At 58.3% G+C, this 115343-nt stretch carries 89 protein-coding genes, 2 pseudogenes and 1 riboswitch (2 of these 92 running past the window's edge); of the genes and pseudogenes, 40 read left to right on the plus strand and 51 right to left on the minus strand.

The annotated features are described in order from the left end of the window. Positions 1-494 carry the 3' portion of a preQ(1) synthase gene (gene queF / locus FTE24_RS06755; protein WP_141448816.1) on the plus strand. Its footprint begins 4 nt before the window's first position, so only the last 494 of its 498 coding nucleotides appear in the window; its start codon lies beyond the left edge, outside the window; the stop codon is at positions 492-494. Between the two features lie 161 nt (positions 495-655). Continuing rightward, positions 656-1051 (plus strand): rhodanese-like domain-containing protein, encoded by a 396-nt coding sequence (locus FTE24_RS06760; protein ID WP_150231790.1) that lies wholly within the window; start codon positions 656-658, stop codon positions 1049-1051. A gap of 699 nt (positions 1052-1750) precedes the next feature. On the opposite strand, the gene FTE24_RS06765 is transcribed toward FTE24_RS06760, so the two are convergent. From FTE24_RS06765 to licT, 3 genes are all read right to left on the minus strand, one after another. Further along, positions 1751-3214 carry a glycoside hydrolase family 1 protein gene (locus FTE24_RS06765; RefSeq protein WP_150231792.1) on the minus strand — a complete coding sequence of 488 codons (1464 nt, stop codon included), beginning with the start codon at positions 3212-3214 and terminating at the stop codon, positions 1751-1753. 37 nt (positions 3215-3251) lie between these two features. After that, positions 3252-5231 (minus strand): beta-glucoside-specific PTS transporter subunit IIABC, encoded by a 1980-nt coding sequence (locus FTE24_RS06770; protein WP_150231794.1) that lies wholly within the window; start codon positions 5229-5231, stop codon positions 3252-3254. Between the two features lie 169 nt (positions 5232-5400). Beyond that, a complete protein-coding gene (licT, locus tag FTE24_RS06775; RefSeq protein ID WP_150231797.1) occupies positions 5401-6240 on the minus strand; it encodes a BglG family transcription antiterminator LicT in 840 nt (279 codons plus the stop codon). Between the two features lie 320 nt (positions 6241-6560). Here licT and FTE24_RS06780 point away from each other — a divergent pair. Continuing rightward, a pseudogene (locus FTE24_RS06780) lies at positions 6561-7726 on the plus strand (MFS transporter). Positions 7727-7797: 71 nt separating this feature from the next. Here the strand turns inward: FTE24_RS06780 and FTE24_RS06785 are convergent. The 11 genes from FTE24_RS06785 to pgaC form a co-directional block, all read right to left on the minus strand. After that, positions 7798-9534: a hypothetical protein gene (locus FTE24_RS06785; RefSeq protein ID WP_150231799.1), complete on the minus strand. Its 1737-nt coding sequence runs from the start codon at positions 9532-9534 to the stop codon at positions 7798-7800. Then, the gene (locus tag FTE24_RS06790) at positions 9518-10054 is read right to left on the minus strand and encodes an RNA polymerase sigma factor (RefSeq protein ID WP_202111779.1); all 537 of its coding nucleotides are present in this window, start codon (positions 10052-10054) and stop codon (positions 9518-9520) included. Before FTE24_RS06790 ends, FTE24_RS06785 begins: the two co-directional genes overlap by 17 nt. Before the next feature lie 207 nt (positions 10055-10261). Beyond that, on the minus strand, positions 10262-11992 hold the full coding sequence (locus FTE24_RS06795) for a hypothetical protein (protein ID WP_150231801.1): 1731 nt from the start codon (positions 11990-11992) through the stop codon (positions 10262-10264). After that, positions 11976-12509 (minus strand): RNA polymerase sigma factor, encoded by a 534-nt coding sequence (locus tag FTE24_RS06800; protein ID WP_150231803.1) that lies wholly within the window; start codon positions 12507-12509, stop codon positions 11976-11978. The genes FTE24_RS06795 and FTE24_RS06800 overlap by 17 nt, the downstream gene beginning before the upstream one ends. Positions 12510-12715: 206 nt before the next feature. After that, a complete protein-coding gene (locus tag FTE24_RS06805) occupies positions 12716-14539 on the minus strand; it encodes a hypothetical protein (protein WP_150231805.1) in 1824 nt (607 codons plus the stop codon). Further along, on the minus strand, positions 14523-15056 hold the full coding sequence (locus tag FTE24_RS06810) for an RNA polymerase sigma factor (RefSeq protein ID WP_150231807.1): 534 nt from the start codon (positions 15054-15056) through the stop codon (positions 14523-14525). Before FTE24_RS06810 ends, FTE24_RS06805 begins: the two co-directional genes overlap by 17 nt. A gap of 282 nt (positions 15057-15338) precedes the next feature. Next, positions 15339-15659 (minus strand): thioredoxin family protein, encoded by a 321-nt coding sequence (locus FTE24_RS06815; protein ID WP_141448805.1) that lies wholly within the window; start codon positions 15657-15659, stop codon positions 15339-15341. 111 nt (positions 15660-15770) lie between these two features. After that, entirely contained in the window at positions 15771-16184 is a 414-nt protein-coding gene (locus FTE24_RS06820) for a DivIVA domain-containing protein (protein ID WP_150231810.1), read from the minus strand. Positions 16185-16267: 83 nt separating this feature from the next. Next, positions 16268-17500, minus strand: a complete 1233-nt coding sequence (locus tag FTE24_RS06825; RefSeq protein WP_150231811.1) for an aminopeptidase — start codon at positions 17498-17500, stop codon at positions 16268-16270. 365 nt (positions 17501-17865) lie between these two features. Next, entirely contained in the window at positions 17866-18324 is a 459-nt protein-coding gene (locus tag FTE24_RS06830; RefSeq protein ID WP_150231813.1) for a hypothetical protein, read from the minus strand. Continuing rightward, positions 18282-19541: a poly-beta-1,6-N-acetyl-D-glucosamine synthase gene (pgaC, locus tag FTE24_RS06835; RefSeq protein ID WP_337190027.1), complete on the minus strand. Its 1260-nt coding sequence runs from the start codon at positions 19539-19541 to the stop codon at positions 18282-18284. The genes FTE24_RS06830 and pgaC overlap by 43 nt, the downstream gene beginning before the upstream one ends. Positions 19542-19742: 201 nt before the next feature. Here pgaC and FTE24_RS06840 point away from each other — a divergent pair, with 201 nt between their 5' ends. The 3 genes from FTE24_RS06840 to FTE24_RS06850 all read left to right on the plus strand — a co-directional run bounded on the left by FTE24_RS06840 (position 19743) and on the right by FTE24_RS06850 (position 24896). Further along, complete coding sequence (locus tag FTE24_RS06840) at positions 19743-20882, plus strand: GNAT family N-acetyltransferase (protein WP_160441683.1); 1140 nt, start codon at positions 19743-19745, stop codon at positions 20880-20882. Between the two features lie 446 nt (positions 20883-21328). Next, positions 21329-23080, plus strand: coding sequence for an ABC transporter ATP-binding protein (locus tag FTE24_RS06845; protein WP_150231817.1), 1752 nt, complete (start codon positions 21329-21331; stop codon positions 23078-23080). Then, positions 23064-24896 carry an ABC transporter ATP-binding protein gene (locus tag FTE24_RS06850; protein ID WP_150231819.1) on the plus strand — a complete coding sequence of 611 codons (1833 nt, stop codon included), beginning with the start codon at positions 23064-23066 and terminating at the stop codon, positions 24894-24896. The genes FTE24_RS06845 and FTE24_RS06850 overlap by 17 nt, the downstream gene beginning before the upstream one ends. 139 nt (positions 24897-25035) lie before the next feature. On the opposite strand, the gene FTE24_RS06855 is transcribed toward FTE24_RS06850, so the two are convergent. The 3 genes from FTE24_RS06855 to FTE24_RS06865 are packed head-to-tail and all read right to left on the minus strand — an operon-like array spanning position 25036 to position 28717. After that, a complete protein-coding gene (locus FTE24_RS06855) occupies positions 25036-27912 on the minus strand; it encodes a CHASE3 domain-containing protein (protein ID WP_160441684.1) in 2877 nt (958 codons plus the stop codon). Positions 27913-27927: 15 nt separating this feature from the next. Further along, entirely contained in the window at positions 27928-28248 is a 321-nt protein-coding gene (locus tag FTE24_RS06860) for a hypothetical protein (RefSeq protein ID WP_150231823.1), read from the minus strand. A 1-nt stretch (position 28249) separates the two neighbouring features. Continuing rightward, positions 28250-28717, minus strand: a complete 468-nt coding sequence (locus FTE24_RS06865) for a cupin domain-containing protein (RefSeq protein WP_141448796.1) — start codon at positions 28715-28717, stop codon at positions 28250-28252. A 148-nt stretch (positions 28718-28865) separates the two neighbouring features. On the opposite strand from FTE24_RS06865, the gene FTE24_RS06870 reads away from it, so the two are divergent. Together FTE24_RS06870 and FTE24_RS06875 are read left to right on the plus strand one after the other, a co-directional pair. Then, the gene (locus FTE24_RS06870; protein WP_150231825.1) at positions 28866-29798 is read left to right on the plus strand and encodes a hypothetical protein; all 933 of its coding nucleotides are present in this window, start codon (positions 28866-28868) and stop codon (positions 29796-29798) included. Between the two features lie 199 nt (positions 29799-29997). After that, on the plus strand, positions 29998-30270 hold the full coding sequence (locus FTE24_RS06875) for an NHLP leader peptide family RiPP precursor (RefSeq protein ID WP_150231826.1): 273 nt from the start codon (positions 29998-30000) through the stop codon (positions 30268-30270). Positions 30271-30363: 93 nt separating this feature from the next. Here FTE24_RS06875 and FTE24_RS06880 read toward each other — a convergent pair whose 3' ends face one another. Next, on the minus strand, positions 30364-32271 hold the full coding sequence (locus tag FTE24_RS06880) for a sensor histidine kinase (protein ID WP_150231828.1): 1908 nt from the start codon (positions 32269-32271) through the stop codon (positions 30364-30366). Positions 32272-32538: 267 nt separating this feature from the next. On the opposite strand from FTE24_RS06880, the gene FTE24_RS22985 reads away from it, so the two are divergent. Further along, positions 32539-32703: a hypothetical protein gene (locus FTE24_RS22985; RefSeq protein ID WP_166273239.1), complete on the plus strand. Its 165-nt coding sequence runs from the start codon at positions 32539-32541 to the stop codon at positions 32701-32703. 131 nt (positions 32704-32834) lie between these two features. On the opposite strand, the gene pdxK is transcribed toward FTE24_RS22985, so the two are convergent. After that, positions 32835-33647, minus strand: coding sequence for a pyridoxine/pyridoxal/pyridoxamine kinase (pdxK, locus tag FTE24_RS06885; RefSeq protein WP_150231831.1), 813 nt, complete (start codon positions 33645-33647; stop codon positions 32835-32837). Positions 33648-33794: 147 nt separating this feature from the next. Beyond that, entirely contained in the window at positions 33795-35021 is a 1227-nt protein-coding gene (locus FTE24_RS06890; protein WP_150231833.1) for an MFS transporter, read from the minus strand. Positions 35022-35499: 478 nt separating this feature from the next. Between FTE24_RS06890 and FTE24_RS22990 the strand changes: the two genes are divergently transcribed. After that, the gene (locus tag FTE24_RS22990; protein WP_150231834.1) at positions 35500-36075 is read left to right on the plus strand and encodes a hypothetical protein; all 576 of its coding nucleotides are present in this window, start codon (positions 35500-35502) and stop codon (positions 36073-36075) included. Positions 36076-36637: 562 nt separating this feature from the next. Continuing rightward, positions 36638-38773, plus strand: coding sequence for an endonuclease MutS2 (locus tag FTE24_RS06895; RefSeq protein ID WP_150231836.1), 2136 nt, complete (start codon positions 36638-36640; stop codon positions 38771-38773). 532 nt (positions 38774-39305) lie between these two features. Here the strand turns inward: FTE24_RS06895 and FTE24_RS06900 are convergent. Beyond that, positions 39306-42461: a beta-mannosidase gene (locus FTE24_RS06900; protein WP_150232611.1), complete on the minus strand. Its 3156-nt coding sequence runs from the start codon at positions 42459-42461 to the stop codon at positions 39306-39308. Between the two features lie 219 nt (positions 42462-42680). Here FTE24_RS06900 and FTE24_RS06905 point away from each other — a divergent pair, with 219 nt between their 5' ends. Then, positions 42681-43553, plus strand: coding sequence for an ROK family protein (locus tag FTE24_RS06905; protein ID WP_150231838.1), 873 nt, complete (start codon positions 42681-42683; stop codon positions 43551-43553). Positions 43554-43894: 341 nt separating this feature from the next. Here the strand turns inward: FTE24_RS06905 and FTE24_RS23220 are convergent. The 3 genes and pseudogenes from FTE24_RS23220 to FTE24_RS06920 form a co-directional block, all read right to left on the minus strand. Continuing rightward, positions 43895-44269 (minus strand): annotated as a pseudogene (locus FTE24_RS23220) (YkvA family protein); the annotation flags it as partial. Between the two features lie 211 nt (positions 44270-44480). Beyond that, a complete protein-coding gene (locus tag FTE24_RS06915) occupies positions 44481-45218 on the minus strand; it encodes a M50 family metallopeptidase (protein ID WP_150231842.1) in 738 nt (245 codons plus the stop codon). Between the two features lie 112 nt (positions 45219-45330). Beyond that, positions 45331-47475, minus strand: a complete 2145-nt coding sequence (locus tag FTE24_RS06920) for a class I SAM-dependent methyltransferase (protein ID WP_150231844.1) — start codon at positions 47473-47475, stop codon at positions 45331-45333. Positions 47476-47635: 160 nt separating this feature from the next. Between FTE24_RS06920 and FTE24_RS06925 the strand changes: the two genes are divergently transcribed. Both FTE24_RS06925 and FTE24_RS06930 read left to right on the plus strand, forming a co-directional pair. Further along, positions 47636-48226, plus strand: a complete 591-nt coding sequence (locus tag FTE24_RS06925; RefSeq protein WP_150231846.1) for an RNA polymerase sigma factor — start codon at positions 47636-47638, stop codon at positions 48224-48226. Beyond that, positions 48183-49853 (plus strand): DUF4179 domain-containing protein, encoded by a 1671-nt coding sequence (locus FTE24_RS06930; RefSeq protein WP_150231848.1) that lies wholly within the window; start codon positions 48183-48185, stop codon positions 49851-49853. The genes FTE24_RS06925 and FTE24_RS06930 overlap by 44 nt, the downstream gene beginning before the upstream one ends. Positions 49854-49963: 110 nt before the next feature. On the opposite strand, the gene FTE24_RS06935 is transcribed toward FTE24_RS06930, so the two are convergent. Then, positions 49964-50461, minus strand: coding sequence for a hypothetical protein (locus FTE24_RS06935; RefSeq protein WP_150231850.1), 498 nt, complete (start codon positions 50459-50461; stop codon positions 49964-49966). 669 nt (positions 50462-51130) lie between these two features. Between FTE24_RS06935 and FTE24_RS06940 the strand changes: the two genes are divergently transcribed. The 8 genes from FTE24_RS06940 to FTE24_RS06975 all read left to right on the plus strand — a co-directional run bounded on the left by FTE24_RS06940 (position 51131) and on the right by FTE24_RS06975 (position 58815). Beyond that, on the plus strand, positions 51131-51811 hold the full coding sequence (locus tag FTE24_RS06940; RefSeq protein WP_150231852.1) for a hypothetical protein: 681 nt from the start codon (positions 51131-51133) through the stop codon (positions 51809-51811). A gap of 92 nt (positions 51812-51903) precedes the next feature. Further along, entirely contained in the window at positions 51904-52653 is a 750-nt protein-coding gene (gpmA, locus tag FTE24_RS06945) for a 2,3-diphosphoglycerate-dependent phosphoglycerate mutase (RefSeq protein WP_150231854.1), read from the plus strand. Between the two features lie 108 nt (positions 52654-52761). Continuing rightward, complete coding sequence (locus tag FTE24_RS06950; RefSeq protein WP_141448779.1) at positions 52762-53352, plus strand: GNAT family N-acetyltransferase; 591 nt, start codon at positions 52762-52764, stop codon at positions 53350-53352. A gap of 44 nt (positions 53353-53396) precedes the next feature. Then, positions 53397-53879, plus strand: a complete 483-nt coding sequence (locus FTE24_RS06955) for a hypothetical protein (RefSeq protein ID WP_150231856.1) — start codon at positions 53397-53399, stop codon at positions 53877-53879. Positions 53880-54000: 121 nt separating this feature from the next. Then, positions 54001-54360, plus strand: a complete 360-nt coding sequence (nrdI, locus tag FTE24_RS06960; protein WP_141448778.1) for a class Ib ribonucleoside-diphosphate reductase assembly flavoprotein NrdI — start codon at positions 54001-54003, stop codon at positions 54358-54360. Then, positions 54347-56431 (plus strand): class 1b ribonucleoside-diphosphate reductase subunit alpha, encoded by a 2085-nt coding sequence (gene nrdE, locus FTE24_RS06965; RefSeq protein ID WP_150231859.1) that lies wholly within the window; start codon positions 54347-54349, stop codon positions 56429-56431. The genes nrdI and nrdE overlap by 14 nt, the downstream gene beginning before the upstream one ends. A 285-nt stretch (positions 56432-56716) precedes the next feature. Next, positions 56717-57709: a class 1b ribonucleoside-diphosphate reductase subunit beta gene (nrdF, locus tag FTE24_RS06970; RefSeq protein WP_202111780.1), complete on the plus strand. Its 993-nt coding sequence runs from the start codon at positions 56717-56719 to the stop codon at positions 57707-57709. Positions 57710-57867: 158 nt separating this feature from the next. Beyond that, positions 57868-58815 (plus strand): NAD(P)-dependent alcohol dehydrogenase, encoded by a 948-nt coding sequence (locus tag FTE24_RS06975; protein WP_150231861.1) that lies wholly within the window; start codon positions 57868-57870, stop codon positions 58813-58815. A gap of 787 nt (positions 58816-59602) precedes the next feature. Here the strand turns inward: FTE24_RS06975 and FTE24_RS06980 are convergent. Together FTE24_RS06980 and FTE24_RS06985 are read right to left on the minus strand one after the other, a co-directional pair. After that, a complete protein-coding gene (locus tag FTE24_RS06980) occupies positions 59603-63034 on the minus strand; it encodes a S8 family serine peptidase (protein WP_150231863.1) in 3432 nt (1143 codons plus the stop codon). Between the two features lie 495 nt (positions 63035-63529). Beyond that, positions 63530-64213 carry a TIGR00266 family protein gene (locus tag FTE24_RS06985; protein WP_141448773.1) on the minus strand — a complete coding sequence of 228 codons (684 nt, stop codon included), beginning with the start codon at positions 64211-64213 and terminating at the stop codon, positions 63530-63532. Between the two features lie 147 nt (positions 64214-64360). Between FTE24_RS06985 and FTE24_RS06990 the strand changes: the two genes are divergently transcribed. From FTE24_RS06990 to FTE24_RS07005, 4 genes are all read left to right on the plus strand, one after another. After that, positions 64361-65059, plus strand: a complete 699-nt coding sequence (locus tag FTE24_RS06990) for a peptidylprolyl isomerase (protein WP_150231865.1) — start codon at positions 64361-64363, stop codon at positions 65057-65059. A 1-nt stretch (position 65060) separates the two neighbouring features. Next, positions 65061-65327 (plus strand): YkgJ family cysteine cluster protein, encoded by a 267-nt coding sequence (locus FTE24_RS06995; protein ID WP_141448771.1) that lies wholly within the window; start codon positions 65061-65063, stop codon positions 65325-65327. Between the two features lie 251 nt (positions 65328-65578). Beyond that, entirely contained in the window at positions 65579-67102 is a 1524-nt protein-coding gene (locus FTE24_RS07000) for a methyl-accepting chemotaxis protein (RefSeq protein WP_160441686.1), read from the plus strand. Positions 67103-67317: 215 nt separating this feature from the next. Further along, the gene (locus FTE24_RS07005; protein WP_150231869.1) at positions 67318-68055 is read left to right on the plus strand and encodes a hypothetical protein; all 738 of its coding nucleotides are present in this window, start codon (positions 67318-67320) and stop codon (positions 68053-68055) included. Positions 68056-68725: 670 nt separating this feature from the next. Here the strand turns inward: FTE24_RS07005 and FTE24_RS07010 are convergent. Continuing rightward, a complete protein-coding gene (locus FTE24_RS07010) occupies positions 68726-69436 on the minus strand; it encodes a metallophosphoesterase (RefSeq protein ID WP_150231871.1) in 711 nt (236 codons plus the stop codon). Between the two features lie 242 nt (positions 69437-69678). Between FTE24_RS07010 and FTE24_RS07015 the strand changes: the two genes are divergently transcribed. The 3 genes from FTE24_RS07015 (at position 69679) to FTE24_RS07025 (ending at position 73743) form a co-directional block, all read left to right on the plus strand. Beyond that, positions 69679-70713, plus strand: coding sequence for a LacI family DNA-binding transcriptional regulator (locus tag FTE24_RS07015; RefSeq protein WP_150231873.1), 1035 nt, complete (start codon positions 69679-69681; stop codon positions 70711-70713). A gap of 218 nt (positions 70714-70931) precedes the next feature. After that, on the plus strand, positions 70932-73448 hold the full coding sequence (gene yicI, locus FTE24_RS07020; protein ID WP_150231875.1) for an alpha-xylosidase: 2517 nt from the start codon (positions 70932-70934) through the stop codon (positions 73446-73448). Between the two features lie 148 nt (positions 73449-73596). After that, positions 73597-73743, plus strand: coding sequence for a hypothetical protein (locus FTE24_RS07025; protein WP_160441687.1), 147 nt, complete (start codon positions 73597-73599; stop codon positions 73741-73743). A gap of 835 nt (positions 73744-74578) precedes the next feature. Here FTE24_RS07025 and thiD read toward each other — a convergent pair. The 4 genes from thiD to FTE24_RS07045 all read right to left on the minus strand — a co-directional run bounded on the left by thiD (position 74579) and on the right by FTE24_RS07045 (position 77601). Next, positions 74579-75442, minus strand: coding sequence for a bifunctional hydroxymethylpyrimidine kinase/phosphomethylpyrimidine kinase (gene thiD, locus FTE24_RS07030; RefSeq protein WP_150231877.1), 864 nt, complete (start codon positions 75440-75442; stop codon positions 74579-74581). After that, on the minus strand, positions 75439-76284 hold the full coding sequence (gene thiM / locus FTE24_RS07035) for a hydroxyethylthiazole kinase (RefSeq protein ID WP_150231879.1): 846 nt from the start codon (positions 76282-76284) through the stop codon (positions 75439-75441). The genes thiD and thiM overlap by 4 nt, the downstream gene beginning before the upstream one ends. Positions 76285-76345: 61 nt before the next feature. Continuing rightward, positions 76346-77011 (minus strand): thiaminase II, encoded by a 666-nt coding sequence (gene tenA, locus FTE24_RS07040; protein WP_150231881.1) that lies wholly within the window; start codon positions 77009-77011, stop codon positions 76346-76348. Between the two features lie 148 nt (positions 77012-77159). Next, positions 77160-77264: riboswitch (TPP riboswitch) on the minus strand. A gap of 70 nt (positions 77265-77334) precedes the next feature. Continuing rightward, positions 77335-77601 carry a YesK family protein gene (locus FTE24_RS07045; protein ID WP_150231883.1) on the minus strand — a complete coding sequence of 89 codons (267 nt, stop codon included), beginning with the start codon at positions 77599-77601 and terminating at the stop codon, positions 77335-77337. Between the two features lie 334 nt (positions 77602-77935). Here FTE24_RS07045 and FTE24_RS07050 point away from each other — a divergent pair, with 334 nt between their 5' ends. Both FTE24_RS07050 and FTE24_RS07055 read left to right on the plus strand, forming a co-directional pair. Then, complete coding sequence (locus tag FTE24_RS07050) at positions 77936-78241, plus strand: hypothetical protein (protein ID WP_141448761.1); 306 nt, start codon at positions 77936-77938, stop codon at positions 78239-78241. Positions 78242-78601: 360 nt separating this feature from the next. Further along, on the plus strand, positions 78602-81013 hold the full coding sequence (locus FTE24_RS07055; RefSeq protein ID WP_150231885.1) for a family 43 glycosylhydrolase: 2412 nt from the start codon (positions 78602-78604) through the stop codon (positions 81011-81013). Positions 81014-81132: 119 nt separating this feature from the next. Here the strand turns inward: FTE24_RS07055 and FTE24_RS07060 are convergent, their stop codons facing one another. From FTE24_RS07060 to FTE24_RS07075, 4 genes are all read right to left on the minus strand, one after another. Further along, entirely contained in the window at positions 81133-83007 is a 1875-nt protein-coding gene (locus FTE24_RS07060; RefSeq protein WP_150231887.1) for a DUF2357 domain-containing protein, read from the minus strand. Between the two features lie 6 nt (positions 83008-83013). Continuing rightward, positions 83014-84012 (minus strand): dipeptidase, encoded by a 999-nt coding sequence (locus FTE24_RS07065; protein ID WP_150231889.1) that lies wholly within the window; start codon positions 84010-84012, stop codon positions 83014-83016. 5 nt (positions 84013-84017) lie between these two features. Beyond that, on the minus strand, positions 84018-85361 hold the full coding sequence (locus FTE24_RS07070) for a cryptochrome/photolyase family protein (protein WP_150231890.1): 1344 nt from the start codon (positions 85359-85361) through the stop codon (positions 84018-84020). Positions 85362-85469: 108 nt separating this feature from the next. After that, positions 85470-85994 carry a GNAT family N-acetyltransferase gene (locus tag FTE24_RS07075; protein WP_237401674.1) on the minus strand — a complete coding sequence of 175 codons (525 nt, stop codon included), beginning with the start codon at positions 85992-85994 and terminating at the stop codon, positions 85470-85472. Positions 85995-86122: 128 nt separating this feature from the next. Between FTE24_RS07075 and FTE24_RS07080 the strand changes: the two genes are divergently transcribed. Together FTE24_RS07080 and FTE24_RS07085 are read left to right on the plus strand one after the other, a co-directional pair. Then, positions 86123-86527, plus strand: a complete 405-nt coding sequence (locus tag FTE24_RS07080) for a cupin domain-containing protein (protein ID WP_141448756.1) — start codon at positions 86123-86125, stop codon at positions 86525-86527. 443 nt (positions 86528-86970) lie between these two features. Beyond that, positions 86971-87483, plus strand: a complete 513-nt coding sequence (locus tag FTE24_RS07085; protein WP_150231894.1) for a hypothetical protein — start codon at positions 86971-86973, stop codon at positions 87481-87483. A gap of 102 nt (positions 87484-87585) precedes the next feature. On the opposite strand, the gene FTE24_RS07090 is transcribed toward FTE24_RS07085, so the two are convergent. The 3 genes from FTE24_RS07090 to FTE24_RS07100 all read right to left on the minus strand — a co-directional run bounded on the left by FTE24_RS07090 (position 87586) and on the right by FTE24_RS07100 (position 89963). Continuing rightward, entirely contained in the window at positions 87586-88608 is a 1023-nt protein-coding gene (locus FTE24_RS07090) for an NADH:flavin oxidoreductase/NADH oxidase (protein WP_141448754.1), read from the minus strand. Positions 88609-88834: 226 nt separating this feature from the next. Beyond that, entirely contained in the window at positions 88835-89302 is a 468-nt protein-coding gene (locus tag FTE24_RS07095) for a MarR family winged helix-turn-helix transcriptional regulator (protein WP_337190028.1), read from the minus strand. Between the two features lie 52 nt (positions 89303-89354). Next, positions 89355-89963 carry a TetR/AcrR family transcriptional regulator gene (locus FTE24_RS07100; RefSeq protein ID WP_150231896.1) on the minus strand — a complete coding sequence of 203 codons (609 nt, stop codon included), beginning with the start codon at positions 89961-89963 and terminating at the stop codon, positions 89355-89357. 291 nt (positions 89964-90254) lie between these two features. Between FTE24_RS07100 and FTE24_RS07105 the strand changes: the two genes are divergently transcribed. Further along, the gene (locus FTE24_RS07105) at positions 90255-91400 is read left to right on the plus strand and encodes an NADH:flavin oxidoreductase (RefSeq protein ID WP_150231898.1); all 1146 of its coding nucleotides are present in this window, start codon (positions 90255-90257) and stop codon (positions 91398-91400) included. Positions 91401-91587: 187 nt separating this feature from the next. Here FTE24_RS07105 and FTE24_RS07110 read toward each other — a convergent pair whose 3' ends face one another. The 4 genes from FTE24_RS07110 to FTE24_RS07125 form a co-directional block, all read right to left on the minus strand. Further along, positions 91588-93597, minus strand: coding sequence for an McrB family protein (locus FTE24_RS07110; protein ID WP_202111781.1), 2010 nt, complete (start codon positions 93595-93597; stop codon positions 91588-91590). Between the two features lie 325 nt (positions 93598-93922). Continuing rightward, positions 93923-94831, minus strand: a complete 909-nt coding sequence (gene nikC, locus FTE24_RS07115; RefSeq protein ID WP_150231900.1) for a nickel transporter permease — start codon at positions 94829-94831, stop codon at positions 93923-93925. A gap of 10 nt (positions 94832-94841) precedes the next feature. Further along, positions 94842-95846 (minus strand): ABC transporter permease, encoded by a 1005-nt coding sequence (locus tag FTE24_RS07120; RefSeq protein WP_141448749.1) that lies wholly within the window; start codon positions 95844-95846, stop codon positions 94842-94844. A 163-nt stretch (positions 95847-96009) separates the two neighbouring features. Next, positions 96010-97683: an ABC transporter substrate-binding protein gene (locus FTE24_RS07125; protein WP_150231902.1), complete on the minus strand. Its 1674-nt coding sequence runs from the start codon at positions 97681-97683 to the stop codon at positions 96010-96012. A 626-nt stretch (positions 97684-98309) separates the two neighbouring features. On the opposite strand from FTE24_RS07125, the gene FTE24_RS07130 reads away from it, so the two are divergent. Together FTE24_RS07130 and FTE24_RS07135 are read left to right on the plus strand one after the other, a co-directional pair. Further along, positions 98310-99245, plus strand: a complete 936-nt coding sequence (locus FTE24_RS07130) for an NADP-dependent oxidoreductase (RefSeq protein ID WP_150231904.1) — start codon at positions 98310-98312, stop codon at positions 99243-99245. Positions 99246-99468: 223 nt separating this feature from the next. After that, the gene (locus FTE24_RS07135; RefSeq protein WP_150231906.1) at positions 99469-100035 is read left to right on the plus strand and encodes a MarR family winged helix-turn-helix transcriptional regulator; all 567 of its coding nucleotides are present in this window, start codon (positions 99469-99471) and stop codon (positions 100033-100035) included. A gap of 765 nt (positions 100036-100800) precedes the next feature. Here FTE24_RS07135 and FTE24_RS07140 read toward each other — a convergent pair. Beyond that, positions 100801-101040, minus strand: coding sequence for a hypothetical protein (locus FTE24_RS07140; protein ID WP_150231908.1), 240 nt, complete (start codon positions 101038-101040; stop codon positions 100801-100803). 289 nt (positions 101041-101329) lie between these two features. Beyond that, a complete protein-coding gene (locus FTE24_RS07145) occupies positions 101330-102697 on the minus strand; it encodes an NAD(P)/FAD-dependent oxidoreductase (protein ID WP_150231910.1) in 1368 nt (455 codons plus the stop codon). Positions 102698-103006: 309 nt separating this feature from the next. On the opposite strand from FTE24_RS07145, the gene FTE24_RS07150 reads away from it, so the two are divergent. The 4 genes from FTE24_RS07150 (at position 103007) to FTE24_RS07165 (ending at position 107320) form a co-directional block, all read left to right on the plus strand. After that, the gene (locus FTE24_RS07150; RefSeq protein WP_150231912.1) at positions 103007-103207 is read left to right on the plus strand and encodes a hypothetical protein; all 201 of its coding nucleotides are present in this window, start codon (positions 103007-103009) and stop codon (positions 103205-103207) included. Positions 103208-103578: 371 nt separating this feature from the next. Further along, the gene (locus FTE24_RS07155; protein WP_150231914.1) at positions 103579-104805 is read left to right on the plus strand and encodes an FAD-dependent monooxygenase; all 1227 of its coding nucleotides are present in this window, start codon (positions 103579-103581) and stop codon (positions 104803-104805) included. Positions 104806-105959: 1154 nt separating this feature from the next. After that, on the plus strand, positions 105960-106358 hold the full coding sequence (locus tag FTE24_RS07160; RefSeq protein ID WP_150231916.1) for a (deoxy)nucleoside triphosphate pyrophosphohydrolase: 399 nt from the start codon (positions 105960-105962) through the stop codon (positions 106356-106358). A 68-nt stretch (positions 106359-106426) separates the two neighbouring features. Beyond that, positions 106427-107320, plus strand: coding sequence for an HNH endonuclease (locus tag FTE24_RS07165; RefSeq protein ID WP_150231918.1), 894 nt, complete (start codon positions 106427-106429; stop codon positions 107318-107320). A gap of 47 nt (positions 107321-107367) precedes the next feature. On the opposite strand, the gene FTE24_RS07170 is transcribed toward FTE24_RS07165, so the two are convergent. The 6 genes from FTE24_RS07170 to drmA form a co-directional block, all read right to left on the minus strand. Continuing rightward, a complete protein-coding gene (locus FTE24_RS07170) occupies positions 107368-109812 on the minus strand; it encodes a DEAD/DEAH box helicase family protein (protein WP_150231920.1) in 2445 nt (814 codons plus the stop codon). Next, entirely contained in the window at positions 109796-110122 is a 327-nt protein-coding gene (locus tag FTE24_RS07175; protein WP_150231922.1) for a nucleoside triphosphate pyrophosphohydrolase, read from the minus strand. The genes FTE24_RS07170 and FTE24_RS07175 overlap by 17 nt, the downstream gene beginning before the upstream one ends. 193 nt (positions 110123-110315) lie before the next feature. Next, positions 110316-111632, minus strand: coding sequence for a DNA cytosine methyltransferase (locus FTE24_RS07180; protein WP_150231924.1), 1317 nt, complete (start codon positions 111630-111632; stop codon positions 110316-110318). Beyond that, on the minus strand, positions 111629-112372 hold the full coding sequence (locus tag FTE24_RS07185; protein ID WP_150231926.1) for a phospholipase D-like domain-containing protein: 744 nt from the start codon (positions 112370-112372) through the stop codon (positions 111629-111631). The genes FTE24_RS07180 and FTE24_RS07185 overlap by 4 nt, the downstream gene beginning before the upstream one ends. Next, positions 112372-114210: a DUF1998 domain-containing protein gene (drmB, locus tag FTE24_RS07190; protein ID WP_150231928.1), complete on the minus strand. Its 1839-nt coding sequence runs from the start codon at positions 114208-114210 to the stop codon at positions 112372-112374. Before drmB ends, FTE24_RS07185 begins: the two co-directional genes overlap by 1 nt. Beyond that, positions 114197-115343 carry the end of a DISARM system helicase DrmA gene (drmA, locus tag FTE24_RS07195; RefSeq protein WP_150231931.1) on the minus strand. Its footprint extends 2195 nt past the window's final position, so the window shows 1147 of its 3342 coding nt (coding positions 2196-3342); its start codon lies off the right edge, out of view; the stop codon is at positions 114197-114199. The genes drmB and drmA overlap by 14 nt, the downstream gene beginning before the upstream one ends.

The following is a 115343-nucleotide window of genomic DNA, read 5'->3' on the forward strand; positions in this document are numbered from 1 at the left end:
GCCATTCCCGCCAAGACGGTCTTGAAGATTTGACGCTGCTGGGCAACCAGGGCACAACCTATACGTTCGAATACGATCCCGGCATTCTGGAGTCGTTCGACAACAAGCACGAGTACCGCGATTATTTCGTCAAATTCAACTGCCCGGAGTTCACGAGTCTGTGCCCGATCACCGGCCAGCCGGATTTTGCCACGATCTATATCAGCTACATTCCGGACGTCAAAATGGTCGAAAGCAAGTCGCTCAAATTGTACCTGTTCAGCTTCCGCAACCACGGCGACTTCCACGAAGACTGCATGAACATCATCATGAACGACCTGATCAAGCTGATGGACCCGCGCTATATCGAAGTCTGGGGCAAGTTCACGCCGCGCGGCGGCATCTCGATCGATCCGTACACGAACTACGGCAAGCCGGGCACCAAATACGAAGAAATGGCGTGGAACCGCCTGACGAACCACGACCTGTATCCGGAAAAAGTGGACAACCGCTAAGCACCTCCGCGGACTTCCCGGCCGGAAGATTCGCTGCGGATTAGTGACGGCGCGGCTTCTATGGGTATAATAGGTAAGGAAAGCGCCGTTCGCTTCCGCTCCCCGCGGTGCGGAGAACGCGCGGCACTTATACTTCGAACCCACTAGGAGGCTGAATCAAGATGGCTTTGACATTCACGGACATGGTTACCCAGGCCCGAAACAACGTACCCGCCGTTACTTCCCAGGAAGCTCGCGAGAAAATCAACGCAAACCCGAACACGTTCATCATCGACGTGCAGGACGCGACGGATGCGGGCGCATGCGGACTGATCCCGAGCAGCGCGAACATTTCGCTCGGCATGCTGCCGATCCGCGCCGATCTCGGCGTTCCGGCCGAACTGCGCGACGAGCGCCTGAGCGACCGCAACCGCCCGATCCTCGTGACGTGCGGCGCCGGCGGCCAAGCGGCTCTGGGCGCTTACGCGCTCAAAATGATGGGCTTCACCGACGTCGCGTTTATCGACGGCGGAACGGCGGCTTGGAAACAGGCCGGGTTTGAGGTAGAGGAAGCGTAAAAGAGCGCTTCGAATGATGGGTAAGGTAGAAAGATCAAGGCTCCGGCGCAAATGCCGGAGCCTTTTTTGGGGATTTATTCGGGATTGGGCGTGGCTGGAACCTAACTGGGCGAGTTGAACTGTCATTCCGGGCCAGTCTGCGTGAAAATTTCGTCTGTTTGCCCTTTGCTTAATAAAATAACGGCGTGAGGGCAGTTATTTCCTCTGTTTGTCTACGCTGTGAAGAATAACTGCGTAGAAGCAGTTATTTCCTCCTCTACATAGCCAATGTTCCTTTTTTTCGCAAAATAAATGCTTCTGCGCAGCTATTTGTGATTTTGGCGTTTTTTTCTCAAAAATAAGTGCTCTCAGGACATTAATCCGGCTTTGGTTCGATGGGAGGCTGCGGAAGATCGTAGGATGGGATTCGAGAAGTTCGCGTCCGCGTTTTGCGTTGCTTTTAGTTAGATTGGCTGGCTTTGTTGGATTGAATGACCTTGGTTGGAGTGGCTGGCTTGATCGAGTTGAGTTGAGTGACTTGGGTCGAACTGGGTAGGCGGAGGCAGACGGGAGCCTGTTTTTATCATTTTTCGCCTGCAATAAAAAAACCTGTTTTCGGATCAAGTCCGAAAACAGGTTTTCCCTCTTCCCTCTTCCCTTTCTGCTGGCCTATGTCTCGCCACTCTCAAACTCAGGCTCAACATCAAGCTCAGGCTCCGCTCAGTCCAACTCCGCGCCGTTCGTCGCGATCACGTTTTTGTACCAGTCGAAGCTTTTTTTTCTGGAGCGGTTCAAGGTGCCGCCTCCTTCGTCGTCCTGGTCCACGTAGATGAGGCCGTAGCGTTTGGACATTTCGGACGTGGAGGCGCTGACGATGTCGATCACGCCCCAGACGGTGTAGCCCATCACGTCGACGCCGTCGATTACGGCTTCGCCGATCTGCCGAATATGCTGGCGCATATAGTCGATCCGGTAATCGTCGTGGATCGAGCCGTCGGCTTCCGGATGGTCTTTGGCGCCGAGCCCGTTCTCCACGATGAACAGCGGGACCTGGTAGCGGTCGTACATATCCTTGAGCGCCGTGCGCAGGCCGACGGGATCGAGATGCCAGCCCCATTGGGTCACGGGCAGGTTCGGGTTCTTGATCGTGCTGTACAGATTGCCGCCGGTGACGCCGTATCGGCTCGGATCGGCCGCCGCCACAAGGGACGTGTAATAGCTGAACGAGATAAAGTCGACGGTGTGCTGGCGCAGAATCTCTTCGTCGCCGCGCTCCATGACCAGGTTGATGTTATTTTCCGCAAAATAACGCTTGGCGATCGGCGGGTAGGCGCCGCGCACCTGAACGTCCGTGTGCAGCAGATTGAGCTGGTTCTCGAACTGCGCCGCCAGCACGTCTTCGGGACTGCTCGTCGCCGGGTAATGGATCATCCGCGCCAGCATGCAGCCTACCTGCACGTTCGGATCGATCGCGCGCGCTGCTTTGGTAGCAAGGGCGCTCGCGATGAATTGATGGTGCACCGCCTGATACGAAGCTTCCTGCGGACGGCTCTCCCGATCCATGATCAGTCCGCCTCCGGTGTACGGCTCGATGATCGTCGTATTGATCTCGTTGAACGTCAGCCAATATTTCACTTTGCCCGCGTAGCGCGTGAGCAGCGTCTCGGCGTAACGGACGAACAGGTCGATCACTTTGCGGTTTTTCCAGCCTCCGTATTCCAGCGCCAGATGGATCGGCATGTCGTAATGCGACATCGTGACGAGCGGTTCGATACCGTATTTGTTCAGTTCGTCGAAGACCGAATCGTAGTAGCGCAGTCCCGCTTCGTTCGGCTGCATCTCGTCGCCATTCGGGAAAATGCGGCTCCACGAGATCGACATGCGGAACGTTTTGAAGCCCAGTTCGGCGAACAGCGCGATGTCTTCTTTGTAGCGGCTGTAAAAATCGATACCGTAGCGCTTCGGGTACCCTTTGGCGCTTGCGTGAGCCATCGCCCGGGCGATCTTCTCGCTGGAAGGGCTCATCTGGGAACTGAGGTCGGTATAGTCTTTTTTGTTGACGTAAGGCACCATGTCCGACGTGGACAATCCTCTGCCGTCCGCGTCATAGCCGCCTTCCGCCTGGCTTGCGGCGATGGCGCCGCCCCACAGGAAGCCTGCCGGGAAAATCGTTTCGTTCGTCATGGAATCGCGCTCCTTTGCGAAATGGAATGGTGATGCGTTAGATCTTCACCTGCAGCGACGGCTGCAGAATCGAGACTTCGCCGTGCTCCAGCGCTTCCACCGAAGCGTAATCGGCGGTATTCGTCACGACCATGGCGGTCGTCGTATCGTATTGTTCCGCGATGCGCGCCAGATCGAATGTCAGCAGCGGATCGCCGGCCCGGACTCTCGTGCCCGCCTGCACCCGCGCTTCGAAATATTGGCCGCGCAGCTTGACCGTATTGATGCCGACATGGATCAGCAGCTCGGCACCGGAATCGCTATGGATCACGATGGCGTGCTTCGTCTTGAAGACGTTCATGACCGTTCCGTCGACCGGCGAAGCCAGCAGTCCTTCGGACGGCACGAAGGCGATGCCTTTGCCCATCAGTTCGTCCCCGAACGTCGGGTCGTCCACTTCGGTCAGCGCGATGGCGCGTCCGTTCATCGGGGAGCAGATCGTCTCGTCGGAAGCCGGAATCTTGACCGGCTCCTCGGCGACGGCCGCCGCGGAGTGAGGCGCCGCAGCGGTTGCAGGCGTCGCAGGCGTCGTCGAAGCGGGAACGGCTGCCCGGGCCGCCGCCGCAGGCTGCGCCTGTTGACCGCCGCCGAATTGGGTCGCGTCCGGTACGGGCACGTCTTCCTTGATGCCGAGCACCAGCGAGACGGCCGTCGCCACGACGAAAGCGATCGCCATGCTCGCCACGGCATAGCCGAACGTCGGCCCGATCATGGCCGGAAGCCCCGGCAGTCCGCCGTTACCCGCCAGTACGTAGGCGTTGACGCCGAATCCCATGCCGAACGCGCCGCCTGCGGCGCTGCCGATCATGCCGGCGACGAACGGCTTCTTGTACGTCATGTTGACGCCGTACATCGCCGGTTCCGTCACGCCCATCAGGGCGGTGAAGCTGGTCGACAAGGCGACGGATTTGAGCTTCTTGTCTCTCGCCCGGAAAAACACGCCGAAAGTCGCGCCCGCCTGCCCCATATTCGAGATATAAGTCAGCGGCAGGAATTTATCGAAGCCGACCGTGGCCAGATTGCTCAGAATGACCGGCACGATCGCGTAGTGCATACCCGTCATGACGATCAGCGGCATCGCGCCGCCGAGAATGATGCCGGCGAACAAGCCGCCTTCCGTCAGCAGCCAGTTGATGCCGCCGGACAAGCCGCTGCCGATGATCGTGCCCAGCGGTCCGATCGCGATCAGCGTAACCGGCACGACGACGATCAGCGTGATAAGCGGCACGAACAGCAGTTTGACCGCGGACGGCATAATCTTGTCGACCCACTTCTCCACGTAGGACATCAACCAGATGGCCAGCAGGATCGGAATGACGGTCGACGAATACGTGACGGCCGTAACCGGCAGCCCGAGGAACGAGACCGGATTGCCGGACGAGAGCAGCGCGCCCATGTCCGGGTACAGCAGCGCGGCGACGACGGCTATGCCGACGTACGGATTGGCGCCGAACTTGCGCGAAGCGCTGACGGCGATCAGGACGGGCAGGAAATAGAATACGCCGTCGCCGATTGCGGAGAGGATACCGTACACGTCGGTCTCGACCGACATCCAGTTCCAGGCGACGAACAGCGCGAGGAACCCTTTGAGCAGGCCCGCACCGGCGATCGCCGGCAGGATCGGGGCGAATACGCCCGCGATGAAGTCGAACAGGCGCGAGATCGGATTTTTCGTTTTTTTCGCACCGGAACCGCTGTCCGCTTCGGCGGCAGGCGCCGCGTCCGCTTTGAACGCCGGGTATTGCCGGGCCATCGCGTCGTAGACTTTGGACACGTCGTTGCCGATGATGACCTGGTACTGGTCTCCCGCGATGTTGGTACCCATCACTTTATCGAGTTTTTTCAGTTCGGCCGCGTCGGTTTTGGTATTATCCTTGAGACTGAAGCGAAGACGCGTAACGCAGTGGTACACGGAATTGACGTTATCCGGTCCGCCAACTAATTCGACGATTTTGCGGGCCGTTTCCTGATGATTCATGCCGTTTTCCTCCATTTTGACTGGGATGTCGTTGATTTTGGCGCAAAAAAAGACCCGAACGAATAGACGGTTCCCTTCGCGGGAACGTCTGAATCATCCGGGTATTGCCTGATTGAACAGTAACAAGCCCTGCGGAAGCGCCCGCCGATCAAGGGGAGCGCCTCCGGATTTATGCCGTTTGGTTTTTCATGAGCCGCTCCAGATGCAGGGACAGATACAGCTGCTCGGAGTGGGTCATTTCGTATTGGTAATTTTTGCGGATAAAACGTTCGATCTTCCCGATGCAGGCAAACGCCTCCGGGTAGTTTTTCCTGACGATCTCGTACAGATACTCTTCGACGTCTTCGTGGCTCGAATGCGTGACGACGCGCTGGCAGAAATACTTGAGATGCGTAATGAAGCGAAAATAGTTCACGCTGTCCTCGTCGAGTTCCACGTTGTAATGGTACTTGACGATGTTCATGATCTCCTGCAGCAGCTGCATCAGATGCGTCACGTCGTTCATCGAATCGTTCACTTCCGCGTTGACGAAATGCAGCGCGATATTGCAAATCTCTTCTTTGGGAAACTCGACGCCCAGACGTTCCTTGAGAATGTCGAGCGATTCCCGAGCCACGTCGTATTCGGCTTTGTAAAAATGCTGGATTTCCCACGACAGCGGATTGCGTACGATCATGCCGTCCCGAAGCCGCTGAATCGCGAAATGGATATGGTCGGACAGCGAGACATAGATGCCGTCGCTGATCGTTTTGCCAAGCTGCATGCGCGCAAGCGTGACGATATCGTCGGTCGCCTGCAAAATATCGATCGGCACTTCCATCACAGTCGCCTTGAATTTTTCGTACAGCACTTCGTCCTGCAGCCGAAAAATTTTCTCGATCCGCTCCGGTTCCACCGAATCGCCGACTTTTGAATTGAACCCGATACCCCGGCCGAGGATCAGCAGTTCCTGATTCTTGTCGTCCACCGTGCTGACGATGTTGTTGTTGAAAATCTGTTTAATTATCACATGGACCACCCGTTTTTGAGGATTAAGTGCTTTTGTCGGGAGAAGCACCAAAAAAGGCAACACCTACAATGAAACAAGCGTACGTCTGGCTAAAAAGGACCTTCGTCCTTCCTGTACGTCTGTCGATTCATCGTGGTATTGCCCGCATTACCGGTAACAAGCCTCGCGGTTATCATAACATCGGCTGTAAGCGGAGTCAACCGCCTGAACGGACGTTCCGGCCGGCAGATCGGACGAACTTCTTCCCTGCCGCTATTGCCCGATTCCGGCGCTTCGCCTACAATGATACACATTCACCAAGTCCCAGGAGGTCTGCCATCATGCCCGTCAAGCCCGGAGCGCTCGCGGAAGGTTCCGATCCGAACCCCGCAGGCTCCGCTACCCAGATTCCCGCGCCCGAAAGCCGCCCCCGCGGCACCGTCTACGGCGTGCTGTTCGCAATCGGCCTCGTGCATCTGTTCAACGATTCGATGCAGGCGGTCATTCCCGCCATCATGCCGATCCTTCAGGATTCCATGTCGCTCAGCTACGGCCAGCTCGGCTGGATCCTGTTCGCGATCAACTTCACGGCGTCGATCATGCAGCCTGTCATCGGGCTGTTCGCCGACAAGCGGCCGACGCCGTCGCTGCTGCCGATCGCGATGGCTTCCACGCTGACCGGCATGCTGCTGCTCGCCTATGCGCCGAGCTACGCGGCCGTCATCGTCGCGGTTATCTTCGTCGGCCTCGGCTCCGCGGCGTTCCATCCGGAAGGCTCGCGCGTCTCGCATATGGCCGCCGGTTCTCGCCGCGGCCTTGCGCAGTCGATCTTCCAGGTCGGCGGCAACGCCGGGCAGTCGCTCGCTCCGCTGTTGACGCGGCTGATCTTTATCCCGCTCGGCCAGTTCGGCGCGATCTGGTTCACGGGCCTGGCCGCGCTCGGCATCGTCATTCAGCTCTTTATCGCGCGCTGGTACGGACGCACGCTCAANTCGGCAGCTACTACGCGTTCTACCTGCGCGACGTATTCGGCGTCAGTATCGCCGACGCGCAAATCTACGTCTTCCTGTTCCTCGCCGCAGGTGCCGTCGGCACGCTGCTCGGCGGTCCGCTGGCCGACCGGTTCGGCAAACGCAACGTGCTGTTCGCGTCGATGCTGCTGGCCGCCCCGCTTACGCTCGCGCTTCCGTATGCCAACCTGACGTGGACCGGCATCCTGCTGACGCTGATCGGCTTTATTCTGCTGTCGAGCTTCTCCGTGTCCGTCGTCTACGCGCAGATGCTTATTCCGGGCCGGATCGGCGCGGTATCGGGACTCGTCACCGGCCTTGCGTTCGGCATGGGTGGAATCGGCGGCCTCGTGCTCGGCAGCTGGATGGATGCGGCCGGCGTGGCCGCGGTCATGCGCTTTTGCAGCTTCCTGCCGCTGCTCGGCGTGCTCACGTTCCTGCTGCCGAGCGACCGGAAGCTGAATGCGTGGGCCAGAGAGAACGGAGCGGAAGTATAAGACTGAACGAAAAGGGAGAGCCTCCGAAGGCTCTCCCTTTTCGTTTTGCTTTTTCGTTTCTCTTTTCTCTTTTACCGAATCTGAACGTCGATGTCCCGCGAAGAATCGTACACGCCGTACGTGCCCGCGTTGATCGCAAACTCGCTGCCTTCCGGCACGTTTTTGAACACATCCATGCGGAAGCCGGTTTTGCCGGTGTCTCTATAGTAAGACTGCTTCGGATCGGGTTCGTACGTCTGACCGTCGACTTTCAACCGCGTGCCGGTCACCAGATAGAACTTGCCGCCCGTAGGCGTAGTGATCTGCAAGTCTTTGCCTTTGCGCACAATCTTATAAGCCATAACGCTCCCGTCGGGCATATTCTCCCCTGCGGCTTGGACTTTATCGCTCGGAGGCTGGATTTCGGTCCAGATGTCCGGGTAGACCCGGGCGACTAACGCATCGCGCAGCTTCAACGTGAGCGGTTCCTTGGCGAGATCCTGAAGCTGGTAGCCCCTGAAGTTGAAGTACATCGTCTCGGCGTCTGTCGTAACCCCTTCTATCGGATTATAAGGCAATCCCGGAATCGGAGCCTGCATGCCCTTCGTTTCAAACTCTCCAGCCTGCAAGATCATACGGTTATAGTACATGAACTTGCCGTCTTGAAGCACGGAAGAATCGTCCTCACGCGTGACCGGAATCCGTACTTCGAACAGAGTGACCTGCGCTTCGGCAAGGGTCATGCCCGTGCGTTCTTCCAATGCCGCCGTATCCGGGATCGGAACCGACTCGGCAGCCGCAGTGGCTGTCGAACCTTCGACCGTAAAGTCGATCGACCATTCGCCTTCCACTTTTTTGACCGTTTGAGCATAGGAATAGACGAATTGCAGGTTGTTCCGCTCTTGGGACGTAAGGCTTTTCAAATCGAACGATTGGCTTTTGGTTTCCTTTTTCCATTCGATCGAAGAAGGCTTGAGGATTTTGTCTCCGCTCTTCGCGATCAGGTAACTGCTGCTTTCATAATTTAGTCGCTTCGGATCGTAATCTTCGGGCATCGGTTCCGCTTGATTCGCTTCGTACTCCACATTGAGCTTGGCCCCGTTCAACACCCGATTGTAAGCCGTCAGCTTGACGCGCAGATCCTGATCGGGTACGACGATGTACTCTTGGCCCGCGGCGGGCGTACCGGCCAACGGCGTCTCGAAGCGTCCCGTCAAATAAAGGTCCCGCATCACGATCCGGTAGCGTTTCTTCTCTCCGGCCGCCGGCAGATTTTCGGTGATATATTCGGCGAGCTTCAGAGGATCGACTCCCGCCCGTGCATCGAAATTGCCGAAGTCGGCCGCGATCTGTTTGCCGCTGTCCAAATCCGTAATCTGCGATTCTTTGAACGAAGCGTAATCGAACTTTTGGTCTTCCAGTCCGGACAGGCTCATTTTCAGCACCATCCGTTTCTGCGCTTCCACTATCGAACTTCCGATCACTGCATTGTCCAGACTCAGCTTCACGCCGTCAACTTCGGCCGAGGCATCGACGCGCTGGCCGGCGGGATCGGCGGTAATCGCTTCCGGCTCGGCCTGCCGCTGTTCCAAATAAACGGCGGTGCCGGCGGCCGTGGCGATCACGGCGGCGGCGGAAGCGGCCAGCGTCCATTGGCGCGCGCGCGAAAAAACGGTTCGCTCCGGTACGGTCTCTGTCTGCTCGCTCCATCCCGAGCGGCGGCGCTCCACTTCCAGGCGAATCCGGCTCCACATTTCTTCGTAATTCGGGCTGCCGTCCGGCAAACTCCGCATTTTTTGCTGGATGTGCTGTTCAGTAATTTGAGACATGCCGTTCACTTCCTTTCCCCGGCGATTCCGGACTTTTTTCATACAATTTCTTGAGCATTTTCAACCCCCGATTGACTCTCGACTTCGCGGTCCCGACCGGCACGCCCAGCGCTTCGGCCGTCTCGGCCGTCGACAGGTCCGCCATGTAATACAGCAGCAGCGCTTCGCGCACTTTGGGCTTCAATTTGTTCAACAGATTCCCGAACTCGTCTGCCGTCTCGCTTTTCTCAAAAGCCTGCTCGACCGATTGCGGCGCACGCAGCGGCACGTTGATCGTGAACGCCTTTTTCTCTTTGACGTTTCCGTTCGTCCGGCGCCGCATCAGCGAATGGCATTCGTTGGCGGCGATCCGCATCAGCCACGCTTTGATATGCTCCACCTGACTTCGATCCGCCAGCATCGCTTTGACGAACACCTCCTGGCAGATATCTTCCGCGTCCGTTTGGTTCCGCAGCATGTGCAGACAGTATCGGTACACGTCTTCCCTGTAGGTTATGAATAACGTATTGTCGTCCACCATTTCTCACGTCCTTTACCCCTCTTATGTGATGGTTCCCTGTTATAGAGACTCGCGGGAATGACGAACAGTTCGCTTTTTGAAAAAAAACCAAAAAAGCCCGACCCCGCCTGCGAACAGGGCGGGGCCGGACTTGAAACACCGAAAGATTCGTACACTTGCGTCTATGCCGTTCGCGGAGCTTGCGGCGGCGTCAGGCCGGGTAAGTGCCTACTTCCGCAGCACAATTTCCATATCCCGGGATGGATCAAGCTGTCCGTACAGGCCCAAGCCCAGCTTCAGCTCGGCATCCTGTGGAACGCTGCGGTAAACGTCGACCCGGTAAGCTCCCTGTGCCCGATACGGGCTGTAGGAAGACTTCGCGTCCGGCTGCCGCACTTCGCCGTCCACGCTCAACACCGTTCCCTGCACCAGCTTCAGCGGATCGCGCGTCTCGGTCACGATCTTGAGATCGCGGCCCTGGCGCGTGTAGCGATAAGTCAGCCGGCTGCCGTCCGGCAGTTCGGCGCTCGCCTGCCGTTCTTCCGATCCGGGAGCAGCAAGCGTCGTCCAGAAATCGTCCGGCGCCTGGCGAAGCACGAAAGCCTGTTCCAGCTTGACGGACAAAGGACCCGTCGTCAGATTCTGCATGTCCACGCTAAGCGGACGGAAAAACAAAGATTCCGCGGTGCCGGCAGTCCCTGCGGCCGAAGCTTCCTCCTGCTCGACCTCTTCGAATTCGGAATCGCCGGCAAGTACGGTGCGTTTGTCGTAGAACAGCAGGCTGCCCACCTGCATCGCCCGATCCTGCGGACTTCTCTCGATCGGCAGACGGATGCCGTAGGCGCTTACGCTGGCTTCTCCGACGGTCCAGCCGGTCTGGCGGCGGATCTCCGCAGCGTTGACGGGCGTAAGCTTGACCGACCGTTCCTGCGCTTTCGATGCGTCGAGCGTAAAATCTATTTTCCAGCTGCCGGCAATTTTCCGCACCGTTTCGGCGTAACTGTAGGTCAGCGTCAGCGCCTGCCGCTCCTGCTCGCTCAGGCCGGGCAGCTCGTAATTGACGGTGAACTCGCTGCCTGCCCAGGTTCCCGACGTCGACTCGACGGTATTCGAACCGGAATTCAAGCGCAGCAGCGTACGGGTCTCGATCGACAGTGACTCGGGATACGCGGCGGAAGCATCCGCATCGGTTCCTTTCAGCTTGTATTTCAAGGTCAGCAGCCCCTGGTCTTCGTCCCATACGGAATCAACAATCTGCACGGAGACGCCATCCACGCCGGGCACCGGGTAGGTCGCGCCGGTCCGGAGCGTTCCCGGCAGCGGAACGTCATGCCGCCGAATCAGGTACAAATCGTCCATTTCGAACCGGAGACGCCGGGTGCTCGATTCGGCTGCCCATTCGTTATCGAGCATTTTGCCGGCCTGCAGATCGTGCATGCCCTGCCGCAGATCGAAGCTGGCTCCGTCCATGTCCCGGGTCTCTCCGCTGTCGAGATCGATCAACCGTCCCGAACCGAAGCCGGCGTATTCCGCCTCCGACTCGTTCAGGCCGCTCAGGCTCATCTGCAGCGCCAGCCGATCGGACGGAGCGTCAGACTCCTCTTCGGAATGTCCCACAATCGCGTTGCTGAGCGTCAGCTTCACCCCGTCCACCGCAGCCGACGCTTCCAGCGATTGGCCGGCCGGAGATCCGTACGCCTGCTCGGGCTTGTCCGGGCCCGGAGCCGGCTGCCAGAGAATTACGCCGGTCGCGACGGCTCCGGCCAGCACCGCGGAAGCGGCGGGCACGGTCCATTTGCGGCGCAAATACGGCTTTGCCGCCGGCTTCACTTCGGTCCAGCCCGATCTGCGCTTGTCGGCTTCCAGTACGATACGTCTTCGCATGCCCGCGTAATCCGGGCTGCCGTCGTCCACCTGGCGAAGTTGGCCTTCCAGATCGGACTCAATAATTCGAGGCATGATATCCACTCCTTTTTTCCGCTTGCGTATTTGACTCTTCCAGCAGCTTTCTCAAGGCTTTCAATCCGCGATTCATTCTCGATTTGACAGTGCCGAGCGGCACGTTCAGCAGTTCGGCCACGTCCGCAAGCGGCATGTCCGCCATATAGTACAGCAGCAGCGCTTCCCGGAATTTGGGCTTGACCGATTGCAGCAGCAGGCCGAATTCCGCAGACGCTTCCCGGCGTTCGTACCCGCCTTCGACCGACTGCGCAAACTGCAGCGGATCGCTTTGCAGAAAAGCCAACTGCTCCTTGTCCCGGCCCCGGCTTCTGCGCCGCACCAGCCCGTGGCACTCGTTCGCCGCGATGCGCATCAGCCACGCTTTCTCGCTGCGCACTTCGCTCCGGTCGGCCAACATCGCTTTTACGAATACTTCCTGACACGCGTCTTCCGCGTCCCCTCTGTGTTTGAGCATGTAGAGACAGTAGCGGTACACCGTCGTTTTATGCGTTTCGAACAACTCCAGGTCGTTCATGTCCCTTTTCACATCCTTATCGACTTCCGTAGGCCTCCCTGCCCATTTGATCATGAATGAGCGCGCGCTTCTTAGTAGAGGACTGACGAAGCCGCGCAGAGGTTCCCGTTTGCCGCACCGTTCTTCCCAAGCAGACGCTCCGCCGCGCAGAAGCGAAAAAGGCTGCCGGAAACGTGCCCGGCAGCCTTGCCTCTCTTTCCAATCGATTATTCGCGGATGATCACTTTCGCGTACTTGCTGTCTTCGACCGTTCCGTAAGCCTGCAAATTAAGTTCGAATCGCTTCCCTTCCGGCACGTTGCGGTAGACGTCGACCCGGTTGTACCGGCCTTCAGCGTCTTGGATCGAACTTTGCGCCGACGGCTGGGTGTCGTAGGCGTAGTCCCGGCCGTCGACCCGCAGCCGCGTGCCTTCGTACAGATTGACGTAATCCGGGACGGCGATCTCGACGAGCACGTCCTTGCCTTTCCGGTGCACCGTGTATTCGACCTGTTTGCCGTCTTCCAGCGTATCGGTCGTCGTCCGTTCTTCTGCCGTAGGCACGTCCAGCGGCACCCAGCGATCGGGATCGATATGGGCGATCCACGCCGAGCCGAAGATCGCGGTCAACGGCCTGCCGCGGAAGTCGTAGCTTTCCCGATAATCATGCGTCGTTTGGTTCAGCGTTTCGTTGCGGGCCAGGCTCTGGATGCCGAATTTAACGAATTCCGGTTCTTGTTCGCGGCCTTGCCCGACATCGGTGCCGGGGACGGGGTCCTGCGAGCCGGACAGCGTCACTTCCCCGTCCGTCAGCTGGATGCTGCCGTACTGCACGATCTGTCCGTCCCGCAGCGAACGATCGTCGGTTCCCCGATCGAGCGGGATCGCAATGCCGTACGCGTCGAGCAGCGCGTCTCCGAGCTTCCAGCCGGTCTGCTCCGTCAGGGCGGAATCGTCCTGGACCGGGACCGTTTCGGTCGGGATTTCGGCTTTGGACGGATCGAGCGTGAAATCGAGCGTCCACGGGCCTTCGACGACCCGGACCGGTTCGGCGTAAGTGAACGTCATCGTCATGTCGGACAGCTGGTCTTCGGTGAGCCCTTTGATGCTGTACGAACCTTCGACTTCCGCGACGCCTTCTCCTTCCGACCAGCTGGACCAGCCCAGTTCGCGGTCGCCGAGCTTCAGACTGACCGAGTTGCCCCGATCCATCGCCAACAGCAGATCGCTCTGCGCGTCAAGCTTCGGCACGTTTGCGTTCGGCAAATATTTGATATTCAGCAGTCCCTGCTTGTTGTCCCATTGAATATCCGTAATTTTCATCTTAAAATTCCGATCCGGCAGGACCGCATATTGTTCGCCCAGCTTGACTTTGCCTTCGATCGGCACCGTCGTGCGGCGAATCATGTAGAGGTCGGACATCTCCAGCCGGTAGCGGTGCGGTCCCGGGGCCGGATTGAACGCTCCCGTCACCCGAGCCGACGTGTTGAGCTTCCGTTCGGCTTTCCAGTCTTCGATACTGCGCACGTCGTCCGTATTGAAATCGCCCATGCTCAGTTCAAGCTTCTTGCCCGTATCGAGGTCGGTAATGGACGAACGGTCGAAGCCCGCGACCTGCACGTCTTCGTCGCCGAAGCCGAGCAGCGAGAAGTCCAGCATCATTTTGGAATCGGGCGCGGTCGTCCCGAAATCCCTCACCGTCCCCTGCACGACGTTGTTCAGCTTCAAGGTAACGCCGTCCGCTTCCGCCTGCACGCCGACGGCTTGCCCGATCGGCGTCGCCTGCGCTTCCGGATACCGGCTCTCGAAGTAGCCTTGCGAAGCCGCGGCTCCGAGCGCAATCGTCGCCGCCAGCGCGGCGCACGCCGTAGGCATCAGCCATTTTCTCCTCGGAGGGGATGGAAGCACCGGCGCGGCAACGTGCTCCTGCCAACCGGATTCCCGCTTGTCCGCTTCCAGACGAACCCGGTTCCACATCGCGTCGTAGTTCGGTTTCTCCTTGCGCAGCCCGCGCAGTTTGCGTTCCGTTTCCCGATCAGTAACTCGAAGCATGAACGTCACCTTCTTTCTCCGGCTGCGCCGGTTCCTTGTCCGCCCACTTTTTTAACGCCTTTAGCCCCCGGCTGATTCTCGATTTCGCCGTGCCGATCGGCACGTCCAGCGCTTCCGCCGTCTCGGCCACCGACAGGTCCGCCATATAGTACAGCAGCAGCGCCTGGCGCAGCTTCGGCTTCAGCAGGCGCAGCCGCTCCTCGAATTCGTCCGACGTCTCCAACTGTTCGTACGCCTGCTCCACCGACTGCGGCGAACGCAGCGGCAGATTCATCCAAAACGCGCGCTTTTCCTTGATCTGTCCGTTCGTTCTGCGCCGCACCAGCGAATGGCATTCGTTGGCGGCGATCCGCATCAGCCACGCTTTGAGGTACTCGATACCGCTTCGGTCGGCCAGCAGCGCCTTGACGAACACTTCCTGGCACACGTCTTCCGCATCCGCGCGGCTGTGCAGCATGTACAGACAATAATGGTACACGGCTTCTTTGTAGGTCTCGAATAATTCCCGGTCTTCCAATGTCGCTCACTTCCTTTGCCCCTCTGTAGTGATCACTCGCCTATATGAACTGCCAAGCGCGGCGATCGGTTCCTTTTTATGATAAAAAAGAACGCGGGACTCGCAGCGAAACCGCCGAAGCCGGGCCAACCGCGCACAAAAAAAGGACGGCCGGAGGCCGCCCTTTCTTCCATTCCTTCGAAAAATTGTACCAAATCGATTCGAGTCGATCCGCTCGCAACGTGCTGCCGCCAATGTCCGCCGGTTCGGAATTCTGCCGAACGACGGCGCTTCGGACAGACTTTACTTGCCGATCGACTCCAGGTATTCGGATACCTGGGTCGGCGTCTTCGCGAACTTGCTGTGCAGATGGGCGATTTTCTCGCCGTTCTTGAACACGAGCAGGCTCGGAATGCCGCGCACTTCGTTCGACTCCGCGATATCCTGGAATTTCTCCGCGTCCATCGCGAAAAAGTCCTTGTCCGCGTTCTTGTCCATGATGCCGCCGATGAACCGGTCCAGGTTTTTGCAATCCGGGCACCAGTTCGTGTCGAACTTGATGACGGTCAGCTTCTCGCCGCCGATCTGTTCGTTATATTGTTCCAAGCTTTCGATTCGTTCCATATCGCATTCTCCTCCCGGGTTCGGGGACGGGCCCGTCGATGCCAAGCGGTATACGTGCCGATGACGTCAGGCGAAGTTTGCGCGCCGCGGCCGCCGTTCAAGCGTTCCCGCTCAATAAGGGTCCGAGTACGAATCGCCCGAGCCCGGACGGATTCGCCGTTTGGCGGCCTGCAGCGTACGTTCCATCTCCTGCACGGCTTCTTCCACGATGCGGCGGTCGACCAGATAATCCTGCACTTTCGCTTTTTCCGTCAGGCGCGCGATCTCGGCATCTTTCTTCTCCAGATCGTAGCCCTGGCGGCGCTGAAGCGCATTGTACTTGTCCAACAGGTCCGAGATGACCTGATAGAACCGCTCGTAATCGAGAATGATGTCGTCCAGAAAAGCGTCGACGTCTTCTTTGGTATACCCGCGCATTTTGACGGGAAAATCTTTCTCATGAATTTGCAAGGCGTCAAGCTTGATGCCGAGCTGTTTGAACAGACGTTTCTGCTCTTCGAGCTGGCGTCGATACTGCTCCTCCATGCCCATCCCTCCTCCGTTTAATGTATCATAATTCAAGCCGAAAATGATCGATTTTTAAATAAAAGGTTTTGCAAAACCGAAATTTAAATGTTCCACTGTCCGGCCCGGAAGACCGGTTCGATGCTGCCGTCCTGCCGCTCGCCGTCGATATCCAGTTGATCCGAACCGACCATGAAATCGACGTGGGTCAGGCTCGTATTGCCGCCGCGCGCCAGCAGTTCGTTCTGCGACAAAGCCGTGCCGCCCTGCATATTGACCGGGTAGCAGCTGCCGAGCGCGAAATGGCACGATGCGTTCTCGTCGATCCCCGTATTGTAAAAGACCCGGTTCAGCCGGGAAATCGGCGAATCATACGGCACGAGCGCCACTTCGCCGAGATATTTCGCGCCTTCGTCCGTATCCAGCAGCGATTCCAGATGCTCGCGTCCGCTCTCCGCGTCGTATTCGACGACCCGTCCGTTCTCGAACGTCAGCGACAGTCGTTCGACCAGGCGTCCGTTCAGGTTAAGCGGCATCGTCGACGTGACTTTGCCGTTCACGCCGGTGCGGTTCGGCATCGTGTACACTTCTTCCGTCGGCATGTTCGCCACGAAGTAGACACCTGCACGGTTCGTATCCCCGCCGCCCAACCAGACGTGGTTCGGTGCCAGTTCGACCGTGAGATCGGTGCCCGGCGCCCGGTAATGCAAACTTTTGTAATTTTTATCGTTGAGCTTCTCCTGCATGACTTTGAGCGTCTCGATATGGCGGCGCCAATTGTCGACCGCGTCGCCTTCGCCGACCCGGTTCATCTGGAAAATCGTCTCCCACATCGCGTCCACGCGCTGCTCTTCGGGCAGATCGCCGAACACTTTGTTCGCCCATGCGCGGGTAGGCGCCTTGATCAGGCACCAGGCGAGCTGGTTCGAGCGCACGTAGTGCTGATAGCCCCTGCGCGCCGCCGCAGCCGCTTTGGTCGCCCGCGCCACCCGCGAAGAGTCGATGCCGCGGTACAGCTCGGGGTCCGGCACCTTGATATGCATGACCGCGCCGCCGTCTTCGGCCAGCTTCTCCAGCGCTTCCGCCTTGAACGCCGGGTAGTAATCGAACGTGTCTTCCGACGCGTGTTCGTACCGCAGCCGCGTCGTCGCTTCGTCTTCCCATTCGACCTCGACGTATTTGGCGCCCGCTTCATACGCTTTGCGGACGACCAGCCGCGCGAACTCCGCCGCCTCGATCGGCGATTGGAGATGCAGCACCTGGCCTTTCTGGATGTTGACCCCTACCTTTACGACCAATTCTGCATATTGTTCCAGCTTTTCTCCAAACAAATCCATTTCTCTTTTGCCCCCTGATGAGCGTTTTTATGTATAAGCCAAAACCGATAATTTGATATCTCTACTTATCATAGTCAAAGATTTCGCAAAAATCCACAAAGCCGCTTTCGATCGCAAGTTTAATCGCAGCCGAAAGTTTCTTATAAAATCCGATCCCGGAACGTTCCTGCCGAGATCGAGAGGTTTGCCGCGCGCGATTCCAATCGAATTTGGTTGGTGGAACATAAGAAAAAGACCGAAGGCCTGTAAATAGCCGTCGATCTTCTTCCGACTCTACCGAGTTCGAAAAATCCGTAATTTTTGGCATGCGCCTAGGAATGGCGAAACGGATGCAAGGCCGATCGGTCAAATGGCCTTCCTTTGGATCACGGCTTTTTACTTTCAAGAGCAATAATCGGATTCGTCTCGAAAACCGTGTAATCTTGGGTTTGCAATTTCTCGATCGTTTCCAGATCCATTAACCCTAACATTTTGAGTTCCAGGTTATCGACGGAAGACGGATAGGTTCGTCTTTGCAGCGTACCGAATCTTTTTTTATTGTATATACGGTTAATATAAAGCGCGATGTAAAACAGCGAGAAAATACCCATAGCCAAAATCACCAGGTTGCGCACATCTTGATCCATCGTGTGAAAAGAAGCATGCAGCACTTTTGTAAGGCCGTTGTCCCATCCCAAAGTAGCGGATAAGAAAAACAAGAACACAGCCAGCCCATATATCCAAAAAGCCAACGAAAAAACGAAATCGACGCAAGCGCGAAACCAGGAACGGTTGCCTACGATCAGGAAGCTTTCTTCTTCATGCCGCGGTCCGGACTGTTCCATACAGCGTAACCTCCTCTCAGGCGAGACGAAATAGCCCGAGGGACTGCGGCCATAACGACGAACGTATTAACCATCCAATAAATGGCCGGGTACCAGGCTGCCCAGAAATAATATTTCAATACGCGGTTATAATTAGAGTCGATCACAAGCGCGATAAATAACTGAACTAGGCTGATGAGTACGAGCGTAAACGAAGTGAGCGTAAACCAGAGGAGCCGGTCTTGGATCGTATCGGCCGTAAACAGCAGCAGCAATGTGACAAAAAGCCAGCTGAATGCCCACAAAATACTGATCCATTGTTCGAGGTAAATCAGCCACATTCTGCGCTGCTTCCAGCTGAACAGAATTTTCCAGTGACGGAGAATGACTTCTTGGCCGCCCTGCGCCCACCGAACGCGCTGTTTCCAAATACCCGACAAGGTTTCGGGTACCAGCATCCAACAAATGGCCTGCGGTTCATAACGAACGTCCCAGAAGCGCTTTTGGAGCTTCCAACTGACCGCTATGTCTTCGGTAATCATATCGCGATCCCATAAGCCGACGTCCACAAGCGCTTTTTTGCGAAAAGCGACCACGACTCCGGATACGGTCATGACTTTTCCCAACAGTCTTTGCGTCCGCTTGATGGCTCCGATAATCGAAGCGTACTCGACCAACTGCATCCTGCTGAGCAGATTGTTGCGGTTGCGGATCGCAGGATTGCCGGTCACGGCTCCAAGTCTTTCTCCACCTTTAAAGAAATGACGAATTAAATAATAAGGGGCTGTATCAGCAAGGAGGGCGTCGGAATCGACGCAAATGAGGTACTCGGATCTGGAGGCGAACAAGCCGACTTGCAAAGCATTCGCTTTGCCGCGATTTTCGTTCAGTTGAATGGCTCTGACCATGTCGTATTCTTCCGACAATCTTTTGATGATTTTGTCCGTCCCGTCTTTCGAGCCGTCATTGATCAAAATAATTTCTTTTTTCGGATAAGAAAGCGCTGCGAGGTTGCGGACCGTTTCTTCGACGGTATCTTCTTCGTTGTAACAGGGAACCAGTATGCTGATCATCGGCCAATCCATTTCCTCGATGTCCAACGCGTCTTTTTTGGATTCTTTGGTCTTAAGAAAAAGAAGAGAGCCTGCCATCCAAAACAGGGCCATTATAAAAGGATACCAGAAAACAAAACCCGTAATTAGGCTGTAAGGCCCAGAAAAAAGCTCGGGGAAATCCACCCATATTCCTCCTGCCATATTTGTAAAATACTCATTAAAGACTTTGCCATCATACATAGGAAGCAAGCAAAACGTCAACTTAATTTTACGGAAATAAAACCTGGTTCTTTTCACCTAACTACTCCGCTGCTTCGTTTTGCAAATCAAAGCGCTTTCTGTTATATTCGCGGCACATATCGAATGACTAAAGGAGCTGCGTCCATGACCGATTATCGCTTAATGCAACCGCACGAACTCGCCGAAGCCGCGCAATTGTCGGATTCCGTTTTCCGTCCCTATACGCTGCCTTCGATGAGCGACCTGTTCCCGCCCCTGTTCTCGCCGGGCGTGGCGCATTCCTACGGCGCTTTTGCCGACAGCGGAGCGCTCGCCGCCTTCATGGGGCTCGCCCCTTCGACGCTGCGCGTCGGCGGCGCGGCGGTGCTGCGCGCCTTCTCGATCGGCTCGGTCTGCACGGCGCCCGAGCAGCGGGGCGCCGGCCTTGCCGGCCGGCTGCTGGAGCTGAGCATCGCTCACGCCAGACAAGCCGGAGCCCCGCTGCTCTTCGTCTCCGGCGCCCGTCCGCTGTATACTAGGGCGGGCAGCGCCGCGTTCGGCCGCGCCGCGCAGATCGTGCTGCGCCCGGCCGAAGCCGTGGCGCCGGGCGGGCTTTCCTACCGGCTGCGCGAAGCCCGGCCGCAGGACCTGCCCGGTCTTCATGCCCTGCATCGCGCGGGCGATACCCACGTTGAAGAAAGCGCCGCGGGACTCGGCGAACGGATCGGCGCCGCTGCGTTCTGCGGCGTTCTGGGGCTTGCGCAGCGCGTGATCCTCGCCGAAGCCGGGGAAGAACCGGCCGCCTACGCCGTGCTTGGCGTGCCGCCCGGTCCCGGCGCCGAAGCCGCCGCTGGGACGGCAGATACGCCGTCCGGCAATCCGCCGACGGTCATCGCCTACGGCGGCAATCCGCAGGCGGCAGCCTGGCTGCTGGCATCGCTGCCGGACGCCTGCGGCCTGAACGAGCTGCATGTCCACGTGCCTTGGCAGGAGCGCGAACTTGAAGCGCTGCTTCTCCAAACGCCCGGAGCGGCCGGCTTCTCCGTTCCCAATGCCGGAACGCTGCTGGTGACGGATGTCCGGTTGCTGCTGGATCAAGCTTACGACTTGTGGCTGCTGCCGTGGACCGAAGCCCTTCGGGTCGATGAAGAAGGGCGGGTATTTACGGCATCGGGCGGCCGGGAACTGAGCCGAAGCGAATGGTACAGCGTGCTGTTCGATCCGAACAGCCCCCGGCTCGGCGATATTCCCGGCTGGTTCGAGCCGATCCCCCTGCCTTACGTATACGGGCTGCATTACATTTAACCCGCAAGCGGACAGCCGATGATCCTGTTCCGCTCGTTCTCCTTGGGCTTCGTCGCTTGGCCGGGAATCCGAATTTCGCGACACGTTGAGAACCGGAGAAGCTCCGGTTCTTTTTTGCGTTCCCCGAATTCCCGCTCTCGCCCTCTATCTCCCTGCACTCGAAACGTTTTTTCGTTTGCCGCTTCATCCGCCGGGTAATAGATAAGTAATGAAAAGCAAAACCGTTCCCCGAACAGGCAGGACGAGAAGCGCGCTGCGCGGATCGCTTCTGCCTGTTCACTGTCCGGAGCGCTGCTCCGGGCCGCTTCGCCGGACGAATCCGTCTGTCCACCGGATTCGTCCGTCCCATTTTCGTCCGCAGTGCAGGCACGCAAACGGGATGTATACACCGATCCCGTCCGCATTTCCGCAGCCGGCGGACACTTCGAAAGAGAGTTGAAGTCCAATTGAAAGGCAAAGAACTGCTCAAAGACTACGTCACCGCGCATATTCCGGGTTATCTGCTCGCCGTGCTGCTGATCGTGGTCGCAAACGTCGTCCAGTCGGCGCTGCCGCTCGTGCTCGGCCGCTTTACCGACGATCTGCAGACCGGCGTGCTCAGCTACGATTCCGTCCTGCATTTCGCGCTGCTGCTGCTGGGCATCGGCGTCTCGTACGGCGTGCTGTTCGGATTCGGCCAGTATCAGGTGATGCGGCTCGGCCGCCGGTTCGAATTTGAAGTTCGCCAGAAGCTGTTCGGCAAATTCTCCACGCTGAGTGAGCACTTTTTTTCCAAACAAGGCACCGGCAAACTGCTCAGCTACGTCACGAACGACGTCCAGTCGGTACGCGAATCGATCTCGAACGGCGTCACCCAGACGACGAACGCGGTCGTGCTGCTGCTGTCGTGTATCGTCATGATGATGATCGGGGACATTCCGCTATCGTTGATCCTGATCTGCATCAGCCCGCTCGTATTCATCCCGCTGATAGTCGTGCGCATCGGGCCGCAGGTCCGCGAACGGTCGATGCACGTGCAGGAATCGCTTGCGGGCATGACCGAATCGGCGGAAGAACAGTTCGGCGGCATCCGGGTAACCAAAACGTTCGGTACGGAAAAAATCGCGGAAAACCGGTTTGGCGAAAAAGTCGACCGGATTCGTTCCACGCAACTGTTCCTCGTCCGGCTGTCGTCGCTGTTCCAGGCCGCCATTCCGTTTCTCGGCGCGCTGTCGCTCGTGCTTGCGCTGCTGGTCGGCGGCACGCAGACGCTCAATGGCAACATTACGCTCGGCAGCTTCGTTTCGCTGACGCTGTACATGCGCATCATCGTCGGACCGCTCCAGCAGATCGGCAACGTCATCAACATGATGCAGCGTTCCGGCGCTTCGCTCGAACGGGTCAACCGCCTGATGAACGAAGAACCCGACGTGCAGGACGAAGCCGATGCGCGCACGCTCGACCGTCCGGAAGAAATCCGGTTCGAACATCTGACGTTCAACTATCCGGGCAGCCGCGAACCGGCGCTCAAAGATATCAATCTCACGCTGTCCCCCGGCAAAACGATCGGTATCGTCGGACGGACCGGCAGCGGCAAGACGACGCTCGTCAAGCTGCTGCTGCGCATCTACGAACCGCCGCGCGGCTCGCTGTTCTTCGGCGCCACGGACATTCGCGACCTGTCGCTCGAAAGCCTGCGCAGCCGCCTCGCCTACGTGCCGCAGGACGGCTTCCTGTTCAGCACGACCATTCGCGACAATATCGCTTTTAGCGACCGGGAAGCGCCGATGGAAAAAGTCGAGACCGGCGCCAAACGGGCGATGATCTACGACAACATCTCGCGCTTCCCGGAAGGCTTCGATACCCGGCTCGGCGAGCGCGGCGTGACGTTGTCGGGCGGCCAGCGCCAGCGGACGAGTCTCGCCCGCGGCCTGACCAAAAAAGCGCAGGTGCTTATTCTCGACGACAGCATGAGCGCCGTGGATTCCGTCACCGAGACGGGTATCCTCGACAATCTGGTCCGCGAACGGCGCAGCAAGACGACGATCATCATCTCGCACCGCATCAGCGCGGTCAAGCATGCGGACGAGATCGTCGTGCTGAGCGAAGGAAGGATCGTGCAAAGCGGGACGCACGAAGAACTGCTGCGGCGCGAAGGCGCTTACGCAATGCTGCACCGGCTGCAGGAGGAGGGATTGCATCATGACGAACTTGAATAAAGAGCTTCCCGCGCAAAAAGAACCCGTCTCCAAGCCGCATGAGGAAAAGCCGTCCACGTCTTCGACGCTGAAGCTGCTGCTCGGGTACGCGAAGCCGCACCGGCTTGCTTTTGTCGGCGTCGCCTTCTGCGCGCTGCTCGGCATCTCCGCCGAACTGCTGCAGCCGCTGATCGTCCAGATCGCGATCGACGACCATCTGGTCAAAGGCGAAGGCGGCGGCGCGCTGATCAAGCTCGGCCTGCTGTATCTGGGCATCGCGGTCGTCAGCTTCGTATTTACGTATCTGCAAAACAATCTGCTGCAATACGCGGGGCAGAGCATCATCGCCCGAATTCGCAAAGACCTGTTCGGGCATATTTCCAAAATGTCCATGTCGTTCTTCGACCGGACGCACAGCGGCAGCCTGGTCACGAACGTCTCGAACGATACGGAGACGATCAGCCAATTCTTCACGCAGGTGCTGCTCAGCCTCGTGCGCGACGGCATGATGCTGGTGCTGATCATCGCGCTCATGTTCAGCCTGGACGTCGAACTGGCCGCTTTTTCCATGCTGATCCTGCCGGTCATCTTCATCGTCGCCGCGCTGTTCCGTTCCTATCTGCGCAGCACGTACCAGCAGGCGCGCAGCCGGCTGTCCCGGCTGATCGCTTTTACCGCGGAAAATCTCTCGGGCATGGGACTGATCCAGTCGTTCCGCCAGGAAGAAGAACAGCTCGGCCGCTTCACGGAGCAGAACCGCAATTATTGGACCGCCAACCTGCGGCAGATCCGCTCGAACGTCCTGTTCAACCGGACTTTCGACATTCTCGGCAACGCCGCGCTCGTCCTGATGGTCTGGCTCGGCGGACGGGCCGTGCTCGGGCAGAGTATGGAAGTCGGCGTGCTGTACGCGTTTGTCAGTTATATTCGCCAGTTTTTCCAACCGATCAACCAGATTACGATGCAGTGGAACACGTTCCAATCGACGACGGTCGCGGTCGAACGCATTCAGCGTGTACTGGAGACGAAGTCCGACGTGCAGGAACCGGATTCCGGGCAAAAAGCGCCGCTCGATCCGCGTGACGTGCGCGGCGAAGTGAACTTCCGCGACGTGACGTTCGGCTACCGCGCGGACCGGCCGGTGCTCAAGCGGTTGAACCTGAATATCCGCCCGGGCGAAATGATCGGGGTCGTCGGCACGACGGGGGCGGGCAAAAGCACGCTGATCAGCCTGCTCAACCGGTTCTACGACGTCGACCAGGGGGCGATCGAGATCGACGGCATCGATATTCGGCGCATTCCGCAGAGCGACCTGCATGCCGTAGTCGGGCTGATCCAGCAGGACCCGTATCTGTTCGCCGGTTCAATCGTCGACAATGTGCGGTTGTTCCGCGAAGACGTCACACGCGAGCAGGTCATCGAAGCGTGCCGGTTCGTCGGCGCGCATCCGATGGTGCTGCGATTGCAAAACGGCTACGACACGCATCTGTCGGAGCGCGGCAGCGGGCTGTCGGCCGGCGAACGCCAGCTGATCTCGTTCGCCCGGATCGTCGTGTTCCGGCCGAAAATTCTTATTCTCGACGAGGCTACCGCCAATCTCGACTCCGAGACGGAGAAGCTCGTGCAGGAGGCGCTCACCTCCGTCTCGCAGGGACGCACCACGATCGTTATCGCCCACCGGCTGTCGACGATCATGCACGCGGACCGCATCCTCGTCATGCAGGAAGGCGAAGTGACCGAACAGGGTACGCATGCGCAGCTGCTGGCGAGCGGCGGCCATTATGCCGAACTGTACCGGCATGCCCGGCAGTCGGGACGGGAGCGGCTGCCGGGTTGAATCCGGGTTGAGGCAGCGGAAGTCGAAAAACGAATAGGGAAGCAGCCAAAAAGCCCGTCAGACCGTATTCACGGTTCGGCGGGCTTTTCACGTACAGTTTGCGCGGGAGGCGGAGGTCCCTTCCCCCGGCGGCGAAGCGTCAATCCATGACGCGGCTCGTCACGCCGAGCAGAATCTTCATCCGCTGCACGACCAGATCCATATCGAGCGGCTTGGTCAGATAATCCGAAGCGCCGGCTTTCAGGCATTTCTCGCGGTCTTCTTTCATCGCTTTGGCCGTAAGGACCAGAATCGGAATCTCCGCAAGCTCCGGCGTCAGGCGTATCCGGCGCATCGCTTCCAGCCCGTCCAGTTCCGGCATCATGATGTCCATGAAGATCATCTCAAACGGCGCTTCGTCGCGCAGCTTGTCCAGCGCGTCCAGCCCCGTCTGCGCGACGGTGATCTCCACGCCGTGCTTCTCCAGCATGCTGGTGAGCGCGTACACGTTGCGGATATCGTCGTCGACGATCATCATCCGCATGCCGACGAACGGTTTGTCCGGTTCGAACACGGACGCGGGGAACAGCGATCCCGACTGTCCTTCGGTGTATCCGCCGCCGGAATTCGGCACGATCCGGATTGCTCCGGGATTGTCCGGATGCGGGCTTTCGCCCCACATATCCGATTCGCCTACCCCGTATTCGCCTTCGGTCTCCCAGGAGCCGAAGTCGTTCAGCAGCGCCGCTTCCGGCCAGGAATGGCCGCTGTTCAACGGCAGGAACAGGTCCGCGATCTCCGCGTCGTCCTTGACGCAGGGGAGATACAGGCAGAACGTGCTGCCGATTCCGTATTGGCTCTCAAGCGTAATCTCGCCGCCGAGCAGCGAAGCGAGCTGCGTCGAGATCGACAAGCCGAGCCCTGTGCCTCCGTATCGGCGGGCAATCGTGCCGTCGGCCTGCTGGAACGCTTCGAAGATCAACTTGCGATTCTCTTCGGTGATGCCGATACCGGTATCGTTGACGCTGAACGCGAGCTGTTCGTAAGGCGAACCTTCCGGGTTCATCCGTTTGCCGGGAATCCGGCCGATTCGCAGCACCACTTCGCCGCGTTCGGTAAACTTGAACGCGTTCGACAGGAGATTGCGGAGAATTTGCTGCAGCCGCATCTCGTCCGTGTAGATCAGCCCCGGCACGTTCTTCTCGATTTCGATTCGGAACTCGAGCTGTTTGCGCAGCGCCAATTCGGCAAAATGGCGGTTCATGTCGGCAGCGACGCCGCCTAGATCGACCAGTCCCAGCTCAAGCTGCATTTTGCCGGCTTCGACTTTGGACAGATCGAGGATGTCGTTGATCAGGTTCAGCAGGTCTTTGCCGGAAGCGTTGATGCTCGACGCGTATTCCTGCTCTTTCGCGGTCAGCGTGCGCCCTTCGTTCTCGGCGAGAATCTGCGACAGGATCAGCATGCTGTTGAGCGGCGTGCGCAGCTCGTGCGACATATTGGCCAGAAATTCGGACTTGTACCGGGAGCTGACCTGCAGCTCCTGCGCGTACTTCTCCGCTTCTTCCACGGCGCGCTCCGCCGAATGCTTCTGCTCGCCGAGCTGTTCGTTGATGCTCTCCAGCTCGTCGCGCTGCGTCATCAGTTCCTGCGATTGCACCTGCAGTTCTTCGGACTGCACTTGCAGTTCTTCCGACTGCACCTGCAGCTCTTCGTTCAGCGCCTGCGATTCGCGGTACAGCCGCTCGACTTCCTGCCGCGCTTCGACCGATTGCAGCGTGCTTGCGAGCAGTTCGGCTTTGCGTTCCAGCCGGACGATCTCGTCCGGTTCGAACGGCTTGGCCGACGCCCATTCGATCACCGCTTTGACTTTTCCGTCGTACAGGGCGGGCACGAGCAGCACTTCGGCCGATTTCACCATGCCCAGCGCGGAAGAGACCTTGACGTAATCCGCCGGCACCTCACGCAGATGCAGCGTTCTGCCTTCGTGCGCGCATCGCCCGACGAGTCCTTCGCCGAACGGAATTCCGACGTTCTCGGTCTGCGCCGCGTGTTCGGGATCTTCGGCGATCGCCGCCAGCTTGATCAGCGTTCCGCGCGATTCGTCCGCCGAATAGAATACGCCGACGGGAATGCCTGTCGATTCGGACACTTTGGCCATAAACGCTTCGGCCAGCTTGGCGCTGGAAAAAGAAGCTTGTTCCTGCAGCAGCTCGGCCAGACGGATCAGGCGCTCCTTATGCTGGTCTTCGGCCTGGATCTTCGCCAGCAGTTCGTTGGTCGAAACGCCCAAATCGCCGACTTCGTCGTGCGAGCGGATCTTGATCCGTTCTCTCAGATCGCCGCCCACCGTAATGGAGCGGATCGCTTCCGTCACGAGGGAGATCGTTCTGGAGATATTGCCCGCGATCGCAAGCGCCGCCAAAATGGACACGACGCCGACCAGCGCCCATAGCCCGATCATCGCGTACAGCGTGCGATCGCTGTCCGCTTTCAGTTCCGCTACCCGCGCGTTCGTCAGCCGCTGCTCGGTATCGCGAAAAGCGTCGAATTCCACGCGCAGCTGATCCATTTCGCGTTTGCCGGCGTTCCCGGTATAGAAAGAGAGCACTTCGTTATCCCGGTTCAAGCTCTTCAGCTCGATCGTCCGGTCGCCCATTTCCGCCACCCAGCTCTCGATGTTGGCGCGGATCAGCCGCAGGCTCTCCTGCTGGGACGCATTGTCGCCAATCAGCTCGTACAGCCTGCTGTAGGTCGTCTCCCATTGGGTGCGCCCGTTATTGTAAGGTTCCAGATAATCCCGGTCTCCGGTCAACAGATAGCCCCGTTGGCCGGTCTCCATGTCCAGCACGTTTTTTTGCAGCGCGCTGACTTCGTCGTGCACCGCGATATCGTGGTCGCTAATAAATGCGTTGGCTTCCTGCAGGCTGCGCACTTGCGAAGAGACCGCAAGCAGCGACAAGCCCAGACAGACCAAAATGAACAAATAGCCGGCCAAAATTTTCGCGCGAATGTTAAATCTTCTCGTCTTCGGCACTTCCATGCCCTCCGCTCACTCCGTTTTCTCTTCGATCTTTGGCGGTTCGAATCGCCGCGCGCGCCGGTCGAACAGTTGGTTCTCCAGCATCTCCGTTCGCTTGCGCTTCCACTTCGCCCGTTCTTCGACCTCCGGTTCGAACGGATCGTCTTCGCGGATCGTCCACAAATCGCTGAACAAATAGCCCTGGACGCGCACGAGGCCGCCTGCGTACGGACCGTTCAGCCAGACCATGCCTTCCGGCAGCAGCTTCATCCGGCGTTCGCCGTCGGCCGCTTCGGCCACCTGTCCCAGTTCGATCGCATGCAGCATTTGGCCGAACGTGTACCAGTTCATCCTATTTCCGTTCGATCAGCTTGAAGTCGTCGTAATGGAATCCCGGCGCCACGATGCAGGTCACGAGGACCGGTTCGTCACCGAGCGGACGCGCTTTCTGCCAATGTTTGCCCGGCACAAGACCCTGGAACGATTGGCCGTTCGCCGTATCGGGACCCAGAATGATCTCTTCGCCTTCGACGGGTTCGTCCCCGTCGCCGCCCAGCGTCAACGCGAGCGGGCCTCCGGTATGCCACAGCCACAGCTCGTCGGAATGCACCACATGCCATTCCGAGAACTCGCCCGGATGCAGCAGGAAATAGATCGAGCTTGCCGCGAAGCGGTCGCCCGTGTATTCGGACGGCAGCGCGCTCTGCGGAATCGTGAACGACGATTTCCACAGTTCTTTGTGCCAGCCGCCTTCAACGTGCCCTTCAAGTCCCAGCAGCTCGACGAGCGGAGACAGGGATGTCGGTTGATTTGAATTCATAAGTATGGATCTTCCTTCCCTTTTCAGCATTTCTGAACTCCAGCATACTATAAGGGAGGGGTTCGGAACAAACGATTTTTGCGGTTTTTCATACGGTTCGGGGGTATATTTAACGAGATAGCAAAAAAGTTTGGGGAGGCGGACGAAAATGTGGTTATCGGCAGAGATGAAATTGGAAATGCGACAGGCTTTCGAACGGGGCAGGGACACGATCGGACGCTTTCCGGCGCCCTACGCGGAAGCCGGAATCCGCTATCTGGACCGGTTCGATCCGGAGCGGGGCGGCGGGGCCACCAACTACATCTGCTGCCTGCTGCCTTTTTGGCTGCGACAGGCTTCGGGAGCTTCGCTCGGCACCTGCCGCAGCGTCGCCGAAGCGAACGTGTTCGGCATGCTGCATTTCCATCTGCAGGACGAACGGATCGACCGCGCGGCAGGCACGGACCGCCTGCATGTGGCGCTGTCCCAGCTGTTCAACGCGGAGATGAACGCGCGCTACGCCGCCCTGTTCTCTTCCCCGGCCGATTTCGGGCATGCCCTGCGCCTGTGTACCGCGGAATGGGCCGCCGGCCTGAATGCCGAACGGAGCTCCGATCCTTTTTTTGGACGGACGGAAGAGATCGCCGCCCGCGCCGCGCCGCTGCTGCTCGGTCCGTACGCCCTGTTCGGCAGCGACGAGCCTATGCGGGAGCGGGCGCTCTATGCCGTGCGCCAATCGCTGATCACGCTGCAAATGGCTGACGATTGGGCGGATTACGCCGAAGACCTGCGCGAGAACGCCTATAACTGCCTCGTTTCGCTCTACCGGCGCGAACAAGGGCTTGATCCCGAAGATCCCGTCGCGGCTTCCGACATCAACGACGCTGTCTATGCCCGGGGACTGCTCGGCACGTACGCGCGGTTTGCGGCAGAGCGCCAGCTGGATCTTGAGACCTATGCGGGAGACTTCCCCGGCCTGATCGGGTTTCATGCGGCGCTGGCCGGCGATCTTGAGCAGATTGCCGCCCGGATCGAAGCGGAGAAGAGACATTTGCAGTTGGGCGGTTTGAACTATTGGCTTCTGGGCCAAAAGAATCTTTGACAAAGCAGGATTGCCTACTTGCCGGTATACGAACAGCATGCTATAATCTTCCACAAATTAAGATTTTTTGACATCGGCCGTTTCGGTCGAACCTCTGTTGCTTTGAAGCCAATTGTCCGCTGATCGGCCGCGCTCCCGTATTTGGGCTGCCGGCCCCGTACGTACGATTCCCAATTCGCACGCGAAAGGATGATTTGAAATGACAAGTTCGACATCGGAAGCGTTGGTCCGCAACCAAGTGATCCAAAAAGCGTGGGCCGAGCCCGAGTTCCGCGCCCGCCTGTTGGAAGATCCGAAGGCCGCGCTGCGCGAAGCGTTCGGCATCGAGCTGCCCGAACACGTTCGCCTGAACGCCGTAGAGGAATCGGCGAACGAGTTCTATCTCGTCATTCCGCCTCCTCCGTCGGCCGTCATTCCACAGGCCGAGCGGATCGTCGTGGAACCGGCCGCCATGTGGGGAAGCGGCGTCTGATCCGACGCTTTTCCGTCCGTTCTCCCGGCATTCAACGTCTGTATAACGCGCAAGGAGCGGGACTCCCGCGATCGTCCGTTTCCGGAAAGCTTCCTACTCGGAGGCTTCCGGAAAACGGACCGTCGCTTCGGTTCCCGCTCCTTTTTTGCTGTCGAACGTCAACGTCCCCTGCATCGCTTCCACGATTCGGAACGTCACCATCAGCCCCAGGCCCGTCCCTTTCGTCTTGTTCGAAAAGTACGGCTCTCCGAGCCGCTTGAGTTCTTCGGGCGCCATGCCAAGCCCGTTGTCGCGAATCCGGATCACGACCTGCCCGTTTTCCCGGGAAGCCCGAACGTCGATCCGGCCGTCTTCGCTCGGCAGCGCTTCGATGCTGTTCTTGATCATGTTGATGAACGCCTGCTTGAATTTGGACGAATTGCCTTTGACGTGCAGGTCCGGTTCCAGATCGAGCGCGATCTGCCCGTGATGAATGCTCGCAAGCGGCGTCAACACCCCTTCGATATGCCGGAATTCTTCGTCGATCGACATGATTTTGATATTTTCCGCGCCCGGTTTGGCAAACGTCAGGAAGTCGGTGATGATGCCCGAAGCCCGGTCGAGCTCCTCCAGCGCCATGCCGATATACGCTTTTTCCGATACCGCCGAACGTTCGCCCAGCAGCTGCAAAAACCCGCGGGTCACTTGAAGAGGGTTGCGCACCTCGTGCGCGACGGAGGCGGCCAGTTCGCTGATGATCTCCATTTTCTCCGCATGCTGCAGTTCGTTGTTGAACATTTCGAGCCGTTTGGAATATTCGAGCACCTGATTATGCGTCTCGACGAACCGCCGGCCGAGCACGATGATAAGCGAAATGACGAACACGACCATGCCCCATTTCCACCAATACAGATCGTAATGCTGCCCGCTGGCGTAGAACACGATCAGCTCGATCATGCCGGCTCCCGCGAAAATCGCCAATCCGCCGTTGAAGATCAGCGCGTCCTTGTTGCGTCTCAGGCTGTACATGACGGAACAGACGAGCATGGTCAGCAGTTCGACAAGCATCAGCAGGCCGAGAACGGTCGTGGTCAGCAGGTAATAAATCGGGAAATACCGTTCGCCGGTCAGCACGTTCAAGACGAGCAGCAGCAGGCAGAACGCCGAATACATCAGTTGGAAACGACCGAGATACGCGATGGAATTTTTGTACCCTTTGCCGAAGATGGTCTGGAAAAAGTACAGGAAGGCCGGCAGCAGCGTAAACAGGGCCACGTCGAACAGCCGCTGCAAAATGCCGCCGTATTCGGGGTAAAGCGTAAACAGAAACGGCGAGTACGAGACGACGAGCGTCCCGATCGACAAGATGATAAAGACGAGCGACATCCACGACCGCAAATAGTCCCGGTTGAGGAACAGCGCGCAGACGAGCATGACGAGCCCGATAAGGATAAACGATCCGCCGAGCATGATGTCGAGCATGTCGCGGGTGAGGTAGAGGGTCAACAGGTCGTAAAAGCTGCCGAACGCGACATGCTGCACGATGCCCGCCCGTCCTTCGGTCACCTGCATGCGCAGGTAGATCGAACCGCCCGCGTCTTCCGCGCGCAGCGGCAGCAGCAGCTCGTTCATCGAATAGCGGTACTGCCGATGGGAATCGAACAGTTCGCGGTATTCGGTGTAGGCCACGATGTTGCGTCCGTACGCTTTTTCCACCAGCACCGCGGGAATCGCCCAGCCGAGCTGCGGAATATCGATGCGCACCCAGGCCCACGCCGCGCCTTCGGGCCGGGACGGCGGCATCGCTTCTTCGTTCATGGAGATCCAGTCGGCCGAATGCAGTACCCGGTCCGGCGGCGTGTTCGCGGCGTTCCCCGCTTCTCCGGGGTCCCACAGGAAATGCCAGTCTTCGACCACGACCGTTTCCGCTTCGCTTTTCGTTTTTGGAAAAGCTTCCACGCAGACGAAGACGACGGCGAGCAGCGCGACCAGAATCGCCAGCATTTTTGGTAAAGTTCTCATGACGCACCCCCCTGCAGCCAATCGTGTTGACTTCCGGTCTTGTTCGATAGGTAACATTCGCCGCGCGGGGCCCTCTTCCCTGCCAGTCGTTTGCTTCTTTTGAATTTTTAGGGCTGCGGGAAGCTGCGAAAGACCGCGCGGTGCAGGGAAAGAAAAGCAAAAAACCCGTGTTTCACGCTCTGTGGCTCGGTGTATAAATAATCATCATTCACCGATCTTCGGCTCGCCCAAGCGGCGAAAACAAGCCGATCCAAGGAGGCCTTTCAGATGAACAATTCGCACCGAGACGTGGACGTCGAAGAACGCAGAATCGAGAAAAAGTCGGATTCCAGCATGGTCGCTTCCACCTTTATCAAGTATGCCGCCTACATCATCATCACGTTCGGCATTTTGTACTTCCTCGTGCGTTACGTGTTCCCGATGTTCCAGTAGAAGCAGCAGATCGAAGGGATTAAGCGCCTAACCCTTTTTATCCATAAAAAAAGACGGGTTTCCGAAGCGATTTATCGCCGGAAATCCGTCTTCTTTTGTCTATTCGGCCGGGTTCTCGCGAACGATCGGCCTTAGTCGCGGTAGAGGCGCTGCGCCGCGTGCAGCGTCGGCCCGACGAACGAGTTGATCGGGAAGCCGTGCCGGATCGCGGTCGTGACGAAAGCTTTGGCGTTGCGTACCGCCGTCTTCACGTCCGCTCCCTTGGCGAGTTCCGCGGTAATGGCCGCGGAGAACGTGCAGCCCGCCCCGTGGATATAATTGGTCTCGATCCGCTCGGATTCGAGCAGTTCGAACTCCTGTCCGTCATAGATCAGGTCGACGGCCTTCTCGTGCAGCAGCTTGCCGCCGCCCTTGATTACGACATGCTTCGCGCCGAGTTCGTGGATCTTGACCGCGGCCGCCTTCATGTCTTCGATCGTCCGGATCGGAGCGGTCTTCGCCAGCTGGGAAGCTTCGAACAGGTTCGGCGTCACGACTGTCGCTTTGGGTACGAGCTTCTCCATGATCGCTTCCGCCGTGTCCGGGTTCAGCACTTCGTTCTCGCCTTTGCAGATCATGACCGGATCGACGACGAAATGATCGAGCGGACGCTGCTCGATCTTGCGGGCAACCGCGTCGATGATCTCGACGGTGCTCAGCATGCCGGTCTTCGCGGATGTCACGCCGATCCCGTTCAGCACGGTGTCGAGCTGGCTCTCCAGCAGTTCCGCCGACATCGGCGTCACGTGATGGCTCCACCGCTGCGGGTCCATCGTGACCACGCAGGTCAGCGCCGTCATTCCGTACACGTTCAATTCCTGGAACGTTTTCAAGTCAGCCTGAATGCCTGCTCCTCCGCTCGTATCGGAACCGGCAATCGTCAAAACCTTGGGTATCGTCGTCATCTGTCAAGCGCCTCCTGGGTCTTCTATATTTAAGCCGCCGCTCGGCGGCTTAGGAATGTATCTCCGTTCGACCGCTTCGCAGTCTTCGGTAATGGTAAGACGAAGCGGCGGTCTTGTCAACCGTCCGCGGTGCCCCTGTCGTTCCGGTCAGCGCGAATTGCCGTCGGCGATCTTGGTGCTCCGAAACGGCGCGGTCTGATCGAGCTTTTTGTGATGGGCGATATAGGCGCAGATCAGCAGCGCCACGCCGTTCACGACGAAGATCCAGTGGATCGGCATGAAGGCACCGAGCACCCCGCCGACGAGCGGTCCCGCCATCGTGCCGATCTGCGTCGCCGACTGGTTGAGACTGAAAGCGCGTCCGCGGAATTCCGGCTTCGTCACCTGCACGATCATGGCGTTCACCGCCGGGAACACGCCCGCGAAGAACAGTCCGTACACGAAGCGCAAAATGCCGAATCCGACGTAACCCGTGACGAAAAATTGCAGCAGGTTGCCGACGGCGCCGCCGATCAGGCCGATCAGCAGCACTTTTCCGTAGCCGATCTTCCCGCCGATCCGGCCCCAGCGCGGAGCCATGATGACCGTCGCGACGCCGACCGCCGAGAAGATGATGCCCGCCACGAGCGAAGTCCGGTCGGACGAGACGCCCATGTCCTGCACATAGATCGTGATCAGCGGCTCCAGAATCATGACCGAGAAGTTGCTCATCGCGACCAGTCCGAGCAGCGCGAAGAACAACGGAATGCCCGCCGCCTGCTTGAGGTCGTCTTTGACCCGCGAGCGGACTTTGGGACGCTTGAATTCTTTCTCGTGCACGAGGAACGTCGCGACGAGCGCCGAGATGAGCACGATCGCGCTCGAGAACAAAAACGCGTTGCGGTTGCCGAGCGTGAAGCTGACCACCCCGCCGATCAGCGGTCCGATAATGTTGCCCGAAGCGGTCGCCGTCGACATGATGCCAAGCGCGTAGCCCGTTTTCTCTTCCGGCGTATTTGTGCCGACAAGCGCAATCGCCGCCGGAATGAATCCGGCCAGCAGCCCTTGGAACAAGCGCAGCGCCACGAGCTGAACCGGGTCCTGCACGAAGAAGTTAATGAAGTACAGGGCCGCCAGGCTGTAACCCGAGCGCACGAGCATCGGCTTGCGTCCGTATTTGTCGGCGAGCGAACCCCAGAACGGGGAGATCAGCGCGCTCGACAAAAAGGTAATGCCGAACGCGAGCCCTGCCCAGATCGATAAATACTTTTCTCCGACGCCGAGTTCGGTATGCATGAAGATCGGCAAAAAAGGGATCGAAATCGAATAGGCCATACTGCAAAAAAATACGCCGGCCCACAACACTACCAAATTCTTTTTCCATGAAAACTCCATCCGTCCGCACGTCCTTTCGTAGCCGGAACGAACGGTCTGTGCGCCGAAGCCGCTTCGTTTCCCCCTGCCGAACCGACTCCGGCGCCGCATCCGCCGCCCCGTCTTCATCCGGCGTTTGCTTCCGGGCGCGCAATGCCTCCGCAGGCCCAATCGCCGCGCTGCAAACGTCTGGTTGCTTTTAACTTGTTAATTCTACTCCCGCCCTACCAAATTTTCCAATCGGAAGCCAGGCCGTTTGGACAGCTGCGCAGCGTTCTGGGGCCGTATGGAAACGCAGGCTCCGGCAGACGCACGGCTGGTACGGATCGCGGCGCGCTGCTCCCGAACGGAAGCTTCCGGACTCCGATTCGACGGCCGATCGACAAAATCCGGCTTCGTTCGGCGGGAAAAGACAGGCTTTCGTTGGAATCCGGCGGTTACGATTCGCGCGATTCGGGTAAAGCGTATGTAAGAACGCATACAAAAGGAGACGATACACATGGCTTACGATCCGCGAAACGAGTCCGATCGCGCCCACGAGCGCTATGAGCTCTCCAGCGACCACGATTACACAGAGCGCGACATTCCCGCTACCGAAATGGAATACGTCGATACGGTCCAGCAAAATACCGAACCGGTCAACGAAGTCGAGACCGATCCGGAAGCTTATCCGAACCGGACCGAAGAAGATCCGCATCTCGGCGAGCCGAGACTCGAAGACGTGCCGGACGCGGACGACCTGCACCCGGACAGCCCGGTCGACCCGGCCGCGCCCGCACAGGACGAACCGCACGGCACCGATCTGCTGAACGGAGCCGGCGGCGAAGAAGGACGGCGCGAGCTGGCCGAAGAGTCCGAAGATTACGCGCGGCCGCTTATTACCGACGGCGATCTGCAGACCGAGCATCAAGAAGGCGGCAATCTCGTCACGGAACGCGATACCGATCCGGAGAACGGCATGTTCCGGGAAGGCTCCTTCCCCGCTTCGCTGCCGGACGACGTGCAGCGCAACCTGATCGACGCCGAGACGGACCAGGGCTACAAAGACGAAGTCTACACGGACGAGGACGAATAATTCGGGCTTGACCGGACAATCGAACCCTTCTATGATAAGGATAACTTTAAGCGAAAAGGGGAAAATTTGATGACGGGGTATGTTCTTAACTAATCCAATTCCATACAGGATCGCGTTCATTCGGAACAAGGCAGCGCTACCGCTCTCGGCGGCCGCATGTTTGCCTGTTTATTGAATCGCGTCCGGAATTCAGTTAAGAACAGCGAATCATTTTTCCTATAAGCTTGAGGTAGGTACACCCTATCCTTTCGACTTTTCGGGCCGCGCTGCTTTCTGAGCGCGGCCCTTTTTGGCGTATTCGCGCACGGGAAGCCGGGCAGACGCGTGCACGAAAACCCGGGGGGAGTCCGGTGAACCTTGTATGCAGACCGGATTCGGTCTGCGTACCCCTCCATGCAAGGCGGAAACGAGCTGATCTTAAAGCCGTCTCCGAAGCGGGAATATTCCCGCTTCGGATGCGGCTCTCTGATCGGTACGTTTCCGCCTTTTTGCGTATATGCCCTCTTCCGCCCGGCCCGCCTGTTCACCCATCAAAACGAACGACAAAGGAGCGATTCCCTACATGAACGACACTTTGCATCGCCAGTATCCGAATATCCATCCGCAGACGCTCGAACGCCTGCAGTACGAACGCGTCGTCGCCGACTTGTCGACGTACGCCGTCTCTTATCTCGGCCGGCGGCATATCGCCGCACTGCGCCCGATCGGCGACGCCCGGACGCTGCGCCGACGCCTCGACGAGACCGACGAAGCCGCCGGCGTTCTGCGCCGCGGCGCCAGCATTCCGCTGCCTTCGCTGACCGGCATGGAATCCATTCTCGACCTGCTCGGCGCCGGCTACGTGTTCGGCGAAGCGGACTTCATGCACCTGCACCAATTTCTGGTCAGCTGCGCGCAGCTGATCCAGTACATGCATGCCAAAGCCGACTGGGCGCCGAACGCCGCCGCCTACGCGTCGGGCATGCACAGGCTCGACCGGCTGCGCGAAGAGATCGAGCGCTGCATCCGCAGCGGCCGCGTACTCGATTCGGCCAGCCGCGAATTGTCCAAAGTCCGCCGCCGCATGGCAACCGCCGAAGAACGCAGTTCGCGGCGCCTGGCCGAACTGATGGCCAAGCACCGCTCCATCCTGCAGGAGAATCTGGCCGTGCAGCGCGGCGGACGCTTCGCCCTCCCGGTCCGCCGGGAGTCCCGCAAAGCGGTCAAAGGCTCGGTGCTGGACGAATCGTCCAGCGGCCAGACCGTCTATATCGAGCCGGAAGAGATCCGGCAGTTCCATGACGAACTGGAACTTCTGCGCGCCGAAGAAGTCCGCGAAGAGACCAAAATCCTGAGCGAACTGACCGGCCTCGCCGAGCAGTTCGGGCAGGAACTGCGCGTGAACGCCGAACTCGTCGGCGAATACGACTTCCTGTTCGCCAAAGCGCGCTACGCGCTGGCGCTCGACGCCGTCAACGTGGCGTTGAACACGGAAGGGCGGATCCGGCTGCGCGGTGCGCGGCATCCGCTGATGGGCGCGAACATGGTTCCGCTGAACTTCGAACTCGGCGTCCGCTTCCGGATGCTGATCGTGACCGGGCCCAACACCGGAGGCAAGACGCTGGCGCTCAAAACGGTCGGCCTGCTGACGCTGATGGGCCAATCCGGCCTGCTGATCCCGGCCGAAGCGGGCGGCGAACTGTCCGTCTTCGACGGCATCGAAGCCGATATCGGCGACGGACAGAGCCTCGAACAGGCGCTCAGCACGTTCTCCGCGCATATCGGCCGGGTCAAACACATCCTCGAAACGGCGGGCCGCCGCACGCTCGTACTGATCGACGAAATGGCGTCCGGCACCGATCCCGGCGAAGGCGTCGGACTGTCGATCGCCGTGCTCGAAGAACTGCATCGGCGCGGCACCTGCGTCGTCGTCACGACCCATTTTACCGAAATCAAAACCTTCGCTTCGGCCACGCCGGGCTGCGAAAACGCCCGCATGGAATTCGACGCGCAGACGCTTCAGCCGCTCTACCGGCTGACGATCGGCGAAGCCGGACGCAGCTACGCGTTCGCTATCGCGCAGAAGCTGGGCCTCCCGGACGCCGTGATCCGGCGGGCGGAGCATTTGACGGCGGAGGGCGCCGCGGGGGCAAGGGCGGTTGGCGGCGACGCGCGGGCGGAAGGCTCTGCCGTGGGCGCGGAAAATGCCGCGCACGCGGCAGGCGCGGCGGCGAAGCTTTCGGCCGCCGAGGCGTCGCCTCCCGGGCAGGTGATGCCGCCCGTCGCGGCGACGGATCCCGCGCTGCTCCCCGGCGCTTCGCTGCGCCGGCCGGCAGCCGAGGCGCCGCAATCGTCCGCGCCGGAGGCGGACGGCGCCGCTGCCGACGTTCCGGGTGACGAAGCCGCCGAACGGCAGCCGGGCTTTTTGCGGATCGGCGACAGCGTGTCCGTGCCGTATCTCGGCAAGACGGGCATCGTCTACGCCGAAGAAGACGCGATGGGCAGCATAGGCGTGCAGATCCAGGGCAGCAAGTTCCGCATCTCCCGCAAGCGGCTCCAGCCCCATATTCCGCGCGAATCGCTGTATCCGGAAGACTACGACCTCAGCATCGTGTTCGACTCCAAAGCCAACCGCAAAAAGCGGCGCAAAATGGAGCGGCGGCATATGGAAGGGGTGACGATCGTGCTTCCGCCGGACGAACCGGGCGGCAAATCATAAAGCATCATGCAGCAAAAACGTCCAGGCTTCAAAAAAAGCAGGGCCGTACCGTCGCAAAAACCGCTGCCGCCCGAACCTCCCGACTCTAACGAACCGTGGTCACGCTATTTGCCTCCAAAGCCGCTTTTCTGCAAACTAACGAATCGTCATCACGCTATTTCGCCAAATTCAGCCCTAATCGGCCGGTTATCGGTCAATAAGGATATAACGATTCGTTAGATGTTAAAAAAAAGCGAAATCCGAGCAAATAGCGACATGAGGATTCGTTAGGCATCACAGCGGGCGTGGAAGTACGGCGGAATTCGAGACCCACGCTCCAATTTCCGAAAAAAACCGGACTCTCCAAATGGAGAGTCCGGTTTTTGGCTTTGTGTATGCTGGATGTTCCCGTTTGCGCAGGCAAGGACGCCTCAATCCGACTTGAGTTAGCTTGGCTGTCGTCGACCGCTTCGCTGCCCTGCCGGTTCCGGCAGACTTCGATTCGTCAGCCGCCGTATCCGCATCGGCTTTTTGCCTTGGCCGCTGCGCTCTTTTAGCGCATGGCAGCGCCGTTTAGCGCACTTACCCGCAGCCGGCTCCGCACAAATTCTTCGTCCAGCGGCGATCCGTCAAGCATGGACAGCTCCACGTCCCGGCGCTCGCCCGGCAGCAGATCGAAGAAGTTGTCGCTGAAACGTACCCGGCCGAGCGGCAGCTCCAGTTTGACCATCCGCGCAAGCGTGCCGGACGCTTCGACCGTCACGATCACGCTGCCGGCGGCCGATCCGGCCGAGGCCGGACGCCGCTGAGCCGACTCGCCGGACGCGTCCGCCGTCGCCTGCGCATCGGCCGCGCTTCCAAGAAGCGGCATGCGTCCTGCCGCTTCTTCGGCAGCATTCACCGTGCCAGCGCCGCTTCCCGGCGTCGGCTTCGATGCGTTCCCCGCTGCTTCCGCGGCGCCTTCGCTCACGGCAGCCGCCGTCACATCGGCCAGCCGTCCATCCAGCCGCCAGGCCGCCGGAAGTTCGCCGGCATTCGCGCCGGGCTCCGCCGCCTCTGCTTCGCTGCTCGCTTGGCCGCCTTGCGCCGCCTCCGCCACGCTCCACGCAAGCTTCGCCTCCCCCAGCTTCAGCTCCCGCTGGTCGCGCAGCATATACGTCTGCTCGCAGCCCCGCTCTTCGCGGCGCCAACCTTCGCCGCCCTTACCCGTCTCGGCTCCGCGCACTCCACGCGGCCCTTCCCACGCTCCGTCCGCTCCATTCCCGCGCAACTCACGCGACCCTTCTTCCGCTTCGCCGCCCTCGCCGCTCACCCGCTCCACACCGCCCGCATGCCGCAGCCGCACCAGCGTCTCTTCCGCCGAGCCGCCGTTCAGGGCCTCGGCTTCGCCGACCTCGCCGAGCAGCACCGGACCGCGGAACACGCCGTCCGAGCGGAAAACGTATTCCCCGACCCGCTCCCCGTCAAAACGCCGCACTTCCAACAACACTTCCGCTTCGACCGGCTCCGGGCCGTCGTTGACCGCCCACACCCGCAGCGGCTGACCCGGTTCGTGTTCGAGCGACAGCAGCAGCGGACGGTAGAACTGTTTGGCGTAATAATAGGAAGCTTTTGGCAGCAGCTCGTAATCGATCATCGCCCAGCTCGTGCCCGGCCAACTGTCGTTGAGCTGCCAGATCAGGCTTCCGCCGCTGCGCGGATTACGCCGGTAGTGCTCGACGCCGTAGCGCAGCCCTTCCGCCTGGGTCAGCATCGAGAAGTTCATGTATTGCTCGATATCGCGCGGAAGTCCGGTGTAGCCTTCCATCAGCAGAATGCCTTTGCGGTGATTGGTGTCCTTGTTGCGGTACGCCATCTCTTCCCCGCCCCAGACGAGGCTGCCTTCCGGCATGTTTTTCTCCAGCGTGTAGCGGTTGGCCGAAGCGTGCATGCCGAATTCGCTGCTGAACAGCGCCATATCCTGCTTGTAATTTTTGAACGTCACGCCTTCGATGCTGTAGTCCAGTGCCGGCATCTCGCCAAAAGCGCGCGGATAAACGGACCCGTGCCACACCTGCCAGTTGTGCCGGTCGCCGACGTCCGGATCGTTGTCGTCCTGATCGCCGCTGCGGCCGTAAGGCGAAGAAGGCCAGTAGGCCCGGTGCGGATCGAGCCGCTCCAGCGCTTCGGGGATCAGCTCGTGGTAGATCCGTTCGCCGTAGAAGTCACTCTTGATGTCGCCGCTCGCGCTTTTCATATCGTAGAGCCAGTCGATCTCGTTGTTGCCGCACCACAGCGCCAGCGAAGCGCGTCCGCGCAGCCGTGTGACGTTCGCTTCGACCTCGGCGCGCACATTGTCCATAAAGTCGGCGTTGAAGTCCGGGAACAGCGCATTCGCAAAAGCAAAATCCTGCCAGACCAGCACGCCGCGCCGATCGCATTCGTCGTAAAAGATTTCTTTTTCATAGATGCCGCCGCCCCAGATCCGCAGCATGTTCATGCCGGACTCCGCCGACAGCCCGATCAGTTCGCCGTAGCGCGAATCCGGAATGCTGCCGATGCTGTTGTCCGCGGGAATCCAGTTGGCCCCTCTGGCATACACAAACTTTCCGTTGAGGAAAAAGCGGAACGCCGCGCGGCCCTCTTCGTCTTCGGTCCGCAGTTCGATCGTGCGCACGCCGATGGCCTGTGTGTCGGTATGAATTCGCTCGTCTCCCGCATACAAATCCGCCGTCAGCGTATACAGATGCGGCTCGCCGAGATCGTGCGTCCACCACAATCTGGCGTCCGGCAGCACGCATTCGGCGCGAAAAGCAGCCTGACGCCGCAGCGCGGAGCGCCGGCCCGGCGTCACCGGACTCGCCGCCAAAACGCCCGGGCGCGTGCCGCTTTCCGGCCGGAAATCCGTTTCGAAGGCCGGAACGGAAGCACCGTCCGGGTCCGCGGCGCGGATCGGCTCCGCCCCGTCTTCGCTCACTTCCGTCTCGTACACGCGTCGGCCGTCTCCGTCTGCAAGGCTCAGCTTGAGCGTCAGCGGAACGTCGGGCATGCCGCGGTACGTCGTCACGTCCGCCGAGATGACGAGGTTCGCGGCGCCGTTTTCGATCGAACGCGTTTCAGCGAATACGCTTTCGATTTTCGCCAGTCGATGCCGCTTCAGCGTCACTGCGCCCCAGATCCCGACGGTGACAAGGCGCGGGCCCCAGTCCCACCCGAAATTCATCGCCGCTTTGCGCAGCCACGGACGTTCTTTCGTGTACGAAGACCAATCGAACCGCTCTTTGCCCTGATGATGCGGGCGCAGCGGATCGAACCGGACCGCGATCACGTTCCAGCCCGGCCGGATGACCCGCGTAATGTCGAACGTATGCGGCATAAGCATGTTGCGCGACGTGCCGATCTCATGTCCGTTGACGAACACCGTCGCGAACGTATCGAGTCCGTCGAAGTTCAGCTCGAACCGTTCGCCCGGTTCCCGCGTCAGCGCCCCGCCGTATTCGAACCCGCGCCGGTACCACCATTCGCGTTCTTCGATCCAGCGGCTTTTGAGATCGTTATGCCCGAAATACGGGTCTTCGATCACCTTCCGCCGGATCAGCGCGCTATGGACGTCGCCCGGCACGCTGCCGGTCATCCAGTACCGGTCGTCCAGCATCGCCGCCGCATTATCCTGCGCGGGCGTCTCGCCCGGCGCAAAATCTTTGATTCTCCAGTTTCCGCCAAGTTCCATCTTATCCGCTGCCGTCGTATCTGTACCGGGATTTGCGCCGGGACTTGCCTTGCTGTCTTTTCCGCTCATATGTGTGCTCTCCTTTCAAGATAACGCTTCCAGCATTCTTCAATAAAATAGCATAATGCGGGAAACGGGTACAGGTATAATAGAAAAAGGATCGACCGCAAGGACCAGGACAGGCCGACACACCCAAACCATTTTCGGGAGGACACCATCATGATCATCGGAGCAATCGAAGCGGGCGGAACAAAATTCGTCTGCGGGATCGGCAATGAACACGGAGAGATTCTGGACCGCGTCAGCTTTCCGACGGAACGGCCGGAAGAGACGACGGCGCGCGCGGCCGCTTATTTTGAAGACAAAAACATCGAAGCGCTGGGCGTCGGCTCGTTCGGCCCGCTCGACCTCGATCCGGGGAGCGGCACCTACGGCCACGTGACGACGACGCCCAAGCCCGGTTGGGCGAATTACGACCTGCTCGGGCATTTGAAAAAGAAGCTGAACGTCCCGGCCGGATTCGATACCGACGTCAACGCGGCCGCTTTCGGCGAAGCGCGCTGGGGAGCGGCCCGCGGCCTCGACAGCTGCGTCTATTACACGGTCGGCACCGGAATCGGCGTCGGCGTGTACGTCGGCGGCAATCGGGTGCACGGACTCGTGCATCCCGAAGGCGGCCACGTCCCGATGCGCCGGCATCCGGGCGACGACTTCGCGGGCGCCTGCCCGTATCACGGCGACTGCCTGGAAGGCATGGCCGCCGGCCCCGCGCTTGAGAAGCGCTGGGGGCAAGGCGGCGACAGCCTGCCGGAAGACCATCCGGCCTGGGAGATCGAAGCGCATTATCTGGCCGAAGCGGTGACCGGCGCGATCCTGCTGCTCTCGCCGAAGAAAGTCATTCTCGGCGGAGGCGTCATGCACCAGAGCCAGCTGTTCCCGCTGATCCGGTCCAAAGTCGCGCGGAACCTGAACGGCTACGTCGCTTCGTCCGTGCTGGACGATCTCGACGCCTATATCGTTCCGCCGGGTCTCGGCGACAATGCCGGCCTCGCCGGCTCGCTTGCGCTGGGCATCGAAGCGGCGCAGGGCTGAGCGCCGCGGCTCGCGCCGCCGGACGGCAGCCGCCCTACGCGCACCGGCTTGATTGCCTTTTCGTCAACCTACCGCCCGATTCGCGCACAAAACCGAACTTACGTATCCCAAAAAGCAGCGTAGCCGCCGTCAAGACCCTCAATCGGGCCCAAACGAGCTTCTACGCTGCTTTTTATGCAATCTGCTTTTCTTTTTCGGACAAATCCGGCTTCTACGCGGCCTTTTCGGACATGTAGCCCCTGTCCGGTTACGGCGGCGAATTACCGCTTCGGCCGGTCTTTGCCTGCGGCGTCCGCTGCGTCGGCGTCCGCCGCGAGCGCTTCGCGGTCGACCGACAGCGGCTCAAGCTTCGCTTCCACTTCGCCCAGATCGAGCGTCGCGCTCTCGCCGAACCAGGATACGAGCTTCGCCCGCGCTTTGCCGCGCGTCTCGTCGTTAATCAGTTTGGCGACGACGGCAACGGCCGCGATCAGCGTGCCGAAATCGTCCGTAAAGCCCACGACCGGAATAAAGTCCGGGATAAGATCGATCGGCGCGATAAAGTACGCCAGCGCCCCGATAATGACCGATTTCGCCCACGGCGGCACATCCGCGTCTTTGAGCGTGTAGAACAGCAGCAGCGCCGCGTATACGACTTTGACGCCCGCTTTTTTGCCGACCGTCTTGACTTTGTCCCAGAACGAGTCGTCCGAATACTGCTTGCCGTAGCCTTCGATCCGCTTGTTCAGTTCCGCTTCGCCGATCGGCTGCGCAGCCGCCGTATCCGCTTCCGCGTCCGCTTTGGATGCCGGATCGCCGCTGCCCACGCCTACTCCGAACTTGTCGCGCCCGTAATCGGCCGCGCGTTCGCGCCAGCTTTTTTTGTCCGCCATTTTCGTCGTCCTCCTTATTTTGCGCTTCAACATTTCAAATTCTCAAGCCAAATTCTCAAGCCCGGAACTTCGCTTTCGATTTGCGCGCCCCGATGCCGGTTCCGCTGCCCGAACCCCGGCTGGCCGAACGTCCTTCGCGGCTTTTGGTGAACAGCCGGATCGACCAGTTGGCGCACAGCAGCGAGAACGCCACGAACAGAATCGACCAGCCGATCGCCGGCACGAACGTATCCTGCGCCAGCAGAGCCGCATCTCCCGCGGCACGCGGAGACGTCACCGACAGCCAAGCCAGATAAAGCGAGCTGAAGATCGACTCTTCCAGCGTCAGGAAGCACAGCAGCACGTAATAGAAATTGCGCGCCGGTTCCCATACGAAGTACATAAGCGCGTTCAGCGCGATGAATCCGATCAGCCAGATGACGCCGAATCCGTCGTGCACGTACAGGATCAGCATGATCAGCGCGACCGCCGTCATGAGAATCAAGCCCTGCTTCTGCTGGCGCTTGTAATAGCCGTAGAACAGCAGCACCGCGAACAGCGAAGCGGACAGGTAGCCGGCCAGCGAGACGAGAATGGAACTCCAGGTCGAGTACGTCGTCACATACGTCGCTCCGCTGTGGTTGGCGTTCAGGTCGATGCCCGCGACGCGTCCCGACGTGGCAAGCGCCACGACCGCGTGCCCGAACTCGTGGATCATCGTATTGAGATTGCGAAACAGCGAAGAAAAAGGTATCAGCCGGGTCAGTACCGCCGCAATCACGAGGTACAGCACCGTTTTTGCCCATTTAGGCATGATCAAACCTCCTTGAACGGATCGCGATCCTTGGCGGATGCGCCGCATTCTTTTCAGGCTTTATCCGAAGTATGCTTCCGGGCTTTCATGTACATTCCGGGCGCTCCCTACCTTACGCCTGGGGCGTCTTCGGGGTTTCGCCCGCTTTTTCGATCACGATCAGGCAGGTGCTGTTCGGCAGCGGCACTTCGCTTCCGTCCTCGTCCGTGACCGTCACTTTGTCTTGCAGCGCAAGCGTATAGCCTTCCTGCAAAAAATACCGACTGAACACGATCGTCGCCGCGTCCCCGAACAGATCGCGAATGCACGCTTCGTACTGGGACGGCGTCATGTACCCGAACTGCTCCTGTACTTCGTGCACGTACGCTTCTTCGCCCCACGTGTACGTGTACAGAAATTCCATCGCGTCGTTGACCGGCATGCGCGCTTCGTGCGGGCCGAGCCGTTCGAACGAAATACGGCGTCCGGCAAAATCGGCCGCGTAACGTTCGAGCCGCTCCATCGCGCCGGGATCGCGGAACGACAGCCGCAGAGTCCGCTCCGCCGGTTCGGTCATGATGCCGTCCCGGATCAGGATGCGCCCGCCCGCGGGAATGAGTTCGAACGCGCTTCGCAGCGCCGCCCGGACCGTATCGAGATTGAACTTTTGTCCGCCGAACGGCACATAGGAATACAATTCGTGCAAAATGGAAGAAAAGACGACCGTATCGATACTGCCCGGCTCGATCGTCTGCGTCAGGTTGAGCGCGTCGCCTTTGCGTACCTGCCAGCTTCGGCCTTCCAGCCGTCGGCGGCGCTCCAGCGCTTCGACCACGTTTTCGCTGATATCGATCCCGATCACTTCTTTTTCCGGCAGCTCCCGTTCGATCAGGTCCAGCAGCACGCCGCCGCCCGGCCCGATATCGAGCACGCGCGAACCGGCAATGTACGACAGCAGAACTTTTTTGTCGTCCGCCGAACCGTTCATCGTTTCCAGATATTCGTCTTCATTGTGAAAACGGTCGTACGCGTCGCGCCGCAGCCCGAACAGGTCCATCAGCATGAGCACGGCCCGTTCGTACAGCGGCGATTTCTCGGCTTCGACGCAGAAATCGATCAGCTTTTCCGCGGCCGGCGAGAAAGCGAAGCCGAAGAAGCATGTATCCGGGTTGCCGTTCACGCGGCTCGTGCGGTGATGCAGATGCGGACTGTCGGCATGCCGCCCCCCGCCGAGCACCGCCGCCCAGTCCAGTTCGCGCAAATATTTTTCGATGATCCGCTTTTTGTACAGATTGATTTTCTTGACGCCTTTGTGGTCGTAATACAGCCCGTGCATCAGGCGTTCGAAGCTGATATGCCGCGCTTCCGGACGTTCTTCGGCTCCGCGCAGCGCAAGCTGCATCATCTTGACGAACTCTTCGAGCGAAAATTCGCCGAGGGCCGCCTCCACGTACCACAGCGTTTTGTCTCCGAGCCTCGCGAAGCTCTCTTCCAGACCGCCCGCGGCGCCGGACGCCCGCAGCTCTTCGTCGATCCGCGCAAGTTCGCCGTCGAAGTCTTCGCCCCGCCGGATCGCGTCCGCCCGCAGCCGGCGCAGCCGCCGCGCAAGCCCGTCTCCGGCCGGCACGGTGCCGAGCGAGACGTGCAGTACGCACTCTTCCAGATCGTCCGCGACGCTCTGCCACAGCTCCTCGGACACGGCCCCGATCACGCAGCGGTTCAACGCCATCAGCAGCCGGGCCAGTTCGGTCTCGCTCAGCAGTCCTTCGTCGACCGGGCCGCGCAGCGGCAGGTTCGCCGAGAACGGCACTTCGCCGCGCAGGTACTGCCCGAGCAGCCCGTGCGTGCGGATCAGCAGCGCGGTCAGCCGCTCCCGGTCGCCGATGCCTCCCGGGGATTTGGCCAGATAAAGGTCCGCCGATCCTTCGTTATGTACGAACACGTTAATGCCCTGCCGCTGCCAGCCGATCCGGTCGATCCGCGTGCCGCCTTTGGCCGTCTCGCTCCAGGCGAGCACTTCTTCCAGCAGTTCCTTGATCCAAAAAGACAGCCGTTCGCCGCCCAACAGGTCCAGGCTGCGCTCCACGTAAGCCAGTACCGGGTTCAGCCGCTCCATCTCGCGGATCGAGCCGATCCGTTCGTAATTGACGATATATTCTTCCGCCGAAGACAAAATTTGCAGCCAGGCCGGCATGCCGCCTTCGTCCGGACCCGCAGGTCCGGCTCCTTCTTCCTGCTCCGCCATATGGGCACGGATATGTTCCAGGGCGCTTCGCATCTACTTCACTCCTTCAGGTCGGTCTCGCTTTGCGATGCCCGGCAAATAATCCTCTATACTATATACCAAAACGGCCGGCAAAAAAATTCCGCCTCCGGTGAGAGAAGTTCGGGGGAAGCGGAGTCTTATCGGTATATCGATCCAAAAAGGAGGCGCGCATATGGAAGTGCCGGACGACCGGACGCTGGTCGGCGAAGTGCTCGCAGGCGACAAACAAGCCTACGCGGGCATCGTCGACCGATACAAAAACAAAATGTACGGACTTTTTCGCAAAATGGGCCTGTCGGAAGCGGATGCCCAGGATCTGACGCAGGAAACGCTGTTCAAAGCGTACCGCAAACTGGCTTCGCACCGGCCGGAACAAAGTTTCTCCGGCTGGCTGCACGCGATCGCGCTCAATCTGTACCGCGATCGGGGCCGGCGCAAAGTGCCGGTACCGCAGGCCGAAGCCGATCTGCAGGCCGCGGCGGACAGCGGCACGCCGGAAGGCCAGGCGCTGCGGCGCGAACTGCGCACCGAACTCGACCGGCTGCTCGATACGCTGCCGGAACATTACCGGCTGGCGATGGTGCTGCGTTACGTCGGCCAGCTCAGCCACGAAGAGATTGCCGACCTGACCGGCATGACGGCCCCGCAGGTCAACAACGCGCTGCACCGGGCGAAGCGGAGTCTACGCCAAAAAATGACGTCAAAGGAGGAGAACCCCTATGAATTTTCGGCTGCGTACCGGAGCGGGAAAAACCGCTCATAACCCCAAAGACAGGTTCGGGCAAGGCGGACAAGGCGAGCACGGCCGTGCTCAGCAGAGCCGGGAGAACCGCGGACCCGGCGGCTCCCCGCCGCATACGCCCAAGCGGGGTACCGAGACGGCGGAAGACGCCCGCTGGACCGAGCGTTTGTCCGAAGAGACGCTGCCGGAAGATTTCACCGACCGGTTCATGGCGGAACTCGGCGGGATCGAGATCGAAGCGCCGGAACCGCCAAGCGCAGCCGCGGAACCGCAAGACGACAAGCGTCGGTCTTCGGCGGCTTCGCCGCGAAGCCGGCGGAAGCGGAGCTGGATCGCCGCGGCGCTTGCGATCCTGCTGGTCGGCGGAGCGCTGCTCTATGCGCAGCCGACGATCGCGGACCGGGTCCGCTCGCTGTTCGCGACGGACCTGCTGCTGGCTCCCGACCAGGGCATGAAAGCCGTCCGGGCAGCGGGGAAAGTGCTGGACCCGCAGATCCGGGTCGAAGATCAGGGCTTCACGATCGCCGTCAACGAGCTGATCGCCGATGCCAACCGGATCGTTGTCGGACTCACGATTACCGACAAGAACGGCGATCCGTTCAACGGCGCCGTCCACCCCCGGTTCCGGATTACGGACGGCAATTACGCGGAGATCGCCACGTGGAGCGGCGAGATCATCGAAGGCAGCACCAGCAAATACAATTTGCATTTTACGCGTCCGGTTCTGACCGACAAGATGCAGATCGAAGCCGAGATCGACCAACTGGAAAAATGGGTCGATTACAAGCCCAAGCGGCAAGCTTCCGGCAACTGGAATTTTTCGATCGACGTCGATTTGAGCGACGCGACCGCCCATACGATCCAGACCCCGCTTCCCGAAAGTTACACGACGCCTCAGGGCGTAGTCATTCAGATGCGCGGAGCGACGCGTACGCCGAGCGGAGGCTCGCTGGAATACGAGACGTCGCTGAACGCCGAAGCCGCCGCCAAAGCGGCCGGCGGCACTGCCGCTTATCACAAGCTCGACTACCATCTGGAGGACGAGAACGGCGACACGATTCAGGGCAGCGATACCAAAGACGAGCCGGACAAACCGTTCGACCTCGACCGCTGGACCCTTCATGCCCGCTGGTTCCAGGTGCTGGACAATCTCGACTATGACCGGCAAAAGATCAAATTCGTTCTGGACAGCTACGTCATTCGGGAAAAATCCGACGCCGCGGTCACTTTCGATCCGGCTGCCCTCTCTCCCGAGCAGCCGGCCAAGTTCGAAGATTCGGGCGACAAGCTTGTGTTGACGGGAGCGCGAATCATGCCCAATCCGACTCTGCCCATCGCGCACAAAAAAGAAGTGGATGCTTCGGAAATGGCTTTGGTGATCGGGGTAACCGGCACGTCCAACAACTTCTTCGGCCTGAACGATTGGGTCGCGGAAGACGAGACCGGCAAACGTTACGAAACGAAGTATTCCGGCGCTCTTGGCATCGGCAAAGACCAACCGCTCGACGGGGAATTCGTCGTAAGCGGCTTGGCCGAAGCGCCCCGCGCCTTGACACTCCGGCGCGTAATGGTCAACCATACGTACCGGGACGCGGATTGGTCGTTCGTGCTTCCGCAGACGGGCGTACCCGCGGTATCTTCGCAATAAACGATGACTCAGCCCTATACCCAAAAGATGCGATACGGCTCGGCGCCGTATCGCATCTTTGAGTCGAATCCGCTTGTTTGCGTATCCTTATCCTTGCAGTATCTATCCGTTTATTCGTCCGCTTCCAGCTCTTTGCGGCGCGTCTCCTGGATCTCCACGTAATCCTGCATCGCGCGCAGGCCGTCGACCGGGATAAACCAGCCCTGCTCGCCTTCGTTGAAGCGCGCGCCGTACAGACCCGACCGGCCGATCTCTTCCAGCCAGCTGATCATGGCATCCACCTTCATCTTGGCGATCAGCACGTTGCCGCCCGGCGTCACCAGATTGTTGTTGCGGCCGAATACCTGCGCGTGCATCGGATCGGTAAACAAAAACGCCCAGCCGTGCCCGTCCATATTGCCGAAAAAAGGCTCCGGCTGCTGCGGATCGTCGCTCGGCTTCATCAGGATCAGCCAGCTGTCCAACTTGAACGCTTCTGTCCAGATCAGCGTCTGCCCTTCCGCGAACTGCATCTCTCTCGCCTGTTCCACCGTTACGTCAAAATGCGCGGCCAGATCGGCGGCTTCGCGCACCTGCTGCTGTCGTTGTCGGTCCTGCTCTTCTGTCATATTCATACGCTCCTCTCGGTTGTCGCCCGGCACTTCATTCCTGTTCGGGGGTGCCTAGCCTCGGGTATATCCAACGCTCTTGTTTATTGTACCCAATCGGACGAGGATTGCGAAGGTCGTTTCCGACAGAACGGCTTTGAATCTTGCGCCCACCTGCGTCTCGTCGGGCATGCGTACTGTGAACGTTCGCCAAGGTCCAAAGTTTGAGCTTTATGAAAAAGAGTCTTCTTCGCCTCGTTATAGAGCGTTTTTTTGGAAAAAAATCGAACGGTTGTCCCCGTGCAAGAATGATAAAAGGCACAAGCGGATAATCCTTTAGCCGGCTCCGCTTTTTCCGTTGGACCAAAGCGGGTTCAATCAAGAAAATATGACTGGTTTTTTTTGCTATAGACTACTGGTTTTTTCTTATGACTTTCGCTTTCCTTCTATATAGAAGCTCACGCAGCGTCCAGCCGCCGAGCCGAAAATCGTCCCTGCCGCGCGCGGCTTCGGACGGCAAGTTTGCATCCGGGGCTCTTTTTGGGTAACAATACGTAGTAAGTCCTGTATGCAAGGGGATGTTCCCGCAAGCTTGGACCTACCGGCTGCGCCTGATATTTGGGCGGCAGCCGCCGGCCTTGTAACTTTTGATACGCTTCGGCGTATAACCATTTGGAGGTGTGTGACTGAATGAACAAGATGAAAGCTTTATCGAGCCTGGCCCTGACCCTGATGCTTACCGGCGTTCTGGCCGCATGCGGCGACAACGAAGCGAATTCGCCGGCACCGGCTTCGCAATCGGACGAGACGCTGCCGGCCGAACAAACCAAGACCAAAGAAGACAACTCGAACCATCCGACGAACGAGACGGATATCGACATCGAGGAAGACGCGCCGGCAGCAGGCACGACGGACAGCGGCGACACGCCGGAGAGCAAAGACTCCCAGGCGCTGCCGGACGCCAAAGATTCGAGCATCACGATCGACAAGGGCGCGACGACGAACGAAGACAAGACGCCGACTCCGGTGCCTAGCGACGACGAGAAGGACAGCCCCGCAGCCGACAAGTCGACCGACGGAGCGGCCGCGACTCCGTCCACAGACACCAAGACCAAGCCTGCCGAGACGGCGCCTGCCGAGACGGCTGCGGCCGCTCAGAGCGCGCAGGGCGAATACGTGGGTCTGGCCGACGGACACACAGCCGAGATCGAAGTGAACGGCGAAGCGGTAGCCTACCAGCTGTCCGACGAAGCCCAAGCGCAGATCGGCAAGATTCCGGCGGATGCCAAAGTCACGTTCACGTATACGGAGAAAGCGTTTGACGCCGATACGAAAGTGCTGACGATTACCGATATTCAAGCGGCCCAGTAATGCACTTCAAGCCTTCCCTCCCGTTTCGGCGGGGCAGGAAGGCTTTTTTCACGTTTTCAAGATGAGAGATTTTGCCAAAAGGAGATGCCGCCATGTATCGGATTGTCATGATCAGACACGGACAAAGCGAATGGAATCAAAAGAACCTGTTTACCGGCTGGACGGACGTCGACCTGACGGAGCAGGGCATCGAAGAAGCCAAAGACGCGGGACGCATCCTGCGCGAATCGGAGTATACGTTCGACGCCGCTTTCGCTTCGGTGCTTCAGCGCTCGATCAAGACGCTGCATTACGCGCTGGACGAACTGGGCCTGCTGTGGATTCCGGAAGAAAAATCGTGGAAGCTGAACGAGCGCCATTACGGCGCGCTGCAGGGACTCAGCAAGCCGGAGACGACCGAGAAATACGGCGAAGAGCAGGTCCATCTGTGGCGGCGCAGCCTGTCGGTCCGCCCGCCGATGCTCGAACCGGGCGACAACCGGCTTCCCGAACAGGATATCCGCTACGCGGCGGTCGATCCGAACGTGCTGCCGGCCGGCGAAAGCCTGCAGGATACGGTCGACCGGGTCGGCGAATATTGGGAAGAGCGTATCGTCCCGCTGATCCGGCAAAAAGAACGCATTCTGATCGCCGCCCACGGCAACACGATCCGGGCGCTGATCAAGTTCATGGAAGACCTCGAAGAACACGAGCTGCTGGATCTCAACATTCCGACGGGCGTGCCGCTCGTCTACGAACTCGACGACGACGTGAAGCCGATCCGCCGCTTCTATCTCGGCCATCCCGACCACGTCGAGAAGAAAAAGCGCCAGGCGGCCGATCCGAACCACGACCCGGATTGACCCGGATTGCGGGCAGAGACGACCGCCGGCCCGATCCGGTCCGATCCAGAGTGACAGACCGAACCTATACCGACCCAACCTATCCGATTCCGAAAGGGGAATTCCCATATGACCCATCCCGCCAAGTTCCGTATCCGGCCCGCCGAGCCGGGCGACGCGGAAGCCGTCTCGCGGCTGATGTACGAAGCGATCGGCGATATCGCGCATACGATCTCGGGCACGACCGACCTGCCGTCGACGCTTGAGACGCTGTCGGAGCTGTTCCGGCTGCCGGACTGCCGGCTGAGCTTCGGGCACACGCTCGTCGGCGAGGACGAACGCGGCCGCATTGCCGGCTTCGCGCTGAGCTATCCGGGCGCCGAGGCAGAGGCGCTGGACGCGCCGCTGCTGCGGCGCCTGCAGGAGCAAAGCCTGCCGGTGGACGGGCTTCTGCCGGAAGCCCGTCCGGGCGAATACTATCTGGATTCGCTGGCGGTGGACGGGGCCTACCGCGGGTCCGGCCTCGGGACCGCGCTGATCGAAGCGTTCGAGCGCCGGGCGGCCGGGCTGGGCGAGCGGCAGGCGATGCTGCTCGTAGAGCGCGCGAACGTCAAAGCCCGCGCGCTCTACGAGCGCCTGGGCTACCGCGAAGACGGCTCCGTCGAACTGAGCGGGCATGCCTACGACCGGATGATCAAACCGGTCGGGGCGGGGTCCTGAGCCGCGTCAAGCCGGACGCGAGCGCAGTTTGATGGAAGCGCAGTTTGACGCGGCTTCAAGCACGGGAAGCGCTGACTGCATTTTTGCGTCATTCGCACGTTTCGCATCCGGTTCGCCAGGTTCGTGTACTGCGGCCCGAACGTCCGCTTCGGCAGGCGTTCGGGCTGTTCGGCGCGCAAAAGCGGCTATCCCCATTATCCCCGCCGTCCACAGCCTGCGTGGTTCGGATATCCCCGGTATCCACAGTGTCCACAGCCGTCGAAACGATTCTTCCGGCTGCGTCTTCTACATCCTTTTCCCGCACATCTAACTTTTTTTCACTTGTGCATTTTAATTTCTTTTGCACTTTTTTGCACTTCTTCGCTTCTTTTGATTCGGTGCTCTACCCGCTTTCCGCACCGCTGCGCCATTGTCCAAAAACTGCTTCTGCTTTTGCGTTCGTCAATCCCCGTATGTGGAGCGCCGTGCCGGAAAACCGCCCTTTTCCCTTCGATTGCTCGCTTTTTCGCGTCCGCAGTCAATTTTGACCGTTTTATTTTATAGAATTTCTGCTTTGACAAACCCCATATCTGGTTATAAAATGAGTAACACTGACCCGGATAAAACTAGATATAGATTTAAACGGGCAATCAAGGAGCGTGAAGGCACATGGTGATCGCTTACGATTCCAAGACTGGAAACGTGCGGAGATTTATTGATAAATTGGAACTTCCTTCGGTTCAGATCGACGAGACGATGAAGCTTGACGAGCCTTTCATTCTCGTTACCTATACGACGGGCTTCGGTCAGGTACCGGACAAAGTCAACCTTTTCCTGCAGCGCAACGGACAGCAGCTGCGCGGCGTATCGGCCAGCGGCAACCGCAACTGGGGACAATGTTTCGCCAAGAGCGCGGATACCATTTCCCAGACCTACGGCGTGCCCGTCCTGTGCAAGTTCGAATTGTCCGGCACGAAAAAAGACATTTTACATTTCAAAGAGGAGTTGAACAGCCTTGCGGCATATTGAACTGAACAACCAACTGATGCTGAGAAACGCCGACGGATTTTTCCGCTTGGAGAAAGATAAAGAAGCGGTTGCCGCATTCATGGAGGAAGTCGCTCAGCGGAGCCTGACTTTCCCGGATTTCGGTTCCCAGGTCGATCACATGATCGAACACGACTACTACGAGAACGTGTACGAAAACTACACCCGTGAGGAAGTCGTGTCGGTGTTCGAGACGTCGCATAACGTTCCGTTCGAGTTCGCTTCGTATATGGCCGCTTCCAAGTTCTACACGGACTACGCAATGAGAAGCAACGACAAATCGACCTACCTCGAGACGTACGCCGACCGCGCCGCGATCGTGGCCCTGCACCTCGGTGCCGGCCATGTCGAGAACGCCAAGTCGCTCGTGACGGCCATCATGGAACAGCGCGTACAGCCGGCGACCCCGACGTTCCTCAACGCGGGCAAAAGCCGCCGCGGCGAACTGGTCTCCTGCTTCCTGCTCGAGATGGACGACGCGCTCAACTCGATCAACTACGTGCTCTCGACGTGCATGCAGCTGTCGAAGATCGGCGGCGGCGTAGCCGTCAACCTGTCGAAGCTGCGCGGACGCGGCGAACCGATCAAAGGCGTCGAAGGCGCCGCCAAAGGCGTTATGCCCGTCCTGAAGCTGATGGAAGACGCGTTCTCCTACGCCGACCAAATGGGCCAGCGCAAAGGCTCCGGCGCCGCGTACTACAACATTTTCGGCTGGGACGTGCTTGAATTCCTGGACAGCAAAAAAATTAACGCCGACGAGAAATCGCGCCTCAAGACGCTGTCGATCGGCCTGATCATTCCGAACCGCTTCTACAAGCTCGCGGAAGACAATCAGCCGCTCGTCGTATTCGGTCCTTACTCCGTCTACAAAGAGTACGGCAAACATCTGGACGACCTCGATATCGACGAGATGTACGACGAACTGCTCGCGAACGACAACGTCAAGAAAAAGACGATTATGAGCGCCCGCGACATGCTCGTGAAGATCGCCATGATCCAGCTGGAATCCGGCTACCCTTATATCATGAACAAGAGCAACGCCAACAAGAACCACGCGCTCAAAGATCTGGGCATGGTCAAAATGTCCAATCTGTGCACGGAAATCTACCAGCTGCAGGAGACGTCGACGATCGGCGATTACGGCCAGGCGAACGATATCCGCCGCGACATCAGCTGCAACCTGGCTTCCCTGAACATCGCGAACGTGATGGGCCTCGGCAAAATCCGCGAGTCGGTGCACGAAGCGATGATCGGCCTTACCGCCGTCAGCGACATGACCGACGTGCAGAACGCTCCGGGCGTAGCCAAAGCGAACCGCGAGATGCACTCCGTCGGCCTCGGCGCGATGAACCTGCACGGCTATCTCGCCAAGAACAAAATCGCGTACGAAAGCGACGAAGCGATCGATTTTGCACGTACGTTCTTCATGATGATGAACTACTACTCGATCGAGAAAAGTATGGAAATCGCCCGCGACCGCGGCGAAACGTTCGCAGGCTTCGAAAAATCCGAATACTCAAAAGGTACATACTTCGACAAGTACGTACAGACCGACTACAGCCCGCGTACCGACCGGATCAAAACGCTGTTCGGCGACATGCACATCCCGACGACGGCGGATTGGACCCATCTGCGCACGCTGGTTCAAGCCAACGGCCTGTACCACGCTTACCGTCTGGCGATCGCGCCGACGCAAAGTATTTCGTACATCCAGAACTCGACGTCGAGCGTCATGCCGATCGTCGACGCGATCGAGACACGCACGTACGCCAACTCGACGACGTATTTCCCGATGCCTTACCTGGCGCAGGAAAACTTCTTCTACTACAAGTCCGCTTACCAGATGAACCAGTTTAAGGTCATCGACCTGATCTCCGAGATCCAGGAGCATATCGATCAGGGCATCTCGGCTATCCTGCACGTCAACAGCAACGTGACGACGCGCGATCTGGCCCGTTATTACCTGTATGCCGCGCGCAAAGGGCTCAAAGCTCTGTATTACACGCGTACCAACCACCTCAGCGTGGAAGAATGTATCAGCTGCGCGATCTAAGTCATCTGAGCCGCGCTTTGGCCCAAGGCCATAGAGTAACAGATACGTTTTTTGAAAAAAAGTTCGAACGATAATGGGACACAGCGGGGCGCCTTCTCCACGATCCGGAATTCCGGTCTTGAGCAAAACGCCCCGCTTTACTTTTGCTTCGTTTGCGACGATAATAAGAATTCTGTGCAGCCTGCCCGGATTGCCCGCAATCCGGTTCATCTGCGCGCTGCAATATCCAACATTGCCCACAATTAACTTAATTTATATAACCCACACCGAAAGGGATGACTAGACATGATCAAAGCCGTCAACTGGAACCGTCCCGCAGACGACTTCACCCTGATGTTCTGGAATCAAAATATTATGCAGTTCTGGACCGACGAAGAGATTCCGCTGTCCGACGACAAAATGTCCTGGATCACGCTGAATGAAGACGAGCAGGAAGCGTACATGCAGGTACTCGGCGGCCTGACGCTGCTCGATACGGTGCAGGGCGGAGTCGGCATGCCGCAGATCATGGAACACGTCGAAGATCTCCAGCGCAAAGCGGTGCTCGCGTTTATGGGCATGATGGAGCAAATCCACGCCAAATCGTACAGCAGCATCTTCACGACGCTCGCTTCCACCGAAGAGATCGACAAAGTGTTCCGCTGGGTCGAAGAAAATCCGCTGCTCCAGAAAAAAGCGGAAATCATCTCCAAGTATTATCAGAACATCCAGACGCCAAAAGAACTGTATCTGGCGATGGGCGCTTCGGTCATGCTGGAGAGCTACTTGTTCTACAGCGGCTTCTTCTACCCGCTCTACCTCGCCGGACAAGGCAAAATGACGAGCAGCGGCGAGATCATCGACCTGATCCTGCGCGACGAGAGCATTCACGGCCTGTACGTCGGCGTTCTGGCCCAGGAAGTGCTGCGCGAACTTCCGGCATCGGAAGCCGAAGCCGCGACGAAAGAGCTGTACGAGCTGCTGCACACGCTGCAGGCGAACGAAGAACAGTACACGGAGCAGCTGTACACGAAGATCGGACTGAAAGACGAAGTCGACAAGTTCGTGCGCTACAACGCCAACAAAGCGATGATGAACCTCGGTCTGGAGCCGCAGTTCGAAGAAGACGAAGAAAGCATCAACCCGATCGTCATGAACGGACTGAAGACGCAGACCAAGCAGCACGACTTCTTTTCCAAAAAAGGCAACGGCTACGTACGCACGGTTCACGTGGAACCGCTGCGCGACGAGGATTTCCTGTTCGATACGGTCGAAACGCCGGAACCGAGCGTCCTCTAAGTCTTCCGTCCACCCAGCGCATACTCAGCACTATTCCGGGGCTTCGGCCGCGAGAGAACGACCGAAGCCCGGTCTCTTTCGCGGACGAAGCTTCTTGGTCGTGTTCGTTGGGGTAATAGAACAGGTGAGCAAAGCGAAAAGAGAGCAGGCGATTGAACATGAGAGCGGCAGTTATACGCAAATACGGAGGACCGGACGTGTTCCGGATCGAAGAGATCCGCGAACCGAGTCCGCGTGCCGGAGAACTCAAGATCCGCATGCAGGCGACGTCCATCAATCCGATCGACTACAAAGTACGCAAAGGCTATCTGATCTTCCTGTCGGGACTGCGCTTCCCCAAAGTGCTCAGCTCCGACTTCGCGGGCATCGTCGAGCAGTGCGGAGACGGCGTCGAAGGGTTCGCACCCGGCGACGAAGTGTACGGCTTCACCAACGGCGCTTCGCAGGGCGGGGCGCTGGCGGAGACGCTCTGCTGCAAAGCTTCGGTCGCTTCGAAGAAACCTTCTTCGCTGCATTTCGAAGAAGCCGCCGCCGTTCCGCTGGCCGCTTCTACCGCCTATCAGGCGTTGACCCGGATAGCCGGTCTGCAGCCCGGCATGCGGGTGCTCGTGACCGGCGCGACCGGAGGGGTCGGCCACTACGGCGTGCAGCTGGCCGCGATCCTCGGCGCCCACGTTACGGGAGTCTGCCGCTCCTCCGGCGAAGCGACCGCCAAAGCGCTCGGCTGCGACGAAGTGATCGCCTACGATCGGGACGATTTCCGCAAAAGCGGGCAGACGTTCGACGTCATCTTCGACGCCGCCGGCAAATACGGCTTCAAAGACTGCCGCGCCCTGCTGACGGAACAAGGCACGTACGTCACGACCGTTCCCGGCCCTTCCGCCATGCTGGGACGGGTGCTCTCCGGCTCCAAAGGCCGCAAAGCCCGCTTCATCCTCGCCAATTCCAACGACACCGATCTTGGCCTGATGCGCCAATGGTGCGACGAAGGCCGGCTCAAGCCGCTGATCGAGGCCGTTTTCCCTTTGAGCGAGACGCGCCAGGCTTACGAACTGGCCGAGTCCGGCCGGATTCGCGGCAAAGTGGTCATTCAGACGCGGGTCTGACCGGGTTGGGGAAAACTCTGTCGCAGCGCGGTGTCCTGCCCCGAATTGGCGGCTGCGGAGTCGAATCCAAGAAAAGCTGACCTGAGGTCAGCTTTTTTGTTTGGATGCGGCTTTTTTTGACACAATGCTGACTTATGGTCAGCAATTCATGCCAAAACGGCTATGGAATGGCCGTTTTGCGGCAGATTGCTGACTTTAGGTCAGCTTATCGCTCCCTGGGCGCTTTTTACGGATGAAATGCTGACTTTTGGTTCACATTTAACGATGCCGGCAAGCTTCGCACCGGGCAAGACTACGGGCGAAGTCAAAGGCAGAGCTAACGGCAGGCAAAGACTGCTGCCGAGAATGGCGATTCGCCGACAAACTGACCCAATCCCCCTCATTCACCCTCGGCTCGGCTAACGGATTGTATGTCCTTTAGAGCGCCGAATCGGCCGCTAAGCGTCGCCTGGGTCCGTTAGCGTTTCCCGGCTGTCTCGTTCGCTCCCGTTTTTCCCATTTTGTTCGGTCTCCTCTCTCCTCGAACGGTAACCGTAACTCCTCCTCCTCTCGCCTTTTCCCGCTTATCCGTCTGCCTGTCCTTCCCGATCCCGCCCCCTACTGGGCTCTCTATGGGTACGGGCTGCCGCCGCTTGCCGCCGCCCACTCCGTCTCCGCCACGCGCGCCATGCTTGCCGCTCTCTACCCCACCGCCCCGCGCCCTCTCCATCCGCAAGACGACAAAAAAACCGCCCTCCCGGCCCGAAGGGCGGAAAGGCGGCGATTCAACGAGGGGAAGCAGCCGAACTTACTTTTTCGGAAGCAGCGTGACCGGTACGATAAAGGTCTCGTTGATCTTGGAATTCTTCTTGTAGGAAGCGGTAACTTCCAGATTGACGACCGTCGGTTGCTGCGGCAGGGCGCGCAGGGCGCCTTTGCTGTTGATCAGGTTCGGGTGATCGCTGCCCGTGACCTGGAATTTGACTTCGCTCGTCGATTTCAGTTCGAGCACGTTCGGGCCGATGCGGGTCGTGTTGACGATCGCGGCTTGTTTGTCGAAGGCCGCAATCGCTTCGTCGACCAGCAGCGCTCTGCGTTCCGCGATGCGGTAGCTGGAGTAGGCCGTGTACTGAATCGGTTGGCCGGCCGGGTCTTTCACGACCGTGCCGGACGGAGACAGCTGGGCGGCCAGCAGTTCGAGCTGGTACGTGCCCGGCTCAAGCTTGCCGACTTTGCCGGTGTTCTCGTCCAGGTACCGGTCGTCCAGTCCGTCGAACGTATACCGGCCCGGTTCGAGCATGCTCAGATTGCCCTGCGCGTCTTCGTCCACGATTTGGGCGAGCAGGCCGATGTATTCGTCATCGATGCCGTATGCCGCAACCTGGACATAGTTCACGTTATCGGCCGACAGCGTGAACGATACGTCGGTCGTATCGCGATTGCCGTCGCCGTCAGGCGTAATGATGCGGTTCGATACTTCGATGTCTTGAATGCCGAAGCCGGTTGCCGGCTGTTCGTCGCCGATATGCACGGCGAACGGCAGATGCAGGTCGGGGCCGGCTGCGGATTGCAGCAGCACTTCGCCTTCGTATACGCCTTGAGCGGCATCCGATGCGGGATCGACGGCAAGCTGGAAGGCTGCCGGCGTTCCGGCCGAAGCGCTAACCGTGCTGCCGGCGCCGAGGCCCGTCAGCTCGGCCGAGATTTTGCTCGTGTCCGGCGTCGCGATCGGTCCGTTCGGATCGGACGTCACGTTTTTGTGCCACACGACGCTTGCCGTGTACGAGACCGGAGCTCCCGATACGCTTTTGAGCTGCAGCTCCTGGCTGACCGCGTCGCTGTCCGCGCCGATCACGCCGAACGAAGTGGACGATGCGTAGTTCGTCACCGGCACTTCGACCAGGTCGGTATTGAGAATGCGTACTTCTTCGACAGCCTGCAGCAGGGCAGGCGTATCGAGCGCGTCTGCCACGTAAGCGCGGCCGGCGCCCTGCGAATACACGTCGTACGGCGTGCCTTCTTCATCGGCAATCGTATCCGCCGTGTTCGCCAGTGCCGCGCGAACGTCGAACGGCGTCCACTGCGGGTATTTCTGCTTCAGCAGTACGGCCAGTCCCGCGATATGCGGAGCCGCCATGCTGGTGCCGCTGGAGCGGGCATACGCTTCGTCGTAGCTGACGCTATCGTCGAAGTTGCCGTATTCCGGATACGTCGACAGCAAGTTGACACCCGGTGCTACCACGTCCGGCTTGATGCTCAGCTTCTCGTCGCTGTTCGGACCGCGCGAGCTGAACGAAGCCATCTTGTCGCCTTCGATAACCGTCTTCGGATATTGGTCGCCGAACGAAATTTCGAATTCCGGCGAACCTTGGGCTACCAGTTCTCGTGCCAGCTTGCGGCCTTCTACGCCGCTCATGTCGAAGTACGGCACGTAGTCGAAGCTGTCGCCGAGGAACGCGACGGAACCGACCGGAGCGTCGCGTCCCGGCAGCGATTCCGACAGGTCCGCCTGATTGGCGTTGCCCGGAACCGTGTTGCCGTTGAAGATCACGATCGCTTTGGCGCCGTGCGCCGCAGCGCCGCGCACTTTGGCGTCGAACGTCAGATTGCCGCGCGAGACGACGACGACTTTGCCCGTCACGTCGATGCCTTCGGCGGTCAGCGCGTCATAATCCGCGTCGGTGCCCAGGTTGGCGTAGACGGCGTCGTTCGGCTCCGTGCCGAGGATCGCGGCGAAGTTTTCCTGCCCTGTTTTCCAGGCCAGAATGTCCGTCTGGTACGGACCGTATTCGCCGTACACAGCCTGCGATACGGTAGGCGCCGCCGCTTCCGCGTTCGCCGAAGCCGGAGCTGCGGCAGGAGCTGCCGCTGCCGGAGCCGGTGCGGCCGCTTCTTCGGCTGCGGCTTCACCCGCAGGCGCCGCCGTTTGTTCCGCCGAAGCCGGAGCTTCCGCTGCCGGCGTCTCTTCGGCTGGCGTCTCTTCCGTCGGCGTCTCTTCGCCGACCGCCGCCGAGAACGTGGCCGCGTAGTGATTGCTTTCGCTCGTCACGGCGCCGACCGAAATGGCCAGCTGCGACGAAGCCGGAGAGCCCATCGAATAGTAGTAAGGACCTTCGTCCGCGGCGTTGCCGTTCGCGATGACCGCGGTTACGCCGGTGAGCACCGCGTTATTGATCGCGACCGCGTCGGGCGAGTTCGGATCTTTGTTCGAGTCCGAGCCGAGCGACAGGTTGATCACGTCCATGCCGTCTTTGACCGCATGCTCGATGCCGTCGATGACCTGCGCCGAAGATCCCGAAGCGCGTCCGGTCTCCAGATTGCGGCCCAGCACTTTGTACACATACAGATCGGCATCGTAGGCGACGCCTTTTTGTACCAGTTCCGACGTCGGGTTCTTGCCCTGGCCGACGATCGTGCCCGATACGTGCGTGCCGTGGCTCGTGCCCGCATAAGTCGTGCCGTCGATCACGATCGGAGGTTCTTCGTACGGATCGTTATCCTGCTCGAACGAGTCGTAGCCGCCTTTGTAGGCGTCTTTGAGATCGGGATGCAGATAATCGACGCCGGTATCGATTACGCCGACTTTGATGCCTTTGCCGGTAAATCCGTCCGCCCAGGCTTGATCGACGCCCATCTGCTTCAGCGGCTGGATCTCGAAGTTGTCGCCTGCCGCCGCGTCTTGTTCGTCGACCGGGATTTCGTAGTAGGTCTGGTTCGCGTCGATGGCGAGGACGTTCGGAATCGAAGCGAGCTTCGTCAGGTCCTGAGCCGACACCGTCACTTCGAGGCCGTTCAGCACCGTATTGAATTGATAGTTGACCTGCAGGTCGACGCCGAGCGCGGCGGCCCGGCTAATGAAGTCGGACTGTTCGCTGTCGACCTGCTGCTCCGCCGACGAGGCCGAGAAGCTGCGCAATCCGGCTTCGGCGGACGAAGCTTCGGCTGCGGCTACAGGCTCCTGACTGAGCTGCACGATAGCGCGCACTTTATGTAGAGACCGGGTATCCAGCTTGGGCGAGATGATCGAAGCCGGGTCGCGGGTCTGGACGGCAAAAGCGCTCATCCTGCCTTCGGCCGCTCCTCCGTTCAAAGACTTGTTGGACAGGTTGTGCGGGACAAGCTCATTCGGCGACTTTGTCGTCTGTGCGGAGGCTGCGGCCGGAAGCGCCGCTCCCAGGGCCAAGGCCAGGCTCAGTGAAACGCCCGACAATTTACGGAACAGATGCTGCTCTTTCTTCAATGCAACTTCCCCTCTCGTTTTTAAAATATGGATGCCATGGTTCAAGCTGAGGCACACTTCCTGTCAGCTATGTTCACAGGTAAGCGAAGAACGACTCCAAAAACCGGCCTCCCCTCGTACTCTTGTCAAAAAGCTTGCCACCTATGCTAGCATCGGCATAAAGAGTTGACCACCTGTAAATTTTTTCGTTAACGTGATTCAACTTTTTCTTTTAGCGCATTTTGTCGAATTTTAAAGGGTTTCCCTTTACGTTTTGCAGGCCTAACTTTACATGAAGCAAACAAAAGTCGCATTCATGTCAGCGCTTTGAAAGGTCCAAGGCCGTCGGCTTGCATCTTTTGGTTGCTTCTGCCCGCTTGCTTCTGAGTCTATAGGCTTAATGTTTCGACAAACTGCAACTTTTTGAAAAAAAACGCAAAAAGCCCGCCTCCCGGCGAGCCTGAACCCACTTCATTGGATGACAGAACCTCTTTTTAATCCGACAAAAAAGACCGTTTAACTGCGTCCGCCCGGAATATACGGCCGAATCCATTCGCCGAACGATTTCGGGCTGCGGGTCTGGATCAGCACGACGCCTTCGCCGCGGAACCGGCAGACGAGACCTTCGCCGCTCGTGAAGCTCGATACCCAGCCTTTGGATGCTTTCTCGATATCGTAGCGCATATAATCCGGCCAGGCCACGAGATGTCCGTTATCGACGACGACTTCCTGCCCCGCTTCGAGATTGATCGCATGGATGCCGCCGTAGGAAGACAGGAATACGGTGCCGCGCCCGCTGATCTCCACGATGAAGAACCCTTCGCCGGACATCAGCCCGCGGCCCAGATTTTGCATTTTCGTATTGACTTCGATGCCCGACGTGCCGGCCAGAAATCCGTCTTTTTGCACGAGCAGCTTGTACGACCCGTCCAGTTCGACCGCTTCGATCGCACCTGGGCTGGACGGCGCCAGCGTCGCTTCGCCGTGCCGGCCAACAGACAGCAGCTCCTGGAAGAAGAACGACTCGCCGCTCAGCATCCGTCCGAGGCCGCGCATGAGACCGCCGTCCGCCGTACCCTTCAGTTCGATATTCGGCGACATCGACACCATCGCGCCCGATTCGGCTTTGATGCTTTCTCCGCTCTGAAGCTGAACCTGAAGCAGCGGAAAGGCTCCCGGGTACAAAATTTGATAGTCCATTCCTTCTAGCCTCCTCTCTCCTTCATCTTAATGAGATTTTATGCGCGGCGCAATGGAGTTCGTATCCGGCTGTGCTATAATCAGATGCAGCGATACGCAAGGCGGAGCCCGAATGTCCGCCATCATTCCTTCAAGGAGGCATCACCCATGTACAAAATCAATCAAGCGGGGCAGCGCTGGACGCTCGCCGCGCTCCTGTCGCTGATGCTGCTCGTGCTGGCCGCCTGCGGCACCCAAGCGCCCAAGCAGGCCGCGCCGGCCGACAAGCCGGCGGCCGAAGCCGGCACGCAGGCATCCGGCGAAGCGACCCCGAGCAGCGACGGCAGCCCGATCGTCACGATCGAAATGGACAACGGAGGCATCGTCAAGCTGGAGCTGTATCCGGACGTCGCGCCGAATACGGTCAACAATTTTATTGCGCTGGTCAAAGCGGGCTTCTATGACGGCCTGACGTTCCACCGCGTCGTGCCGGGCTTCGTCATTCAAGGCGGCGACCCGGACGGCACGGGCGGAGGCGGTCCCGGCTACTCGATCAAGGGCGAGTTCACCTCGAACGGCTTCGACAACACGCTGCTGCATACCGAAGGCGTCCTGTCGATGGCGCGGACGGGCGACCCCGATTCCGCGGGCTCGCAGTTCTTCATCATGCTGGCCGATCAGCCGAGCCTGGACGAGCAGTATGCCGCGTTCGGCAAAGTGATCGAAGGCATGGACGTCGTCAACGCAATCGCCGCGCTGCCGGTCGACGGCAGCGACAAGCCGAGCAGCCCGGAAGGCGCCACGATGAAGACCGTTACGGTCGACACGCTCGGCAAGGAATACGCGGAACCGGAGAAAATCCAGTAACGTGAACGCCGAATTCGAATGCCGCCCCGACTGCGGCGCCTGCTGCACGGCCGTCTCGATCGCGTCGGCCATTCCGGGCATGCCCGGCGGCAAGCCGGCCGGCGTGCCGTGCGTGCAGCTCGACGAACGCAGACGCTGCAAGCTGTTCGGACGCCCCGAGCGTCCGGCCGTATGCGGCGGCCTGCCGCCTTCGCCGGAAATGTGCGGAAGCTCCGCCGAGGAGGCGTTCGCCTACCTCGAATGGCTGGAGCGCGAGACGACGCCTTGACCGACAGTCCTTCCCTATCCGCTTAACTTAGCATCAGCCTCGCCGGACCGCCGGCCGCCTATGGGCGGTCCGGCGTTTTTTTTTCGCGCCGCCGCAATCTTCGTTTCCGTTCGCCGCGTACGGTTCGCCGCCTGCCCAAAATGGCTCTTTTTGACTAGCTGCCTCTCTTCGATTAGTCATTTACACCCGATAGGGTTGGAATTATGATTGGAATAAATAACCTAAATCTTACTCGAAAAAGGAGCTGCCCCATGCTGGAGAGGAAAAATAAACTGATGCTGCTGCTCACGCTCGGCGTCGCGCTGTTCTCCGTCTTGATTCACGTACTCGGCCGGGGGACGAACCTGTTCGACATGATGGTGCAGATGCACCATTCGCTGGCCGCGGAGGCTCATCCGGTCTGGCTGAACGTCATCGCGGTTCCTCCGATCCTGTTCCTCGCCGCAGCCGCCGCGCTGTTCGCGCAGCATCGAAGCCACCGTTTGATTCCTCCCCTGGTCACGTTGGCCCTCGTCAGCTCCAGCATTTCCCTGATCGCCGGCAGCGGCGGGGGGACGGAATTCCACTTTTCCATCTTCATGGTCATCGCCATCCTCTGCTTCTACGAGAGCATTCCGCTGCTGATCGGCGCCACGCTCATTTTTACCGTGCAGCATCTGATCGGCTTCTTCTTCTCCCCGGAAATGGTGTTCGGCGTCTCTTCGTATTCGCTGACCATGCTGGTCACGCACGCGTTTTTCCTCGTGGCGACTTCGCTGGCCGTCATCTTGCAGATCACTTCGAACAAAAAAGCCCGTGAGGCGCTGAATGCGGAAAAAGACCGGGAGCGCGCGCAGACCGTAGGCGAAATCGTCGAACGGCTGACCGCCACTTCGGGCCAGTTATGCGGTCGGACCGGCGAATTGAGCGCGCAGGCCGAATCGTCGGCGGGCGCGAGCAGCCTGATCCGCGAGCACGTCACGGACATCTACGAAGGTTCGCAGGAACAGAAAAACGAAGCGGGCAGCGCCCGGACCGCGATCGAAAAAGTCGGCGCCGACCTTCGGCAGATCGTCACGGACACGTCGGACGTCTCGGAAGTGTCCGGGCAGAGCGCCCTGCACGCGGAAGCGGGCAACCGCAGCATGGGCGAGCTTATGCACCGCCTGACGACGCTCGAGTCTTCGGTGAGCGACTCGGCCGAGCGTATTCGCCTGCTGAACGAGCATGCCCGGCAGATCGGCGAAGTGACCGACTTGATCCGCAGCATCGCTTCGCAGACCAACATGCTGGCGCTGAACGCTTCGATCGAAGCTTCGAGAGCCGGCGACGCCGGGCGCGGATTCGGCGTGGTCGCGACCGAAATTCAGCGGCTCGCCCAGCAGTCGAACGCTTCGGCGGAAAATATCGGCGCGTTTCTCGGCCGCATAAACGAGGAGTCGCAGCATTCCGCCGTGTCGATGCAGCGCGTGACCGCCGAGCTGTCCGACGGCCTCGCCGCCGCGCACGAGACGGAAGATTCGTTCCGCGTCATCCGCGACCATGCGAATGAAGTGAACGCCAAGCTGCGGCAGGTGCTGTCGTCCGGCAGCCTTGCGCTGGAGAACTCCGGCCAGGCTTCGAATTCGATCGAGACCATTTTTCTGATCGCGGACGAATTCGTGCACGCCTGCGAGCAGGTCAAAGGTCATGCGGACAACCAGCTGCAGTTCAGCGGCGAGACCGCGCAGATCGCGGCCCAGCTCGGCGGCGCCACGTCCGAACTGCGCGAGACGATCGTGCGGATTGGCGCTTGAGACGCAGGAGCGGGCAGCGTGGACCGGATGGATCGGGGCGCAGCAGCGCCGAATGAGGCGGACGATGGAAGCGCCGGACGGGCCGTTCGCGGGCCGTCCGGTTCGCGCGCGGATGCGGCCCGTGTACCCGGCAGGCAAAATCGGTTATAGTAAAAAGCATGCCTATGCCTCTTCGTCGACAAGACGGACAGGTCAGAAAGGAAGAACCTCTACCGATGAACCGATACCGCATGATCCCCCGACACCGCTGGGCGCTTGCGCTGCCGATCGCGTTTGGCCTGCTGCTGAGCGCCTGCGCGCAGGGCACGGTCGACGTGACCGTCAACCGCAACGGAACGGCCGATATCCGCATGGACGCGACGATCGACGAATCGGCGCTGAATACGATCGGACAAGGCGATCTGCCCGAGCAGATCGCCGCCAGCCTGCGCGAACAGGGCCTGGACGCCCAGGCGATCAATCAGGACGGCAAAGCGGGCCTCAGCGCTTCGCGCACGGTCGAACTTAAAGGCGGCCCGATCCCGAAGATGCCGGCCGGCATCACCGCCGAAGACCGCAAGGAAGAAGGCTGGTTCTCGACGACGCATAATCTGGTCGTCGTCGCCGATCCGCCCGAGCTGATTCCGCGCGAAAGCTCGTCGCTCACCGGCTTTATCGGCTCCCGCCTGCTCGGCCGTTTTGTCGAGAGCGAATTCGACTTCAAATTCAGGCTGACGCTGCCGATCAAGCCGGGCGCGAACAACGCCGACGAAGTCTCCGCGAACGGCCGCACGCTGACCTGGGATCTCTCCGCGACCCGCGAGAACCGGGTCGAACTGAGCGTGACCGTGCCGAAGATCGACCGCATCCTCTACGCCGCTTCCGCCGTGCTGCTGATCGTGATCGCGGCCGTCGTCTTCCTGCTGCTGCGGCGCAAACGCCGGAAGCAGCACCTGCCTCCTCCCGCCGCGTAACGCAAAAGGCTGACGGAATTTCCCGTCAGCCTTTTTTGTTGCCCGTAGCGCGGCTGCGCTGCGCAAGGTTCGGATCGAACCCGCCGCGGCTGTTCGCGCCGCTCGCGGCCGCGAGCGGATCGGAGCTTTACTCGCTTCGGTATTACCGTCGCTTCGGTACTACCCTCGCTTCGCTACTCTCTTCGCTTCGCTACTATCTTCGCTCCGAAGCTTCGCGTACCGGCTACCGGCTGCTCCGTCAGCCCTGCCGCTTTAAACGCGCAGCGAATCCTGATAACGCTATTCGCGGATATTCGGCCGTTTGGAGAATCTAACGAATCCTCGTAACGCTATCGGCCGCAATAGTGTCGATTTGCGACGTTTTGGAGCAAATAGCGTGCTCAGGATTCGTTAAAATCCATAAAAGCCATTCTGAGCGCAAATAGCGTGACGACGATTCGTTAGCATCGGCCGAGTCCGTATCAACACCGGCCCTCAGGCGATTTTCGCGAGTCGGATGCTGGGGCTGTAGGTCGTGTAGATAGTATGTTGTAGGCGCTATAGGTGTTGTAGCTGCTGCAGCCACTATAGCGTGAGTAGTGTGGGTAGTGTGAGTATAGCACTCCAAGCACCGTAGCAATCCGCCTGACCCTCCAACTCCAGCCTCCTCCAGCCCCTCCCGTAACTCCCGTCACCCTTTTCGCCATACGCGTCGCGACACGTCGCCGGTTCCGCCGCGATACACGGCGTATTCCCCGTTCGTCAGGTCGACCAGCGCCAGGCCGCGCGATTCCTCGATCGCATACGTATGCGAGCCGAGGTCGCAGTTCAGCCGCGCGCCGTCGTAGCAAATGAATTCGCACGGCGTATGTCCGTGCACGACCGTTTTCCCGCCTGTCGCTTGCAGAATCGACTTCGCCGGATACGCGTAAAATTCGCGTTCCGTCATCCACAGAACGTCCCGGCTCTGCGCGTCCAGCGGCTGGTCCGGCATAAATCCGGCATGCGTGTACACGTATTCGTCGTCCTGCGCCACCATCGGCAGGCCGAGCAGCCACTCGAAGCTTGCCCAGCTCTCCGTTTCGTCTTCGAACGTGCGATCGAAGCTGGATAACGCTTCCGCGCCGCCGTGCAGAAGCCACATATTCGATCGCTTTTCCAAATACCAGCGCAGCATCTCTTCGTGATTGCCGGTCAGCACCGTGACCCGCTCCGGATGTATCCGCTGCAGCATACGCAAATAGCGGACGACCAGCGCGCTGTCCGGCCCCCGGTCGATCAGGTCGCCGCCGACCGTCAGCCGGTCCGTGAATCCGTCGTAGTCCATCTCCCGCAGCAGTTCGATCAGCCCGCGGTATTCGCCGTGGATATCGGTAACGAACAGCTTGCGTCCTTCCTCCATGGATATGCGCCCCTTCTTCTGTTGGTTTGCGCCCTGCGCGGCACGCGGCTCCGTTTCGGCTCTTTCTTTTCCATCATTCCTGTTTCCATTGTACCATTTCGGCCGCGTTCCCTGCTCCCTGCGTCTCGCGGGCGGCACGCGCTGCTTTTGTCTCTTTTCGGATTGACATCTTTTTTCGTAAGGTCTATCATTTTGGACAAATGAAGTAAGCGCTACCAAAATCACGCAAAGGACTCGATGCCATGAATGCGAAAAAACACCCCACCGTCAAGGAGATCGCCCGCGAGGTCGGCCTGTCGGTCGCTACCGTGGATCGCGTGCTGAACAATCGGGGGCGCGTCAAGCCGGAGACCGTCAGGCTCGTCATGGACAAAGTGCGCGAGATGGAGCCTGCGCCCGATCTTCCGGCCGGCTTTTCGTCGAACAACCGCAGCGTCTCGTTGGCCGTCGCGTTCCCCGAGCTGCCGGAATATTTCTGGAAACAGGTCGAGACCGGCATCGACGCGGCGATTCGGGATTTTCGCGATTGCGGCCTGCAGGTCCATACGATCCGCTCCAAAGATTACGATCTCACCGAACAGAAAACGAAGATGCTGGAGCTGGTCGACTCCGGCGAATACGACGCGATCGCGATCTCCCCGAACGATCCGCAGGAGATGACCGACGTGATCGACCATGCCGTCAGCCGCAACCTGACCGTGGGCACGTTCAACAGCGATTCCCCGCTCAGCTCGCGCCTGTTCTACGTCGGCTGCGATTACCGGGTCGCCGGGCGACTCGCCGCGGATACGCTGTGCCGGCTGATCGGCAGACGCGGCCGGGTCGGCCTCATCATGTCGTATACCAATCTTCAAATGCAGCAGAAAGTGACCGGATTCCGCGAGGTGATCAGCAGTTATCCCGGCGTCGGGCTCAAAGCCCCGCTCAAGGTCGATCAGGAAGAATACACGTCGTTCGAGACGTTCGCCGACTATTTCGACGGGCTGGACGGCGTCTACGTGGCGAGCGCCAAGCTGCATCTGATCGCGGAACATCTGGAAGCGGCCGGACTGGCCGGGCGCGTGGCGCTGATCGGACACGATATGAACGACGAGATCCACGAGGCGATGCAGCGCGACGTCGTCACAGCCACCATCTGCCAAGACCCGTTTAATCAAGGCTACCGCATCGTCAAGATGCTGTGGGAATACCTGTCTTCGAGAAAACAGCCCGACCCGCGCGAGAAAAGAATCAAACTGGAGCTCGTGACCCGGGAAAATGCGCAGTATTACGTCTAAAACAGAGCCTTTACTCCTACGACGGTCTTGCGGAAATTCCGCCGTGAGCGGACACCGCTTCTTTTTCGCGTAAAACAAACAACGTCCCTTATTCAATGATCGAGATTCGGGGATCGAGGCGCTTCCTTCAAAAGTCCCAATGGTCGCTCACTCTTTTCTACTATTATAAAGGACGCTGCCGCAGGTCGTTCTGCCCAGCGTGTCCCGGAGGTTTGTGCATGAAATTCACCGATGGCTATTGGCATGTCCGTTCCGGCTTGACGCTTAACGCGGCCCAGGAAGTCCGCGACCTTACGCTCGGCGAGCGGGAGATTGAAGCGTTCGCCGCCTGCAAAAAAATCGTCGCCCGAGGCGATACGCTCAACACGGCGATCCTCACGTTCCGCTATTCTTCTCCCATGCCCGACGTGATCTGCGTGGAATCGGTGCATCACGAAGGCACGCGGCTGCGCGGGCCCCATTTTCCCAAGTCCGCCGACCCTTCCGTCGACGTTTGTGTGACCGAAGACCCGGAGACGGCGGTGCTGACGAGCGGCAGCCTGAGCGTGCGGATCGACAAAAGCGGAGACTGGAACACCCAATTCTATTACGCAGACCGCCGGCTAACCGGCAGCGAACGCAAAGGCCCGGCCCATATCCGCTCGGCGGATAGCACGTACATGCGCGAACAGCTCGATCTGGGCGTCGGCGAACGCATTTACGGGCTCGGCGAGCGGTTTACCCCGTTTGTCAAAAACGGCCAGGTCGTCGACCTGTGGAACGAAGACGGCGGCACATGCAGCGAGCAGGCTTACAAAAACGTGCCGTTCTACCTGTCGAGCTTCGGCTACGGCGTATTCGTCGATCATCCGGAAAAAGTATCGTACGAAGTCAGTTCGGAGCAGGTAGAAAAAGTCCAGTTCAGCGTGCCCGGCGAACGGCTGCGCTATTACGTTGTCGGCGGCGCGACGCTCAAAGACGTGCTCCGCAATTATACCGCGCTTACCGGACGTCCCGCTCTCCCTCCGGCATGGTCGTACGGGCTCTGGCTGAGCACTTCGTTCACAACTTCGTACGACGAAGACACGGTTAACCATTTTGTGGACGGCATGTTCGAACGGGGTATTCCGGTGCATGTGTTCCATTTCGACTGCTTCTGGATGAAGGAGTTTCAATGGTGCGATTTCCGCTGGGACACGGAGCAGTTTCCCGACCCGCAGGGCATGCTGGACCGGCTCAAAGCCAAAGGACTGCGGATTTGCGTCTGGATCAATTCGTATATCGGACAAAAGTCTTACCTGTTCCGGGAAGGCGCCGAGCACGGTTATCTGGTCAAAACCGCCGCAGGCGACGTCTGGCAGTGGGACCGTTGGCAGGGCGGCATGGGACTCGTGGACTTCACGAATCCGCAGGCGGTCGAATGGTTCAAGTCCAAGCTGCGTCCGCTGATTGAGATGGGCGTGGACAGCTTCAAGACCGATTTCGGCGAGCGCATTCCGAGCGAAGGCGTCGTCTATCATGACGGCTCCGATCCGGTCAAGATGCACAATTATTATACGCTGCTGTACAACCGGGCCGTCTTCGAAGTGCTGGAAGAAGTCCGAGGACGGGACCGGGCGCTCGTGTTCGCCCGCTCGGCGACGACCGGCGGCCAGCAGTTTCCCGTGCACTGGGGCGGCGACTGCACCGCGTCTTACGTCTCGATGGCCGAGAGTCTGCGCGGCGGTCTGTCGCTCGGCCTGTGCGGCTTCGGTTTCTGGAGCCACGATATCGGCGGCTTCGAGAATACCGCTTCGCCGGACATTTACAAGCGCTGGAGCGCATTTGGCCTGCTGTCGTCGCACAGCCGGCTGCACGGCAGCCAATCGTACCGCGTACCGTGGCTGTTCGACGACGAGGCGAGCGACGTCTTGCGGCATTTTACGCAGCTCAAAATGCGGCTGATGCCTTATCTGTTCGCCGCCTCCATCGAAGCGGCGACCGACGGGCTCCCGATGCTGCGCGCCATGCTGCTGGAATTCGGCGGCGATCCCGCCTGCGAAGAGCTGGACCGCCAGTACATGCTCGGCGGATCGCTGCTCGTGGCGCCGATCTTCAACGAGCGCGGCGAAGCGCTGTATTATTTGCCGGAAGGACGCTGGACGCATCTGCTCACCGGCGAAAACGTACAGGGCGGCCGCTGGCGGCGCGAGCGCTACGACTATTTCGGTCTGCCGCTGCTTGTGCGGCCGAATACGCTGCTTGCGCTCGGCGCGAACGAAGCCCGGCCGGATTACGACTATGTCGACGGCGCGGAGCTGCACCTGTTCGCGCTCGAAGACGGGCACGAAGCCCGCGCCGCGATCTATGCGGCGGAAACGGAAGGCGCCGCCGTTCGCCGACCGGAGCTGACGGTCGTGGTGCGCCGCGCCGGGCGGGTGTTGACGGTGTGCGCGGAGAGGGCCGCGGGAAGGAACGTGGGGAGGAGCGCGGGAGGCGCCGCGGGGGCTGCGGAAGGGACGGCGCAGAGATCCCAAACGCGGAGCCTGGACGGGCTTGGCGCAGGCAGCGCTCCGAGCGGCGACAAGTCTCCGACGTGGAAGCTTGTGCTGCGCGGCATCTCGGCGATCGAATCCGTCGAAGGCGCGGAAGCGTCGGCCGAAGAAGTTTCGATCGGGCGTGCTTCGACCGGACAGCATTTGGCCGGGGCGGTTTCGATCGTGCTGACACCGGCTGCGGAGAGCGGCACGTTTACCGTCCAGCTGCCGGAATCTTGAGCGGCGGCGCGGCGGCCTGGAGAAGGAATTCATAGCTTTCGGCGCGAACGTGCTTTAGAATGGAACTCAAATGCAGCTCAAATGCAGCTCATAAACCCGAAAGCCGATTCAAGCTAGTTGTGCGTCATTCCATCACAAGGAGGATCTTATGCCAAACCGCAACAAAAACAAGTGGATGGTCGTGCTCGCCGCCGGCCTGCTGCTGCTCAGCGCCTGGAGCTGGAGCCAGGAAGCCGCTTCGCTCGCCGTCAACAGTCCCCCGTCGCATTCGTCCTTGCCGACGCTTCTCGATTGAGCGACCGCATGCGCTGGATCGATTGTATGGAAAGGATCGACTGCATCGAAAGGATCGACCGTTCAGATCGGCCTTTTTTGCCGTATCCGGCGCGAGCCTAAATGCCGCTTATTTCTATCTATCGCCTACATAGGGCGTCACCGGCTTCGGCTCGGCGGCGCCGATCCAATCGAACGGCTCGCTCCGCATGCGGGGCGCATGCGTTTACTTACGCGCAGACAGGACGCTTGCTCATATGCTTGCCTTCGTTATCCCGGCGCCGACCGCTTATGCGGCTGGCAGCCGGGATTTCGTTTTGCCCGTCTTTTTGTCCGTCCGTATGCGTTGTCGGTACAGCAAAAAGAACGGACAAGCCGCTCATCCGCTCACTTTGTCGAAAAACCTGACTGTCGCGAGCGCCTAACGAATCCTGATCACGCTATTTGCCTATTCACGCGCTTTTAGCCAAACTAACGAATCGTCATCACGCTATTGCCTCCAAATCGGCCCAAAACGGCGTTTTCACGCCTAATAAGGATACAATGATTCGTTAGTTTAAGAAAAACGCGAAAAATCGGCAAATAGCGCTGCTAGGATTCGTTACGTGTTCAAAAAGGCGCGCAGGTCCGCAAAAAGAGATTCGGCAGGACGCAAAACGCGCGAAGGCGAGGACGGAGTGCGGAATGCCGGAAGGCGGAATACCGGAGGGCGGAATGTCGGAAGGTGGAATACCGCATACCCCCTTTTCTTCACATTGGAAAAGAACCCGAGCATGCCAAAAGAAACCCGATTCTCCGACACGGAGAACCGGGTTTCTGTGTGCGATGGGCGGCCGGACGCAAGGCTCCGCATCACGCTACCGGGTCGATCCCGCCCGCAGCCGGGCGTAAGCCCAATGGTCCGTCGGGCCGTTTCCGCCGCCCAGATTGAGGGCCGGCGCGCCTTCGATCGCCGCCTGGATAAAATCGCGGGCGGTTCGTACCGCGTCGCGAACGTCTTCGCCTAAGGCGAGCTGCGCCGTGATCGCGGCGGAGAACGTGCAGCCCGTACCGTGCGTGTGCCGCGTCGCGATCCGCGGGCCGCTCAGCTCTTCGAAGTCGCGCCCGTCGTAGAGCAGATCGACGACGCGCGAATCGCGCCCGGCGCCCGCTTTCTCCTCCGGCTCCTCCCCCGAAGCCTCCCCGGCATGGCCGCCTTTGATTACGACGATCTTCGCGCCGTAAGCGGCGATGCGCCGCGCGGCTTCGCGCCGATCCGCTATCGAGGCGATTGTCATGCCCGACAGCGCCTCCGCTTCGGGGATGTTCGGCGTGACGACGTACGCCAGCGGCAGCAGATGCCGCTTCATGGCTTCGACCGCGTCGGCGCGCAGCAGTTCTTCGCCGCCTTTGGCGATCATAACCGGGTCGACGACGACCCGGCTCCAGCCGAACGCCGCGATTCGCTCCGCCGTCTCGCGGATAATCGCCGCGTCGAACAGCATGCCCGTCTTCAGCGCGTCGACGCCGAGATCTTCGCCGACGGCGTCGATCTGCTCGCCTACCGCGCTTGGCGTCATCGGATAGACGCCGCGCACGCCCCGCGTGTTCTGCACGGTGACGGCGGTAATCGCCGACATGCCGAAGACGCCCAGTTCCTGGAACGTCTTCAGGTCGGCCTGAATACCGGCCCCGCCCCCGCTGTCCGAGCCGGCGATCGTCAGCGCCCTGAATACCGTCATCTCGCACCTCCGCCGCTTGCGGGCGCAATCGCTATCCGCCGCACCGCGTTCGCAGCCGCTGCCGCGGAAGCCTCGTCCAGAGCGGCCAGCGCATCGAGGAACGCGATCTGGAAGCTGCCCGGGCCGCGCCCATTCGCGGCTGCGGCGGCCGCTTCGGCGGCGACGCCGTACAGCGACAGCGCCGCCGCGCCTGCCTGCAGCCGGTCGCGTTCGACGGCGCGGAACGCACCCATGACCGAAGTGAGCAGGCAGCCCGCTCCCGTGACCCGTTCGAGCAGCGCGTCGCCTCCGGTCACGACGTAACCGGTCTTCCCGTCCGTGATGACGTCTTCGCGGCCGGTAACGGCCACGACCGTACCGAGCTTCGCGGCAGCCCGCATCGCCAGGTCCACCGCCGCGCCGCCGGCTTGCCCGCTGCCGGCGTCGACGCCTTTGATCTCGCGGACTTCGCCGACGAGATGCGCGATCTCCGCCGCGTTGCCGCGCACGAGGTCGATCTGCACTTCGCGCAGCAGCCGAAGCGCGGACTCCGTGCGGTACGGCGTCGCGCCCGCCCCGACCGGGTCGAGCAGCACCGGCACGCCGGCTTCGTTGGCGGCCTGCCCCGCGATCGCGCACGCTTCGACCAGTTCGGCCGTCAGCGTGCCGAGATTGAGCACCAGCGCGCCCGAGACGCGCGCCATGTCCGCGACTTCCTCGCGCGCATAAGCCATGACCGGCGACGCGCCGAGCGCCAGCAGGCCGTTGGCCGTAAAGTTCGTGACCACCGTATTCGTGATGTTATGTACGAGCGGCCGTTCGCTGCGCAGCCGCCGCAGCAGCCGTCCCATTTCCTGTTCCATCCTCTTCAGCCTCCCGATTTCGTGATGACATCCGCTTCGCGTGTGCGCCCGAAAGCCAGACCTAGACCGGCCATTCTTCCAGGCGATACGCCATGTCCCAGAACATGTACTCCAGCCGGCAGCTCGCGTCGAACTGCTCTTTGAGTTTGCGTTTGCGCGCTTCGCTCAGCGGCTCCGCCCATTGATCGAGCAGCTCCCGCATCTTGTCCGTCACGCCCGCTTCGCGGCTGCCGTAGAAATGCATCCAGTCGTAGAACGGATGCTCCGGTCCCGGATTCACTTCGTCCAGCAGGCGCTGCCCGATCTCCGCGTACGTCCACGGACACGGCAGCAGCGCCGCCAGAATGTCTTCAAGCGTACCTTCATGGGCCGCGTTCAGCATGTGGCGGGTATAATGATGCGCCGACGGGGCAAGCGGATAACCCTGCATCTCTTCGTACGTCACGCCGGCGCGCTCGCAGAAGTTTTGGTGCGGATGAATCTCGCTGTTGAGGATAAAAGCGATCTGTTCGTTGAACATCTCAATATGCTCGCGCTGTTCGCAGCGGGAGATCGCGATGCCGTAGATGCGCATGTACGCGTTCAGATATTCAAAATCCTGCTTGACGTAATGAATCAACTGTTCGCTTTGGAGCGTACCTTCCGCGATGCCGCGGACGAACGGATGCTTGAAAATCGCTTCATAGATCGGGTCCGCCCCGCGGCGAAGCTGTTCGGTAAAAGACATGAATCATCGACCTCCAATAAGGGGATTCCCGCACGAAAAGCAAGGTCCACCGCGGATTTCCCCCGAATGAAAGCGCAAAAAAAGCCGCTCCGAAATGGAGCGGCTCCCGTTTATGCATCAAAAGTACAAACTTGTCGTTGTCCGAAACAGGGGTCCGGCTCCACTTCCCTACGCCGGTACGAGCCGGATCAGGTTCAAAGGGTCCAAGAGCTGTTCTTGTCTCAGCCGCGCAGCGGCTCCCCCAGTGGATCATGCTATTCGATTGACGCCCGAAGGCGGCGGGTCAGGTTACGTGTCTACTCTATCTCCGCCGCGCCTTCTTGTCAATGCTGCCGGTAGCGCAAATAATGATCGATCAACGGCGAGCACATAAAAGCCGCCAGACTCGCCGTTCCGAGCGCGATACCCAGGGCGCTTGCGGTCAACCCGTCGAGCCGGTTCAAGTCAAAACTCGTAAAAATCATCATGAAGCTCGCCAGCAGAGACGCTCCCGAAGGAATATACGCCAGCTGCTGCTGATAAGGAAACTTTTTGTAGATCAAGTATGAAGCGCTCATCAGGATGATAAACGTCGATGCTGCTACAAACACGATGCCGCTCAGCTCGAACACCTCCTTGCACACGAGGATAGCACAAGTGCCTTTTGAAGAAGTGAAAATATTGTTAATGTTGCGATATCGACCCGCTCCTCGGTCCGCGGCACGCAGCCCGGACACAACGAATTCCAGCTTAAACAAAAAAGGACGCAGCGTCAACCAAGCGGGCGACGAACGGCGGTATTCCGTGCTTTTTGACTGGTGGTTTATTAAACTTCTTTACGAAACAATCTTTTTTGTGCAAAATAGAGTCTAAGCAAAACCATTCACTCATTAAAGCGAGACAGCGAAAAAGCGAACACGCACAAAAGCAAAAGGAGGCTTACGGATGATCAAATCTGGTGGAGTGGACTCGGAAGTGATTGCGGCACATTTGAAGGAGGCGCTGGAGCAAAATCGGCTGCTGCTGACCGAACGTGCGGAACGGGACATGGAACGCGCCCATTTCGACGACGAGATGCTGAGTGAGTTCCTCCGCACGCCGCGGCGCATCGACAAATACGAAGGACGGCGCGACAACGGCTGCTCCTATATTTTATACGGCGTTCGTACGACGCGGGCTGTCGTGTCCGTGCATGACGGGTACGTGACGCTCGTCTGCCTGAAGCATAATCCGTTTCCCGCCGTCGGCTGACGCCGTGGACTAAGCACGGACCGCATTTACCGCTTTGCTACCGCTGCATGAAGCTTCGAACCCCGGGCACCCGGGATTCGGGGCTTTTTGGCATGTGTGGTTATAGACATAAGATCCAAAACCTTCAGGCTTTCTTTGCCAAACAAAAAACGGTTCACCCTTCTTACAGATTAACCATAATGTTTATTTTATAATCAACAACTTTTAGCAGACCGTAAATTAAGGCTTGAAAAGAGAGTCGTTTTCGGTTTATTATTCGGTGTAAGCGGTATCAAAGTTATTTTTCCCATAAACCATGTCCTTCATTGTTCTATCTTGATTAACAAATTAATTTACTAAATGTTCTGAAGGAGACTATGTATGAACCGAAAAATTTGGGTAAAAACCGGCGTCACCGCCCTGACCGCCGCTCTGCTGCTTCCCCTGTCCGCCGATGTCCTGTCGCCGCCCGCCGCGGCTGCCGCTTCTCCCGCCGCAGCGCTGAGCCAAGCGGTACAGTTTCCGACGTTCAACGCCAAAGCCCCGACTTTCCGCGAAGCGTCCGTGCATGATCCGTCCGTCATCAAAGTCGGCGACACCTTCTATGTATTCGGCTCGCATCTCGCGGCCGCCAAGTCGAAAGACTTGATGAACTGGGACCTGATCGCATCCGGCGTGACGAATACCAACCCGATCATTCCCAACGTCAAGACGGAGCTCAAGGAAGCGTTGGATTGGGCGCAGACCGATACGCTGTGGGCGGCCGACGTTATCCAGCTTGCGGACGGCAAGTTCTACATGTATTACAATGCGTGCAAAGGCGACTCACCGCGTTCCGCGCTCGGAATCGCCGTCTCGGACAAAGTCGAAGGTCCGTACAAGGATACGGGCATCATTTTGAAATCGGGCATGTGGGACCAGAAAAGCGAAGACGGCACGATCTACGATGCGACCAAACATCCGAACGCGGTCGACCCGGACGTCTTTTTCGATAAAAACGGCAAACTGTGGATGGTCTACGGTTCGTATTCCGGCGGCATCTTCATTCTCGAAATGGACCCGAAGACCGGCAAGCAGCTGCCCGGCCAAGGCTACGGCAAGAAGCTGATCGGAGGCAATCACAGCCGGATCGAAGGTCCGTACATGCTGTATAACCCGAAGACCGATTACTACTACATGTACCTGTCGTTCGGCGGACTGGACGCGGTTGGCGGCTACAACGTGCGCGTCATGCGCTCGAAGACGCCGGACGGCCCGTTCCTCGACGCGCAGGGCAACGATATGACCAACGTCAAGTCCGACCCGTCGAAGCCGCTGTTCGACGACGATTCGATCGAACCGTACGGCGTGAAGCTGATCGGCAACTACCTGTTCGAACGCAAGCTCGGCGATCCGGGTACCGGCGTCGGCTTCGGCGCCGTCTCTCCGGGGCACAACTCCGCCTATTACGACGCGAAGACGGGCAAGCAGTTCCTCATTTTCCACTCCCGCTTCCCGGGACGCGGCGAGCAGCACGAGATCCGGGTGCACGAAATGTTCATGAACGCGGATGGTTGGCCGGTTGTCGCGCCGTACCGCTATGCGGGCGAGACCGACGCGTCGGCCAAAGTGCAGGCCGCGGAGATTCCGGGCGACTACCGCTGGATCGCGCAGGGCAAAGCCATCAGCGCCGACATCGTCTCCGACGTGTCCGTGACGCTCAAAGCCGACGGCACGCTTGCCGGGGCGGCCTCCGGCACGTGGAAGCTCGAAGGCGACAACCGGGTCACGATCACGACGAACGGGGTCGTGTACAAGGGACTGTTTCTCCGCGGGACCCATCCGGTATCGGGCGAGCGCACGTTGACGCTGAGCGCCCTGTCCGCGGCGGGCACAAGCGTATGGGGCACCAAGACCGGCAAAGCCTCGGCCAAAGTCGCCGTATCCGCCGTCGACAAAGCGCTTGAGTTGAACGCTGCCGGCGATACGTATTACGATCTGACGCTGCCGGCTGCCGGCACCGCAGGCACGCAGATCGCGTGGACGTCGTCGGACCCGTCCGTCATTTCGAACGCCGGCGTCGTTACCCGTCCGGCCGCCGGAAAACAGGACGCCAAAGTCACGCTGACGGCGGCGATCACGAACGGCGAGGCGCGGAAAAACAAGTCTTTTAAATTGACCGTACCGGCCCGGGCGCAGAGCCCGCTGATCGCCGCGTACGGCTTCGAAGACGCTTCGAAAAACCGGCTCAAAGACGGTTCCCCGAACGGCTATAACGGCACGCTCGAGAACGGCGCCTCGTACGTCAAAGGCGGCAAAAGCGGCAAAGCCGCCGTACTGAACGGCAAAGACGGCTACGTGAACCTGCCGGGCGCCGTCGCCGACGCGCAGGACTTCACGTTCGCCGGCTGGGTCAAATGGAACGGCGGCGCGGACTGGCAGCGCGTGCTCGATTTCGGCAGCGGCCTGGACCGCCATATGTTCCTGACCCCTTCGCAGGGCAAAGGCGCCCAGTTCACGATCCACCGCGACGGCAAAGACCAAAGTATCGTGAGCGCGGCTCCGCTGCCGACCGGCAAATGGGTGCATGTCGCCGTCACGATTGCCGGCAGCACCGGCACGCTCTACGTGGACGGCCAAGCCGCCGGCACCAATGCGAAGATGACCTACGACCCGCGCGACGTGCGCGCAAGCGAAGCCTGGCTCGGCAAAAGCCGCTTCGCTTCGGACGCCTTTTTCGGCGGCACTCTGGACGAAGTGAAGCTGTACGACCGGGCGCTGAGCGCCGCGGAGATCGCGGCGCTGGCGAAGTAAGGCGGCCGAACGCCGGCAGCCCCACCGATCTCATCCTCCGGTCCTCGCCTGTTCCATTTATCGACTCTGCCAAAAAAGCCCACGATTTTCGCGCTTGCCGCGAAAGCCGTGGGCTTTTGTCAGTTCATGTCCAGCAGTTCGTCCAGCCACCGCTCCGCAAGCCGCGTCGAGCCGGGCAGGAACGGCAGGGCGCCGACACCTACTTTGTCCAGGCTGCGGTAAAAGTGATGGCCGGCGAACTCCGTTTCGTCCGCGTACGGGAACAGCACGCAGGCGGACGCCACGCTGCGTTCGTACTGCCCGCTCTCCCCGCTGCGCCGCACGATGGCGTCGCGGTAGCGGTGCATGACGTTGATGTCTTCTTCCAACGGACCCGGCGTATGATACAGCGAAGCGTAGGAACTGCCGGGCACGGCCGGGTCGATGCGGTATTTGGCATCGAGCACGAAGGTTGTCTCTTCCGCCCTGTCCGGGTGGCCCAGCGTCAGCAGCAGGTCCGGCTTCTGCTCCGTCGTCGGGCGGCTGCGGCCCAGCATCGACGGATTGTACAGCAGCGAGAGCCGCGCGCCGCTTGCGCGATGTTCGTATTCGATCCGCGAGCGGCCGCCGCGGATCAGCGACGGGAACAGGCCGCTTCGGTCGATTTCCGGGCTCTGGCGGCGCACGACCCTGCAGCGGCTCGCCAGCAGCCGGTGCAGCTTCAGGAAGCACCAGTATTCGTAGAGCTGTGCGGTGTCTTTGACGGACAGCCGCGTCAGTCCTTCCCGCATGGACAGTCCTTTGAGCAGCAGCAGATGCAGCTTGTACATCTCGCGGTAGCCCGGTGCCATTTGCAGCACGAGGCTGACGTTCACGCGCCGCAGCGGAGCGGCGCCGCGCAGAAAATCGGCGTCCAGCATGACGCCGATCCGGCGCTTGATCCGCGCAAGCTCGCGGTCCAGCAGCGGATCGCGGCCGGCCCGGCTGCGCTTGAGTTCGCGGCGCAACGCCTCGACCCGGCGTTCCGTCCGCTCCAGCATCCAGCGCAGGAACCGGTTCTCGTCCGTATCGGCCGAGAGGATGCGCCGGGTCTCGCGCAGATGGGTCGGCGCGTAGCGGACCGGCTGCGCTTCTTCGCCGGGCGGACCGACGCCGCGCCCTGCCTGCGGCTGCCGCACATCAAGCGTGAGCCAGCCGCGCTCGTCGGGGCGCAGCCGGTGCGGATGGCGCCGCAGGTCTTCCAGCCCCGAGCGATCCGCCCGGCGCACCCGCCCGCTCTCGACCAGCCGGTGCTCGCGCTCCAGCCGGTGATGCGGATGGCTGGCGATCCGCGCCATGGCACTCTCGATCCGCTCGAAGATGCGGCGCAAAATCGCGTGGAATTCCGCCAGGCTCTGCCGCGGCGTCTCCCGCTCCTGCGCCGGGCGATACGTCCGGCGCAGGAAATCGAACGCCAGGTCATAGGCTTCTTCGCCGACTTCTTCGACCAGACGCGCATAATCGCGCCGGTAATCGAGCTTGGCCGGGAAGACTTCGATCGTGACGACCAGCAGCGGCCTGCCGTTCAACCGGATCTCCAGCCGGCTCTCGCCGATCTCGCTGCCGAAATCGAGCGCCCCGGACAGCACGCTGCGTCCTCTCGGCTTGATCCGCCGCCGCAGATTGGCATTTTCATGATGAAAAGTCAGCTCAAGCGACGGATCGGCTTTGACCAGCGTCAGTTCGTACGATTTGGTCTCGTAGAAGCACGGATAAGCCGGCCTGTCGGCTTCCCATCGCTCAAGCTTGCCGCTCTCCGGCGAGAACAGCGCCACCGTGCAGCCCGTCAGGCGCGGCGAGCTCGCGGCGACGTCGAACGTCGCGGTCAGCCGCTCTCCTTCGTCGTCCCGATGCAGCGCCAGCCGTTCGACCGTCTCGTGCAGCGGCTCCCCGGCGATATACAGTTCGAACAGGTCGCTCTCGATCCGCAGCAGCTCGGTGCCCGAATCGGGAGCAGCCGACCGATAAGAAGTCATGATATTTCAGTCCTTTCCGATCTTCGACACATAACGCGCAAAATTGCCGTAGGCAAAGCCCCGCACCTGCTCCTCGCCGTAATGCTTCAGCAGTTCGTTAATGAGATTCTGCGTCTGTCCCGCATGCTCCAGCCGTTCGGGCGTCGCGTCGATGCCGTCGAAGTCCGAACCGAAGCCGATATGCCGTTCGCCGCCGAGCGCGCACAGATGGTCGATATGCCGGATTACGTCCGCGATCGTGACCGGTCCCGGCGCCGCGAGGACGGAAGCGCCTGGTCCGGCCGATATTTTTTCCGCAGCCGAACGCTCTTGCAGCCGCACGAATTCCGGATAATACACGACATGCACCGGTGCGCCGCGCTCGAACATTGCCCGCGCCTGTTCGTCGGTCAGATTCCTCGGATGGTCGCACAGCGCGCGGGCGTTGGAATGGCTCGCAACCGGATAGTCGGCCAGCTCCAGCACTTCCCAGAATCCCTGTTCGTTCAGATGGCTGACGTCGGTCAGCATGCGGTAGCGGTTGTTCAGCGCCACGATGTCCCGGCCGAGCGTCGTCAGCCCGCCGCCCCGCGGCTCCAGCACCCCGTCGGCCGCCTGATTGGCGTAATTCCACGTCAGCCCGACCGAACGCACGCCCAGCCGATACAGCAGATGCAGCCGTTTGAGATCGTTTTCGATCGGGTCCACGCCTTCGAGCGTCAGCAGCGCCCCGGTCTGTCCATCCGCAAGCTGCGCAATCTGCGACCAGTCCGTGATCAGCGTCATATCGTCGTGCTTGTCCAGAATCTCGGTGTAAAAATAATGGATCTGGTCCAGACACGACTGGAACCGCATCGAACCCGGCAGCGCCGGATCGACGAATACGGCGAAGCCCTGAACGGCGATCTCGCCTTCCTTCAATCGCTGCCGGTTCGTCGCAAGCTCGGGCGCGTCCGCAAACGACAAACCGCCGCGCGACGCTTCGATTTTGGCCAATGCGTCGCCGTGCAGATCGATGATCCGCATCTCGTTCAGCCTCCGTTCACGATCGCTTTGTAGGTCTCGATCGCCTCCGCGCGGGAAGTTTTGAGATCGACGATCGCGTCTTTTCTCGGCTTGTGCACCGTCTTGACGTCTTCGTCCGCAAGCTCCGGCAGCCATTCGCGAATCTGCTCGCCGTTCGGATCGTATTTCTCGGACTGGGTCACCGGGTTCACGACGCGGAAATACGGAGCCGAATTGGCGCCCAGCGACGCGCACCACAGCCAGTTGCCGCGGTTCTGCACGTTGTCGTAATCGAGCAGCTTGCGGCGGAAATAATTTTCCCCGAGCGTAAACGGACACTGGAGGTTTTTGGTGAGGAACATCGCGCACAGAATACGCAGCCGGTTCGGCATAAGCCCCGTTTCGTTCAGCCCCCGCATGGCCGCGTCGATGACCGGAATGCCCGTGTCGCCTTTGGCCCAGCGCTCGAAATGTTCGTCGGTCAGAGCAGACAGATCGTATTTTTTCTCGTAGGAAAAATAGTCTTTGTCGTAGATCGCCAAATAATAGTAGAAATCGCGGAACGCGAGCTGGCGCACCCATTCGTCATTGCCTTGGCGGCGGATCGCCCGGGCGTACAGCTCGCGCAGCGAGACGGCGCCGGCGTTCACGTGCGGATTGACGCCGCTTGCCGGCAGTTCCGGGTAATAGTCGCGCTTGTCGCCGTACTCCGCTATATCGTTTTCCAGAAAAGGAGTCAGCTTCTCTTCCCATTCGTCCGCCGGCTCGTGTTCGGACAGGCTCTGCGGCACATCGAACTTTTTCGGCCAGTCCGGCTTCGCTTTCCCTTCTTCCAGATCGTCAAGCTTGACCGAAGACGGTTCATTCGGCGCGTGGGACAGATACTCCAGCCACTTTTTGTGGAACGCGGCGAAGATTTTGTAATGGCCGTCTTTGCCGGTGAACTCGGCGAACCGCTCCGTGTCGATCATCAGCGAGTCGACGAGCAGCGTGAACGGAATATCATGCTTGTCTGCCGCCTGCTTCATTTTGCGGTCGCGCTCGCGCGCGTAAGGCGTGAAGTCGCGGTGCGCCACCACTTCGTCGATCTCGCTTTCGCTGCCCTGCTGCTGCTTCAGCAGCCAGTCCAGCACTTCCGCCGGATCGCCGTGGACGACGTGCAGCGTGCGATCCGCTTCGTCGTACAGCTTGCGCAGACGCGCGACGTGACGCAGGAAATTGACGCCGCTGTGCTCCTTGTCCCGGTCTTTTTGCAGCAGAAAAGGATCGAGAATCAGCAGATGCATCACCGGAACCCCGGCCTCCCGCAAATAGTCGAAAGCTGCCAGATCTTCGGTGCGCAGGTCTTTGCGGTGAATGAACAGTTTCAATCGGGCGTGCCCCTTTCCGGCGTTGGGTAAATACGTAGTCCTCCTATATTACCCGAGCGCGGCCCCAAACGGAACTCGCACATCGATCGGGGCGGCGGGANNNNGGTTTTATAATGGAGACGGATCGGGTTCTGTCGAATCCGCAGATGCCTTAGGGTCCGCGGGAACCGCGGGGTCCGGCAGCTCTTTGACCATCAGCAGATGCGGGATGCCGTCTTCCATGAATTCGTCCGACGCGGCCAGGTAGCCGAGCTTCTCGTAGAAGCCTCTCGCCTGCGTCTGGCCGTGCAGCTTGACCCGGCGCAGGCCCTGCTCGGCGGCAAGCCGCTCCAATCCGTTCAGGATTATGCGGCCGATGCCATGCTTGCGGTACGGCGCCGAGATGCAGATCCGTTCCAGCTTGCCCGCGCCGTCGACGGCCCGAATCCGGCCTGTGCCGACCGCCGTTTCTCCGCTCAGGATCAAAAGATGGCGGCAGCGGCCGTCGAGCGTATCGTATTCGTCGAATTCGTCTTCCAGCGGAACGCCCTGTTCCGCGACGAATACGTCTCTGCGAATCGCAAAAGCCTGCTCCAAACCTTCGTGCGTCGTGACGGTTACCGTGTTCGTGTCCAATGTGTTAAATGTGTTCAATGTCATTCATCCTCTCGGGCAGCGCGCGATTCGCGGCGGATTCCAAACTTTTTTCCAGTATAGCCAAACTGATCGAGGAAGTCTATTTACGTGCAAATACAACATTTCTGAAAAAGGAGCGATACACTATGGCTTACGAAGAACTGAACGGCGGCGGGTTATTCCCGCTCGGCAGCCAAATCGACAACGATTATTTTACCGGCGAGACCTATCTCAATCTGGTGTTCACCGACAGCTCCCCGCTTAATGCTGCGATCGGCAGCGTCACGTTCGCGCCCGGTTCCCGCAACAACTGGCATACCCACCAAGTCGGCCAGGTACTGATCGTGACCGGCGGCGAAGGCTGGTACCAGGCAGAGAACCAACCGGCGCAGCCTCTCAAAGCCGGCGATATCGTCAATATCCCGCCGCATGTCAAACATTGGCATGGAGCAAACAAAGACAGCTGGTTCGTCCATCTGGCGCTGACGCCCGGCGAGACGCAGTGGCTGGAGCCGGTAGACGACGAAGCTTACGGCAGGTTGGGCGAGTAGAGCGGGGACGGCCGGATCGGTGAGCGGATCGGTAAGCGGATCGACCCGTCGGCGGTGCACCGAACTACCAAATAACCAAATAACGGCCTCACGACAGTTATTCGGTGCGCTATGTCATGCGAGAAAAAAATAAGTGCGCAGCGACGCTTATTTTGCCCGTTCTCAGCCGGTTTTCCTCCCTGCGCGACAAATAACGGTTCTCTCGCAGCTATTTGAGCGAAAACGGCCGATTTGCGGAAAATAAGTGTTTTCTCGCATCTATTTTGCCCGATCCGATCGATTGGCGACTGTCCACTGCTCTCTCGCACTCGGACAGCGGATGATTCAGTTGGCTCCGTTTCGTCCAAAAGCATAGGGTACAGCCAATCTGACAAACCTGCTTATTTTTCGACAGATTTCCGATTGCGAAAAAAAGCAGCAGTCTGACAACGGAGGTAGAACCCATGAAGAACAGATGGAGAAAAACAACCGCCCTGGCGACAACGACCCTGCTGGCCGCAGCGATTGCCGTGCCGGTCTCGGCCGCTCCGGCTGCCGGACCCGTAACGTCGGTGTCGGCGTCCACCTCGACCGCAGCGGCGGGCGTGGAGAACAAGCTGGTGGACGTTGCCGGATTCAAAAGCGCGTCCAACTTCAAGGCTTTCTATGCCAACCTGAAACGTGCCGTCGCCAAAGGCGACAAAGCCGGCGTAGCCGCGCGCGTGCATTACCCGCTGACCGTCTACAACCACGACGACGATGCGTCCAACAAGAAAATGGTTATCAAAAATAAAGCCCAATTCCTGAACAACTACAACCGGATCTTTACGGATGACGTGCGCGAGAACCTCGCCGACACTTCGTTTGCCGAATTGTTCGTGAACTGGAAAGGCGCTTCGATCGACGACGGCGACCTCTGGTTCACCCCGTCCAAGTCCGGCATGCCGGGCCTTTCGACGGTCAACCTGGACGATTAAGCCCGAACCCGGCGCGGCAAAAAGAACGACTCCAGCACAGAAAAAGGAGGTCCCTTCGGGGACCTCCTTTTTGCCGGTTATCGGTTGCGTGACGCAGCTGCGTCAGAACCCGCCGCCGTACTGCTTCGGCGCGGTGGACGGCAGCTTCAGCGTCGCTTCCGCTTCCAGCGCCCAATACGGATTGCGCAGCATGCCGCGGCCGACCGCGACCAGGTCCGCGTCTTCGTTGCCGATGACGGCGTTCGCCAGAATCGCGTCGTCCAGACGGCCTACGGCCGCGACCGGAACGTTCAGATGTTCGCGGATCGCCCGAGCGAGCGGCACCTGGTAACCGGCATGCGTGCCGGGTCTGCCGCCGGCGCCGATCGGGCCTTCCCCGCCGGAAGAAATGTCAAACAGATCGACGCCCGCTTCCAGATACGCTGCGGCAAACACCCGGCTCTCTTCGATCCCGTAGCCGCCGTCCACGTATTCTTTGGCGGAGATGCGCATGATCAGCGGCATGTCCGCCGGCATGACTTCGCGCGCGGCGCGAATGATCTCGCAGCCGAAGCGCGTCCGGTCCTGGCCGTATTCGTCGTCGCGCCGATTCGTCAGCGGCGAATGGAACTGATGGATCAGGTAGCCGTGCGCGCCGTGCAGTTCGATCGTATCGAAGCCGGCGCGAACCGCGCGCTCTACCGCGTCGCGGAACTTGCCGACCATGCCGCGGACTTCGTCCGTCGTCAGGGCGCGCGGCGTCTTCCAGCCTTCGTCGAACGCGATCGCGGACGGCGCGACCGGCACGGCAGCGTCTTCCGCTTTGCGTCCGGCGTGCGCGATCTGGATGCCGATCTTCGATCCGTGGGCGTGCGCGGCATCGACGATGCGCCGAAGAGCAGGAATCTGCTCGTCCGACCACAGGCCGAGATCGTGGTCGGTAATCCGGCCGTCCGGTTCCACGTCGGTCATCTCGACGATGATCAGGCCCGTTCCTCCCACCGCGCGGCTGACGTAATGCACATAATGCCAATCGGTCGCAACGCCGTCTTTTTGCTCCACCGAATATTGGCACATCGGCGGCATGACGACGCGGTTTTTCAATTCCAGGTTTTTTAACGTAAACGGACTGAACAAGTTTTTCATGAAGAATCGCCTCGATTTCTTTGTAGATATTCTTGAATGATTTTATATATACATGCGCATACATCTACTTTAGCGCATTCTTTTTCTGCTGTCAATTTTCCGCTGTCAATTTTCGCTCAACCTCTACTCCATCCTAACGCTGCCGTTTCCGCCGCCAAAAAGGCCGAAGCTTCGGCTCCGGCCTTTTCCTGAATCCGCTTATCCACAGCTGCCTCTCCGACACCGCTTATTCGGCATTCCCTTCGCTTCCGGCATTCCCTACAGCGCCCCGGCTCATGAAGCTTTGCAGCTCCGCCGGCAGTTCGCCCGACCGGACCGACGCCTCCAGCACCTGCTCGGCGATCCGGCGGCCCCGTTCAAGCTTGTCCGCGCCGAGTTCCGTCATTTCCGTATATACGCCCCGCCGGTCGTCTTCGCAGACGTTGCGGCGCAGCGCGCCGCATCTCGGCGCTTCCATCCGCACGACCAAGCGCGACAGGGCGCTCTGGCTCAAGCCGACGCGCTCCTGAAGCTGCTGCAGGCGAAGCTTTTTCTTGTCGTTCAACGACAGAAAATGCAGCACGTAAAATTCGTTCAGCGACAGCCCCGGTTCTTCCTTGAGCGCTTCTTCCAGCCGATGGTTGATCGCGGCGCCGATATTCGCAAGTTCCAGCCAATTATTCAAAATTCCGTTCGATATATTCGATTGCATCATTTCACCTGTTTCGTCTGCTTGGAATGGAAAAGATGTTTTTGTATTATACCGCCTAATCCGCGGACGCGCCAGCGCGGGGCGCCCGGCTCGGGACGAACCCCGACGCGCGGGCGGCGAGTTCTTCCGGACGTTCGCGCTGGCCTTCGCGGTGCCAGCGATACGTCAGGCCGTAGATCGACCAGCCGATCATCGTCGCTTCCGTGCGGAGCGATTCGTCGGCCGCGTCAAGCGCGGACGGTTCTCCTTCGCCCGGCAGCAGCATGCGCAGGACGAACTTTTCCAGTTGGGCGCGAATGTCTTCTTCCATCAGCAGCGCGATCGAGTCGTATCGCTTGACGCATCGGGCGCAGTCCCGGTGATAGTCGCACAGCGACACGATCATCCGGCGCACCGCGTCTTCGGTCAATCCGCCTCGCGGATCGATCCGCTCGGGCACATAGGCGTCGAACGCGAATTGGAGATAGCTTTGCAGCAGCGCGTATTTATCCTGAAAATGCGCGTAAAAAGTCGCCCGGTTAACGGTCGCTTCCCGCGCCACGTCGAGCACGGTGATCTGATTGAAATCTTTATGGTGCAGCAGCTTGCCGAACGCGTCGATCAACAATCGGCGCGTTCGGATCACCCGCGGATCGTTCGGATTCGGCATGAATACGCCGGACATGAGGCCACTCTCCTTCCCGGTACTCCAAATTATAGGCAAATGCGGCCCGACTCACAAGACGCGGCGCATCCGCCGACAGCCAGACTTCCGGCAAACTCTCCAGATCGCTCCCGCATTTTCCACGTATCTCCCCGACAATCCCTCTCAAACAGCGTTTAAGCGACAGATCGCTTCTTTTGTCGGTTGAGCGGAAGACTTGACGGCCGGTAAGCTTGGGGGCATAGGCGCTCCGCGTTCGCAGTCGATCGTGAACAGCGGCGGCAGCCTCAACTTTTCGGAGGTGTTTGTTCCATGACCCATACCCATCATCCAGCCCACCCTACGCCCGATTCCGGCGGCTCCGCGGAGCCGCTGTTCCAGTCTTACGCTTTGACCGACCGCCTTCGCCTGCAATCCCGCCTCGTTATGCCGGCCATGTCGCGCGGCTTCTCGCCCGGCGGCGTGCCGGGTCCCGATGTCGCCGCCTATTACCGCCGCCGCGCCGAGAACGGCGTCGGCCTGATCATTACGGAAGGCTCCGTCATCGACCATCCGGCGGCCGTCAGCGAGACGGTCGTGCCGGCGCTGCACGGCGCAGAAGCGCTGCACGGCTGGGCCGAAGTGACGCGGCAGGTGCACGAAGCCGGCGGAGTCATCTTCCCGCAGCTGTGGCATATGGGCATGGCGCGCCCTGCCGGCTCCGGCCCCAATCCGGACGCGCCGTCCCTCGGTCCGTCCGGGCTCGACCTCGCCGGCAGCCCCGCCGGCGAACCGATGACGCAGACGCAGATCGACGACGTCGTGCGATCTTTCGCCCGGGCCGCCGCGGACGCCCGGCGCGCCGGCTTCGACGGCGTGGAAGTGCAGGCCGCGCACGGCTATCTGATCGACCAGTTCCTCTGGGAGCGGACGAACCGGCGCGAAGACCGCTACGGCGGCAGCGTCGCGCGCAGAGCCGCGTTCGCGGTCGAGATCATCGCCGCGATCCGCGCCGAGACGGGACCGGACTTCCCGATCGCCGTTCGCCTGTCCCAATGGAAGCAGGGCGATTACGCGGCCCGGCCGTGGCAGACGCCGGAAGAGTTCGGCGAGACGCTGCGCCTGCTGGCGGACGCCGGCGCCGACCTGTTCCACTGCTCGACCCGCCGCTTCCATGAACCGGAATTCGAAGGCTCCCCGTTGAACCTGGCCGGCTGGGCGAAACGGCTCGGCGGCAAGCCGGTCATCACGGTCGGCTCCGTCGGCCTGAGCAACGAGTTCCTGAACGCGTATCAGGGACAAGGCGCCGACAGCGTCGGTCTCGACGAGCTGCTGCGGCGCCTGGGCGAAGACGAATTCGACCTCGTCGCCGTCGGCCGCGCGCTGCTCGCCGATCCGCTGTGGCCGCGCAAAATCCGCGAAGGCCGCGCAGCCGAATTGGCCGCGTTCGATCCGGCGTCGCTCGGCACGCTGCACTGATCTTTCTCTTGCTATTCAAACGTCCCTGCCGGATACCTACCCGGCAGGGACGTTTTACGATCTATTCGCGGCTTCGGCGAAGCCGAGCAGCGCCTATCCTTCCCGATCTCTCCCGAAATCTCCCGATCCTTCCCGTTCCCGCGTTCGGTCGCGACGCCGCCTGCACCGCGACCGCTTCCTGCCCGGCTCAGCTCAGCCAATACGACGTGAACCCGTCTTCGTCCATCCGCCGCAGCATATACGAAAGTTTGCGCGCGCTCTGCGGATAGCGGGCGGCGGCGAGGCTTTCGCGGCTGCGCCGGCCGGCGTACACGTCTTCCGCGGAATCTTCCAGCTCGCGCCAGTCGAACGCTTTGGACGCTTCGCTGCCGAGCGTGTGCCGCAGCAGATCGAGCAGCACTTTTTGGACGGAATGGCGGCTTCCCTGGATGCGCGGCAGGATCTTCTGCATAAGCTGGCCGTCGAACGCTTCCGCGCGGGTCATCAGACCGAAACGCTCGTTATAGATGAGGTAAAAGCAGACCGAATCCCGCACCCGGAACCCGACATGCGCCTGAATCTCCTCCAGCATGCCGTTGATTTGCGCCAACTCTTCCGCCGTGCGCCGAATCAGCTGCCCATACTCTTCTATCGCGTCCACCAGCTGGAGATAATCGCCGCCGAGCAGATGCCGGTCCGCGAGCAGCGGCCGCGCTTCTTCCTGCGCTTCGGCGCGCAGCTGCGGCAGCTGCATGAGGTCGATCTGGTTGAACTCGATCGTGCCGGCGCGGTCGAGCACTTTTTTGCTGAACGGATACGTCGTCTCGTCCATATTGACCGTGCCGATCACGTAGACGTTGCCGGGAATGCACAGATTGCCGTACGCCGCGCGGTCGGCTTCCCGTTCGAACATCGACTCCGGCAGCAGCGGCTGCGTGACGATCTCGCCGGCGGGGGGCAAGGACGCATTAACATTCGTATCGGGCAAAAGTGTCCGGCGCCGCGTCTCCATCAGACTCAGCACGTCGCTGAAGTAATGTTCGACCCGCGCCAGATTCATCTCGTCCAGCACGATGAAGTACGGCTTGTCCGCACTTCGCGGACGCGACGCTTCCTTGAGCGCAAGCGTCAGCGGGCCGGGCTTGAAGACGCCGGACAGGTCTTTGTAGCCGATCAGGTCGGCCGGATCGTTCCAGTCCGGGCGCACCGGAATAAGCGTGAACTGCCCGTTCTCCGCCGTCGCGCCGAGCGCTTCCGCGAACAGCCGCGCCAGCTGCGTCTTGCCCGTGCCGGAGATGCCGGCGAGAATCACGAACGGCCGCGTCTTGAGCGACAGATAATAATGCTGCACGAGCCCATCCGGGAACGAGAAGCCGCGCTGCCGGATATAATCGGCCGCGCCCGCGATAGCGGCGCGCACTTCGTGATCCGGGATCGTCGGCGGCGCGGGACCGGCCGAACCGGCGTCTTCGCCGGAACCCGGATCGCCGGCAGCCGGCGGGGCGAGCAAATACTCGCCGCCGGTCTCCGCGACGAAGAAGTGCGCGGGCCGGGTCTCCCGGCCTCCGAGCGGGCGCAGCTCCAGCCGATACGTGAACGGCGTGTCCGTGCGGTACAGGTACAGGTATTCCGCGCGGTCTTCGCGCGGCAGATACGCATCCGGCGTATCGAACGGGCTGCGCACGGCGGCCTTCGCCGCCGCTTCGCCGCGCGGCGGAATGCGGCGGCTGCCGGAAGCCGCCTCTCTGGCGGGGCCGTCCCCGCGCGCCTCCGCGGCGGCGGCGTAGACGCCGGCGGGGCCGTATTCGCGGCCGTGCACGCGCAGATCGTCCGGGCTGCCCGGCCGGCTGGACAGCCGGGTCGCCCACTCCTCCACTTCCAGATACGTGGAGGAGAAGGCGGACAGCAGGAACTGCTTCAACTCTTTGTTGGAGTCATAGCGGACTTCAAGCGAGGACGTGCCGCCCGGAACGGCAAGGCGCCAGTGCTCCAGGCGCGCCTCGTAGGTGGCATATTCGCCGCCGTTCTCGTGCAGCAGGCGGATCGGCCGGCTCTCGCCGACGTTCGGCAAGGCGCCGCCGCTCGCTTCGGCGAAGTCCGCATGAAAATCGGGCGGGATCTCGAAGCCGTGCCCGAACAGGAATCCGTCGACCTGCTTGCGCGCGATCAGGCCGGGGATGCGGTCGTCGGTCCACCAGCTTCCGTTTTGTTTGATCATGGTGCGGCATTCCTCCGGTCATGGGATTGATAATCGGGACGTCCGTGTCGGTTCTTCCGTTCCCCTCTCCTTCATTATAGACGTTATCCCCATGCGGCAAAAGCGGGAGGGCTTTCGGAGCTGTCTTGCCTTTCCGGTCTTCCCCCGGTTCTGCCGGCTTGGTTGCGCGGACCGTACGCTTTAGCGCTTTTGCCGCCTAAGCTTCGATCTCCCGAAATCGACAAAAAAACCGTCCGGAGCTTTGTGCCTCGCTCCGAACGGTCTTTTTTGCCTGCTTCATACGATTGAACGGTTCGGCCTGCTGCGCCATGACGCCGGATTTGGCTTAGCGCCCTTTCATCTTCGGATCGAACGTATCGCGCAGTCCGTCGCCCATCAGGTTGAAGCCGAGCGAGGTGAGCAGGATGCAGAGTCCGGGGAAAATGACGGTCCACGGCGCGGTCTGGATAAACTGCCGCGAGTCGGACAGCATCTTGCCCCATTCCGGGTCCGGCGGCTGGGCGCCGAGCCCGAGGAAGCCGAGTCCGGCCGCTTCGATGATCGCGGTAGCGACGCCGAGCGTGCCCTGCACGATGATCGGCGTCAGGCTGTTCGGCAGGATATGTCTGAACAGGATGCGCCCGTCGTTCGCGCCGAGCGCCCGGGCCGCCGTGATGAACTCTTCCTGCCGCAGCGACAGCACCCGGGAGCGGACGAGCCGCCCATACGTCGGGACGTTGACGATCGCGATCGCATACAGCGCGTTTTGCAGCGAAGGTCCGAGAATGGCCACGATCGCGATCGCGAGCAGGATACCCGGGAACGCGAGCAGAATGTCGAACACGCGCGAGATAAGCATGTCCACCCATTTGCCGTAAAAGCCCGCGATAATGCCGAGCAGCGTGCCGACCACGATCGAACCGACGACGGACAGCAGGCCGACCAGCAGCGAGATGCGGGCGCCGTAGATGACGCGGCTGAAAATGTCCCGGCCGAGATCGTCGGTGCCGAACCAGTGATCGCTGGACGGCGGCTTCAGCCGATCCGTCAGTACCTGCGCCTTGTAGTCGTACGGCATGATCAGCGGAGCGATCAGCGCCAGCAGGACGAAGAACAAGACGAGGCAGAGGCCGACGACGGCCGTTTTGTTGCGTGTAAAAGACCGGGCCGCGTCCCGCCAGGGGCCGGGCTGCGCTTTCTTGTCCAACGTATCGGCGGACGGCCGATAATCGGCCTTGAGGAATGCGTCGCTCATGGTAAGCCCCCTATTTGTACTGGATGCGCGGATCGAACACGACGTACAGCAGATCCACCAGCAGATTGATCAAGACGAAGATGATGGCGACGATCAGGATGCCGGACTGGATGACCGGGTAATCCCGGTTGCTGATCGCCTCGAAAATGTAGCGTCCCACGCCCGGCCAAGCGAAAATGGTCTCCGTCAGCACGGCGCCGCCGAGCAGCGCGCCCGTCTGGATCCCGATCACGGTCAGCACGGGGATAAACGAGTTTTTGAGCGCGTGCCGGTAGACGACCGCGAACTGCGACAGCCCTTTGGCGCGCGCGGTGCGCACGTAATCGAGCTGCATCACTTCCAGCATGCTGGAGCGGGTCATGCGCGCGATTACGGCCATCGGGATCGTGCCAAGCGCGATCGCAGGCAGCACCAGATGCTTGAACACCGTCCAGAGCTGGGCGAACTGCCCCTGGATAATCGCGTCGAGCACGTAGAAGCCGGTGACGGCTTCCATCGGGTCGCGCGCGTTCATCCGTCCGCTGGACGGCAGCCAATGCAGCTCGTTGGCGAAGATCCACTGCTCCATCAGGCCGAGCCAGAACACCGGCATCGACACGCCGAGCAGCGCGATAAGCATGCAGACGTAATCGAACCACGAATTGTGTTTCCAGGCGCTGATGATGCCGGCATTGACGCCGAACAGCACCGCGAACAGCATGCTGGCCATCGTCAATTCGAACGTCGCCGCAAGATACGGCACGATCTCTTCGGAGATCGGCGCCCGCGTGCGGATCGAGTTGCCCAGATCGCCGCTCAGCAGATCGCCCAGATAGCTGAAATACTGCTGCAGCCACGGCTTGTCGAGCCCCAGTTGGTCGCGCAGCGCCTGCTTGGACTGCTCGGTCGCTTTTTCCCCGAGAATGGTGTCCGCCGGATCGCCCGGAATGGCATGGATGATCGAAAAGACGATAAGGGTCATGCCCAGCAGGACCGGAATCAGTACAAGAAGCCGTTTCAAAATATAAGAATTCACTGTCCATCACCCGCCGTCGGTTTGGTATGGTCGCTCGTAGGGGAAAGCCCCGGCAGAGACGAAGACCGGGCACGATCAGCCCCGGTCTTCGCTTGGTTCGGTGAAGCCTGGGTTTGGCCAGGCTTTTATTGAGGCTTGGTTGAAGCTTGGCCTTTATTGAAGCTTATGGTTGGATCGAGATTTCCGCGTACGGTTCCGAACCCGTCGGCGACGGCACGTAACCCTGCACTTTTGTGGAAGCGGCCAGCAGAGGCGTGGAGTGCACGAGCGGCACCCACGGCGCGTCGTCGTGAATAACGACCTGGGCTTCTTCGTACAGCTTCGTGCGCTCCGCCTGATCCGTCTCCTGCTGCGCTTTGACGAGCAGTTCGTGCAGCGGTTCGCTTGCGTATTGGCTGTAGTTGTTGCCGCCGATAGAATCTTTGTCGAGCAGCGGGTAGAAGAAGTTGTCCGGGTCGCCGTTGTCGCCCGTCCAGCCGATGATGAACAGGTCGTCTTTCTCGCCTTTGCTCAGATCGTCCAGGTACGTGGCCCATTCCGGCGATTCGATATTGACCGTCACGCCGATCTGCGCGAAGCTCGCCTGAATGACTTCGGCGACTTTGCGGCCGTCCGGCATGTACGGACGGGATACCGGCATCGCGTAGAACGTCAGCGGCTGTTCGATGCCGTTCGCGTAGCCGGCGTCAGCCAGCAGCTTCTTGGCTTGTTCGAGGTCGTAAGGATAATCTTCGATGCTGTCGTTATAGCCCCACAGGGACGGCGGAATCGGGTTCTTGGCCGGTTCGGCCTGTCCCGCGAAGAAGGCGTCGACGATGCCCTGCTTGTCGACCGCGTGGCTGAGCGCGATCCGGACTTTCGGATCGTCGAACGGCTTCTTCGTGACGTTGAAGCCGAGGTACGCCACGTTGAACGGAGGACGGTTGAACTTTTGCAGGTTCGGATTGCTTTCGAGCGTCGCCAGGTCGTCCGGGCTGAGATCTTCCATCATGTCGATCTCGTCGTTCTGCAAAGCGTTGAAGCGGGCCGTGTTGTCCGGAATCGAACGCACGATGACCGAATCGACCTTCGGCAGACCTTCCTGCCAGTAGTCCGGGTTCTTCTCAAGCGTGATGGAATCGCTTCTCTTCCATTCCTTGAACACGAACGGGCCGGTTCCGACCGGGTTCGCTTTGAAATCGGCGCCCGATTTCTCGACAGCGGCCGGACTTGCGATCGAGAACGGAGGCATCGCCAGGTTCTGGAGGAACGGCGCCTGCGGCTGGTTCAGTTCGAACACGACCGTCGAAGCGTCGGAAGCCGTTACGCTCTTGATGACGCGCGCTTCGGCCGGACCGAACATCGAATCGTAGTAGTCGAACGAGTCGCCTTCGAACTTGAACTTGCTCTCCGGATCGTTCCAACGGGTAAAGTTGAACACGACCGCGTCGGCATTGAAGTCGGTACCGTCATGGAACTTGACGCCTTCGCGCAGCTTGAACGTGTACTTCAGGCCGTCGTCGGAAATTTCCCAGCTCTCCGCGAGCGCCGGTTCGACTTCCGTCGTGCCCGCTTTGTAAGCGAGGAGCGGATCGAACACCTGCTGCGCGATCTTCAGCGATTCGCCGTCGGTCACGATCGCGGGGTCCAGAGCGGCCGAATCGCCGCCGCGGCCCACGATCAGCGTACCGCCGCTGCCTCCGGCCGCAGGATCCGCAGCCGGTTCGGTCGAAGCCGCTTCGCCCGGTTCCGTGGAAGCCGCAGGTTCGGAAGTCCCGCTTCCGCCTCCTCCGCAAGCGGCCAAAATCAATGCCAGCGACAACATTAGAGTAAACAGCCAACCCATTCTTTTTCTCATCAACCGTAAGCTCCCCTCAAGATCGCATTATGCCCGTTCACGCAGCCCGCCAAGCCCACCATTTTACAATTATTATGTATAGGGAGTTGTTTTTCCAGCTTCGGCTTCGCGTCGAGTGAATTTAACTTACATGAACAGCGGTCGATTCGCAATATATTTTTCGATATAACTTTCTATATGTAATGTTTAGTGACTCAAAGAGATACAATTTGTAAAAAAATCTCTTCATATATAGAATACAATCGAAACGTTTGGAATTTTCTGAGAGATTTTTTAATTGACACCTGTTTAATTAAGCTGCGAAAAGGTCGTCTTTTTCCAACCGTTCTTCCTGCCGCTGCACTGCCGGATTAACGCGACTTCCTGAAACAGTAAAATATGCTTAATACTTTTGCATCGTATGTTAGGTTGCTGCGAGCTTTGCGGGGAAAGATGCAGCTTTCTTCGGCACGCACGCGTCTCTTTTTTCGATTCCGCTCCTACGCCTTGAAGGGTCGGACTGCCTCTGTGTAACCTTGGCAAAAACGTATTTTTTCTTTTTTTCGAAAATATATGTTGCCGACCACGTATATTCGGTATATATTTATGTGGCCGGCAACATTTAAATTCAAAGGAGACGATTTCCCATGACCCCATCCACCATGCAAGTCGTTCGGATTCACCAATACGGAGACGCAGACGTACTGCATCTGGAGTCGCTAGCCACTCCCCGACCGCAGGAGGGCGAAGTACTTGTCCGGATCGTCTACGCCTCCATGATCCCGCTCGACTGGAAGATTCGCAGCGGCTGGCTGCAGGAAGTGTTCCCGCTCTCGCTGCCTTATACGCCCGGGTTCTATGCGTCGGGAATCGTCGAATCGGTCGGCGCAGGCGTCAGCGATCTGCAAGCCGGCGATCGCGTATTCGGCGATATTCGCGGATCTTATGCGGAATATGCGGCCGTGTCGGCCGAAGCGCTGGTGCGGCTTCCTGATTCCGTCTCGCTCGAACACGCCGCGGCGATCAAAGCGGGCGCGGACTCCGCGTGGAAAGCGCTGTTTACGGAAGGCCGGCTGGAGAGCGGACAGACCGTGCTCGTCCATGCCGCCGCGGGCGGGGTCGGACAGTTCGCCGTTCAACTCGCCAAATGGAAAGGCGCCACCGTGATCGCCACCGCTTCGGCGGACAATATCGAGTTCGTCCGTTCGCTCGGGGCCGACCAAGTGATCGACTACCGCAGCGAAGACTTTGGCAGCCTCGTGCACGAAGCCGACCTGGTCGTCGATACGGTCGGCGGCGATACGGAGCGGCGCTCGTGGGGCGTGCTACGCCCAGGCGGCCTGCTCGTCTCGCTCGTCGGCGAACCGGACGCCGAGCAGGCGGCCGCCCACGGTGTAACTGCCAAGTTCAACAGCGCGTTCCCGACCCAGGGCGACCTGCTCCAAATCGTCGACCTGATCGCCGACGGAACGCTCAAGGTCGAGACAGGACGAACATATCCGCTGAGCGAAGCACGGGAAGCGCAGCGCTTCAGCGAACAGCGCCGGGGCCGCGGACGGATTTTGCTGACTCCTCAGGCATGAACGTGTGCGGCGATATGAGCCGCATGACGTCGCGGTAAGGGAGCGTCCGCTGTCTTCGCGGGCCTGAACTTTCCCCTTTTGGGCTGCGAGCAGCAGAGGTCCCCGTCTGGAATCGCGAAGCGATCGGCGGTATGATAGAAGCAGAAGTGCCGCCCGGACTGCAAGAGGAAGCCTGAGGGCTTCCTTCTTTGCGTCGGGGCGGCCGAAACGAAGGAGCGATCCGATGAACGAACCTCTAAAGGGACAATCCCCACCCCTCCCGCCTGCCGATCAGGCCGGGCTTCCCGAACCGACCGACCGTGCCCAACATGCCGAACCTTCCGAATCTGAAGTCTCCGGGCCGAATCACGAATTCAGCGCCGGGGAACAGTTTCCCGTCAGCTTTGCCGTGTTTGCGCTCGGCCGCTCGCACCGTGCCCTCGCCGCGCAGCTGCTGCGCGAGATCGGCCTGTTCGCCGGACAGGAGATTTTGCTGTTCCAGCTGTGGGATCGCGACGCCCAATCCCAGAACAGCCTCGGACGCACGCTGCGCCTCGACCATTCCACCGTCGCCAAATCGGTCAAGCGCCTCGAAGAAGCCGGACTCGTCCGCCGCTCCCGCTCTCCGGAAGACGGCCGCGTAACGCTCGTCTCGCTGACCGACGCGGGACGCGCGCTTCAAGAGCAGGTGACGGACATCTGGCGCCGCGTCGAAGAGACGACTACCGAAGGCTTGACGCCCGAAGAGTCGCAGACGCTGACCCGGCTCGCCCTCAAAGTCGCGGCAAACGCGGACCGGCGCTTGAAATAACGTCCGGCCGCAGCCTCGTCCACGCGTACAGCCGATTCGGGACATGATAGCGAAGACGTCATAGCCCGGCTGTCATAGTCCGGATCCGGACGGCTTGATTCGCCCAGCCTTACCCGGACGGCTTCACTCCAGCGCCTTCACTCCAACAGAAAAAGACCGCATCCGCTTCGCAAGAAGAAGGACTGCGGTCTTTTTATTTTCCTATTTCTCACGCTAAAACACTTTCGCACGCTAACGATACTTTTTCACCTATTCCTCTATTCATCTATTCTCGCATACACTTATTATTGCATTCTCGCATTCCGGCACTCTTCCACTCTTCCACTCTTCCACTCTTCCACTCTTCCACTCTTCCACTCTTCCACTGCCTATTCTCGCCCGAATAACTGCCTGAGAGCACTTATTTCTCTCCACGAGTCTATGCAAACCCAAATAACTGCGTGAGAACACTTATTTTCCGCATATAAGCACGTAGAGCCTCTTTTCAGACCAAATAAGTGGATCTGCGCAGTTATTTTCGATTCAGACGGCTTTTCCGCAAAAATAAGTGTCTTCAGGCAGTTAATGGTCCAGTATGTCGCGATTTTGCCTATCTGGCAGCGTCGGCGGAGGGGCAAATCATGACGTACACCCAGCTGCCTCGATCAGCCGTTGTCGATCAAGCGCTCACTCCGGCTCGACCGCCATCGCAGCGCCTTGCGTCAGATCCGCCCGAACTTTCGGCATCCCTTTTCAATTTTCGCCCAAGCCCCGGCCGCTCCGCTTTTACCGTTCTCCCGGCTGCCGCTTCATCGCTTCCGCGTTCTCCGCTCTATCTTCCCGCAGTTCCGCACGAAGACGGCGCAGCATCCAGAAGCTCATCCCAAGCAGAGGAACAAAAATCAGCAGGCTAACGTAACGTTCGACGACGATCAGATACCCGATCCCGACGAACATAAAAAGCGTCATGACGACCGTCATGATCAGATTGCGTTTGGCCTGTTTTTGGGTAGATAGTCGGTTCATCGCAAGCCCTCCTTATACGGGTCTTTTTCCCATAAACGCTTTGGAGGGCCGTTTCGTTACGGTTCGTTCGGCCGCTTGGACGTCTGTCCGACAGCCTCGCTGCCACATCTGGGCCTCAGCCCGAACGCCCGATGCTCGCCCGGCCCATTCTCCGCCCGCGCATGGCTTGCACCGCACTTGCACTGCACTTGCACCAGACTTATGCCCGGACTCTCCGCCTACGAATAGCTCATACCCGGCCTGTGAGTCCCCGGCCTGCGCAACCTGCTCAACCCCCAGCCTTGCTCGCCTACCCTTCCCCCAGCGCTTTCTCCACCGCGTAATCGTCCAGCGGCAGGTCCGGCTCCAGGCCAAGCGCAAGCTTCGCCAGCTGGCGGCCGAGAAACGGCCCCATCGTCAGCCCCGAAGCGCCGAGGCCGTTCGCCGTAATCAATCCCGCCCAGCCGGGAACGCGCCCGATCACGGGCAGAAAACCCGGCGTAAACGGCCGAAACCCGACCCGCACTTCGCCCGGCTCGCCGTCCGCGAGGCCTGGTGCAAGCGCCAGCCCTTTGCTCAGCACTTCGTGCACGCCGCCCGCCGTCACGCGGGTGTCGGACAATTCCACCTCGTTCTCGTGCGTGGCTCCAACGACCATTTTGCCGTCTTCAAAAGACAGCAAATATTGATCCGTCGGCGGAATGACGACCGGCCACCGGCCGCTCGACCGCTCGTTCGGCATCTGCATATGCAGGATCTGTCCTTTCTGGTACGTGACGCGAAAATGCACGCCTAGCGGACGCAGCAGTTCGCCCGCCCATGCGCCCGCGCACACAATCACCTCGTCCGCGGGCAGCCGCCTGCCGTCGACGATAACCCCGGTGACGCGTCCTCCCGCATCCGTTGCGGCGAATTCTCCGCCTCGGTCCTGCTTATCAAGCTGTGCATGCTCCCCGCGCTCCGCACCGCTCCCCGCCGGCTCCGCACGCTTTCCGCCCTGCTCCCCGCGCTCCGCACCGCTCCCTGCCGGCTCCGCACGCTCTCCGCCCTGCTCTTCGCGCCCTGCACGATCCCCGCGCTCCCCATGCTCCGCCTCGCTCCCGCGGCCACGCTCCGCACCGCCCGCTCGCTCCACCTCCAACACCGCAGCCCCTTCCACGACCTCCGCTCCGTTCCGGCGCGCGGCCGAGATCAGCGCGTCGCGCAGCGCGCGCCCGTCCACCCGCGCCGCGCCGCTGACACGCACGGCGTGATAGCCTTCGCCAAGCAGCGGAAAAAGCTCCCGCACCCGCGTGCTGTCCAACACTTCGATCTCCCCGATCTCCGGGGCGTCTTCGCGCCGCTGTTCAGCCCGTTTGCGCATCTGCTCGATCTTGGCCGGGTCTGTATGCAGACTGAGCGCGCCGACGCGGGCATAACCCGTATCCTGCTCGCCCAGACGATGCAGCTCCTCTGTCAGCTGTGCGTAATAGCGCGCGCCTCCCTTGGCGAGCCGGTACCACGCCTGGTTGCGCCGCTGCGACAGCCACGGGCATATAATGCCGGCAGCCGCGTCGGTCGCCCGGCCCGGATGCTTCGCGTCGATCAGCGTCACGTGCACATCCGCAGCCGAGCGCGAGAGGTGATAAGCCGCCGAAGCGCCGAGAATGCCGGAGCCGACGACGATCATTTTTTTCATGAGATTCCATTCCTTTCACCGCTTGCCAAAATAAAAGTTTCGAACTCTGCCCATTCTATCACTTTCTCACCCGCCGGGAATAATCCCGAATTCGCCTTGACACAAACAGGTCTATCTACCGTGTTTCGATTATATTTTTTTGCAGATATCATATTATGTACTGTCATAATTAGGTATCTAGACCTAAAATGAGTTTATCTTCTCTTACACTTCTTACATATCAACTCAAGCTTTTCCACTTTTCCCGTTTGTACGCCTGCTTTACTCGCAATCCGCTTTTTACCCCCTATCCAGAAGGAGCGCTCGTTTATGTCCACTACACCCGGTTCCATGCAGGAAGTCCTTACCCACCCTCTTACTCTCGAACAGATTCAGGCTTTCAAGCAGGATAACCGTATCTCTGCCGTTGTTCCTGTCGGCTTGGACGAAGTGTCCAACCTCACTCCCGAAGAACTCGCCGATCACCTCTCGATGAAGCTCGTTGACAGCGATCTGCTGACCGACGTGTAGTACGAACGTGCCGGCGTGCAAGGCGACCAGATCGTACTGATGCACATATCCGGAGACGTGACGATGCTGCTGGAGACGCTCGAACTGTTCACGGACTATGCGCAGGACGAAGAAGACGCAGAGTAGGCGTTACAGAAGTTGCATTCGAGTGACTTTTCCTATAAAACAGATCCCACAGCGTTTGCCCCGATCGGTCGGGGTGGGCGCTTTTTGCGTGGGGAAAGTGCAGTCCTTCGCTCCCTCTCTGCCCTTCCGTTTCAATCCCCCTCTGCCGGGTAAGTGTCTACATCTGCTTCTCTGTCTATTCTGCCATATTCTCCCGATCCTAATCCGCCCTAATCCGTACGCTCAACTTTGAGAGGAGCACTTTCATGCACACACGCACAGCACTCATATCCGGAGCAAGCATCGCCGGCCTTAGCGCCGCTTTTTGGTTGAGCCGCGCCGGCTGGACCGTTACCGTGCTCGAACGCGCCGACGCTTTCCGCGACGGCGGGCAGAACATCGACGTACGCGGCTCGGGACGCGAAGTACTGGCCAAAATGGGCCTCGAAGACCAGGTCCGAGCGCAGACGACGACCGAAGAAGGTACCGCGTTCGTCGACGACAAAGGGCGCACCGTCGGCGCTTTTCCGGTGCGCGGCACCGACGGCCTGACGGCGGAGCTGGAGATTCTGCGCGGAGACCTGGCCCGCCTCATTCTGGAGGCGCTCCCGCCCGAAGTGTCGGTGCGCTACGGCGACCGGATCGAGCATGTGCACAACCGCGAAGAGAACGTCGAAGTCGAACTGCTGTCCGGCAAAAAAGAAACGTACGACCTGCTCGTCATCGCCGAAGGCGTGCGGTCGAAGACGCGGGACAACGTGTTCGCGGGCGACGTCTCCCGGCGCGAACTGGGGCTGAACATCGCCTACGGCACGATCCCGCGCACCGCCGAAGACGACCGCTGGTGGCGCTGGTATACTGCTCCGGATCGGCGTCAGGTGTCGCTGCGCCCGGACAATCAAGGTACGATCCGCGCGATGCTTGCTTTTACGAGCCAAGACCGCAACTTCGCCGCCCTGCCGCCGGATCAGGCCCGCGCCCAGCTGAGCCGCGTCTTCGAAGGTGCCGGCTGGCAGACCCAGCGCGTCGTCGACGGCTTCGAGACTTCGCATGACGTCTACTTCGATTATTTGACGCAGATTATGATGACCCGTTGGTCAAAAGGCCGGACCTGCGTCATGGGCGATGCCGCCTGGTGCGTCACCCCAATCGGAGGCGGCGGCTCTTCTCTTGCGCTGATCGGCGGATACGTGCTGGCCGCGTTCCTCTCGCAGGCGCCGCCGACCGATTCCGCCGATCGATCCGCCAACGATCTGCAGCCTTATCTGGATCAGTATGAGCAGTGGATGCGCCCGCTGATCGACAAAGCCCAACACCTACCGCCCGGCGCGCCCAAAATGTTCTACCCCAAGACCAAAGCCGGCGTCGGCACCATCCACACCCTGATCCGGATCGCCAGCCTCGGCCCCGTCCGCAAAGTCGCTTCCCGCTTCAATCCGATCGCCAAGAAGCAGCAGGACTTGCCGGAGATTCGGTTGGTGCAGCGGGTGTGAAGCGGTATTCCCTTTTAGACAAGTTTTATTCCCGTTTGCGATTATCATATTCTTACAGTTACCCCATCGTCCGATCTGGCCTCTGCCCGATTTACGTAATAGAATAACAATAGACATGCACAATAAACCTCTTACATCGTAAGCCGAATTCATGGCCATGAATCCAAAAAAACTTGGGATGGGAGGTTTATTCATGTTATATTGGGCATTTCCAGATTTGAACCCTTTGCTGCCAACTTTTTTAATAGGTCCTCTACTTGCGATCCTACTGGGCGCCGTATGCCGGCGTATCGGATTGAACGCAGTATGGCCTATATCGCTTAGTCTCCTTCTTCCGGTCCTTTTTATCTTCACCAACCTGGAGACGCTCAAAGCGAATATAGACGCTTGGTTGGTATACGGCATCGTCTATGCAATTCTGTCTGTCGGAGCCTATAAGCTTTCCAAATCTTCTAGAAAAAATGCTTAGATCAAAATCAAGATGCGTCCATCAAATAAAGAAGCGTTCTTATCTAAACTGTACCTTTTGCATAGGACACTTCAAGAAAAAACTTGCTTTACTGTTTGATAGGCTTTCAGTTCCGTTTTATTGTCAAAAATCCGGTTTATGAGCGTCATGCGGAGATAGTCTTCAATAGATTCAAATAATTTCGTAGAGAGGTGAAATCATGTCATTAAAGATATTAACCGCTCTTATGATTATCATGGTTATCTTCGTAGCCTTTAAGCCTAATCCATACACATTTTTTATTTATTTTATAGTTATACTTACTTACATGATCATGGGTGTCAGAAAACAAAAATCCAAAAAAATCATACTTGTTTATACCGTTCTATTTGTGGCGATGCTATTTTATTTGGTTCTTCTTTTCATGAAATACTATTAAAAACATTACGATTCTTTAAACTGTATTCTTTGTAAAGAACGCTCCGAAAAAGGCTAGACGATTTTGAGCTGCTGTTTTATGATGTAATTTTACTTAAAAGCGAAAAGCTTGCCTTCCTTATACGAAGGGGCAAGCTTTTTTTGTCTTGATTCTTATAGAAACTAATGTCCATCATTCAACCTAGCCTCTTCCCCATTTCCATAATAGAATAGGAATATAAATGCAGAAAAAACATTCTGTATCCTAAGCTTCACAATGGAGGAATTTATGAAAAAACATATTCATGTAGTTGGAGCTGTCATCATTGAAAATGAAAAGATTCTATGCGCGCAACGTGGTAAGACGAAAACGTTAGCTTACAAGTGGGAGTTTCCAGGCGGCAAAATTGAAGAAGGAGAGATGCCGCAAGACGCCCTAAAGCGCGAGATCGACGAAGAAATGAAATGCACGGTGGAGATCGGAGAGTTTATCCTGACGACTGTATATGAGTACGAGTTTGGCTTTGTCCATCTATCTACGTTTTACTGCAAATTGGTAGAAGGAAAACCTACGCTCACTGAACATATCGATATCAAATGGTTGTCGACTAATGAATTGATAACGCTTGACTGGGCGCCCGCAGACATCCCTACTTTAGAAAAAATAATGATCTTAAACGCATCTTGATTTCATATTCGATTATTCAAATATATTTGACCTGGCTTTCCTAAAAATTATTGAGGGTGGTTGTTTTAATGCTTCTTATACTTTCTCAAAAACTAGAAAAAGAATCTGACTATAAAGATATTCCGTTTAAAGTTTATCATTTCCCCAGCCGTTACAAAAATCAGATTAATTCTGGTGACACCTTTCTATACTACCAGGGTGATCGTCATAAAAAGAAAAATAGATATTATTTCGGATGCGGTAAGATAGGCGAAGTAACTTCGGCAGAAGAAGGCCATTATAATGCCGAGCTTCTTGATACCTGGAGGTTCATCAATACAGTTCCTATTTATGATACAAACAACGAATTCTATGAATCTATTGGTTATTCTCAAGTAAGAAACAAGCCAAATCCAGCTTGGCAGAATTCCATTCGAAAAATCTCGGCAGCCGCATTCAAAACCATATTATCAAAATCGGGCATGGATGCTCTGACCATCAGTCAATGGATGGATACAAATCCCATGAACGAATCGTTTAAGGAATCAATAATTTTTGACACATTTTTAAATAATTTTAGTGAAGAACATATAGAGACGCTGCTTGAAAATACAGGCGAACAAGAAATTGAGAAGATACTTGCCAGTCTGGATTCTTCCGCCTCGATCGAAACCCGATATGTTCTGCAAAAGATAAGGAAAGCAAGTCGAACTACAATAGATACTTTGAAAGAAATGTACGGGAATAGCTGCCAAATATGCGGAATCAACCATCAAAGCCCTTATGGCGTTGATGTGACTGAAGCCCATCATATCGATTACTTTTCAAAAACACAAAATCATAGCCCAAGCAACATTGTGATTCTCTGTCCAAACCATCATAGATTAATGCATGGAGCAAAAGCCGTTTTCGATCGAAAAAGAATGGCATTTGTATATAACAATGGCTACGAAGAATATTTGAAGCTTAATAAGCATTTATAAAAAAACGCCTGCATAATAAATGCAGGCGTTTTTTATGAATGTATCATCTACAGATTTCCCCGCCGCTCAAAATGCACATGCAGCCGATACTCGCATACCTCCCGCGTCCACCGGTGCAGCAGCTCCTTATCCTCTTCTGCCACGTCAAAAGCCAACCCAAACGTCCCATCCGCAAACTCCACCTGACTGCCTTTCGCCCCCGCCCACTTGCTCATCGGCATGTCCGCGATCAGCTTCGTCACTTTCGTTTGCGTCTGCTCGTTCCAGTCCCACAGCCGCTTGGATTCCTTGTCGCTGAAGTCGATCACTTTGCGGTACTCCTTCTCCGTCAGATACCTGTGGAAAAACGCTGCCGTTTCCTCCGCCGTCACCGGCTCGTTCCAACGATCCGCGCCGCGTTCCAGCATGTACAGCAGCACGACCATCTTGTAGCTTTTCGTCATGACCGTCTTCTCCACGTCGCGCAGCCACGCCTCATACCGTTCGTACACCTGCTGCTCGCGATCATCCAGCATCCCCGCCCAGCTCAGGAACCCTGCATAAGACCCAAATTCATCTCGATACCCTTTGCTTACGGACCGCCCCTGCAAATGCAGCTCCAGATAAGCGGGGATGCGGCCCAGCTCGCCTTTGAGATCGAGGAAGTCGCGGTGCAGCTTCTCCCGATGCGGCGCGCGTTTGCGGCTTAGTTCTTCCAGCAGGTTGACGACCGCCGTCTCCATTTGGATCGAGCAGCTGTCCGGTACGGTCGGAATCGTGGTTGGACGAGCTTTTTGCCCATCCGAATCTTCGTCATACTCCGCAAACAAACTCAGCTTCACGTCCGCGTTCCGATAGTTGCCGATCAGATCGATAATGACGCAGTGCGATTTGCCTTCCGCCAGACGCAGACCCCGGCCCACCTGCTGGGTTAACACGGTCAGCGACTCGGTCGGGCGGACGAACAGCAGCGTATCGACGCTCGGAATGTCTGTGCCTTCGTTGAACAGATCGACGGTGAACAGCACTTCCAGCTCTCCGGCGTCCAGTCTGCGGATCGCTTCGTCCCGGCTCATCTCGCGGGTGCGCGAATGCAGGCTGAGCGTCCGGCTGCCGCGCGTGCGGAAGTAGTCCGACAAATAATCCGCCTGCTGGATCGACGAACAGAACGCGATCGTGCGCGTCTGCCGTCTGAGCACCCAGGCTTCGTATACGCGCTCTGCATACTCTTCCCGCAGCTGCGCCGCAAGCAGCTGTTCTTCGTCGTAATGGCTGCCCAGCCAGCGAATGCCGGAATAGTCCGTCTCGTCGTGCACGCCGTAATATTGAAAAGGCGCCAGCCATTCCCGCCGAATCGCCTCGATAAAATGAATCCGGTACGCCACGTTTCCCCCGCACAGCGCATACACGTCCTGCCCGTCCATCCGATCCGGCGTTGCCGTGATGCCCAGCATGAACTGCGGCTGGAAATAGTCGATGACCGACTGGTAAGATCTCGCCGCCGCATGATGGAACTCGTCGATCACGATCAGGTCAAAGTCATCCGGCGCAAAATTCTCCCGGTGCTTTTTCATCCCCAGGGTATAGATCGAAGCAAATACGCAGTCCGCGCCGCTTTCTTTGCTCTGCCCGTTATAGAGGCCGTGGCTGCGCTCGGGAAGAACGTGCTGGAACGAGCGGACCGCCTGCTTGAGAATCTCTTCCCGGTGAGCGACGAACAGAACCCGTTGATATCGTTGCGCCAAAAAAGCGGCCAGATACGTCTTTCCGAGTCCCGTCGCCATGATCACCATCGCGCGGTCGTACTCTTCCTCGATCGTCGCCGTCAGTGCCTCCAACGCCATCTCCTGAGCCGGCCGCGGATGGATCGTCGTCTCCGTCTGCGGTTCTTCTGCCGGCGTCTCCTCAGTCTGCACGTCCCCGATGTCCGCTTCGGCTTCCTCCGTCTCGATAATATGCCGCTGCAGCTCGGGATTATTTCGGTAATTGAGCAGATATTCCTGTTCGTACAGCGAGATCGTGTCTTCCGTCAGCGGCAGCGTCGTATCGTGATACAGATTCTCCATAAACTGGTCCATCGCGCTGCGGAACGTATACGGCTCCGCCTGCGCGTTCATCGCCAGATTCCATTCATACCCCGTCTTGAGCGCCGAAAACGAAAAATTGGAAGATCCAACGATCAGCAGCCCTTCCCCGTTTTCGTAGTCGAACAGATATGCTTTGGGATGAAAAGACGTTCCCATGCTCCGCCACAGCCGCGCTTCCAAGCGATCGTCGATATTCAGCAGCTTCCGCAGCCCTTCCGGCTGAGTGATATACAGATAATCCCCCGCCAGCAGCTTCACCTCGGCCCCTCGATCCAGCGCCTTTTTCAGATGCGGCGCCAGCAGATTAACCCCCGATTGCATGAGAAAAGACGTCATGATATAGATCCCCGTCGCATGCTGCATCCCCGCGATCAGCTCATCTCCCAGGTTGCGGGTGATGAGCTTGACGTTAAGATTCGTGGACATCGATCAAGTAGATCCGTTCGTCGAACCCGCCGCGCTTTGCGGCTTTGTCGGCGCGTATCTGCTCCAGTGTCTCGGGATCTGCACCGTGCGTAACCGCGAGGGCGCGAATCACTTCGAGCAGGTCGGCGAGTTCTTCCAGCGCGTCAGCTTCGGAGGAAGCGGTGAAGTATTCGTCGGCTTCCTCGCGCAGCTTGGCGCGGAGCTCGGTGACGTATTCGGCTTCGTCCAGGATGCGGGTGGTGGATGATTTGCCGGTGGAAGCGATGATAGTTGGAATGTGGTTGCGGATTAGTTTTTTATAACTTAGCATAATAGAGTCCTTTCAAAATTTTAAATTGAGTGATTCGAGCTTTAATTTTTGAAAAGTTCTATGTGCTGATTTTTATACTATATTAAATTATTATTATTTATTTTAAGCTTGTATAAAATTTACTTTAAACAAAAATAACAATATCTTATATGAGCATTACTACATCATTTGAAATGGGGAATACAAAGTTAAATCAAAATAGATAGCCCATACTTTTTGCTATTACTTCAGACATTAAAGGAGGAACTGCATTACCAACCTGTACATACTGAGCAGTTCTAGGGCCTTCAAATCTAAAATTATCTGGAAATCCTTGAATTCTCGCTGCTTCTCGTACAGTAAAAGAACGAGATTGTAATATGTCAGGATGAATATTATAATGTCCATCTTTTGAGATATGAGCTACCACTGTATGTGGAATATCATTTGCTCTATGGACTTTAAAGCGATCTAAAAAAGAAGTTTGATTTCTATGAGTTCTAAGCGTATCTGGCAAATTTCTATAATCAAGCTGTATGCCATTTTCAGCTGCTCTTATAGCGATTCTATAAATTTCTTGATCTGTTTTGAGAAGAGACCTTGCCTTATGATTTATAATACCGATACTATCTTCACGCATAAACTTTTGATAATCGTTTAATTTAGTGTCTTCAGCGTAATTAGTAACTTTCAGATCTTCTCCCTCTCCAGGTTTCAAAGTTGTAAGATCGCTAATCGCAGATAAAGTATTTACCGGAGCACTCCATTGTCTTTTGACTCCTGAAAAATCAGGATAGGCTAAGGCGTGATCATTACGGTATCCGAATAACAAAACACGCTTCCTATGTTGAAAAACTCCATAGTCAGCAAAATCTATAATATTTTTTGTGTGATTTTCAGAAATTCCTGATTTTAAAGTGTAACCTATTTCATTAAATTCAGATTGAATTTGCGAAAAAACAGCCCCTTTCTGAGCATTTAAAATACCAGGTACATTCTCAAAAATAAAGGCCCTAGGTCGAAATTCGTTAACTATATCTTTGTAATAAAGAAAAAGCATATTTCTAGGGTCATTACGAACAGCTTCTCTCATTCTACCTCTACCAACAAGAGAGAATGATTGACATGGAGGTCCGCCAATAATTAAATCAACTTCGTTTATCTGTTTATACAAAAGAGCCTCATGAATAGAATTTATAATTTCATTAATTGCCGTAGCTTCCTGATCAATATGAGGAGCACCAAACTTCTTATTAAGAATTCCCCTATCGAGTAGAGGTTTTAGATCAGGATATTTTTTATATATTATTTCTCGATTAGCTTCAATATTCCTATAATTGGTAGCTTCATTGAGATAGTAATAATACATTTGAAGATCATTTTGACCTTTTAAAAAATAATAAATCGACCTTGTCCTCAGTGTTTCACAAGCCCAAGGATCTTTCTCAACCTGCGCAATAATATTATGTCCATGTTGGTGAAATCCTTCAGTCAGACCGCCGGCACCTGAAAACAAATCAATGATATTCATTCATTTTCCCTCTTCTTCTTCTTGGTGTACAAAGTAAATAGATTTCTATCTTTCAATTCCTCAAAAAACAATCTGATTTGAGCTACATCTGCCCCTTGAAGGAGGACACCTACTTCTACATTGTTTATAAGTCCATTATAAGATAGATTAGCAGACGTGACGAGCGCTCTCTTATCATCCATTAAGATCACTTTTGCATGCATATTAGAGGCTGTACATTTATAACGATAAATAAGTATATTCTCATACTTTAGAGATAAATCCTGAATTTCCTCAAGCATTTCAAGCACTATATCATTGATATCTATGTAAAATTCGATTCTCACCCCCAGTTTTGCTTTTTGGCCCAAACTATCAAGAATACTTCGAAAATACTTTGAAATTGCAAAGCCTGTGATGAGTATTCTTTCCTCAGCAGAATTTATTAACTCTCTCATTACAACCACTGTATCCCTTGCAAAGGAAGTAGTTTCTCCTGAAGCAGTAGCAACAATTTTAAACGTAGGTTCCGGCAAAGCTTCTTGCCTCAAGTCACATAACATATAAAGCAGAGCCTCAATCTCTTCCTTATTGAGAGTAGGGAAGATACCTTTCAAATCTTTATAAAGATTAATAACTGACTTAGACTCTTTATCTATTTCTTCCTTGAAAATTTCAGTATTCATCAAATTGTTATTGATTAAGAAACTACTAAACAAGCTTTTAAAAGCATTGATCTTGAAGAGTTTTTTGATGTCCATCAGGGTACAATTCCTTTAAAAAAAGCTGTTTCTTCTCTATCCGATAACGGAATCAGTAATGATCTATCCAAAAGGCGATTTCCATTCTCACATGAAGTCTCTGCGATCATTGAACAGGCAAAACAAGAACAACCGTTAAGATCTTCTTCCTCATCAATATTCATAGAAGAGCAAACAGGATCGTTCGTGCAGAAAGTGGCTTCTTCCAAAGCTAGTTTAAGAATCCTACGAAATTTATCGATTGTTCCCATTTCAACAAGTCCGCCTAATGAACCTTCTTGATCCAAGCTTCCTGTATAAATAAGTATTCCAGCCATATTGTGGTCACAATAAATTCTTTCCTTAATGGCTACAGAAGAATAACCAGAAGTAAGCGAAAGCTGCTTGATAATAAGATGGGATAGGGTATGCAACATAACGTAAGCTGCATTCTGTGCTCTAATCCCTTCTTTTTCATCTTTATCCTCTTGACCATGGTCAGCTTTTAAGTGCCATCCCTTTTTCTTAATCCATTCTCCGTGAATGTCTGTATATTTTTGCGAAGCACCCATTACATTATTTTTACTCATCCAAGAACTTAGTGCTTGTTGGTTAATTTCCAAGAAAATCCCTTCGCCATAGATTTCGACTGCCGGGAGCCACTTTTCATCTCGATCGTCCCCTTTAGATCCAAGCCATATAATATCAGGTTGCTTAATTTCAGGTTCTGGAGAATCATTTCTTGTGAATCCCAAGAGTACCATGATCTCTTTCAACCTATGTACCAAGGTTATACTTTCAAAAAAAGGTTTTAGATCATAAGGAATCACTTGTTTCTCCGCTTCAAACTCTGGTTTGTCTTCTGGTATACGACACCTTCCTTCAAAACTGGTGAATCTCTCGTATTCTAGTTTTTTAATTTCGCTATATGTGACTTCGTTTGTTTTAGAATGTAAAGATATAAATGAAGTCCATTCTTTTAAAAACTCTTCGTATGTGTTCAAACCTTCTTTTTTAAATTCGTTCAAATAAAGTTGTTCATTAAATGCTTTATGAAGTACCTCAAGACTGATCCATTCCTCTATTTTTTCTTTCTTATCAAAGAACAAATCTGTTAACCTCTTATTTGTACCGCTCTCTTCTCTCATCGTAATAGCACTGCGTATAGCTGGAAAGTATACATTTGAAGCACCTCTTTGTAGAGGGCTAACCTTCTTCTTGCATCCAGCCTTTTCGAACTCTAGTTTCTGAGGGTGATGACCATTGCATTCATATTCATCAAAGTTGTTTTCTGTCATCGCACCTATTAATGAATAACTTTTTTCTTGACAACTACATTTTACTCGTAAAGATTCTAAACCCGAAGAACCACCTATACTGAAAAGTGTTAGCTCCCCAGAACATTTTTTATATTCCTTATCCTTTCTCCCATGAGACCACCAGTGCCATGGAAAATCCTCAAGATGGTTATTTTCACAAGACAATAAAAAGCGTGCAGGATATACTTTAGAAGAACATTTCGGACAAAGAGGTCCTTGTTTAAGATAACTGTTCATATTAAATTTTTTTCGAATATCAAAAAGTAATCGACATTTGGCTTTACTACAAACATGATAATAGGGAAAGGGGATAGTAGGAATATCCCCTTTACCTTCAGTAGGAATTCTTACAAAATAATCTTTACCTAAAAAAGATGCCAATTGTTTGTCGATAATTCGGTCTTCTTTGTTATTTGCGTTTTCCCAGTATTTAATATCCAGAACCATAAGTGAATCTTCAACCGCGTCCATAATAGCTCCTGGTCCAAAAGTTGTGATCAGCTGACCTGGTCGAGCTTCTCCCACTTTAATTTTTACCATTCACTTTTTCCCACCATTCATCTTGAATATATAAGCCTGCAGTCTGTTCAATACTTCTCATTGAATCCATTGTCATCTTCTCATTTGAATTAAAATTTTTATCAGAAAAACGTCTCAACAGCCTTGTTGCAGAACCTAAATTTTTCATACTTTTCCAGTATACAATTTTTGATGATGTTTCTGACTGTCGATTCCAGTAATCAAGGAAGTCCTCCAGCTCTTTTCTTACAAACTCTACATTCTTATTTTCTACCTTTGTAACGCGATTTTTTATAATTTCTTTTAACTCGCTTAAGTCTATTTTTTTGATATTTTTCGCTTTATCGTTGGTTGATACCTCCGTCTCTCTAAGTCTTAGAAGCGAGACAGCGATGGCATGAAGCGTTTTATCTCTTGCTCGCGAAGCAAATGGAGTAGCTGTGGTGCCCTCAACGTATTGGTACAATCGGCTATGGTATGCTTTAAAATTTTGGTAATGTGATAAGTCTCTTGGTCTATAAGGATTATAAACTGTAATTGCTAATCCTGGATATTTACGACCAATACGACTTGAAGCTTGGATATATTCTGCCGTTTGCTTGGGTTGTCCAGTTACTACCATTAAACCTAAACGATCTACGTCCATACCAACAGCAATCATATTAGTAGCAAGTACTGCAGTAAGCTCTTTTTCTCCTATTTTGTTTTCCAGTTTTGCAAGGATTGCTGGTATTTTATAAGAAGAAACTCGTGAAGTTAACTCCTCGATCTCATTATAGTTAATATATCTTTCATTTTCTAACTTATATTTTTCAACTATGATTCGGATCCTTTTAGGAATGTCATCAGCTAACAAGCGAACAGCTCCACCAAGTTCTCGAATACTATTATAGTAGCCAACTAGAGTTCTATAAGGATCAAGATAAGGTGAAAAGTCCGGGTTACCCTTATGTGTTTCAGTGAATTGCAAAAGAACTGCATATATTCTAAGTAGGACAGTTTTGACTGATTGTCCGCTTACACATATTCCAGCATATAAACGAAAAGGATCTTTTTCTATAGGTATTTCCTGAGCGAAGAAAGAATTTTCTATACTTAAACCTGGAGGAGGAAATTGTTGAACCTTTTCTCGACCATAAATTTTTAATATTTGA

The organism is Saccharibacillus sp. WB 17, from assembly GCF_008634075.2.
Lineage (GTDB): Bacteria > Bacillota > Bacilli > Paenibacillales > Paenibacillaceae > Saccharibacillus > Saccharibacillus brassicae.

Excerpts from the sequence above, each read along its gene's own strand:
- FTE24_RS06760 (WP_150231790.1), top strand. The coding sequence starts at position 656 with ATGGCTTTGACATTCACGGACATGGTTACCCAGGCCCGAAACAACGTA.
- FTE24_RS06765 (WP_150231792.1), bottom strand. The coding sequence starts at position 3,214 with ATGACGAACGAAACGATTTTCCCGGCAGGCTTCCTGTGGGGCGGCGCC.
- FTE24_RS06770 (WP_150231794.1), bottom strand. The coding sequence starts at position 5,231 with ATGAATCATCAGGAAACGGCCCGCAAAATCGTCGAATTAGTTGGCGGA.
- FTE24_RS06785 (WP_150231799.1), bottom strand. The coding sequence starts at position 9,534 with ATGTCTCAAATTACTGAACAGCACATCCAGCAAAAAATGCGGAGTTTG.
- FTE24_RS06790 (WP_202111779.1), bottom strand. The coding sequence starts at position 10,054 with ATGGTGGACGACAATACGTTATTCATAACCTACAGGGAAGACGTGTAC.
- FTE24_RS06795 (WP_150231801.1), bottom strand. The coding sequence starts at position 11,992 with ATGCCTCGAATTATTGAGTCCGATCTGGAAGGCCAACTTCGCCAGGTG.
- FTE24_RS06800 (WP_150231803.1), bottom strand. The coding sequence starts at position 12,509 with ATGAACGACCTGGAGTTGTTCGAAACGCATAAAACGACGGTGTACCGC.
- FTE24_RS06805 (WP_150231805.1), bottom strand. The coding sequence starts at position 14,539 with ATGCTTCGAGTTACTGATCGGGAAACGGAACGCAAACTGCGCGGGCTG.
- FTE24_RS06815 (WP_141448805.1), bottom strand. The coding sequence starts at position 15,659 with ATGGAACGAATCGAAAGCTTGGAACAATATAACGAACAGATCGGCGGC.
- FTE24_RS06820 (WP_150231810.1), bottom strand. The coding sequence starts at position 16,184 with ATGGAGGAGCAGTATCGACGCCAGCTCGAAGAGCAGAAACGTCTGTTC.
- FTE24_RS06825 (WP_150231811.1), bottom strand. The coding sequence starts at position 17,500 with ATGGATTTGTTTGGAGAAAAGCTGGAACAATATGCAGAATTGGTCGTA.
- FTE24_RS06830 (WP_150231813.1), bottom strand. The coding sequence starts at position 18,324 with ATGGAACAGTCCGGACCGCGGCATGAAGAAGAAAGCTTCCTGATCGTA.
- FTE24_RS06840 (WP_160441683.1), top strand. The coding sequence starts at position 19,743 with ATGACCGATTATCGCTTAATGCAACCGCACGAACTCGCCGAAGCCGCG.
- FTE24_RS06850 (WP_150231819.1), top strand. The coding sequence starts at position 23,064 with ATGACGAACTTGAATAAAGAGCTTCCCGCGCAAAAAGAACCCGTCTCC.
- FTE24_RS06860 (WP_150231823.1), bottom strand. The coding sequence starts at position 28,248 with ATGAACTGGTACACGTTCGGCCAAATGCTGCATGCGATCGAACTGGGA.
- FTE24_RS06865 (WP_141448796.1), bottom strand. The coding sequence starts at position 28,717 with ATGAATTCAAATCAACCGACATCCCTGTCTCCGCTCGTCGAGCTGCTG.
- FTE24_RS06870 (WP_150231825.1), top strand. The coding sequence starts at position 28,866 with ATGTGGTTATCGGCAGAGATGAAATTGGAAATGCGACAGGCTTTCGAA.
- FTE24_RS06875 (WP_150231826.1), top strand. The coding sequence starts at position 29,998 with ATGACAAGTTCGACATCGGAAGCGTTGGTCCGCAACCAAGTGATCCAA.
- FTE24_RS06880 (WP_150231828.1), bottom strand. The coding sequence starts at position 32,271 with ATGAGAACTTTACCAAAAATGCTGGCGATTCTGGTCGCGCTGCTCGCC.
- FTE24_RS22985 (WP_166273239.1), top strand. The coding sequence starts at position 32,539 with ATGAACAATTCGCACCGAGACGTGGACGTCGAAGAACGCAGAATCGAG.
- pdxK (WP_150231831.1), bottom strand. The coding sequence starts at position 33,647 with ATGACGACGATACCCAAGGTTTTGACGATTGCCGGTTCCGATACGAGC.
- FTE24_RS06890 (WP_150231833.1), bottom strand. The coding sequence starts at position 35,021 with ATGGAGTTTTCATGGAAAAAGAATTTGGTAGTGTTGTGGGCCGGCGTA.
- FTE24_RS22990 (WP_150231834.1), top strand. The coding sequence starts at position 35,500 with ATGGCTTACGATCCGCGAAACGAGTCCGATCGCGCCCACGAGCGCTAT.
- FTE24_RS06895 (WP_150231836.1), top strand. The coding sequence starts at position 36,638 with ATGAACGACACTTTGCATCGCCAGTATCCGAATATCCATCCGCAGACG.
- FTE24_RS06900 (WP_150232611.1), bottom strand. The coding sequence starts at position 42,461 with ATGGAACTTGGCGGAAACTGGAGAATCAAAGATTTTGCGCCGGGCGAG.
- FTE24_RS06905 (WP_150231838.1), top strand. The coding sequence starts at position 42,681 with ATGATCATCGGAGCAATCGAAGCGGGCGGAACAAAATTCGTCTGCGGG.
- FTE24_RS06915 (WP_150231842.1), bottom strand. The coding sequence starts at position 45,218 with ATGCCTAAATGGGCAAAAACGGTGCTGTACCTCGTGATTGCGGCGGTA.
- FTE24_RS06920 (WP_150231844.1), bottom strand. The coding sequence starts at position 47,475 with ATGCGAAGCGCCCTGGAACATATCCGTGCCCATATGGCGGAGCAGGAA.
- FTE24_RS06925 (WP_150231846.1), top strand. The coding sequence starts at position 47,636 with ATGGAAGTGCCGGACGACCGGACGCTGGTCGGCGAAGTGCTCGCAGGC.
- FTE24_RS06930 (WP_150231848.1), top strand. The coding sequence starts at position 48,183 with ATGAATTTTCGGCTGCGTACCGGAGCGGGAAAAACCGCTCATAACCCC.
- FTE24_RS06935 (WP_150231850.1), bottom strand. The coding sequence starts at position 50,461 with ATGACAGAAGAGCAGGACCGACAACGACAGCAGCAGGTGCGCGAAGCC.
- FTE24_RS06940 (WP_150231852.1), top strand. The coding sequence starts at position 51,131 with ATGAACAAGATGAAAGCTTTATCGAGCCTGGCCCTGACCCTGATGCTT.
- gpmA (WP_150231854.1), top strand. The coding sequence starts at position 51,904 with ATGTATCGGATTGTCATGATCAGACACGGACAAAGCGAATGGAATCAA.
- FTE24_RS06950 (WP_141448779.1), top strand. The coding sequence starts at position 52,762 with ATGACCCATCCCGCCAAGTTCCGTATCCGGCCCGCCGAGCCGGGCGAC.
- nrdI (WP_141448778.1), top strand. The coding sequence starts at position 54,001 with ATGGTGATCGCTTACGATTCCAAGACTGGAAACGTGCGGAGATTTATT.
- nrdF (WP_202111780.1), top strand. The coding sequence starts at position 56,717 with ATGATCAAAGCCGTCAACTGGAACCGTCCCGCAGACGACTTCACCCTG.
- FTE24_RS06975 (WP_150231861.1), top strand. The coding sequence starts at position 57,868 with ATGAGAGCGGCAGTTATACGCAAATACGGAGGACCGGACGTGTTCCGG.
- FTE24_RS06985 (WP_141448773.1), bottom strand. The coding sequence starts at position 64,213 with ATGGACTATCAAATTTTGTACCCGGGAGCCTTTCCGCTGCTTCAGGTT.
- FTE24_RS06990 (WP_150231865.1), top strand. The coding sequence starts at position 64,361 with ATGTACAAAATCAATCAAGCGGGGCAGCGCTGGACGCTCGCCGCGCTC.
- FTE24_RS07000 (WP_160441686.1), top strand. The coding sequence starts at position 65,579 with ATGCTGGAGAGGAAAAATAAACTGATGCTGCTGCTCACGCTCGGCGTC.
- FTE24_RS07005 (WP_150231869.1), top strand. The coding sequence starts at position 67,318 with ATGAACCGATACCGCATGATCCCCCGACACCGCTGGGCGCTTGCGCTG.
- FTE24_RS07010 (WP_150231871.1), bottom strand. The coding sequence starts at position 69,436 with ATGGAGGAAGGACGCAAGCTGTTCGTTACCGATATCCACGGCGAATAC.
- FTE24_RS07015 (WP_150231873.1), top strand. The coding sequence starts at position 69,679 with ATGAATGCGAAAAAACACCCCACCGTCAAGGAGATCGCCCGCGAGGTC.
- yicI (WP_150231875.1), top strand. The coding sequence starts at position 70,932 with ATGAAATTCACCGATGGCTATTGGCATGTCCGTTCCGGCTTGACGCTT.
- FTE24_RS07025 (WP_160441687.1), top strand. The coding sequence starts at position 73,597 with ATGCCAAACCGCAACAAAAACAAGTGGATGGTCGTGCTCGCCGCCGGC.
- thiD (WP_150231877.1), bottom strand. The coding sequence starts at position 75,442 with ATGACGGTATTCAGGGCGCTGACGATCGCCGGCTCGGACAGCGGGGGC.
- thiM (WP_150231879.1), bottom strand. The coding sequence starts at position 76,284 with ATGGAACAGGAAATGGGACGGCTGCTGCGGCGGCTGCGCAGCGAACGG.
- tenA (WP_150231881.1), bottom strand. The coding sequence starts at position 77,011 with ATGTCTTTTACCGAACAGCTTCGCCGCGGGGCGGACCCGATCTATGAA.
- FTE24_RS07050 (WP_141448761.1), top strand. The coding sequence starts at position 77,936 with ATGATCAAATCTGGTGGAGTGGACTCGGAAGTGATTGCGGCACATTTG.
- FTE24_RS07055 (WP_150231885.1), top strand. The coding sequence starts at position 78,602 with ATGAACCGAAAAATTTGGGTAAAAACCGGCGTCACCGCCCTGACCGCC.
- FTE24_RS07060 (WP_150231887.1), bottom strand. The coding sequence starts at position 83,007 with ATGACTTCTTATCGGTCGGCTGCTCCCGATTCGGGCACCGAGCTGCTG.
- FTE24_RS07065 (WP_150231889.1), bottom strand. The coding sequence starts at position 84,012 with ATGCGGATCATCGATCTGCACGGCGACGCATTGGCCAAAATCGAAGCG.
- FTE24_RS07080 (WP_141448756.1), top strand. The coding sequence starts at position 86,123 with ATGGCTTACGAAGAACTGAACGGCGGCGGGTTATTCCCGCTCGGCAGC.
- FTE24_RS07085 (WP_150231894.1), top strand. The coding sequence starts at position 86,971 with ATGAAGAACAGATGGAGAAAAACAACCGCCCTGGCGACAACGACCCTG.
- FTE24_RS07090 (WP_141448754.1), bottom strand. The coding sequence starts at position 88,608 with ATGAAAAACTTGTTCAGTCCGTTTACGTTAAAAAACCTGGAATTGAAA.
- FTE24_RS07095 (WP_337190028.1), bottom strand. The coding sequence starts at position 89,302 with ATGATGCAATCGAATATATCGAACGGAATTTTGAATAATTGGCTGGAA.
- FTE24_RS07100 (WP_150231896.1), bottom strand. The coding sequence starts at position 89,963 with ATGTCCGGCGTATTCATGCCGAATCCGAACGATCCGCGGGTGATCCGA.
- FTE24_RS07105 (WP_150231898.1), top strand. The coding sequence starts at position 90,255 with ATGACCCATACCCATCATCCAGCCCACCCTACGCCCGATTCCGGCGGC.
- FTE24_RS07110 (WP_202111781.1), bottom strand. The coding sequence starts at position 93,597 with ATGATCAAACAAAACGGAAGCTGGTGGACCGACGACCGCATCCCCGGC.
- nikC (WP_150231900.1), bottom strand. The coding sequence starts at position 94,831 with ATGAGCGACGCATTCCTCAAGGCCGATTATCGGCCGTCCGCCGATACG.
- FTE24_RS07125 (WP_150231902.1), bottom strand. The coding sequence starts at position 97,683 with ATGAGAAAAAGAATGGGTTGGCTGTTTACTCTAATGTTGTCGCTGGCA.
- FTE24_RS07130 (WP_150231904.1), top strand. The coding sequence starts at position 98,310 with ATGACCCCATCCACCATGCAAGTCGTTCGGATTCACCAATACGGAGAC.
- FTE24_RS07135 (WP_150231906.1), top strand. The coding sequence starts at position 99,469 with ATGAACGAACCTCTAAAGGGACAATCCCCACCCCTCCCGCCTGCCGAT.
- FTE24_RS07140 (WP_150231908.1), bottom strand. The coding sequence starts at position 101,040 with ATGAACCGACTATCTACCCAAAAACAGGCCAAACGCAATCTGATCATG.
- FTE24_RS07145 (WP_150231910.1), bottom strand. The coding sequence starts at position 102,697 with ATGAAAAAAATGATCGTCGTCGGCTCCGGCATTCTCGGCGCTTCGGCG.
- FTE24_RS07150 (WP_150231912.1), top strand. The coding sequence starts at position 103,007 with ATGTCCACTACACCCGGTTCCATGCAGGAAGTCCTTACCCACCCTCTT.
- FTE24_RS07155 (WP_150231914.1), top strand. The coding sequence starts at position 103,579 with ATGCACACACGCACAGCACTCATATCCGGAGCAAGCATCGCCGGCCTT.
- FTE24_RS07160 (WP_150231916.1), top strand. The coding sequence starts at position 105,960 with ATGAAAAAACATATTCATGTAGTTGGAGCTGTCATCATTGAAAATGAA.
- FTE24_RS07165 (WP_150231918.1), top strand. The coding sequence starts at position 106,427 with ATGCTTCTTATACTTTCTCAAAAACTAGAAAAAGAATCTGACTATAAA.
- FTE24_RS07170 (WP_150231920.1), bottom strand. The coding sequence starts at position 109,812 with ATGTCCACGAATCTTAACGTCAAGCTCATCACCCGCAACCTGGGAGAT.
- FTE24_RS07175 (WP_150231922.1), bottom strand. The coding sequence starts at position 110,122 with ATGCTAAGTTATAAAAAACTAATCCGCAACCACATTCCAACTATCATC.
- FTE24_RS07180 (WP_150231924.1), bottom strand. The coding sequence starts at position 111,632 with ATGAATATCATTGATTTGTTTTCAGGTGCCGGCGGTCTGACTGAAGGA.
- FTE24_RS07185 (WP_150231926.1), bottom strand. The coding sequence starts at position 112,372 with ATGGACATCAAAAAACTCTTCAAGATCAATGCTTTTAAAAGCTTGTTT.
- drmB (WP_150231928.1), bottom strand. The coding sequence starts at position 114,210 with ATGGTAAAAATTAAAGTGGGAGAAGCTCGACCAGGTCAGCTGATCACA.